This window comes from Streptomyces thermoalcalitolerans (assembly GCF_039525155.1).
Taxonomy (GTDB): domain Bacteria; phylum Actinomycetota; class Actinomycetes; order Streptomycetales; family Streptomycetaceae; genus Streptomyces; species Streptomyces thermovulgaris.
Genome location: NZ_BAAAHG010000005.1, coordinates 56,321 through 168,310, shown reverse-complemented (window position 1 = coordinate 168,310; position 111,990 = coordinate 56,321). Strand labels below are relative to the sequence as shown.

Annotated in this window: 115 protein-coding genes, 4 tRNA genes and 1 riboswitch (2 of these 120 only partly in view); of the genes, 25 read left to right on the top strand and 94 right to left on the bottom strand. The window is 69.9% G+C overall.

The window, feature by feature from the left end; genetic code table 11:
• The 4 genes from ABD224_RS05690 to ABD224_RS05675 form a co-directional block, all read left to right on the top strand.
• Positions 1 to 1,067: the 3' portion of an ABC transporter substrate-binding protein gene (locus tag ABD224_RS05690; protein WP_344047430.1), read on the top strand. Its footprint begins 247 nt before the window's first position; only the last 1,067 of its 1,314 coding nucleotides appear in the window; its start codon lies off the left edge, out of view; its stop codon occupies positions 1,065 to 1,067.
• A 35-nt stretch (positions 1,068 to 1,102) separates the two neighbouring features.
• Positions 1,103 to 1,993: a carbohydrate ABC transporter permease gene (locus ABD224_RS05685; protein ID WP_344047428.1), complete on the top strand. Its 891-nt coding sequence runs from the start codon at positions 1,103 to 1,105 to the stop codon at positions 1,991 to 1,993.
• A 4-nt stretch (positions 1,994 to 1,997) separates the two neighbouring features.
• Positions 1,998 to 2,912 carry a carbohydrate ABC transporter permease gene (locus ABD224_RS05680; RefSeq protein ID WP_425580916.1) on the top strand — a complete coding sequence of 305 codons (915 nt, stop codon included), beginning with the start codon at positions 1,998 to 2,000 and terminating at the stop codon, positions 2,910 to 2,912.
• A gap of 108 nt (positions 2,913 to 3,020) precedes the next feature.
• Positions 3,021 to 5,333, top strand: coding sequence for a beta-xylosidase/alpha-l-arabinosidase (locus ABD224_RS05675; RefSeq protein WP_344047426.1), 2,313 nt, complete (start codon positions 3,021 to 3,023; stop codon positions 5,331 to 5,333).
• A gap of 324 nt (positions 5,334 to 5,657) precedes the next feature.
• Here the strand turns inward: ABD224_RS05675 and ABD224_RS05670 are convergent, their stop codons facing one another.
• The 4 genes from ABD224_RS05670 to tsaB are packed head-to-tail and all read right to left on the bottom strand — an operon-like array spanning position 5,658 to position 8,233.
• A complete protein-coding gene (locus tag ABD224_RS05670; protein WP_344047424.1) occupies positions 5,658 to 5,924 on the bottom strand; it encodes a hypothetical protein in 267 nt (88 codons plus the stop codon).
• A complete protein-coding gene (tsaD, locus tag ABD224_RS05665; protein ID WP_344047422.1) occupies positions 5,921 to 7,027 on the bottom strand; it encodes a tRNA (adenosine(37)-N6)-threonylcarbamoyltransferase complex transferase subunit TsaD in 1,107 nt (368 codons plus the stop codon). Before tsaD ends, ABD224_RS05670 begins: the two co-directional genes overlap by 4 nt.
• Positions 7,020 to 7,523, bottom strand: coding sequence for a ribosomal protein S18-alanine N-acetyltransferase (rimI, locus tag ABD224_RS05660; protein WP_344047469.1), 504 nt, complete (start codon positions 7,521 to 7,523; stop codon positions 7,020 to 7,022). The genes tsaD and rimI overlap by 8 nt, the downstream gene beginning before the upstream one ends.
• 56 nt (positions 7,524 to 7,579) lie before the next feature.
• A complete protein-coding gene (gene tsaB / locus ABD224_RS05655) occupies positions 7,580 to 8,233 on the bottom strand; it encodes a tRNA (adenosine(37)-N6)-threonylcarbamoyltransferase complex dimerization subunit type 1 TsaB (RefSeq protein ID WP_344047420.1) in 654 nt (217 codons plus the stop codon).
• Positions 8,234 to 8,386: 153 nt separating this feature from the next.
• On the opposite strand from tsaB, the gene ABD224_RS05650 reads away from it, so the two are divergent.
• On the top strand, positions 8,387 to 8,944 hold the full coding sequence (locus tag ABD224_RS05650) for a hypothetical protein (RefSeq protein WP_344047418.1): 558 nt from the start codon (positions 8,387 to 8,389) through the stop codon (positions 8,942 to 8,944).
• Positions 8,945 to 8,983: 39 nt separating this feature from the next.
• Here ABD224_RS05650 and ABD224_RS05645 read toward each other — a convergent pair whose 3' ends face one another.
• The 6 genes from ABD224_RS05645 to ABD224_RS05620 form a co-directional block, all read right to left on the bottom strand.
• Positions 8,984 to 9,187 (bottom strand): hypothetical protein, encoded by a 204-nt coding sequence (locus ABD224_RS05645; protein ID WP_344047416.1) that lies wholly within the window; start codon positions 9,185 to 9,187, stop codon positions 8,984 to 8,986.
• A gap of 133 nt (positions 9,188 to 9,320) precedes the next feature.
• The gene (gene tsaE / locus ABD224_RS05640) at positions 9,321 to 9,887 is read right to left on the bottom strand and encodes a tRNA (adenosine(37)-N6)-threonylcarbamoyltransferase complex ATPase subunit type 1 TsaE (RefSeq protein ID WP_344047414.1); all 567 of its coding nucleotides are present in this window, start codon (positions 9,885 to 9,887) and stop codon (positions 9,321 to 9,323) included.
• Positions 9,856 to 11,076 (bottom strand): alpha/beta fold hydrolase, encoded by a 1,221-nt coding sequence (locus tag ABD224_RS05635; protein WP_344047412.1) that lies wholly within the window; start codon positions 11,074 to 11,076, stop codon positions 9,856 to 9,858. The genes tsaE and ABD224_RS05635 overlap by 32 nt, the downstream gene beginning before the upstream one ends.
• A gap of 101 nt (positions 11,077 to 11,177) precedes the next feature.
• The gene (gene alr / locus ABD224_RS05630; RefSeq protein WP_344047410.1) at positions 11,178 to 12,344 is read right to left on the bottom strand and encodes an alanine racemase; all 1,167 of its coding nucleotides are present in this window, start codon (positions 12,342 to 12,344) and stop codon (positions 11,178 to 11,180) included.
• 101 nt (positions 12,345 to 12,445) lie between these two features.
• Positions 12,446 to 12,859, bottom strand: coding sequence for a cytidine/deoxycytidylate deaminase family protein (locus ABD224_RS05625; RefSeq protein WP_344047408.1), 414 nt, complete (start codon positions 12,857 to 12,859; stop codon positions 12,446 to 12,448).
• 77 nt (positions 12,860 to 12,936) lie between these two features.
• Complete coding sequence (locus ABD224_RS05620) at positions 12,937 to 14,385, bottom strand: NAD(P)H-hydrate dehydratase (protein WP_344047406.1); 1,449 nt, start codon at positions 14,383 to 14,385, stop codon at positions 12,937 to 12,939.
• A 157-nt stretch (positions 14,386 to 14,542) separates the two neighbouring features.
• On the opposite strand from ABD224_RS05620, the gene ABD224_RS05615 reads away from it, so the two are divergent.
• Positions 14,543 to 16,297, top strand: a complete 1,755-nt coding sequence (locus tag ABD224_RS05615; protein ID WP_344047404.1) for a PP2C family protein-serine/threonine phosphatase — start codon at positions 14,543 to 14,545, stop codon at positions 16,295 to 16,297.
• A gap of 13 nt (positions 16,298 to 16,310) precedes the next feature.
• Here the strand turns inward: ABD224_RS05615 and ABD224_RS05610 are convergent, their stop codons facing one another.
• The 3 genes from ABD224_RS05610 to ABD224_RS05600 form a co-directional block, all read right to left on the bottom strand.
• The gene (locus ABD224_RS05610) at positions 16,311 to 16,682 is read right to left on the bottom strand and encodes a holo-ACP synthase (protein WP_344047402.1); all 372 of its coding nucleotides are present in this window, start codon (positions 16,680 to 16,682) and stop codon (positions 16,311 to 16,313) included.
• 634 nt (positions 16,683 to 17,316) lie between these two features.
• Positions 17,317 to 19,164 carry a glutamine--fructose-6-phosphate transaminase (isomerizing) gene (gene glmS, locus ABD224_RS05605; RefSeq protein WP_344047400.1) on the bottom strand — a complete coding sequence of 616 codons (1,848 nt, stop codon included), beginning with the start codon at positions 19,162 to 19,164 and terminating at the stop codon, positions 17,317 to 17,319.
• 252 nt (positions 19,165 to 19,416) lie between these two features.
• Positions 19,417 to 20,214, bottom strand: coding sequence for a hypothetical protein (locus ABD224_RS05600; RefSeq protein WP_344047398.1), 798 nt, complete (start codon positions 20,212 to 20,214; stop codon positions 19,417 to 19,419).
• A 245-nt stretch (positions 20,215 to 20,459) separates the two neighbouring features.
• On the opposite strand from ABD224_RS05600, the gene coaA reads away from it, so the two are divergent.
• Entirely contained in the window at positions 20,460 to 21,428 is a 969-nt protein-coding gene (gene coaA, locus ABD224_RS05595; RefSeq protein ID WP_344047396.1) for a type I pantothenate kinase, read from the top strand.
• Positions 21,429 to 21,701: 273 nt separating this feature from the next.
• Here coaA and glmM read toward each other — a convergent pair whose 3' ends face one another.
• The 3 genes from glmM to rplM all read right to left on the bottom strand — a co-directional run bounded on the left by glmM (position 21,702) and on the right by rplM (position 24,249).
• Positions 21,702 to 23,060, bottom strand: a complete 1,359-nt coding sequence (glmM, locus tag ABD224_RS05590) for a phosphoglucosamine mutase (RefSeq protein WP_344047394.1) — start codon at positions 23,058 to 23,060, stop codon at positions 21,702 to 21,704.
• A gap of 190 nt (positions 23,061 to 23,250) precedes the next feature.
• The gene (rpsI, locus tag ABD224_RS05585) at positions 23,251 to 23,763 is read right to left on the bottom strand and encodes a 30S ribosomal protein S9 (RefSeq protein WP_344047392.1); all 513 of its coding nucleotides are present in this window, start codon (positions 23,761 to 23,763) and stop codon (positions 23,251 to 23,253) included.
• Between the two features lie 42 nt (positions 23,764 to 23,805).
• Positions 23,806 to 24,249 (bottom strand): 50S ribosomal protein L13, encoded by a 444-nt coding sequence (gene rplM, locus ABD224_RS05580; protein WP_344047390.1) that lies wholly within the window; start codon positions 24,247 to 24,249, stop codon positions 23,806 to 23,808.
• A 569-nt stretch (positions 24,250 to 24,818) separates the two neighbouring features.
• Here rplM and ABD224_RS05575 point away from each other — a divergent pair.
• Positions 24,819 to 25,688 (top strand): hypothetical protein, encoded by an 870-nt coding sequence (locus ABD224_RS05575; protein WP_344047388.1) that lies wholly within the window; start codon positions 24,819 to 24,821, stop codon positions 25,686 to 25,688.
• Positions 25,689 to 25,958: 270 nt separating this feature from the next.
• On the opposite strand, the gene truA is transcribed toward ABD224_RS05575, so the two are convergent.
• The 32 genes from truA to gdhA all read right to left on the bottom strand — a co-directional run bounded on the left by truA (position 25,959) and on the right by gdhA (position 46,413).
• Positions 25,959 to 26,813: a tRNA pseudouridine(38-40) synthase TruA gene (truA, locus tag ABD224_RS05570; RefSeq protein WP_344047386.1), complete on the bottom strand. Its 855-nt coding sequence runs from the start codon at positions 26,811 to 26,813 to the stop codon at positions 25,959 to 25,961.
• Positions 26,814 to 26,899: 86 nt separating this feature from the next.
• Complete coding sequence (gene rplQ / locus ABD224_RS05565; RefSeq protein WP_344047384.1) at positions 26,900 to 27,457, bottom strand: 50S ribosomal protein L17; 558 nt, start codon at positions 27,455 to 27,457, stop codon at positions 26,900 to 26,902.
• A gap of 203 nt (positions 27,458 to 27,660) precedes the next feature.
• A complete protein-coding gene (locus ABD224_RS05560) occupies positions 27,661 to 28,683 on the bottom strand; it encodes a DNA-directed RNA polymerase subunit alpha (RefSeq protein WP_067397079.1) in 1,023 nt (340 codons plus the stop codon).
• A gap of 154 nt (positions 28,684 to 28,837) precedes the next feature.
• Complete coding sequence (rpsK, locus tag ABD224_RS05555) at positions 28,838 to 29,242, bottom strand: 30S ribosomal protein S11 (protein ID WP_344047381.1); 405 nt, start codon at positions 29,240 to 29,242, stop codon at positions 28,838 to 28,840.
• 69 nt (positions 29,243 to 29,311) lie between these two features.
• Positions 29,312 to 29,692 (bottom strand): 30S ribosomal protein S13, encoded by a 381-nt coding sequence (rpsM, locus tag ABD224_RS05550; RefSeq protein ID WP_067397078.1) that lies wholly within the window; start codon positions 29,690 to 29,692, stop codon positions 29,312 to 29,314.
• Between the two features lie 200 nt (positions 29,693 to 29,892).
• Positions 29,893 to 30,006: a 50S ribosomal protein L36 gene (gene rpmJ, locus ABD224_RS05545; RefSeq protein ID WP_003998809.1), complete on the bottom strand. Its 114-nt coding sequence runs from the start codon at positions 30,004 to 30,006 to the stop codon at positions 29,893 to 29,895.
• 77 nt (positions 30,007 to 30,083) lie between these two features.
• Complete coding sequence (infA, locus tag ABD224_RS05540) at positions 30,084 to 30,305, bottom strand: translation initiation factor IF-1 (protein WP_003948620.1); 222 nt, start codon at positions 30,303 to 30,305, stop codon at positions 30,084 to 30,086.
• Between the two features lie 191 nt (positions 30,306 to 30,496).
• Positions 30,497 to 31,333: a type I methionyl aminopeptidase gene (gene map / locus ABD224_RS05535; protein WP_344047467.1), complete on the bottom strand. Its 837-nt coding sequence runs from the start codon at positions 31,331 to 31,333 to the stop codon at positions 30,497 to 30,499.
• Positions 31,334 to 31,564: 231 nt separating this feature from the next.
• Entirely contained in the window at positions 31,565 to 32,227 is a 663-nt protein-coding gene (locus ABD224_RS05530) for an adenylate kinase (protein WP_344047377.1), read from the bottom strand.
• Positions 32,227 to 33,540: a preprotein translocase subunit SecY gene (gene secY / locus ABD224_RS05525; protein ID WP_344047465.1), complete on the bottom strand. Its 1,314-nt coding sequence runs from the start codon at positions 33,538 to 33,540 to the stop codon at positions 32,227 to 32,229. The genes ABD224_RS05530 and secY overlap by 1 nt, the downstream gene beginning before the upstream one ends.
• 640 nt (positions 33,541 to 34,180) lie before the next feature.
• Complete coding sequence (gene rplO / locus ABD224_RS05520) at positions 34,181 to 34,633, bottom strand: 50S ribosomal protein L15 (RefSeq protein WP_344047375.1); 453 nt, start codon at positions 34,631 to 34,633, stop codon at positions 34,181 to 34,183.
• A 2-nt stretch (positions 34,634 to 34,635) separates the two neighbouring features.
• Positions 34,636 to 34,818 carry a 50S ribosomal protein L30 gene (gene rpmD, locus ABD224_RS05515; protein WP_067397073.1) on the bottom strand — a complete coding sequence of 61 codons (183 nt, stop codon included), beginning with the start codon at positions 34,816 to 34,818 and terminating at the stop codon, positions 34,636 to 34,638.
• Positions 34,819 to 34,820: 2 nt separating this feature from the next.
• On the bottom strand, positions 34,821 to 35,426 hold the full coding sequence (gene rpsE / locus ABD224_RS05510) for a 30S ribosomal protein S5 (RefSeq protein WP_344047373.1): 606 nt from the start codon (positions 35,424 to 35,426) through the stop codon (positions 34,821 to 34,823).
• 40 nt (positions 35,427 to 35,466) lie between these two features.
• Complete coding sequence (gene rplR / locus ABD224_RS05505; RefSeq protein ID WP_344047371.1) at positions 35,467 to 35,850, bottom strand: 50S ribosomal protein L18; 384 nt, start codon at positions 35,848 to 35,850, stop codon at positions 35,467 to 35,469.
• 3 nt (positions 35,851 to 35,853) lie between these two features.
• Positions 35,854 to 36,393 (bottom strand): 50S ribosomal protein L6, encoded by a 540-nt coding sequence (rplF, locus tag ABD224_RS05500; protein ID WP_344047369.1) that lies wholly within the window; start codon positions 36,391 to 36,393, stop codon positions 35,854 to 35,856.
• Between the two features lie 24 nt (positions 36,394 to 36,417).
• A complete protein-coding gene (gene rpsH / locus ABD224_RS05495) occupies positions 36,418 to 36,816 on the bottom strand; it encodes a 30S ribosomal protein S8 (RefSeq protein WP_067397069.1) in 399 nt (132 codons plus the stop codon).
• A 212-nt stretch (positions 36,817 to 37,028) separates the two neighbouring features.
• Entirely contained in the window at positions 37,029 to 37,214 is a 186-nt protein-coding gene (locus tag ABD224_RS05490; RefSeq protein WP_049567381.1) for a type Z 30S ribosomal protein S14, read from the bottom strand.
• Between the two features lie 5 nt (positions 37,215 to 37,219).
• Complete coding sequence (gene rplE / locus ABD224_RS05485; protein ID WP_067397068.1) at positions 37,220 to 37,780, bottom strand: 50S ribosomal protein L5; 561 nt, start codon at positions 37,778 to 37,780, stop codon at positions 37,220 to 37,222.
• Positions 37,780 to 38,103 (bottom strand): 50S ribosomal protein L24, encoded by a 324-nt coding sequence (gene rplX, locus ABD224_RS05480; protein ID WP_067397067.1) that lies wholly within the window; start codon positions 38,101 to 38,103, stop codon positions 37,780 to 37,782. Before rplX ends, rplE begins: the two co-directional genes overlap by 1 nt.
• Positions 38,104 to 38,105: 2 nt before the next feature.
• On the bottom strand, positions 38,106 to 38,474 hold the full coding sequence (gene rplN / locus ABD224_RS05475) for a 50S ribosomal protein L14 (protein ID WP_067397066.1): 369 nt from the start codon (positions 38,472 to 38,474) through the stop codon (positions 38,106 to 38,108).
• A 323-nt stretch (positions 38,475 to 38,797) separates the two neighbouring features.
• The gene (rpsQ, locus tag ABD224_RS05470) at positions 38,798 to 39,085 is read right to left on the bottom strand and encodes a 30S ribosomal protein S17 (protein WP_344047364.1); all 288 of its coding nucleotides are present in this window, start codon (positions 39,083 to 39,085) and stop codon (positions 38,798 to 38,800) included.
• Positions 39,085 to 39,309, bottom strand: a complete 225-nt coding sequence (rpmC, locus tag ABD224_RS05465) for a 50S ribosomal protein L29 (RefSeq protein ID WP_007494763.1) — start codon at positions 39,307 to 39,309, stop codon at positions 39,085 to 39,087. Before rpmC ends, rpsQ begins: the two co-directional genes overlap by 1 nt.
• Entirely contained in the window at positions 39,309 to 39,728 is a 420-nt protein-coding gene (gene rplP / locus ABD224_RS05460; RefSeq protein WP_344047362.1) for a 50S ribosomal protein L16, read from the bottom strand. The genes rpmC and rplP overlap by 1 nt, the downstream gene beginning before the upstream one ends.
• Before the next feature lie 5 nt (positions 39,729 to 39,733).
• The gene (gene rpsC / locus ABD224_RS05455; RefSeq protein ID WP_067397063.1) at positions 39,734 to 40,549 is read right to left on the bottom strand and encodes a 30S ribosomal protein S3; all 816 of its coding nucleotides are present in this window, start codon (positions 40,547 to 40,549) and stop codon (positions 39,734 to 39,736) included.
• Positions 40,549 to 40,896: a 50S ribosomal protein L22 gene (gene rplV, locus ABD224_RS05450; protein ID WP_067397062.1), complete on the bottom strand. Its 348-nt coding sequence runs from the start codon at positions 40,894 to 40,896 to the stop codon at positions 40,549 to 40,551. Before rplV ends, rpsC begins: the two co-directional genes overlap by 1 nt.
• A gap of 41 nt (positions 40,897 to 40,937) precedes the next feature.
• Complete coding sequence (rpsS, locus tag ABD224_RS05445) at positions 40,938 to 41,219, bottom strand: 30S ribosomal protein S19 (RefSeq protein ID WP_067397061.1); 282 nt, start codon at positions 41,217 to 41,219, stop codon at positions 40,938 to 40,940.
• Between the two features lie 12 nt (positions 41,220 to 41,231).
• Entirely contained in the window at positions 41,232 to 42,068 is an 837-nt protein-coding gene (rplB, locus tag ABD224_RS05440) for a 50S ribosomal protein L2 (RefSeq protein WP_344047358.1), read from the bottom strand.
• Positions 42,069 to 42,121: 53 nt separating this feature from the next.
• The gene (gene rplW / locus ABD224_RS05435; RefSeq protein WP_067397059.1) at positions 42,122 to 42,541 is read right to left on the bottom strand and encodes a 50S ribosomal protein L23; all 420 of its coding nucleotides are present in this window, start codon (positions 42,539 to 42,541) and stop codon (positions 42,122 to 42,124) included.
• A complete protein-coding gene (gene rplD, locus ABD224_RS05430) occupies positions 42,541 to 43,200 on the bottom strand; it encodes a 50S ribosomal protein L4 (protein WP_067397058.1) in 660 nt (219 codons plus the stop codon). The genes rplW and rplD overlap by 1 nt, the downstream gene beginning before the upstream one ends.
• An 8-nt stretch (positions 43,201 to 43,208) precedes the next feature.
• The gene (gene rplC, locus ABD224_RS05425) at positions 43,209 to 43,853 is read right to left on the bottom strand and encodes a 50S ribosomal protein L3 (protein ID WP_344047354.1); all 645 of its coding nucleotides are present in this window, start codon (positions 43,851 to 43,853) and stop codon (positions 43,209 to 43,211) included.
• 18 nt (positions 43,854 to 43,871) lie between these two features.
• Entirely contained in the window at positions 43,872 to 44,180 is a 309-nt protein-coding gene (gene rpsJ / locus ABD224_RS05420; RefSeq protein ID WP_003948644.1) for a 30S ribosomal protein S10, read from the bottom strand.
• An 877-nt stretch (positions 44,181 to 45,057) separates the two neighbouring features.
• The gene (gdhA, locus tag ABD224_RS05415; RefSeq protein ID WP_344047352.1) at positions 45,058 to 46,413 is read right to left on the bottom strand and encodes an NADP-specific glutamate dehydrogenase; all 1,356 of its coding nucleotides are present in this window, start codon (positions 46,411 to 46,413) and stop codon (positions 45,058 to 45,060) included.
• A 493-nt stretch (positions 46,414 to 46,906) separates the two neighbouring features.
• On the opposite strand from gdhA, the gene ABD224_RS05410 reads away from it, so the two are divergent.
• On the top strand, positions 46,907 to 47,116 hold the full coding sequence (locus tag ABD224_RS05410) for a hypothetical protein (protein ID WP_344047350.1): 210 nt from the start codon (positions 46,907 to 46,909) through the stop codon (positions 47,114 to 47,116).
• Between the two features lie 12 nt (positions 47,117 to 47,128).
• Here ABD224_RS05410 and ABD224_RS05405 read toward each other — a convergent pair whose 3' ends face one another.
• Both ABD224_RS05405 and mycP read right to left on the bottom strand, forming a co-directional pair.
• Positions 47,129 to 47,641 (bottom strand): hypothetical protein, encoded by a 513-nt coding sequence (locus ABD224_RS05405; protein ID WP_344047348.1) that lies wholly within the window; start codon positions 47,639 to 47,641, stop codon positions 47,129 to 47,131.
• Between the two features lie 129 nt (positions 47,642 to 47,770).
• Positions 47,771 to 49,006 (bottom strand): type VII secretion-associated serine protease mycosin, encoded by a 1,236-nt coding sequence (gene mycP / locus ABD224_RS05400; protein WP_344047346.1) that lies wholly within the window; start codon positions 49,004 to 49,006, stop codon positions 47,771 to 47,773.
• A 1,077-nt stretch (positions 49,007 to 50,083) separates the two neighbouring features.
• On the opposite strand from mycP, the gene ABD224_RS05395 reads away from it, so the two are divergent.
• Entirely contained in the window at positions 50,084 to 50,371 is a 288-nt protein-coding gene (locus ABD224_RS05395) for a hypothetical protein (RefSeq protein ID WP_344047344.1), read from the top strand.
• A 270-nt stretch (positions 50,372 to 50,641) separates the two neighbouring features.
• Here ABD224_RS05395 and ABD224_RS05390 read toward each other — a convergent pair whose 3' ends face one another.
• The 14 genes from ABD224_RS05390 to rplK all read right to left on the bottom strand — a co-directional run bounded on the left by ABD224_RS05390 (position 50,642) and on the right by rplK (position 69,841).
• Positions 50,642 to 51,181: a hypothetical protein gene (locus ABD224_RS05390; RefSeq protein ID WP_344047342.1), complete on the bottom strand. Its 540-nt coding sequence runs from the start codon at positions 51,179 to 51,181 to the stop codon at positions 50,642 to 50,644.
• A 709-nt stretch (positions 51,182 to 51,890) separates the two neighbouring features.
• Entirely contained in the window at positions 51,891 to 52,148 is a 258-nt protein-coding gene (locus tag ABD224_RS05385) for a hypothetical protein (protein ID WP_344047340.1), read from the bottom strand.
• Positions 52,149 to 52,244: 96 nt separating this feature from the next.
• Entirely contained in the window at positions 52,245 to 53,438 is a 1,194-nt protein-coding gene (gene tuf, locus ABD224_RS05380; protein ID WP_344047338.1) for an elongation factor Tu, read from the bottom strand.
• A 157-nt stretch (positions 53,439 to 53,595) separates the two neighbouring features.
• The gene (fusA, locus tag ABD224_RS05375) at positions 53,596 to 55,722 is read right to left on the bottom strand and encodes an elongation factor G (protein ID WP_344047336.1); all 2,127 of its coding nucleotides are present in this window, start codon (positions 55,720 to 55,722) and stop codon (positions 53,596 to 53,598) included.
• 39 nt (positions 55,723 to 55,761) lie between these two features.
• On the bottom strand, positions 55,762 to 56,232 hold the full coding sequence (rpsG, locus tag ABD224_RS05370; protein ID WP_067397046.1) for a 30S ribosomal protein S7: 471 nt from the start codon (positions 56,230 to 56,232) through the stop codon (positions 55,762 to 55,764).
• Between the two features lie 2 nt (positions 56,233 to 56,234).
• Positions 56,235 to 56,606, bottom strand: a complete 372-nt coding sequence (gene rpsL, locus ABD224_RS05365; protein WP_030422047.1) for a 30S ribosomal protein S12 — start codon at positions 56,604 to 56,606, stop codon at positions 56,235 to 56,237.
• 702 nt (positions 56,607 to 57,308) lie between these two features.
• Positions 57,309 to 57,875 (bottom strand): DUF1707 and DUF4190 domain-containing protein, encoded by a 567-nt coding sequence (locus ABD224_RS05360; protein ID WP_344047331.1) that lies wholly within the window; start codon positions 57,873 to 57,875, stop codon positions 57,309 to 57,311.
• 178 nt (positions 57,876 to 58,053) lie between these two features.
• On the bottom strand, positions 58,054 to 61,953 hold the full coding sequence (locus tag ABD224_RS05355; RefSeq protein WP_344047329.1) for a DNA-directed RNA polymerase subunit beta': 3,900 nt from the start codon (positions 61,951 to 61,953) through the stop codon (positions 58,054 to 58,056).
• Between the two features lie 100 nt (positions 61,954 to 62,053).
• Positions 62,054 to 65,539, bottom strand: coding sequence for a DNA-directed RNA polymerase subunit beta (gene rpoB, locus ABD224_RS05350; RefSeq protein WP_344047327.1), 3,486 nt, complete (start codon positions 65,537 to 65,539; stop codon positions 62,054 to 62,056).
• Positions 65,540 to 66,145: 606 nt separating this feature from the next.
• Positions 66,146 to 66,538: a 50S ribosomal protein L7/L12 gene (gene rplL, locus ABD224_RS05345; protein ID WP_067397043.1), complete on the bottom strand. Its 393-nt coding sequence runs from the start codon at positions 66,536 to 66,538 to the stop codon at positions 66,146 to 66,148.
• Positions 66,539 to 66,655: 117 nt separating this feature from the next.
• The gene (gene rplJ, locus ABD224_RS05340; protein WP_344047324.1) at positions 66,656 to 67,186 is read right to left on the bottom strand and encodes a 50S ribosomal protein L10; all 531 of its coding nucleotides are present in this window, start codon (positions 67,184 to 67,186) and stop codon (positions 66,656 to 66,658) included.
• 318 nt (positions 67,187 to 67,504) lie between these two features.
• The gene (locus ABD224_RS05335) at positions 67,505 to 68,419 is read right to left on the bottom strand and encodes an SCO4651 family lipoprotein (RefSeq protein WP_344047322.1); all 915 of its coding nucleotides are present in this window, start codon (positions 68,417 to 68,419) and stop codon (positions 67,505 to 67,507) included.
• 155 nt (positions 68,420 to 68,574) lie between these two features.
• Positions 68,575 to 69,300, bottom strand: a complete 726-nt coding sequence (rplA, locus tag ABD224_RS05330; RefSeq protein ID WP_344047320.1) for a 50S ribosomal protein L1 — start codon at positions 69,298 to 69,300, stop codon at positions 68,575 to 68,577.
• Positions 69,301 to 69,406: 106 nt separating this feature from the next.
• A complete protein-coding gene (gene rplK / locus ABD224_RS05325; RefSeq protein WP_344047318.1) occupies positions 69,407 to 69,841 on the bottom strand; it encodes a 50S ribosomal protein L11 in 435 nt (144 codons plus the stop codon).
• 362 nt (positions 69,842 to 70,203) lie between these two features.
• Between rplK and ABD224_RS05320 the strand changes: the two genes are divergently transcribed.
• A complete protein-coding gene (locus ABD224_RS05320; RefSeq protein ID WP_344047316.1) occupies positions 70,204 to 71,109 on the top strand; it encodes a hypothetical protein in 906 nt (301 codons plus the stop codon).
• A gap of 366 nt (positions 71,110 to 71,475) precedes the next feature.
• Here ABD224_RS05320 and ABD224_RS05315 read toward each other — a convergent pair whose 3' ends face one another.
• The 4 genes from ABD224_RS05315 to ABD224_RS05300 all read right to left on the bottom strand — a co-directional run bounded on the left by ABD224_RS05315 (position 71,476) and on the right by ABD224_RS05300 (position 73,653).
• Positions 71,476 to 72,000, bottom strand: coding sequence for a hypothetical protein (locus ABD224_RS05315; protein ID WP_344047314.1), 525 nt, complete (start codon positions 71,998 to 72,000; stop codon positions 71,476 to 71,478).
• Positions 72,001 to 72,331: 331 nt separating this feature from the next.
• Positions 72,332 to 73,105: a transcription termination/antitermination protein NusG gene (nusG, locus tag ABD224_RS05310; protein WP_344047312.1), complete on the bottom strand. Its 774-nt coding sequence runs from the start codon at positions 73,103 to 73,105 to the stop codon at positions 72,332 to 72,334.
• An 80-nt stretch (positions 73,106 to 73,185) separates the two neighbouring features.
• Positions 73,186 to 73,473: a preprotein translocase subunit SecE gene (gene secE / locus ABD224_RS05305; protein WP_067397036.1), complete on the bottom strand. Its 288-nt coding sequence runs from the start codon at positions 73,471 to 73,473 to the stop codon at positions 73,186 to 73,188.
• A 107-nt stretch (positions 73,474 to 73,580) separates the two neighbouring features.
• Positions 73,581 to 73,653: transfer RNA gene (locus ABD224_RS05300), tRNA-Trp, on the bottom strand.
• 263 nt (positions 73,654 to 73,916) lie between these two features.
• Between ABD224_RS05300 and ABD224_RS05295 the strand changes: the two genes are divergently transcribed.
• Complete coding sequence (locus tag ABD224_RS05295) at positions 73,917 to 75,143, top strand: pyridoxal phosphate-dependent aminotransferase (RefSeq protein ID WP_344047309.1); 1,227 nt, start codon at positions 73,917 to 73,919, stop codon at positions 75,141 to 75,143.
• Between the two features lie 139 nt (positions 75,144 to 75,282).
• Positions 75,283 to 76,347 carry an adenosine deaminase gene (locus ABD224_RS05290; protein WP_344047307.1) on the top strand — a complete coding sequence of 355 codons (1,065 nt, stop codon included), beginning with the start codon at positions 75,283 to 75,285 and terminating at the stop codon, positions 76,345 to 76,347.
• Positions 76,348 to 76,427: 80 nt separating this feature from the next.
• Here ABD224_RS05290 and ABD224_RS05285 read toward each other — a convergent pair whose 3' ends face one another.
• The 6 genes from ABD224_RS05285 to ABD224_RS05260 all read right to left on the bottom strand — a co-directional run bounded on the left by ABD224_RS05285 (position 76,428) and on the right by ABD224_RS05260 (position 79,099).
• Complete coding sequence (locus tag ABD224_RS05285) at positions 76,428 to 77,483, bottom strand: UDP-N-acetylmuramate dehydrogenase (RefSeq protein WP_344047305.1); 1,056 nt, start codon at positions 77,481 to 77,483, stop codon at positions 76,428 to 76,430.
• A 176-nt stretch (positions 77,484 to 77,659) separates the two neighbouring features.
• Positions 77,660 to 78,088 (bottom strand): MaoC family dehydratase, encoded by a 429-nt coding sequence (locus tag ABD224_RS05280; RefSeq protein WP_344047303.1) that lies wholly within the window; start codon positions 78,086 to 78,088, stop codon positions 77,660 to 77,662.
• A gap of 7 nt (positions 78,089 to 78,095) precedes the next feature.
• On the bottom strand, positions 78,096 to 78,548 hold the full coding sequence (locus tag ABD224_RS05275) for an FAS1-like dehydratase domain-containing protein (RefSeq protein WP_344047301.1): 453 nt from the start codon (positions 78,546 to 78,548) through the stop codon (positions 78,096 to 78,098).
• Positions 78,549 to 78,654: 106 nt separating this feature from the next.
• Positions 78,655 to 78,819, bottom strand: coding sequence for a 50S ribosomal protein L33 (rpmG, locus tag ABD224_RS05270; protein WP_067397031.1), 165 nt, complete (start codon positions 78,817 to 78,819; stop codon positions 78,655 to 78,657).
• A gap of 90 nt (positions 78,820 to 78,909) precedes the next feature.
• Positions 78,910 to 78,982: transfer RNA gene (locus ABD224_RS05265), tRNA-Met, on the bottom strand.
• Positions 78,983 to 79,026: 44 nt separating this feature from the next.
• Positions 79,027 to 79,099 (bottom strand) — tRNA-Thr (locus ABD224_RS05260).
• Positions 79,100 to 79,314: 215 nt separating this feature from the next.
• Between ABD224_RS05260 and ABD224_RS05255 the strand changes: the two genes are divergently transcribed.
• From ABD224_RS05255 to ABD224_RS05245, 3 genes are all read left to right on the top strand, one after another.
• A complete protein-coding gene (locus ABD224_RS05255) occupies positions 79,315 to 80,580 on the top strand; it encodes an amidohydrolase family protein (protein ID WP_344047296.1) in 1,266 nt (421 codons plus the stop codon).
• A 129-nt stretch (positions 80,581 to 80,709) separates the two neighbouring features.
• Positions 80,710 to 81,366, top strand: a complete 657-nt coding sequence (locus ABD224_RS05250; protein ID WP_344047294.1) for an SDR family oxidoreductase — start codon at positions 80,710 to 80,712, stop codon at positions 81,364 to 81,366.
• A 252-nt stretch (positions 81,367 to 81,618) separates the two neighbouring features.
• The gene (locus ABD224_RS05245; RefSeq protein WP_344047292.1) at positions 81,619 to 81,834 is read left to right on the top strand and encodes a hypothetical protein; all 216 of its coding nucleotides are present in this window, start codon (positions 81,619 to 81,621) and stop codon (positions 81,832 to 81,834) included.
• Positions 81,835 to 82,098: 264 nt separating this feature from the next.
• Here the strand turns inward: ABD224_RS05245 and ABD224_RS05240 are convergent.
• Positions 82,099 to 82,180: transfer RNA gene (locus ABD224_RS05240), tRNA-Tyr, on the bottom strand.
• 226 nt (positions 82,181 to 82,406) lie between these two features.
• On the opposite strand from ABD224_RS05240, the gene ABD224_RS05235 reads away from it, so the two are divergent.
• Entirely contained in the window at positions 82,407 to 82,895 is a 489-nt protein-coding gene (locus ABD224_RS05235) for a YajQ family cyclic di-GMP-binding protein (protein WP_344047290.1), read from the top strand.
• Positions 82,896 to 83,063: 168 nt separating this feature from the next.
• On the opposite strand, the gene ABD224_RS05230 is transcribed toward ABD224_RS05235, so the two are convergent.
• A complete protein-coding gene (locus ABD224_RS05230) occupies positions 83,064 to 83,330 on the bottom strand; it encodes a GlsB/YeaQ/YmgE family stress response membrane protein (RefSeq protein WP_344047288.1) in 267 nt (88 codons plus the stop codon).
• Between the two features lie 140 nt (positions 83,331 to 83,470).
• Here ABD224_RS05230 and ABD224_RS05225 point away from each other — a divergent pair, with 140 nt between their 5' ends.
• The gene (locus ABD224_RS05225; RefSeq protein WP_344047286.1) at positions 83,471 to 84,727 is read left to right on the top strand and encodes an APC family permease; all 1,257 of its coding nucleotides are present in this window, start codon (positions 83,471 to 83,473) and stop codon (positions 84,725 to 84,727) included.
• Positions 84,728 to 84,752: 25 nt separating this feature from the next.
• Here ABD224_RS05225 and ABD224_RS05220 read toward each other — a convergent pair whose 3' ends face one another.
• The 12 genes from ABD224_RS05220 to ABD224_RS05165 all read right to left on the bottom strand — a co-directional run bounded on the left by ABD224_RS05220 (position 84,753) and on the right by ABD224_RS05165 (position 96,350).
• A complete protein-coding gene (locus ABD224_RS05220) occupies positions 84,753 to 85,145 on the bottom strand; it encodes a YccF domain-containing protein (protein ID WP_344047284.1) in 393 nt (130 codons plus the stop codon).
• Positions 85,142 to 86,005 carry a zinc metalloprotease HtpX gene (gene htpX, locus ABD224_RS05215; RefSeq protein WP_344047282.1) on the bottom strand — a complete coding sequence of 288 codons (864 nt, stop codon included), beginning with the start codon at positions 86,003 to 86,005 and terminating at the stop codon, positions 85,142 to 85,144. The genes ABD224_RS05220 and htpX overlap by 4 nt, the downstream gene beginning before the upstream one ends.
• A gap of 351 nt (positions 86,006 to 86,356) precedes the next feature.
• The gene (locus tag ABD224_RS05210) at positions 86,357 to 87,886 is read right to left on the bottom strand and encodes an NADH-quinone oxidoreductase subunit N (RefSeq protein WP_344047280.1); all 1,530 of its coding nucleotides are present in this window, start codon (positions 87,884 to 87,886) and stop codon (positions 86,357 to 86,359) included.
• Positions 87,883 to 89,460, bottom strand: a complete 1,578-nt coding sequence (locus ABD224_RS05205; RefSeq protein WP_344047278.1) for a complex I subunit 4 family protein — start codon at positions 89,458 to 89,460, stop codon at positions 87,883 to 87,885. Before ABD224_RS05205 ends, ABD224_RS05210 begins: the two co-directional genes overlap by 4 nt.
• A gap of 6 nt (positions 89,461 to 89,466) precedes the next feature.
• Positions 89,467 to 91,461 carry an NADH-quinone oxidoreductase subunit 5 family protein gene (locus ABD224_RS05200; RefSeq protein ID WP_344047276.1) on the bottom strand — a complete coding sequence of 665 codons (1,995 nt, stop codon included), beginning with the start codon at positions 91,459 to 91,461 and terminating at the stop codon, positions 89,467 to 89,469.
• The gene (gene nuoK / locus ABD224_RS05195) at positions 91,458 to 91,850 is read right to left on the bottom strand and encodes an NADH-quinone oxidoreductase subunit NuoK (RefSeq protein WP_344047274.1); all 393 of its coding nucleotides are present in this window, start codon (positions 91,848 to 91,850) and stop codon (positions 91,458 to 91,460) included. Before nuoK ends, ABD224_RS05200 begins: the two co-directional genes overlap by 4 nt.
• Positions 91,850 to 92,494 carry an NADH-quinone oxidoreductase subunit J family protein gene (locus ABD224_RS05190; RefSeq protein ID WP_344047271.1) on the bottom strand — a complete coding sequence of 215 codons (645 nt, stop codon included), beginning with the start codon at positions 92,492 to 92,494 and terminating at the stop codon, positions 91,850 to 91,852. The genes nuoK and ABD224_RS05190 overlap by 1 nt, the downstream gene beginning before the upstream one ends.
• On the bottom strand, positions 92,491 to 93,051 hold the full coding sequence (locus ABD224_RS05185; protein WP_344047459.1) for a 4Fe-4S binding protein: 561 nt from the start codon (positions 93,049 to 93,051) through the stop codon (positions 92,491 to 92,493). The genes ABD224_RS05190 and ABD224_RS05185 overlap by 4 nt, the downstream gene beginning before the upstream one ends.
• Positions 93,052 to 93,164: 113 nt before the next feature.
• Positions 93,165 to 94,133 carry a complex I subunit 1/NuoH family protein gene (locus ABD224_RS05180; RefSeq protein WP_344047269.1) on the bottom strand — a complete coding sequence of 323 codons (969 nt, stop codon included), beginning with the start codon at positions 94,131 to 94,133 and terminating at the stop codon, positions 93,165 to 93,167.
• Positions 94,130 to 95,329 (bottom strand): NADH-quinone oxidoreductase subunit C, encoded by a 1,200-nt coding sequence (locus ABD224_RS05175; protein ID WP_344047267.1) that lies wholly within the window; start codon positions 95,327 to 95,329, stop codon positions 94,130 to 94,132. The genes ABD224_RS05180 and ABD224_RS05175 overlap by 4 nt, the downstream gene beginning before the upstream one ends.
• Positions 95,326 to 95,952 (bottom strand): NADH-quinone oxidoreductase subunit B, encoded by a 627-nt coding sequence (locus ABD224_RS05170; RefSeq protein ID WP_344047265.1) that lies wholly within the window; start codon positions 95,950 to 95,952, stop codon positions 95,326 to 95,328. Before ABD224_RS05170 ends, ABD224_RS05175 begins: the two co-directional genes overlap by 4 nt.
• On the bottom strand, positions 95,943 to 96,350 hold the full coding sequence (locus ABD224_RS05165) for an NADH-quinone oxidoreductase subunit A (RefSeq protein ID WP_344047263.1): 408 nt from the start codon (positions 96,348 to 96,350) through the stop codon (positions 95,943 to 95,945). Before ABD224_RS05165 ends, ABD224_RS05170 begins: the two co-directional genes overlap by 10 nt.
• 253 nt (positions 96,351 to 96,603) lie before the next feature.
• On the opposite strand from ABD224_RS05165, the gene ABD224_RS05160 reads away from it, so the two are divergent.
• From ABD224_RS05160 to rarD, 6 genes are all read left to right on the top strand, one after another.
• Positions 96,604 to 97,851, top strand: coding sequence for a sensor histidine kinase (locus tag ABD224_RS05160; RefSeq protein WP_344047261.1), 1,248 nt, complete (start codon positions 96,604 to 96,606; stop codon positions 97,849 to 97,851).
• Positions 97,852 to 98,040: 189 nt separating this feature from the next.
• Positions 98,041 to 99,408 (top strand): sensor histidine kinase, encoded by a 1,368-nt coding sequence (locus tag ABD224_RS05155; protein ID WP_344047259.1) that lies wholly within the window; start codon positions 98,041 to 98,043, stop codon positions 99,406 to 99,408.
• Between the two features lie 479 nt (positions 99,409 to 99,887).
• The gene (locus ABD224_RS05150) at positions 99,888 to 100,547 is read left to right on the top strand and encodes a LuxR C-terminal-related transcriptional regulator (protein ID WP_344047457.1); all 660 of its coding nucleotides are present in this window, start codon (positions 99,888 to 99,890) and stop codon (positions 100,545 to 100,547) included.
• A gap of 157 nt (positions 100,548 to 100,704) precedes the next feature.
• Positions 100,705 to 102,633, top strand: coding sequence for a 2-oxoacid:acceptor oxidoreductase subunit alpha (locus tag ABD224_RS05145; RefSeq protein ID WP_344047257.1), 1,929 nt, complete (start codon positions 100,705 to 100,707; stop codon positions 102,631 to 102,633).
• A complete protein-coding gene (locus tag ABD224_RS05140) occupies positions 102,626 to 103,705 on the top strand; it encodes a 2-oxoacid:ferredoxin oxidoreductase subunit beta (RefSeq protein WP_344047255.1) in 1,080 nt (359 codons plus the stop codon). Before ABD224_RS05145 ends, ABD224_RS05140 begins: the two co-directional genes overlap by 8 nt.
• 163 nt (positions 103,706 to 103,868) lie before the next feature.
• On the top strand, positions 103,869 to 104,882 hold the full coding sequence (gene rarD, locus ABD224_RS05135) for an EamA family transporter RarD (RefSeq protein ID WP_344047253.1): 1,014 nt from the start codon (positions 103,869 to 103,871) through the stop codon (positions 104,880 to 104,882).
• Positions 104,883 to 104,905: 23 nt separating this feature from the next.
• Here rarD and ABD224_RS05130 read toward each other — a convergent pair whose 3' ends face one another.
• The 4 genes from ABD224_RS05130 to ABD224_RS05115 form a co-directional block, all read right to left on the bottom strand.
• On the bottom strand, positions 104,906 to 105,781 hold the full coding sequence (locus tag ABD224_RS05130) for an ABC transporter permease (RefSeq protein WP_344047251.1): 876 nt from the start codon (positions 105,779 to 105,781) through the stop codon (positions 104,906 to 104,908).
• Positions 105,768 to 106,712: an ABC transporter ATP-binding protein gene (locus tag ABD224_RS05125; RefSeq protein ID WP_344047249.1), complete on the bottom strand. Its 945-nt coding sequence runs from the start codon at positions 106,710 to 106,712 to the stop codon at positions 105,768 to 105,770. Before ABD224_RS05125 ends, ABD224_RS05130 begins: the two co-directional genes overlap by 14 nt.
• Positions 106,713 to 106,757: 45 nt before the next feature.
• Complete coding sequence (locus tag ABD224_RS05120; protein WP_344047247.1) at positions 106,758 to 107,993, bottom strand: LolA family protein; 1,236 nt, start codon at positions 107,991 to 107,993, stop codon at positions 106,758 to 106,760.
• A 641-nt stretch (positions 107,994 to 108,634) separates the two neighbouring features.
• A complete protein-coding gene (locus tag ABD224_RS05115; RefSeq protein ID WP_344047245.1) occupies positions 108,635 to 109,645 on the bottom strand; it encodes a polyprenyl synthetase family protein in 1,011 nt (336 codons plus the stop codon).
• Positions 109,646 to 110,131: 486 nt separating this feature from the next.
• Positions 110,132 to 110,321: riboswitch (cyclic di-AMP (ydaO/yuaA leader) on the top strand.
• Between the two features lie 3 nt (positions 110,322 to 110,324).
• On the opposite strand from ABD224_RS05115, the gene ABD224_RS05110 reads away from it, so the two are divergent.
• On the top strand, positions 110,325 to 110,819 hold the full coding sequence (locus ABD224_RS05110) for a transglycosylase SLT domain-containing protein (protein WP_344047243.1): 495 nt from the start codon (positions 110,325 to 110,327) through the stop codon (positions 110,817 to 110,819).
• On the opposite strand, the gene ABD224_RS05105 is transcribed toward ABD224_RS05110, so the two are convergent.
• Both ABD224_RS05105 and ABD224_RS05100 read right to left on the bottom strand, forming a co-directional pair.
• Positions 110,813 to 111,688: an HAD family hydrolase gene (locus ABD224_RS05105; protein WP_344047241.1), complete on the bottom strand. Its 876-nt coding sequence runs from the start codon at positions 111,686 to 111,688 to the stop codon at positions 110,813 to 110,815. The two genes, ABD224_RS05110 and ABD224_RS05105, sit on opposite strands and share 7 nt — an antisense overlap.
• A gap of 86 nt (positions 111,689 to 111,774) precedes the next feature.
• Positions 111,775 to 111,990 carry the 3' portion of a carboxylate--amine ligase gene (locus ABD224_RS05100; RefSeq protein ID WP_344047239.1) on the bottom strand. The gene runs 1,131 nt beyond the window's last position, so 216 of the gene's 1,347 nt are visible here — the last part of the coding sequence; its start codon lies beyond the right edge, outside the window; it ends in the stop codon at positions 111,775 to 111,777.

Genomic DNA, 111,990 nt, shown 5'->3' with positions numbered 1-111,990 from the left:
ACCCCGCCAAGCTGCGCACCGCGATGGGCTCCCCCAACGCCCCCGATGTGTTCTTCAACTGGGGCGGCGGCTCGATCAAGGCGTACAAGGAGGCGAACCAGCTCGTCGACCTCACCGACGTCATCGAGTCCGACCCGGTCCTGAGGGACGGCTTCCTGCCCTCCGTCCTCGACTCCGGCGCGCTGGACGGCCGCCGCTACGGCATCCCGATGCGGGGCATGCAGCCGGTGATCCTCTTCTACAACAAGACGATCTTCGCCGAGCACAAGCTCCAGCCGCCCACCACCTGGGACCAGCTGCTCGACATCAACGCCAAGCTGAAGAAGGCGGACATCACCCCGTTCGCGCTCGGCGGCGCCGACACCTGGACGGAACTGATGTGGCTGGAGTACCTGGTCGACCGCATCGGCGGACCCGAGGTCTTCGAGCGCATCAAGAACGGCGACGCCTCCGGCTGGGGCGACCCGGCCGTCCTCAAGGCCGCCGAGACGGTCAAGCAGCTCATCGACGACGGCGCCTTCGGCAAGGGCTTCAGCTCGGTGTCGTACAACAACGGCGGCGCGCCCGCCGTGTTCGCCCGGGGCAAGGCGGCGATGCACCTGATGGGCTCCTGGGAGTACCCCACGCAGCTCGGCAAGTTCCCGGACTTCGCCAAGAAGCACCTGGGCTGGTGCGCGTTCCCGAGGTACGAGGGCGGCTCCGGCGACATCCGCAACGTCGTCGGCAACCCCACCAACTACTGGTCCGTCAACGCCCGTACCTCCAACCGGGACGCCGCGATCGCCTTCCTCAAGGACTGCGCCTCCGAGGCGTACGCCAAGGACCTGATCGCCAACGGCGACATCCCGACCACCTCCAACGCGGCCAGGCTGCTCGACGCCTCCCCCAACCCCGAGTTCGCCAGGTTCCAGTACGAGATGGTGCAGCAGGCGCCCGCGTTCACCCTGAGCTGGGACCAGGCGGTCGACCCGAGCTGGCAGTCGCCGATGCTCACCGAGATCAACAAGCTGTTCGTGGGCAAGTCGTCGCCGGCGCAGTTCGTCTCGGCGCTCAAGGGGCTGAAGTGAGTTCGACCGTCACCCCCGTGACGAAGGAAGGGCCCGTGACGAAGAGCGGGCCCCGCACGGACGGTCCCGGGACGGGTGTGCGGGCCGGACGCCCGCACACCGCCTGGATCCTGCCCGGTGTGCTGTTCTTCGCCTTCTTCGCCGTGGTCCCCATGATCCTGGCCTTCTGCCTGTCCTTCACGCGGTGGAACGGCCTGGGCGACCCCGAGCCGGTGGGCCTGGCGAACTGGCGGAAACTGATCGACGACCCGCGTCTGACCCAGTCCCTGACGGTGACCGTGCTGCTCACCGTGGTCAGCTGGGCCTTCCAGACGGCCGTGTCGCTGCTGCTGGGCGTCTGGGCGGCGGGCCGCCAGCGCAACCGGGCGATCCTCTCCGCGGTCTTCTTCGTGCCGTTCCTGCTGTCCTCGACGGCGATCGCGCTGCTCTTCTACGCCCTGCTCGACCCCAACTTCGGCCTCATCCAGGGCGACACGCTCGGCACCACCTCCGGTGCCTTCCTCGCGATCGTCTTCGTCGGCGGCTGGCAGTTCATCCCCTTCCACACCCTGCTCTACCAGGGCGGGGCGCGGCAGATCCCCGACGTCCTCTACCAGGCAGCGGCGATCGACGGCGCCGGCCGCTACCGCCAGTTCTTCTCGATCACCCTGCCGCAGCTGCGCAACACGGCGACCATGTCGAGCGTGCTGATGATCGTCGGCTCGCTGACGTACTTCGAGACCGTGCTGATCCTGACGCAGGGCGGTCCCGGCACGGACACCGCGATCCTGCCGTACCTGATGTACGAGGCGGGCTTCAGAAGCTACGACTTCGGCTACGCGAGCGCCGTCGCGACCTTCCTCGTCGTGGCCGCCACCGCGCTGTCGCTGCTGCTGGTCCGGCTGACCGGCTTCGGCGCCATGCGCAGCACCAGGGAAGGAATGTGACGAAGTGTCCCACCCGACGTCACACGCCACACGGCCGCGCCGTCCCGCACCGGCGCCGCCCAAGCCGCCGAGGACGGCGGCCCCCGCGCACCGCCGCCGCCGGGCCGAGCGCCCGAACCTGCTGGCCGGGCTGGGCTCGGTCGTCTGGCTGGCCGTGGTGATCATCCCCATCTACGCGATGATCACCACCTCGCTGGCCCACCAGGACGAGGCACTGGGCCACAACGCCCTCAAGCCGCCCTCCCACCCGACCCTGGAGAACTACCGCACCGTCCTGAACAGCGGCTTCGGCCACTTCCTCACCAACACGGCGATCGTCGCGGCGGCGGTCGTGGCGATCGTCCTCGTGCTGTGCGTCCCGCTCGCCCATGTCGCCGTACGCACCCGCACCTTCTGGTCGGACACGGCCTTCCGGATGTTCCTGCTGGGGGTGGCCATTCCCGCGCAGGCGGTGGTCGTCCCCCTCTATCTGATGATCGCCAAGCTGAACCTCTACGACAGCCTGCTCGCGATCATCCTGCCGACGGCGGCCTTCGCGATGCCGGTGTCGGTGCTCGTCCTCACCGGCACCCTGCGGGACATCTCCGAGGAGCTGTACGAGGCGATGGCCCTGGACGGCGCCTCCCCCACCCGGATGCTGTTCCAGCTGGTCATCCCGCTGGCCAAGGGCGGCATCGGCACGGTCGTCATCTACTCCGCCCTCCAGGCCTGGAACGGCTTCCTCTTCCCACTGATCTTCACCCAGTCCGACGGCCCGCGCGTGCTGACCCTCGGTCTGTTCAACTACGTGAGCCAGTTCGGCGTGAACATTCCCGCCCTGCTCGCCTCCGTCGTCCTCTCCGGCGTCCCGATCTTCGTCGTCTACCTGCTGGCCCGGCGCGCCCTCGTGGACGGTCTGATGGGCGTGGGCGGCAAGTGAACCCCCTTCTTCCCCGGCCCTCCCTGACCTTCCCGACCTTCCCCGATCCTTCCCGACCTTCCCCGATCCTTCCCGACCTTCCCCCCCGACGTCTGTGACAGGAGTTCCATGACCACCGTCCCCTGGCGCGATTCCGCCCTGCCCGCCGCCGCCCGCGTCGACGACCTGCTCTCCCGGATGACGCTGGAGGAGAAGACCGCCCAGCTGTACGGCGTATGGGTGGGAGCCGCGACGGACGGCAACGGTGTCGCCCCGCACCAGCAGGCGATGAACACGGACTACGACTGGGACGAGCTGATCACGCTCGGCCTCGGCCAGCTCACCCGTTCCTTCGGCACCGCCCCCGTGGACCCGGCGCTGGGCGCGCAGGCGCTGGCCCGCGCCCAGCGCCGGATCATCGAGGCCGGCCGCTTCGGCATTCCCGCGGTCGCCCACGAGGAGTGCCTGGCCGGCTTCACGGCCTGGGGCGCGACCGCCTACCCGGTCCCCCTGGCCTGGGGCGCCACCTTCGACCCGGCCCTGGTGGAGGAGATGGCCGCCCGCATCGGCCGGGACCTGCGCTCCGTGGGGGTGCACCAGGGCCTGGCCCCGGTCCTGGACGTGGTCCGCGATCTGCGGTGGGGCCGGGTGGAGGAGACCATCGGCGAGGACCCGTACCTGGTCGGCACGATCGGCACCGCCTATGTGCGGGGACTGGAGTCGGCGGGGATCGTCGCCACGCTGAAGCACTTCGCCGGGTACGCCTCCTCGGCGGGCGCCCGCAACCTGGCCCCGGTACGGGCCGGCACCCGGGAGTTCGCCGACATCACGCTCCTGCCCTTCGAGATGGCGCTGCGCGAGGGCGGCGCGCGCTCGGTGATGGCGGCGTACACGGAGACGGACGGCGTCCCGGCCTCCGCGGACCCCCGTCTGCTCACCGACCTGCTGCGCGAGCAGTGGGGCTTCACGGGCACGGTGGTCTCGGACTACTTCGGCATCGACTTCCTGCAGACCCTGCACCGGGTGGCGGACAGCCCGGTGGAGTCCGCCCGGCTGGCCCTGGACGCCGGCATCGACGTCGAGCTGCCGACGCTGAAGTGCTACGGCAAGGACCTGGTGGCGGCGGTGCGCGAGGGCACGATCCCGGAGTCGCTGGTGGACCGCGCGGCCCGTCGCGTCCTGCTGCAGAAGTGCGAACTGGGCCTGCTGGACGAGGACTGGAGCCCCGACGTCCCCACGGAGCCGATCGACCTGGACTCGGCGGGCAACCGGGCCGTGGCCCGCCGCCTGGCCGAGGAGTCGGTGGTGCTGCTGAGCAACCCGGACGGGGTGCTGCCGCTGTCTCCGGACACCCGGATCGCGGTGGTCGGCCCGCGGGCGGCGGACGCCCTGGCGATGCTGGGCTGCTACTCCTTCCCCTCCCATGTGGGCACCCAGCACCCCGAGGTGCCCATGGGCATCGAGATTCCCACGCTGCTTCAGGCACTGCGCACCGAACTGTCCGATGCGAAGGTGACGTTCACGGAGGGCTGCGATGTCTCCGGCCCGGACACCTCCGGCTTCGCGGAGGCGGTCGCCCGGGCGCGGGAGGCGGATGTGTGCGTGGCGGTCCTGGGCGACCGCTCGGGCCTGTTCGGCCGGGGCACCTCGGGCGAGGGCTGCGACGTGGCGGACCTGAACCTGCCCGGTGTCCAGGGCGAGTTGCTGGACGCGCTGGTGGCGACGGGCGTGCCGGTGGTGCTGGTCCTGCTGACCGGCCGTCCCTACGCCCTCGGCCGCTGGGACGGCCGTCTGGGCGCCGTCGTCCAGGCGTTCTTCCCGGGCGAGGAGGGCGGGCCCGCGGTCGCGGGCGTCCTGTCGGGCCGGGTGAACCCCTCGGGCCGGCTGCCGGTGAGCGTGCCGCGCGGGCCGGGGGGCCAGCCGTGGACGTATCTCCAGCCGCCGCTGGGTCTGGCAGGGGAGGTGAGCAGCCTGGACCCGACGCCGCTGTACCCGTTCGGGCACGGGCTGTCGTACACGACGTTCGAGTGGTCCGGCTTCCAGGGCGACGAGGTCACCGAGATCGGCACGGACGGCTCGTACGCGCTCTCGCTGACCGTCCGCAACGCCGGTGACCGGGCCGGGGCGGAGGTCGTGCAGCTGTATCTGCACGACCCGGTGGCGTCGGTGACCCGCCCGGACATGCGCCTGATCGGCTACGAGCGGCTGGAGCTGGCCCCCGGCGAGTCCCGCCGGGTGACCTTCCGGTTCCACGCGGACCTGTCGGCGTTCACCGACCGCGAGGGGCGCCGGGTGGTCGAGCCGGGCGCCCTGGAACTGCGTCTGGCCGCCTCGTCGGCGGACGTCCGCCACACCGCCCGTCTGACCCTGACGGGTCCGGTGAGGGAGCTGGGCCGGGACCGGCGGCTGCGCTGCGAGACGGAGACCGCGGAGGTGAGCTGACCCGCCCCTCGCGGGGCTTCTCGCCCCGCTGCCGTCCCCGGACGCGGTTCGCCTTCGGTGCCGGGCGAGGTGGTCGTCCCACCGTCCGGCGCCGAAGGCGCACCCCCGCCGAAAACGGACGGACGGCAGCCGGCCGGACAAGAAGAAGACCCCGCCCCCGGCGAACCGGGGACGGGGTTCCGTCGAGCGCTGGGCAGGCCTTGCACCTGCATCTCCCCGCGGGAGGCGGGGCGTCTTTCCTTAGACCACCAACGCACCGCTCGCCAGCCTCTGTTGGCCGCTTGCGTGTGATGATCGTAGCGCATCCGGCGGGCGGACGGCCAATCAGACGTCCGCCTCCGTCCCGACCGACTCGAACCGCCACCGGTGCACCGGACGCCTCATCAACTCACTGTCCGGTTCGGGAAGTTCGGGCAGTTCCGCGTCGTACTCCGCGTCCCACCACGTGATGACCAGCACCCGGTCCTGCGGGGCGCGGAAGGTCTCCCGGCGCAGCGGTTCCCGCTCGAGCTTCTGCCGCCGCACCCAGGCCAGGAGGTCCTCCCCCCGGCCCTCGGCCGCCCGGGCCTCCCACATCAGCGCAACCGTCACGAGTACAGATTCTCCTTGCTGACCTCATGCACATGGTCGTGGCCGTGACCGTGCCCCGGCACATGCGTCTCCGTCACCGGCAGGGACGAGTCCGCCGACAGATCCCAGCCGGAGGCCGGCCGCCCCCGGCGGACCATCTCCGCGCCCAGCGCCGCCACCATCGCCCCGTTGTCCGTGCACAGCTTGGGGCGCGGCACCCGCAGCCGGATCCCGGCCGCCTCGCAGCGCTCCTGGGCCAGCGCCCTCAGCCGCGAGTTCGCGGCCACCCCGCCGCCGATCATCAGATGGTCGACGCCCTCGTCACGGCAGGCCCGTACGGCCTTGCGGGTCAGCACGTCCACCACCGCCTCCTGGAAGGAGGCCGCCACATCGCGGACCGGAACCTCTTCCCCCGCCGCCCGCTTGGCCTCGATCCAGCGGGCCACCGCCGTCTTCAGGCCGGAGAAGGAGAAGTCGTACGCCGGGTCGCGCGGCCCGGTCAGCCCGCGCGGGAAGGCGATGGCCTCCGGGTCGCCCTCCCGCGCGTACCGGTCGATCACCGGCCCGCCCGGGAAGCCCAGGTTCAGCACGCGTGCGATCTTGTCGAAGGCCTCGCCCGCCGCATCGTCGATCGTCGCCCCCATGGGCCGTACGTCCGAGGTGATGTCCGCGGACAGCAGCAGCGAGGAGTGGCCGCCGCTCACCAGCAGCGCCATCGTCGGCTCCGGCAGCGGGCCGTGCTCCAGCTGGTCCACACAGATGTGCGAGGCCAGGTGGTTGACGCCGTACAGCGGTTTGCCCAGGGCGTAGGCGTACGCCTTGGCCGCCGAGACGCCCACGAGCAGCGCGCCCGCGAGTCCCGGTCCGGCGGTCACCGCGATGCCGTCCAGGTCCTTGGCGCTCACGCCCGCCTGCTTCAGCGCGCGTTCGATGGTCGGCACCATCGCCTCCAGATGGGCCCGGGAGGCCACCTCCGGGACGACACCGCCGAAGCGGGCGTGCTCGTCGACGCTGGAGGCGACGGCGTCGGCCAGGAGCGTCGTGCCGCGGACGATGCCGACGCCGGTCTCGTCGCAGGAGGTCTCGATGCCGAGGACGAGCGGCTCGTCCCGCATGTCAGTCATGGATCTCGGTTCCTTGTTCACCGTCGGGGGAGGTCGCGTCCGCGGAGTCGTCGTCGGACGCCATGCGCAGGCGCATCACCAGGGCGTCGACGTTCCCCGGCTGGTAGTAGCCGCGCCGGATGCCGATCGGCTCGAAGCCGAAGCGTTCGTAGAGCTTCTGGGCGCGCACGTTGTCCACCCGGCACTCGAGCAGCACCTCGGCGCACTCGAACGAGGTCGCGGCCCGCAGCAGTTCGGTGAGCAGCCGGGAGCCGAGCCCCGTGCCCCAGTGGTCCCGGGCGACGGCGATGGTCTGCACGTCCCCCTGGTCGCCGGAGACGACCAGCCCGGCGTACCCGATGATCTGCTCGTCCTTCTCGGCGACCACGTACCGCCGGGTCGCCCCCGGGCCCCGGGAGTGCGCCAGCTCGGACCAGAACATGCCCCGGGACCAGGCGTCCTGGGGGAACAGGTCCTTCTCCAGCTCCATCACCGGCTCGATGTCCCACCAGCGCATCTCGCGCACCACGCAGTCCGCCGCCCCGGTCGTCGTCCGTTCCGTCGCTTCTCCCGTCACTTCGGAGTGACCACCTTGTAGCTCTTGGGCACCTGGGCGTCCGGCCGGCGCAGATACAGCGGCCGGGGGGCGGGCAGCTCCTCGCCGGCGGCCAGCCGCTCGGCGGCCAGCGAGGCGAGGGCGGCGGCCGACACGTGCTGGGGCTCGTGCGCCTGCGGGAACGTGTCGGGATACAGCAGCGCGCCCGCCCCGACCGCGGGCAGGCCGGCGACCTCGCCGGCGATGTCGGCGGGCCGGTTGACGGCCGGGCCGGTGACACGGGTGCGGGAGTCCGCGTAGCGGGCCCAGTAGACCTCCTTGCGGCGGGCGTCGGTCGCCACGACGAAAGGACCGTCGATGTCGGCGGCGTAGGCGAGGCCGTCGAGCGTGCACACGCCGTACACGGGGACCCCGAGCGCGAGCCCGAAGGTGTCGGCGGTCATCAGTCCGACCCGCAGTCCGGTGTACGGGCCCGGCCCGATGCCGGCCACGATGCCCGTGACGGCGTCCAGCCCGAGCCCGGCCTCGGCGAGCAACCGGTCGACGGCCGGCAGCAGAAGCTCTCCGTGCCGGCGTGCGTCCACCTGGGTGGAGGAGGCGATGACGGCCGTACCGTCGTGCAGCGCGACGGTGACGGCGGGGGTGGCGGTATCCAGAGCGAGCAAGAGCACGCAAACAGCGTACGGCTCCGGCGGGCCCCGCACCGCCGCCCCGGAAGGACGGCCTCCGGCTGCTAACGTCGCCGCACACCGCTCATACAGCTGATACGACCGACAGACCGACACAGAGACCGACTCGTACGACCGACGCAGAGGTGGACGACCGTGGCACGGAGCAGCGCGGGATTCGTGGCCGGGCTCACCGCCGCCGCCCTCGCCGTGGTCGGCTTTCTCGCCCACCAGGCGCGGGCGAACGCTCCGCAGGACCTGCGCGGCACCCCCGGTGCCTCGGCGACGCCCGCCGCGAGCGCCACCGGGACGCCCCGTGCCGGGCGGCGCCCGGTCGCGCCGCCCGACGGCTCCGGCACCGGCGAGCGGGTCGTGTACTCGGTGGGCGACGACCGGGTGTGGCTGGTCGGCCCGGACGACGAGGTGCGGCACACCTTCAAGGTCACCCCCGGCAGCGTCGACCCGCCCCCGGGGACCTACGCCGTCACGTCCCGGACGAAGGCGACCACCGGGACCGACGGCGTCCCCGTCGAGCACGTCGTGCGCTTCACCAGCGTGGACGGGGTGGTGATCGGCTTCAGCGCGGCCGTGGACGGCTCCGCGCCGGCGCCCGGCCGGGCGGTGAGGACCGGCGGCATCCGTGAGTCGCGGGCGGACGGCGAGGCGATGTGGATGTTCGCGCCGGTCGGTCAGAAGGTCGTCGTCGTGCGGTAGAGCGGCGCCGGCCGCGGGGGAACGGGCCGTCCGGCGGGGTCACGCCGCCCGGCGGTGCTCCTTTGCCGTCCGGGAGTCCGCCGGCTCCGGGGCGTGCGGCGGGCGGGAGACCGCGTCCGCGGCGGCGCAGGAGGCCAGCAGGTCCCGCATGGACACACCGCCGACCGTGTACGGCTGCGGCTGCCGGCGTCGCTGCTCGGTGTTCTTCGTGGCGTTCTCCATGGAGCTCTCCCTGGCCGGCATGGACGCCTCCTCGGACTGGGGCGGACGTAGGTTAGGTATACCTAACTTACGAGCGGGACACCAGGGGACCACGCCGGACGCACTCGACGCAAGAAACGCCGCCGGCCTGCTGCCGGAAAGCCCGCGCGGGGGTTCAGGCGGTCAGAACCCCCAGGTCGACGGCTGCCCACCGGTCCCCGATCCCGGTCACCGTCACCTGCCGCACCCCGTCCGCGCCCACCTCGTGCGCACCGGGGGCTCCGGGGGCCGCCCCCGGGGAGGGCGCGGTGCCGACCGTCCGGTGGATCACGACCTGCAGGCGCGCGTCGGACAGCTCCTCGACCTTGCCCTCGCCCCACTCCACGACGACCACCGAGTCCGGCAGCGACACGTCGAGGTCCAGGTCCTCCATCTCCTCCAGCCCGCCGGACAGCCGGTAGGCGTCGACGTGGACGAGCGGCGGACCGTCCCCGAGGGACGGGTGCACACGGGCGATCACAAAGGTCGGGGAGGTGACGGCACCGCGTACGCCCAGGCCCTCGCCGAGTCCGCGGGTCAGCGTGGTCTTGCCCGCGCCGAGCTCCCCACTGAGCATCACCAGGTCGCCGGCGCGCAGCAGCTTGGCCAGACGGCGGCCGAGTTCCTGCATCTGCTCCGGGGAGTTGACGGTGATCTCGACAAAGGCGGGGTCAGCCGGGGTGGGCGGTGCTGCTGCTTCCATACTTGCCCACGGTAGTGCCTGCCGGGACCGCGCCGGCGCGGACGAGCAGATCGGCGAGGCGGTCGGTGACGACCTCCGGGTGCTCCAGGATCACCAGGTGCCCGGCGTCCGGGACCAGCACCAGCTCCGCGTCGGGAAGCTGATCGGCGATCGCCTCGCTGTGCTCGCTGGGCGTGACCAGGTCCTCCACCCCGGCCAGGACGAGCACCGGCATGTCCCGGAACAGGGCCAGTGCCTCGGTCTTGTCGTGGTCGGTGAAGGCCGGGTAGAACTCGGCGACCACGTCGATCGGTGTGCTCTCGATCATCCGCTCGGCGAACCGGGCGACGGCCGGGTCGACGTCCCGCCCGGCGAACGAGTACCGCTTGATGATCCCGGCGAACAGGTCCGCGGTGGCCTGCCGCCCCTTCTCCACCAGCTCGGCCCGCTGCCCGAGCACCTTCAGCACCCCGGGGAGGATCCTGCGCACCGCGTTGACCCCGGCCACCGGCAGCCCGAAGTTGACCTCGCCGAGCCGCCCGGAGGACGTGCCCACAAAGGCGGTGGCGACGACCCGCTCACGGATCAGCTCGGGGTACTGGGCGGCGAGGGCCATCACGGTCATGCCGCCCATGGAGTGCCCGACCAGCACGATCGGCCCCTCGGGCACGGCGGCGTCGATCACCGCCTTCAGATCGCGGCCCAGCTGGTCGATGCTCAGCGGCGCGCCCTCGCTCGTGCGGGTGGCGCTCCGCCCGGAGCGGCCGTGGCTGCGCTGGTCCCAGTGCACGGTCCGTACGACACCGCGCAGCGCCGCACGCTGGAAGTGCCAGGAGTCCTGGTTGAGGCAGTAGCCGTGGCTGAAGACGACGGTGACGGGGGCGGGGAACCTGCGGCCGAAGAGCCGGCGGCGGCGCGGGCCGGGATCCACGTCCGGGTCGATGTCGTCGACCTCGTAGTAAAGCTCGGTGCCGTCGTCGGCCAGGGCCCGGCCGGGGGTGCCGCGCAGGGCGCCGTAGGGGCCCGCCGAGTCCAGGGCGAGCCGGGCCTTGCGGCGCATCCCGCGGCCGACGGTCATCCGCTCGATGGCGACGCCGACCGCCGCGCCCGCCGCCACCATGCCTATCGCGGCGCCCGCGATGCCGGTCGCCCTGCGCCAGCCGCCGGCCGCCCCCTCGGTGGCCTTCGCGACCGCGCTGCTCCTGCTCACCTGCCCGCTCCCCTTGGTGCCGTCCTGCTGTCCGCACGGGCCGCTCCGCACGGCCCGCTCCCCCGCTTTCCTTGCTACTCCTCGTTCTCCCGTTTCCCCCGCTACTCCTCGTTCAGATAGACGCGGGGAACGCGTGTTCCGATCCGGGTGACGATCTCGTACGCGATGGTGCCGGCGGCCTGGGCCCAGTCCTCGGCGGTGGGCTCACCGCGGTCGCCCGGCCCGAAGAGCACGACCTCGGAGCCGATCTCGGGCTCGTCCCCGCCCAGGTCCACCACGAACTGGTCCATGGCGACCCGGCCCGCGACCGTACGCCACTTGCCGCCGACCAGGACCGGCCCGGTGCCGGAGGCATGGCGCGGAATGCCGTCCGCGTAGCCGACGGGCACCAGGCCGAGGGTGGTCGGGCCGGGGGTGACGTAGTGGTGCCCGTAGCTGACGCCGTGTCCCCCGGGGACGCGTTTGACCAGGGCCAGCGAGGCGGTCAGGGTCATGGCGGGGCGCAGCCCGAGGTCGACCGGGGTGCCGATCTCGGCGCTGGGCGAGATGCCGTAGAGGGCGATACCGGAGCGCACGAGGTCGAAGCGGGCCTCGGGGAGGGTGAGCGTGGCGGGCGAGTTGGCGATGTGCCGCACCTCGGGGCGCACGCCGAGCCGTTCGGCGTGCGCGACCATCTCGCGGAAGCGGTCGAGCTGGGCGGCGACGGAGGGGTGCCCCGGCTCGTCGGCACAGGCGAAGTGGGACCACAGTCCGGTGACGCGGATCAGTCCCTCGGCCTCGGCGCGCAGGGCCTCGGTGACGAGATCGGCCCAGTCGGCGTGCTGGCAGCCGTTGCGTCCGAGGCCGGTGTCGGCCTTGAGCTGGACCCGCGCCGGCCGTCCCGCGGCACGCGCCGCCTCCCGGACCTCCTTCAGCGCCCACATCCCGCTCACGGACACGTCGAGGTCGGCCTCGATGGCCTCGCGCCAGGGTCCGCCGGGCGTCCACAGCCAGCACATGATCCGCACCTGCCCGGGCGACAGCCCGGCCTCCCGCAGAGCGAGGGCCTCCTCCGGTGTGGCGGTGCCGAGCCAGGTCGCCCCGGCGGCGACAGCCGCTCGGGCGCACGGGACGGCGCCGTGGCCGTAGGCGTCGGATTTCACCACGGCCATGAGGGCCGCGCCGGGCGCCCGGTCGCGAAGGGCCCGTACGTTGGCCCGTACTGCGGCCAGGTCGATCTCGGCGCGGGCGCGCAGCGGCGCCGACCGCGGGTGTGCTGTCTCGTTCATCGCGCCCCAGTGTCTCAAAGGCTCCCCGCGTCCCCTCCGCACCCGGCCCGTAGCGGACGCGTGCGGGGCGGGGATGCCCGCCGTCGCCCTCCCGGCCGGGGTCAGCCGGTGCCGCCCGGGCGGTCCGTCCAGACGTAGCGCTCGGGGAGCAGGTCGACCACGGGCACGGTCCGGGCGTCGTCACCGTTGCCGACGACGACCCGCAGGGCGGGGAAGTAGTCGGCGAGCATCTGACGGCACCGGCCGCACGGGGGAACGACCCCGCGTCCGCGGTCGCCCACGGCGACGACCGTGTCCAGTGCGTACACGCCCTGGGCGGCCGCCGCGCCGATCAGGACCATCTCGGCGCACGGGCCTCCGGTGAAGTGACAGGCGTTCACGGCGGTCACGATCCGCCCGTCCCGGGCGCGGCCCGCCGCGGCCATGGTGTGGTGGTCGCCCCGGCAGCGGGTCCGGGCGACCCGGGCCGCGGCCTCGACGAGCTCGTGGTCGACCTGACCGGTCCGCGTGGTCAACGGCTCCACCCCCTTCGGGTGCCGGGTGAGAACAAGGACCGGCACCCGGCGGCGCGGGCCGGATGCCGGTGAGAGCACTATCCCCCGACCCGGTCCCGTACGTCCCGCCACGCCTGCGGAATGGCTTCCGCCACCTCGTGGGCGCCGGCCGGGGCGCCCTGGGCGGCGAGGCGGCCGGCCAGACCGTGCAGATAGGCGGCCACACTGCCGGCGTCGCGGGCGGTCAGACCGGCCGCCAGCAGGGAGCCGGCCAGGCCCGACAGGACGTCACCGCTGCCGGCGGTGGCGAGCCACGGGGTGCCGGTCGGGTTGACGCGTACGGGGCCGCCGTCCGGATCGGCGACCAGGGTGGTCGAGCCCTTGAGAAGGACGGTCGCCCGGTAGCGGGCGGCGAGCTCGCGCACGGAGGACAGCCGGGCCCCCTCGACCTCCTCACGGGTCGTACCGAGCAGGGCGGCGGCCTCCCCGGCGTGCGGGGTCATCAGGGTGGGGGCGGTACGGGCCCGTACGGCGTCGCGGTCGGCGAGGCGCAGACCGTCCGCGTCGATCAGGACGGGAACGTCCGCCTCCAGCACCTCCGCGACGGTCGCGGCGTCGTCCCCGGCGCCCGGCCCCACCACCCAGGCCTGCACCCGCCCCGCCTTGTGCGGCCCCTGGTCGGAGACCAGCGTCTCCGGGAAGCGGGCGATCACCTCCCGCCCGGCCGGACCGACGTACCGCACCGCGCCCGCCCCGCCGCGCAGCGCGCCCGCCACGGCGAGCACGGCCGCGCCCGGGTAACGGGCCGAGCCCGCGGCGACGCCGACGACACCGCGCCGGTACTTGTCGCTCTCGGCGGTCGGCAGCGGCAGCAGACCGGCCACATCGGCGTGCTGCAGCGCCTCCAGCTCGGGCTCGTCGGGCAGTTCGGGGCCCAGGCCGATGTCGACGAGCCGGACCGTACCGGCGTGCTCGCGCGCCGGGTCGATGAGCAGTCCCGGCTTGTACGTGCCGAAGGTGACGGTCAGATCGGCGCGGACGGCCGCGCCGAGCACCTCGCCGGAGTCCGCCTCGACCCCGCTCGGCAGGTCCACGGCGACCACGGCCGCCCGTGAGCGCGCGGCCCGCTCGGCCAGCGGGGCGGCCTCGGCGCGCAGACCGCCCTTGCCGCCGATGCCGACGATGCCGTCGACGACCAGATCGGCCCGGTCGATCGCCGCCTCGGCGGCACCGGCCCGGGCCACGCTTCCGCCCGCCCGGCGCAGCGCGGCAAGACCGCCGGGGTGCGCACGGTCGGGCGCCAGCAGCACGGCGACCACCCCGGCCCCGCGCCGCGCCAGCCGGGCCCCGGCATACAGCGCGTCACCCCCGTTGTCCCCGCTGCCGATCAGCAGCACCACCCGGCGTCCGTACACCCGCCCGAGCAGATCCGCGCACGCGGCGGCGAGTCCGGCCGCCGCCCGCTGCATGAGCGCCCCCTCGGGAAGCCTCGCCATGAGCGCGCGTTCCGCCGCCCTGACCGTCTCCACGCTGTATCCGATGCGCATGCGGTCGAGTCTGCCCCGGATCCGCCCGGCCTCGCACGCGAAGCCGACGACGGCGGTGGCCGGTGCGCACCGCCCCGCGCCGAGTGGCCCGCCTCCGACGGGTCGTCGAGCATGAGAAGGGCAGACACCTGCCGCGAGCGGAAGGAGCGCGAGCAAGATGGCGGACGACCCGGTGCGGGTCGGCGCGCCGTACGTGGCCGGGGCATCCGGAGGCGAGCGTCACCGCCGGCGGCTCCGCGCGATGGAGACCCTGCTGACCGAACAGCGGTCGCGGGTCGCCCGGTACGTCACCGCCCACGCCGCACTCGCACAAGAGCCGGTCCCCGCTGCTCGTCCCCTCTCCCTGCCCGAGATCCCGACCTGGGACCTGCTGGACGCCCTGCCGCTCCCCGTCATGGTGGTCCTTCCGGAACCCGGCGCCGAGAGGACGGGCTTCTCCTACATGGGCCAGAACTCCGCCGCCTGGGACTACTGGGTCCACCGCTTCCCGCCCGGGAAACTCCCGCCGCGCACCGGTGCGGTGCCGCTGCTCGAGCTCTTCCCCACCCTGGCGGACACGGCCGTGCCCCGGATGCTCGCCGAGGCCCACCGGACGAAAAGGCCCCAGGGGCCCGAAGCCGTGGAGTGGTCACTGCCCGGACACGGCGAACGGACGGTGCGCCTCAGCGGCGAGGTGCGCGTGGCGCCCTGCGCCGGTGCGCTGCTGCTCACCTGGGAGCGCGGCAGCAGCGCCCGCAGGAGCAGGGCCTCGCAGCACCTGGTACGGGTCTCCTGGGCCGACTGGAACCTGGGCGACGGATCCGTCGAGGCGTCGGCGGAACTGCGCGACGTCCTCGGCCTGCCCGGCCGGCAGCCGCCGCCCGACCTGCTGGAGCTGGCCCGCATGGTGGTGCCGACCAGTGTGCTGCCGCTGTACCGGGCCGTGCGCGCCGTTCTGCTGCGGGAGCAGGAGGTCGCGGAGTGCGAGCTGCGCCTTCCCGCGCCGTACAACCGGATCGTCCGCTTCGTCGCCGAACCGGTCGGCCCCGAAGGCGGCCCCGTGTGGACCGTCCGCGCGGTGCTCCACGACGTCACCGAGGACCGCCGCAGCCGGGCGCTGGCCGAGCGGGCGGTCGCCGAGGCCCGGGCGCAACGGGAACGGGCGGACACGGTCGCCGAGGTGGCCGAGCGGCTGCGGAAGGCCGTTCTGCCCACCCTCCCGGCGGAACTGGCCCGGCACGGAATCGAGACGTCCGTCTTCTACTACGCCGAGGCCCCCACGGTCCGCATGGGCGGCGACTGGTACAAGACCCGCGTCCTGCCCACGGGCCAGGTACTGGTCGCGCTCGGCGACGCCCGCGGTCACGGCCTCGACGCCGTCACCCTGATGGCGAAGCTGCGGTACGCCCTGACGGGCCTGGCGTTCACCGGTGAGCCGGTGGAACTGCTGACCTCCTGGCTCAACGCGGTGGCCTGCGACGACGGCGACGAGTCCACCACCACCGCGGTCATCGGCCACTACTCCCCCGACCTCGGCCTGCTGCGCTGGACCTGCGCCGGCCATCCGCAGCCCGTCCTGGTCCGCGGCCGGCGGGCACACCGGCTCGACCCGCCGCCGGGCGGGCCCGGCCTCCCGCTGGGCGTCCTGCCCGACGAGAAGTACGTGGCGGCCGAGACGTCCCTGGACCCCGGTGACGTGGTGCTGCTCTACTCCGACGGTCTGGTCGAACGCCGCTCCTCGGACCCCGACCAGGACGCGGAACGCCTGCTGCGGGTCGCCGAGACATACGCCCACGACGGCATCCCGCCGGGCGACGAGGCACTGGACGCCTACGTCAACGACGTCGTCCGGCATCTGACCGGACCGCATCCGGGGGACGACTCCACCATCCTCGCCTTCCGTCGCATCCACGCCGAGAACAACGCGTGCTGACGGCCCCGGACGGTCACCCTTCCGCGATCACCACCGCCGACGCCACCCCCGCGTCATGACTCAGCGACAGATGCCAGGAGGTGACCCCGAGCTCGGCCGCCCGTGCCGCCACGGTCCCCGTCACCCTCAACCGGGGCCGCCCGCTGTCCTCGACGTACACCTCGGCATCCGTCCAGAGCAGCCCGGCGGGCGCGCCGAGGGCCTTGGCGAGCGCCTCCTTGGCGGCGAACCGCGCGGCGAGCGAGGCCATGCCCCGCCGCTCCCCGCTGGGCAGCAGCAACTCGCTCTCCAGAAACAGCCGTTTCGCCAGCCCGGGCGTCCGCTCCAGCGACGCCGCGAACCGATCGATCTCGGCCACGTCGATACCGACCCCGATGATGCTCATGCCGAGCACCCTACGGCCCGCTCCCCACCCACCCCTGTCCGCGTGAAACGCGGGGAGGGGCATCAGGCACTCCTCTTCTTAGGGCCGGGAAGACAAGTGTCCGGTTCGGGCCACACCCCAAAGGCACGGCCTATGACTTCGCCCCGACGAGTCGGCCCAGATCCCCCACTTCCCGGCCGCATCCCCAGCCAGGCCCCTGCACCGGCCGGCCCCGGAACCCGCCCCCTCACCACAAGCCGCACCCACCCCCTCACCACAAGCCGCACCCACCCCCTCACCACAAGCCGCCGAACCCACCCGGCGTGCCTGCGAGGCGAGAGCGCGCCCCCGACCCAGCCGGCTCATGCAGCCCATGCAAGGAGCCGCCCACCTGGGCCACCCGCTTCCCTCCCCCGGCCGCCCGCTCGCTTCTCTCCGCGTGCTGGAGCGGACCGGGTCAAGGGTGGCCCGAAGGGCCATCGCCGAAGGCGACGCGCAGCGCCCTTGACCCGGTCCGCGGAAGCACGACACTGGCCGCGAGAAGCGGGCGGCCCCACGGCCACTTGGAGGCCACCGGAGAACCACCGGAGACCACCAAGGACCGCGCTCAGCCCACCCGGCTGAAACGAAACGCCGAAACGAAACCGCCCCGCAGCTACTCCACCGTCACCGACTTCGCCAGGTTCCGCGGCTGGTCCACCTCGTTGCCCCTCGCCGTCGCCAGCTCGCACGCGAACACCTGCAAGGGCACCGTCGCGACCAGCGGCTGCAGCAGCGTCGGCGTCGCCGGGATGCGGATGAGGTGGTCGGCGTACGGGACGACCGCCTCGTCACCCTCCTCCGCGATCACGATCGTGCGTGCGCCTCTCGCGCGGATCTCCTGGATGTTGGAGACGATCTTGTCGTGGAGGACGGACCGGCCGCGCGGCGACGGCACCACCACGACCACCGGCAGGTCCTCCTCGATCAGGGCGATCGGGCCGTGCTTGAGCTCACCGGCCGCGAAGCCCTCGGCGTGCATGTACGCCAGCTCCTTGAGCTTCAGGGCGCCTTCGAGGGCGACCGGATAGCCCACGTGCCGCCCCAGGAACAGCACCGTGTTCTTGTCGGCCAGCGAGCGGGCCAGCTTCCGTACCGGCTCCATCGTCTCCAGGACCCGCTCCACCGCTCCGCTGATCCGCGACAGGTCACGGATCACCGCCTGGACCTCGTCGCCCCACTTGGTGCCCCGCACCTGGCCCAGGTACAGCGCCACCAGATAGCAGGCCACCAGCTGCGTCAGGAACGCCTTCGTCGACGCGACCGCGATCTCCGGTCCCGCGTGCGTGTAGAGCACCGCGTCGGACTCACGGGGGATGGTCGAGCCGTTGGTGTTGCAGATGGCCAGCACCCTGGAGCCCTGCTCGCGGGCGTGACGCAGCGCCATCAGGGTGTCCATCGTCTCTCCCGACTGGGAGATGGCGATGACGAGGGTCTGCGCGTCCAGGATCGGGTCCCGGTAGCGGAATTCGCTCGCCAGTTCCACCTCGCACGGAATCCGCGTCCAGTGCTCGATGGCGTACTTGGCGATCAGGCCCGCGTGGAAGGCCGTGCCGCAGGCGACGATGACGATCTTGTCCATCTCGCGGAGTTCCGCGGCGCTGATCCGCACCTCGTCCAGCGTCAGGTTTCCGGCCTCGTCGATACGGCCCAGCAGGGTGTCGGCGACCGCCTTGGGCTGCTCGGCGATCTCCTTGAGCATGAAGTAGTCGTAGCCGCCCTTCTCGGCGGCGGCCATGTCCCAGTCGACGGTGTAGGAGTGCACCTCGGCGGGCCGGCCGTCGAACCCGGTGATCGTCACTCCGTCCCGGCGCAGCTCCACGACCTGGTCCTGTCCCAGCTCGATCGCCGAGCGCGTGTGGGCGATGAACGCGGCGACGTCGGAGGCGAGGAAGGCCTCGCCCTCGCCGACGCCCACGACCAGCGGGGAGTTGCGGCGGGCGCCCACGACGACGTCGGGTTCGTCGGCGTGCATGGCGACCAGGGTGAACGCGCCCTCCAGACGCCGGCACACCAGCCGCATGGCCTCCGCGAGGTCGGCGCAGGAGGAGAACTCCTCGGCCAGCAGATGCGCGACGACCTCGGTGTCGGTCTCGGAGGACAGCTCGTGTCCGCGTTCCTCCAACTCCGCCCGCAGCGCGGCGAAGTTCTCGATGATGCCGTTGTGGACGACGGCGACCCGTCCGGCGTTGTCGAGGTGGGGGTGGGCGTTGGCGTCCGTGGGAGCGCCGTGGGTGGCCCACCGGGTGTGGCCGATGCCCGTGGTACCGGTCGGCAGCGGCCGTTCCACGAGCTCCTTCTCCAGGTTGACCAGCTTTCCGGCCTTCTTCGCCGCCGCCAGCCCGCCATCGGCGAGCACGGCGACACCGGCCGAGTCGTAGCCCCGGTACTCCAGCCGCTTCAGTCCGGCCATCACGACCTCGAGCGCCGACTGCGCCCCCACGTATCCCACGATTCCGCACATGAGCGGCAGCCTACGGGCCGTCACCCGGCTCAAGTGGCGACTTCGTGCCCGAAATCGGAAATTCCTACCGGGGCAGGAAGCACCTGTCCATGCTCGCAGGATGTCCACCGGGCACCCACACGATGCCCACACCCACGGGCCGCCCGCCGGGGCGGAACACGCCCCGGCGAACGGCCGCCTTCCCGCCAGACACCCGCCCCCCGGCAGACGGCCACCCCCCGATGGACGACCAGCCCTCGGCAGACACCCGGCTCACTTCAACTTGGCAAGCTGGGCGTCGACGATTTCCGCGGGGAAGGCGAAGTCCTTGCCGCTGGCGCCCGAGGCGAGGTTGACGGCGGAGAAGTAGGCCAGGGTGGCGCCCTTGCGGACGACGACGCCCTTGACCGGGGCCTTGACGCCTTCGGCGTCCATCGTCTCGTTCACGGCCAGTGCCTCGTCGGCGCCCTGGGGCGCATCGGTGGTGGCAACCTTGACGATCTTGACCTTGTCGCTGTTCACGGCGTAGCCGAAGCCGCCGGAGCACGCCGCCGCGGCCTTGGTCAGGTCCTTCATCGCCTGCTCGGCGCCGCCGTCCTCGTAGGAGGCCAGCGTGACGATGACCTTCGTCCGGTCCAGGGCGGCCAGCATGACCTCCTCGGGCTTCGCGCCGGCCTCGGGCTTCTGCACATCGCCCAGCCAGGACCGCTTCACGGTGGCCGACGGCTTGCCGACGTAGCTGCCGGCCTGAAGGTGGGCGAGCGGGTCGCAGGCCGGGTTGTCCGTCCGGACCTTGTCCTGTGCGATGTCCTCCGCCGCCGGGACCTTGGTGGTGACCTTGCCGCTCTTGACGTCCGCCTGGGTGAGTGCGGCCTTCTCCAGCTCGCCGGCGGTCAGCGCCTTGGCGGGGGCCGCGGAGGGGGTCTTGCCGGCCTGGGCGGCCTTGTCGCCGCCGGCCTTGTCCGAGCTGTCACTGCCGCCGTCGGACGAACCGCCGCAGGCGGTGACGAGGAGGGCCAGAGCGGCAGCGGACGCGGCCAGAGCCGTACGACGGACCACGAGGGATCTCACAGGAGCTCTCTTCTCTCGGCGTAGGGACACCGGAGTTCTCTTCTCTCGGCGTAGGGACACCGGCGGGACACCCCGCACTGGTTCACCGCAGCCTATGCACAGCGTCCCCACAATTGATCATGAACTCTTCACCCGCTACCCGACCGTGACGCACACGTGATCTTCGCTCCACCACGTGACACAGCCCACTCCGCGCCCTGTTCAAACTCCGTTCACAATGAACTGTGTTTTCTCCGGTCTCCTCGATGCCCCGGAGCGCCCACCGGCCCCGGCCGGAGGCGACTCCCTACGTCGATCTCACCCGCGCCGAGTGGAGCGCGCTGCGCGACAAGACGCCGCTGCCGCTGTCCGCCGAGGAGGTCGAGCGGTTGCGCGGTCTGGGTGACGTCATCGACCTCGACGAGGTGCGGGACATCTACCTTCCTCTGTCGCGGCTGCTCAACCTCTACGTCGCCGCCACCAATGAGCTGCGCGGCGCGCTGAACACGTTTCTCGGCGAGCAGAGGTCCCAGTCCGGCACGCCTTTCGTCATCGGAGTGGCGGGGTCGGTCGCCGTCGGGAAGTCGACCGTGGCCCGGCTGCTGCAGGCGCTGCTGTCCCGCTGGCCGGAGCATCCACGGGTCGAACTGGTGACGACCGACGGGTTCCTGCTGCCGACACGGGAGCTCCAGGCGCGGGGGCTGATGTCGCGCAAGGGCTTCCCGGAGTCGTACGACCGCAGGGCCCTGACCCGGTTCGTCGCCGACATCAAGGCCGGCAAGGACGAGGTGACCGCCCCGGTCTACTCCCACCTCATCTACGACATCGTCCCCGGCGAGAAGCTGACCGTACGCCGCCCCGACATCCTCATCGTCGAAGGGCTGAACGTCCTGCAGCCCGCCCTGCCCGGCAAGGACGGCCGCACCCGGGTCGCACTCGCCGACTACTTCGACTTCAGCGTGTACGTCGACGCGCGCACCGAGGACATCGAGCGGTGGTACCTGAACCGGTTCCGCAAGCTGCGCCAGACGGCCTTCCAGGACCCGTCCTCGTACTTCCGCACGTACACGCAGGTGTCCGAGGAGGAGGCCCTCGAGTACGCCCGCACCATCTGGCGGACCATCAACAAGCCGAATCTCGAGGAGAACATAGCGCCCACCCGCGGCCGGGCCACGCTCGTGCTGCGCAAGGGCCCGGACCACAAGGTGCAGCGGCTGAGCCTGCGCAAGCTGTGACGTCGGCGACGCCCATGACGTCCATGACGTCCATGACGTCCATGACGTCCATGACGTCCATGACGTCCATGGTGCCCATCACACCCGCGGCGTCCTGACGTCCATGACGTCCATGGCCTCCGCGACCCGCAACCCGGCCGGTGACGAAACTCCTCGACAGGCTGTCGACGAGTGATCGACGGGTGGTCAACGGGCTGCGGGAACAGGAACCGACGACCCGACTCAGCCTTCCGGCTCAGCCCCCTGACTCAGCCTTTCAGCTCAGCCTCCGGCTCAGCCCAGGGCCGACTTCACCGCGTCCGCCAGGCGGCTCGCCACCGTGCGCGCCTGGTCGATGTCCGCGGCCTCGACCATGACCCGGACCAGCGGCTCGGTTCCGGACGGACGCAGCAGCACCCGCCCGGTCTCCCCCAGTTCCTGCTCCGCCTCGGTGATCGCGGCCGCCAGCTCGGCCGAGGTCTTCACCCGGGTCTTGTCCACGTCCGGGACATTGATGAGGACCTGCGGCAGGCGCTCCATCACGGAGGCCAGGTCCCGCAGCGTACGGCCGGTCTCGGCGACCCGGGCGGCCAGCATCAGGCCGGTCAGCGTGCCGTCGCCGGTGGTCGCGTGGTCGAGGATGATGACGTGGCCGGACTGCTCGCCGCCGAGGGCGTAGCCCTTGTCCTTCATCTCCTCCAGGACGTACCGGTCGCCCACGGAGGTCCGCACGAGGTGGATGCCCTCGCGCTCCATGGCCAGCTTGAAGCCCAGGTTCGACATCACGGTCGCGACGACGGTGTCACGGCGCAGCGTGGACCGCTCCCGCATCGCCAGCGCGAGAATCGACAGGATCTGGTCGCCGTCGACCTCCTCGCCGGTGTGGTCCACGGCCAGGCAGCGGTCGGCGTCGCCGTCGTGCGCGATGCCGAGGTCGGCGCCGTGCTCGACCACGGCCGCTTTGAGCTTCTCGAGGTGGGTCGAGCCGTAGCCGTCGTTGATGTTGAGGCCGTCCGGCTGCGCGCCGATGGTGATGACCTCGGCACCGGCCCGCCGGAAGGCCTCCGGCGAGACCTCGAAGGCGGCGCCGTGCGCCTCGTCGAGGACGATCTTGAGGCCGTCGAGCCGGTTCGGCAGGGCGTCGACGAGATGGGTGACGTACTTGTCGAAACCTTCGTCGTAGTCGCGTACCCGGCCCACACCCGCGCCCGTGGGACGGTCCCAGGGCTCGCCGGTGCGGTGCTCCTCGTAGACCGCCTCGATACGGTCCTCCAGCTCATCGGGGAGCTTGTGGCCGCCGCGGGCGAAGAATTTGATGCCGTTGTCCGGCATGGCGTTGTGGCTGGCCGACAGCATCACGCCCAGGTCGGCGTCGAGTGCGCCGGTGAGGTACGCCACCGCCGGCGTCGGCAGGACGCCGACCCGCAGGACGTCCACGCCCGCGCTCGCCAGACCGGCGACCACGGCGGCCTCCAGGAACTCCCCGGACGCGCGCGGGTCCCGCCCCACCACCGCGGTCGGCCTGTGGCCCTCGAAGGTGCCCGCCTCGGCCAGTACGTGCGCCGCGGCGACGGAGAGCCCGAGTGCCAGCTCGGCGGTCAGGTCCGCGTTGGCAACACCCCGCACGCCGTCCGTGCCGAAGAGTCGTCCCACTTGTCCTCCTGGAGAAGCATCACTTCGAAAAGATGCTGGATTATGGCATTCGACGACCCGGGCATTCGATCGCACCAGCCTTTGAACAGCTTGTGCCGTTATACGTCCAAGTTCTGTGATATACGAACGCCCCGGAGCACAGGGGCGTGCCGCCGGGGCGTTCGGAGTACCTGCAAGGGCGCTGCCGAAATCAGCGCTTGCTGTACTGCGGGGCCTTACGGGCCTTCTTCAGACCGGCCTTCTTGCGCTCGACCGCACGGGCGTCGCGGCGGAGGAAGCCGGCCTTCTTCAGCGGGCCACGGTTGTTGTCGACGTCGGCCTCGTTCAGGGCACGGGCGACACCGAGACGGAGAGCACCGGCCTGGCCGGAGACACCACCGCCGGAGATACGGGCGATGACGTCGTAGCGGCCCTCGAGCTCCAGCACCTTGAAGGGCTCGTTGACCTGCTGCTGGTGCACCTTGTTCGGGAAGTAGTCCTCGAGGGTGCGACCGTTGATCTTCCACTTGCCGGTGCCCGGAACGATCCGGACGCGGGCAATGGCGGTCTTGCGGCGGCCCAGCCCGGCGGCCGGCTGCGGCTCGCCGAAGCGGGAGGCCAGGGACTCCGAGGTGTACTCGCCCTCGACGGGGTACTCGGACTCGGTGGTGTAGCTGTCGATGTCAAGCTCTTCGAGCGGCTGCTCGGCAGTGGTCTCGGCCACGATTCTCCTCAGATTCTCTTTCGTCTTAGGGGCTGGCCGGACTTACTGCGCGACCTGGGTGATCTCGAACGGCACCGGCTTCTGCGCGGCGTGCGGGTGCTGGTCACCCCTGTAGACCTTCAGCTTCGAGAGCATCTGACGGCCAAGGGAGTTCTTGGGGAGCATGCCCTTGACGGCCTTCTCGACGGCCTTCTCCGGGTTCTTCTCAAGCAGCTCGTCATAGCGGACCGAGCGCAGACCACCCGGGTAACCGGAGTGGCGGTACGCCAGCTTCTGGGTCCGCTTGTTGCCGGAAAGGTGCACCTTGTCGGCGTTGATGATGATGACGAAGTCACCGGTGTCGACATGCGGTGCGTAAATCGGCTTGTGCTTGCCCCGCAGAAGGGTGGCGGCGGTGGACGCCAGACGGCCCAGGACAACATCCTGAGCGTCAATGACATGCCACTGGCGCGTGATGTCGCCGGGCTTGGGGCTGTACGTACGCACGGTTCGTAGCCTTCGCTTCTTCAGTGAATGGTCCTGACAAGGTCACCGAAGACGATCACGACAGCCTTGACCGCACCGCGGCGACGCAAAACCGCGTGCTGGTCGCTGGTCATCGGCCCGGTGGACCGGTGTAAGGGCCCGTCCCGTGAGAATGAGCAAGCCAATACACAACGAAACCGCAGAATACCCGCGGCGCCCTCCGAGGGTCAAAACGGGGGCGGCGGCGCGAATACTGCGTGTTCCTCGTCCAGTGTACGCCCCTCACCAGGTGCCTCCGTCCCGCCCCGCGGTCACCCACCGCGACCTTCTGTCTCCTCACTGTTCCCTCAACTGCCCCAACTGTCCCCCACCCAACTGCCCCAACCGTCCCCCTGACCGCCCCCCCTAACTGCTCCCCGCTGCTCCTCGCCGTCCGGCGCGCGCGGACCACGCCCGGACGGACTCCCGGCCTCTCCTCGGCGGGCCCCGCACGGGGATGCGCCGCTTTGTACCGGCCTGTACGGAAGGCCGTCCCAGGCCCTTGAACAAGGGCACCGGCGCTTCCCTGACCCGGGTCTAAGATGCGGCCCATGAGTTATGGGCAGGGGGGATCGCAGTCCCAGTGGGATCCCTGGAAACCGAATTCTCAGCAGTCGTGGAACAGCGGGAGTGACAGCCGGACTCCGGACTGGGCCGCGCTCGCCGAGGCCTCGGAGACACGGCACAAGAGGCGCCGGATGCTGCTCATCGGCGGTGGTGCGGTGGCCACCGTCGGAATCGCCACGGCCGTCGCCATGAGCATGGCGTCGAGCAGCAGCGACAACGCCCTGGGCCGGCCGTCCACTCAGCTTCCCGCCCTGCCGAGCGACTCCGTCGTCATTCCTTCCTTCGCCCCCACCAGCGCCCCGCCTCCGCTGGATCCGAAGGAGTTCATATCCGACGCGAAGAAGGACAAGGCTCCGCTCGATGTGAACGCGCTCTTCCCGGGCACCCAGCTGACCATGGGCAAGAACGTGTACAAGAAGGGCCCGACGGACGACACCAAGAACTGCGCCACCGCCGCTCAGGGCACGCTGCCCAAGGTCCTCACCGACAACGGCTGCACCCGTGTGCTGCGCGTCACCTACAGCAAGGACGGCCTCGCGGTGACCGTCGGTGTCGCCGTCTTCGACACCGCCGCACAGGCGGCCAAGGCCAAGGGCGCGGCCGACAGGAAGAGCATCGTCAAGCCGCTGCCCGGCGGTGACGTCAAGGCCTTCTGCAACGGCGCGGTCTGCCGTTCCACGACCAACTCCCTGGGCCGCTACGCCTACTTCACTCTCACCGGCTTCACCAACGGCAAGGACGTCACCACCGAGGACACCAAGGCCTTCCAGGCCGGGGACGACCTCGCCCAGTTCACGTTCCAGCAGATCCTCCGCCGCGGCGAGACCCAGGCCTCGGCGGCGGCCACCCAGTAGCGGTTCCCGGAAGACCGGTCGCCTCGTGGTCCGGCCGCTCCAGCCGGCCGGCCACCCGGTGGACCGTCGCCGCCCCGGCCGTCCCGCGCCCCGGCTCCTTCCCGCAGGCGGCATGTGCCGACACCGACCGAGAACAGTCGGCACCGGGAGCAGCCGGCACCGGGAACGACCGGTGCCGGCGACGACGGGCCGTACGAGATCCCGGCCCCTCGGCCCGCCCCTCGGCCCTCCGGGGCATCCGTCTGCCGGCCCTCCGGGCACCGCCCGGTCTCAGCAGCAGCCCGTCCTCGGCAGCGACCGTTTGTTGCGCGCCTCGCGGCTCCGCGCGGCCAGCAGCTCGTCGGCCGGGTAGCCGACCTCCTCCAGGGTCAGCCCGTGCGGCCGTACGACATGCACGGCGGAGTCCCGTACCCCTGCGTCCAGAACCTTTCTGGGCCAGTCGGGCGGGCGGTGTCCGTCCCCCACGAACAGCAGGGCCCCGATGAGCGAACGCACCATGTTGTGGCAGAAGGCGTCGGCCCGGACGGTGGCGGTGATGATCCCGTCGTCCCCGCGTCGGAGGCTCAGCTCCTGAAGGGTGCGGATCGTGGTCGCGCCCTCGCGTTTCTTGCAGTACGCGGCGAAGTCGTGCTCGCCCAGGAGCCGCTGGGCGGCCTCGTTCATGGCGTCGACGTCGAGCGGCCGGTCGTGCCACAGCACATGGTTGCGCAGCAGCGGATCGACACCGCCGGGGTTGTCGGTGACCCGGTAGGCGTAGCGGCGCCAGAGGGCGGAGAAACGGGCGTTGAAGCCGCTGGGCGCGGGGCGCAGGGCCCAGACGCGCACATCCCGGGGCAGCCGCCCGGCGAGCCGTTTCAGCAGCTTCTCGTGGTGCTCGCGCCACACCTGCTCGGGCAGATCCACGTGGGCCACCTGGCCCCGCGCGTGCACCCCGGCGTCGGTGCGCCCGGCCACGGTCAGCTCGTACGTCTCCGTCGACCGCGTGACCGTGCGCAGCGCGTCCTCGATCTCTCCCTGCACGGTCCGCCGGCCGCCGGCCTGCTTGGCCCAGCCGTGGAAGTCGGTGCCGTCGTAGGAGAGGTCCAGACGGATGCGGAGACAACCGGGTTGTACTTCGTCACTCACGTACAGATCTTCTCAGGTGCGGGAAGACAAGGAAGCGGGCCCGCCCCGCAGGGGACGGGCCCGCTCCGGCACGAGGATGACGTGCCTCAGGCGTCCTTGGACTCCTCGTCCTTCGACTCCTCGGCCTTGGCGTCCTCAGCCTTGGTCTCCTCGGCCTTGGTCTCCTCAGCCTTGGCGTCCTCGGCCTTGGTCTCCTCAGCCTTGGTCTCCTCGGCCTTGGCCTGGGCCTCCTTGGCCGCACGCTTGGTGGCGGCCTCGGCCTCACCCACGGCCTCCTGCTGCACCGTCAGTGCCTCGACCAGCTCGATGACGGCCATGGGCGCGTTGTCGCCACGGCGGTTGCCGATCTTGGTGATACGGGTGTAGCCACCCGGACGGTTCTTGTACCGCGGGCCGATCTCGGTGAAGAGCGTGTGGACGACGCTCTTGTCCGTGATCACCTGAAGCACCTGGCGGCGGTTGTGCAGGTCGCCCTTCTTCGCCTTGGTGATCAGACGCTCGGCGTACGGGCGCAGGCGACGGGCCTTCGCCTCGGTGGTGGTGATGCGGCCGTGCTCGAACAGCGACCTCGCGAGGTTCGCGAGCAGCAGCCTCTCGTGCGCGGCGCTGCCACCCAGACGGGGACCCTTGGCGGGCTTCGGCATGGTTCTTCTCCTGTGTGTCTGCCCCGGCCGTATCAGGTACCGGAGTCAGTATCCGAGCAGGCGGTTGCCTGTCGGAGATCCGGGAGCGGCCCGAGGGGGACGCTCCCGGAAGAAGTGCGGGCCTTCGTCGGCACGCGGCCGTGCCGCGGGGCGCGACCCGGCCGACCGGCCCGCGGATACAGTACGGCCTCCTCGCGGAGTGCTCAGTACTGCTCGGTCTCCACGAATCCGGAATCGGCGTCGTCGTCCGTGCCGAACGCGTCCGCCGCGGCGGTCGGGTCGAAGCCGGGGGGCGAGTCCTTGAGCGTCAGCCCCATGTTCGCCAGCTTCGTCTTGACCTCGTCGATGGACTTCGCACCGAAGTTGCGGATGTCCAGCAGGTCCGCCTCGGAACGCGCGACCAGCTCACCCACGGTGTGGATGCCCTCACGCTTGAGGCAGTTGTACGACCGGACGGTGAGCTCGAGCTCCTCGATCGGCAGGGCGAGGTCGGCGGCGAGCGCGGCGTCCGTCGGGGACGGACCCATGTCGATGCCCTCGGCGTCGACGTTCAGCTCGCGGGCGAGGCCGAACAGCTCGACCAGCGTCTTGCCGGCGGAGGCCATGGCGTCCCGCGGACGCATCGCCGGCTTGGTCTCGACGTCGACGATCAGCTTGTCGAAGTCGGTGCGCTGCTCGACACGCGTGGCCTCGACCTTGTACGTGACCTTCAGCACCGGCGAGTAGATCGAGTCGACCGGGATGCGGCCGATCTCCTGACCCACCTGCTTGTTCTGCACGGCGGAGACGTAGCCGCGACCGCGCTCGACGGTCAGCTCCATCTCCAGCTTGCCCTTGCTGTTGAGCGTGGCGAGGACGAGGTCGGGGTTGTGCACCTCGACACCGGCCGGCGGCGCGATGTCCCCGGCGGTGACCAGACCCGGGCCCTGCTTGCGCAGGTACATCACAACAGGCTCGTCGTGCTCGGAGGAGACGACCAGCTGCTTGATGTTGAGGATCAGGTCGGTGACGTCCTCCTTGACGCCCGGCACGGTGGTGAACTCGTGCAGAACGCCGTCGATACGGATGGACGTGACCGCCGCACCCGGAATCGAGGAGAGGAGCGTACGACGCAGAGAGTTGCCGAGGGTGTAACCGAAGCCCGGCTCCAGCGGCTCGATCACGAACCGCGAGCGGAACTCGTCGACGACCTCTTCGGTCAACGAGGGTCGCTGAGCAATCAGCATGTGTGGATCAGATCCTTCAGTCGGGGGCGCCCGCTATATGACGCCCGACCGGTCCGCACCGGACAAAGTGCGGTACTGCAAGGGTACGGGCGGTACGACCCGAATGCGGACCGTACCGCCCGGACACCTGCCGCCGGGAAGCGGCGCGCACGCGTCAGACGCGGCGGCGCTTCGGCGGACGGCAGCCGTTGTGGGGGGTCGGCGTGACGTCCTGGATGGAGCCGACCTCGAGACCGGTCGCCTGAAGCGAACGGATGGCGGTCTCACGGCCGGAGCCCGGACCCTTGACGAACACGTCGACCTTGCGCATGCCGTGCTCCTGGGCGCGGCGGGCGGCCGACTCGGCGGCCATCTGCGCGGCGAACGGCGTGGACTTCCTCGAGCCCTTGAAGCCGACGTGGCCGGCGGAGGCCCAGGAGATCACGTTGCCGGACGGGTCGGTGATCGAAACGATGGTGTTGTTGAACGTGCTCTTGATGTGGGCGTGGCCGTGAACGACGTTCTTCTTTTCCTTGCGGCGCACCTTCTTGGCAGCGCCCTGACGTCCCTTGGGGGGCATGGATGAGACTCCTGTGGGAGGTGGTCGGTCCTACAGCGAAGACCGCTGGACGACGAGTGCCGCTGCGGACTACTTCTTGCCCGGCTTCTTCTTGCCGGCGATGGCGCGACGCGGACCCTTGCGAGTACGGGCGTTGGTGCTGGTGCGCTGGCCGCGGACGGGCAGACCGCGGCGGTGCCGCAGACCCTGGTAGCAGCCGATCTCGACCTTGCGGCGGATGTCGGCCTGGATCTCGCGGCGGAGATCACCTTCGGTCTTGATGTTGTTGTCGACGTACTCGCGGATCGCGACGAGCTGCTCTTCGGTCAGGTCGCGGACACGGGTGTTCGGGTCGACGCCGGTAGCGGCCAGCGTCTGCTTGGAGAGGGTCCGGCCGATGCCGAACACGTAGGTGAGAGCGACCTCCACGCGCTTGTCGCGCGGGATGTCAACACCGGATACGCGTGCCATGCAATGGCTCCAGTTGATCTTCGGAGGTCTTCCGCAGAACCGGTCCCAGCCCGCCGTATCAGGTACGGACCGGGTCCCCGGCCTCCGAACCGGAGGTATCGAGCGGAGGGGTTCCGCTCGGGTCCTGCGTATGAACATGATTCAGCTCGCGTCGCGCGAATCCCTGCGATGGCGGTGCAGAGGGTGCGGTCGGTCGTGCGTCAGCCCTGGCGCTGCTTGTGGCGCGGGTTCTCGCAGATGACCATGACCCGACCGTGACGACGGATCACCCTGCACTTGTCGCAGATCTTCTTGACGCTCGGCTTGACCTTCATGGGATGAGGTTCTCCGGGTCAGTGCCACCATCCCGCCGGAGCGGAATGCGCACCCCGCGGGCGGGGTGCGGGCAGATCTACTTGTAGCGGTAGACGATCCGGCCACGCGTCAGGTCGTACGGAGACAGCTCCACCACGACCCGGTCGTCAGGGAGGATGCGGATGTAGTGCATGCGCATCTTGCCGCTGATGTGTGCCAGGACCTGGTGGCCGTTCTGGAGCTCGACCTTGAACATGGCGTTCGGCAGAGACTCGACGACAGTGCCCTCGATCTCGATGGCACCTTGCTTCTTGGCCACGCTTCGCCCTTCGAATCGACTACCCTGAGCGGCCCCGCCGCACCGCAGCTGCACGCAGACATGCGGATGCACAAGAGCCGACGAGTCAGTCTACGTCAGCGTTTCACAAAAGACGAATCGAGAGATCCTGCCCCACGCCAGAGATTCTTATGCGGAGACCCGGCTTCCGGCACCATCGTGAGGCCGGATCGTCAGGCCAGCGGGTCCGGCGCCGCCTTGATGCCGTACTCCGCGAGCTTGGCCTTGCCCCCGTCCGGAGCCGTCAGGACCAGGGGACCCTCGGGGGTCAGGGCCACCGAGTGCTCCCAGTGGGAGGACCAGCTGCCGTCCGTGGTGACGACGGTCCAGTCGTCCTCGAGGACCCGGGTCTTCGAGGTGCCGAGGGAGACCATCGGCTCGATGGCGAGGCAGAAGCCGGGGACCAGCCTGGGGCCCCTGCCGCGACGGCGGTCGACGTAGTTCAGCAGGTGCGGGTCCATGTGCATCTCGGTGCCGATGCCGTGGCCGCCGTAGTCCTCGATGATCCCGTAGCGGCCGCCGCCCGGCTTGGGCTGGCGGCGGATGTACGTCTCGATGGCCCGCGAGATGTCGACCAGCCGGTTGCCCTGCTTCATCGCCGCGATGCCGGCCCACATCGACTCCTCGGTCACCCGGGAGAGCTCGATCAGCGCCGGGTCGTGACCGGATCCCACGAAGGCGGTGTACGCCGCGTCGCCGTGCCAGCCGTCGACGACCGCGCCGCAGTCGACGGAGATGATGTCGCCGTCCTTCAGGACGACGTCCTCGGAGGGGATGCCGTGGACGACGACCTCGTTCACGGAGGTGCAGATCGTCGCCGGGAAGCCGCCGTAGCCGAGGAAGTTCGACGTGGCGTTGTGCTCCGCGAGCACCTTGCGCGCCACCTGGTCCAGGTCCTTGGTGGTCGCGCCGGGCACGGCCGCCTCCCGGGTGGCCTCGTGGATCGCGGCGACGACCAGCCCCGCCGCACGCATCTTGGCGATCTGTTCGGGGGACTTGATCTGCACCATGGGGACGATGGCCTTTCTGGAACCGGTGGGAGGGCCGACTGTGTCAACCATACGGGCGCGGCAGCCATGCCCGCGGGCATCCGTCCGATCGGCCGCGGGCGTCCGCGCCGCCCGGGGCGGTCCGGAGGGAGGCGCCCCGTCGGTGCCGGGCCGCGTGCTCCCTCCCACAGCACGGCCGCGGCTCCTCGCACAGGAACCGCGGCCGCGGCCGACGACAGAACCTACTGCAACCTACTGCGCCGCGTCCTCGCGCTTCAGCGCGCTCAGCGCCCGCTGGGTGATCTCCTCCACCGGACCCAGTGCGGAGATCGTCACGAGCAGCCCCTGCGCCCGGTAGTAGTCGATGATCGGCTCGGTCTGCGTGTGGTAGACCTCCAGCCGCTTGCGGACGGTCTCCTCCGTGTCGTCGTCCCGCTGGTACAGCTCACCGCCGCAGACGTCGCAGACGCCTTCCTTCTCCGGCGGGCTGTACGTCACATGGAACACATGTGCGGAGTCGTTGCGGCAGGTCCGCCGCCCGGCGATCCGCCGGACGATCTCCTCCTCGGGCGCCTCGAGGTCGAGCACCGCGTCCAGCTTGATGTCCTCGGCCCGCAGCAGCTCGTCCAGCGCCTCGGCCTGGGAGACCGTGCGCGGGAAGCCGTCCAGCAGGAACCCCTTCTCGGCGTCCGGCTGCCCCATGCGGTCCTTGGCCATGCCGATGGTGACCTCGTCGGGCACCAGGTTGCCGGCGTCCATGTAGGACTTCGCGAGCTTGCCGAGCTCCGTCTGCCGACTGATGTTGGCACGGAACAGGTCACCCGTGGAGATGTGGGGGACACGCAGCTTCTCTGCCAGGCGTGCGGCCTGTGTTCCTTTGCCTGCACCCGGTGGTCCGACAAGGACGATTCGCATCAGCGGAGGAACCCTTCGTAATTGCGCTGCTGGAGTTGACTCTCGATCTGCTTCACCGTCTCGAGACCGACACCCACGATGATCAGGATGCTGGTGCCCCCGAAGGGGAAGTTCTGGTTTGCTCCGAACCCGACCAACGCCATTGTTGGCACGAGAGCGATCAACCCCAGATACAGCGACCCCGGCCAGGTGATCCGGTTGAGTACATACGAAAGGTACTCAGCGGTAGGTCGGCCAGCCCGGATGCCCGGGATGAAGCCACCATACTTCTTCATGTTGTCCGCGACTTCTTCGGGGTTGAAGGAGATCGCCACGTAGAAGAACGCGAAGAACACGATCAGGAGGAAGTAAAGGGTGATGTAGATGGGATGGTCACCCTTGGTGAGGTTCTCCTGGATCCAGACCTTCCATCCCGCATTGCCCTCGGCGAACTGGGCAATGAGCGCCGGAATGTAAAGCAGCGACGACGCGAAGATGACGGGAATCACACCCGCCTGGTTGACCTTGAGCGGGATGTACGTCGACGTACCCCCGTAGGAGCGGCGGCCGATCATGCGCTTGGCGTACTGCACCGGAATACGGCGCTGGGCCTGCTCGACGAAGACCACCAGGGCGACCATGACGAACCCGACGAGCATGACGGTGCCGAACTCGATCCACCCGTCGGCGAGCTTGCCCTGCTGCTTGATGGCCCACAGCGCGGACGGGAAGGTCGCGGCGATCGAGATGAACATCAGGATCGACATGCCGTTGCCGATACCGCGGTCGGTGATCAGCTCACCCAGCCACATCACCACGGTCGTACCGGCGGTCATCACAATGACCATGACGATCGTGTTGAAGATCGACTGGTCCGGGATGACGTTGCCGGCGACGCTGCAGCCGGCGAACAGCGAGCCGCTGCGCGTGGCCGCCACGACACCCGTGCCCTGCAGGACCGCGAGCGCCACCGTCAGGTAACGGGTGTACTGAGTGATCTTGGCCGTCCCGGCCTGTCCCTCTTTCTTGAGGGCCTCCAGCCGCGGAATCACCACGGTCAGCAGCTGCAGGATGATGCTCGCCGTGATGTACGGCATGATGCCCAGCGCAAAGACCGTGATCTGCAGCAGCGCACCGCCACTGAACATGTTCACCAGGCCGAAGAGGCCCTGATTGGCCGAGGCCTCTGTGACACACTGCTGGACGGCCTTGTAGTTGACGCCCGGAATCGGAATGTGGGTGCCGATGCGGAACACCACGATGATGCCGAGCGTGAAGAGCAGCTTCTTGCGCAGGTCGGGCGTCCTGAACGCCCGGGCGAAGCCGGTGAGCACGGTGCCTCCTGCGACCCCCCACGCAAGCGCGTCAAGGGCGACGGTCTTGAGGTTCAACGACGATGACTATGTGATCAACAGCCGCCTGGCGGCAGGAAAGTCTACCCGGCGAAAGTTGGCAGTCTAGGCCACCCTACCGGCGATCCGCCGGTCGAAAACAACCGTCGGCACGATTGTGGGCCGACGGATATCCGGATACCGCCCTTCGGGTCCATGTCCCCGGCTCCGCTTGCTCCGGCCGGCAGAGGAACGGAGCATTCCGGTCCGCGCCCCGATCTCCGGTTCCGGCCGGCCGTCCCTGCCGAGGCGTACCGGCTGACCTCTGGATATGTGCGCGGCATGCCGTCCGCCGGGGTGCCGGACCGGGGGCGGTCCCTCGTCGGCGGCCGGTGCGCAAGCCCGGGTCACGGGCCTGCGGCGGCAGGACCGGAGTGAACGGCGTGAACAGGGTGGTGTTCATCACCGCACGGGCCGGGGGCGTCGCCGGGGCCGGCGGCTGATGTCCCGTTCCCGCGTCTAGGTTCCCGTCCCGAGGTTCCCGTTCCGGGGCAGAGCACCTCGTCCCGCGGGCCGGGCAGTGTACGAACGACCACGGCCCTGGGCCCCACAGGGGTCCAGGGCCGTGACACGGAGCCTGAACTCAGACGAGCTCGACGGTACCGCCGGCGGCGGTGATCTTCTCCTTGGCGGAGCCGGAGACGGCGTCGACCGTCACCCGCAGCGCCACGGAGACCTCACCCTGACCGAGGACCTTGACCGGGCGGTTCTTGCGAACGGCACCCTTGGCCACCAGGTCCTCGACCGTGACCTCGCCGCCCTCGGGGTAGAGCTCGGCCAGGCGGTCGAGGTTGACGACCTGGTACTCGGTCTTGAACGGGTTGTTGAAGCCCTTCAGCTTCGGGAGGCGCATGTGCAGCGGCATCTGGCCGCCCTCGAACCTCTGCGGAACCTGGCTGCGGGCCTTGGTTCCCTTGGTACCACGACCGGCCGTCTTGCCCTTCGACGCCTCACCACGACCGACACGGGTCTTGGCGGTCTTGGCGCCGGGGGCGGGACGGAGGTTGTGGATCTTCAGCGGGTTCTGCTCCGCCATGATCAGTCGACCTCCTCGACCGTCACGAGGTGGCGGACGGCGCGCACCATGCCGCGGTACTCGGGACGGTCCTCCTTGACGACCACGTCGCCGAGCTTCTTCAGCCCGAGCGTACGCAGAGTGTCACGGTGGTTCTGCTTGCTGCCGATGTAGGACTTGACCTGCGTGATCTTGAGCTGTGCCATGGTTACGCACCCGCCCCGGCACGCGCGCGCAGCAGAGCCGCAGGGGCCACGTCCTCCAGCGGCAGACCACGGCGGGCCGCGATCGCCTCGGGACGCTGCAGACCCTTGAGGGCCTCCACCGTGGCGTGCACGATGTTGATCTGGTTGTCGGAGCCGAGCGACTTCGACAGGACGTCGTGGATACCGGCGCACTCGAGCACCGCGCGCACCGGACCACCGGCGATCACACCGGTACCCGGGGAGGCGGGCTTGAGCAGCACGATGCCGGCTGCCTTCTCACCCTGGATCGGGTGCGGAATGGTGCCCTGGATCCGGGGGACCTTGAAGAAGTGCTTCTTGGCCTCCTCAACGCCCTTGGCGATGGCGGCCGGCACCTCCTTGGCCTTGCCGTATCCGACACCCACGGTGCCGTCGCCGTCGCCCACCACGACCAGCGCGGTGAAGCTGAAGCGACGACCACCCTTCACAACCTTGGCGACGCGGTTGATCGCGACGACGCGCTCGATGTACGCGGTCTTCTCGGCGGCGGCTGCGCCGCCGTCACGGCCCTTCCGGTCCCGCCGCTCGCCGCCACCGGCACCGCCACCGCGGCGCTGGGGTCCAGCCATTGGAATTACCTCTCTCTGTTTCCGCTAGCTCGGAACCGGCTCAGAACTTCAGGCCGGCTTCGCGGGCGGCGTCCGCCAGAGCGGCGATGCGCCCGGCGTACTGGTTGCCACCACGGTCGAACACGACGGCCTCGACACCGGCGGCCTTGGCACGCTCGGCGACCAGGGCGCCGACCTTCCTGGCCTGCGCGGACTTGTCGCCCTCGCCACCGCGGATCGAGCTGTCCAGGGAGGACGCCGACGCCAGGGTGTGACCCTTGGTGTCGTCGATCACCTGCGCCACGATGTGACGGTTGGAGCGGGTCACGACCAGACGAGGACGCTCCGCCGTACCGGACACCTTCTTGCGGATCCGGAGGTGGCGGCGCTTGATCGCGGCGCGCTTGTAGGCGTCGCCCTTGAGGATCCTCTGCCCGTATGCCATGGCTTACTTACCCGCCTTTCCGACCTTGCGGCGGATGACTTCGCCCTCGTACTTGATGCCCTTGGCCTTGTACGGGTCGGGCTTGCGCAGCTTGCGGATGTTGGCCGCAACCTCGCCGACCTTCTGCTTGTCGATGCCCTCCACCGAGAAGCGGGTGGGGCTCTCCACCTTGAAGGTGATGCCCTCCGGCGCCTCGACGAGGATCGGGTGGCTGTAGCCGAGCGAGAACTCCAGGTTCGAGCCCTTGGCCTGCACGCGGTAGCCAACACCGCTGATCTCGAGCTTCTTCACGTAACCCTGGGTCACGCCGGTGATCATGTTGGCCACCAGCGTGCGGGACAGGCCGTGCAGGGCCTTGTTCTGACGCTCGTCGTTGGGACGGGTCACCCGCAGGGTGCCGTCCTCCTCCTTGACGACCTCGATCGGCGCGGCCACGGTGTGGGTCAGCTCGCCCTTGGGGCCCTTGACCGAGACCGTGCGGCCATCGATGGTGACGTCCACGCCGGCGGGAACCGCGATGGGAAGCTTGCCGATGCGCGACATAGCTGTTTCCTCCGTTCCCTTCCGTTACCAGACGTAGGCGAGGACTTCCCCACCCACGCCCTTCTTGCTGGCCTGCTTGTCGGTGAGGAGCCCGTGGGACGTGGAGATGATCGCCACGCCGAGGCCGCCGAGCACCTTCGGCAGGTTGTTGGCCTTCGCGTACACCCGGAGACCGGGCTTGGAGATCCGCTTGATGCCCGCGATGGAGCGCTCACGGTTCGGGCCGTACTTCAGCTCGAGGACGAGGTTCTTGCCGACCTCGGCGTCCTCGGTCCTCCAGCCCGTGATGAAGCCCTCCTGCTGGAGAATCTCCGCAATGTGAGACTTGATCTTGGACGCCGGCATCGTCACGGTGTCGTGGTACGCCGCGTTCGCGTTCCGCAGACGCGTAAGCATGTCTGCGATCGGATCAGTCATGGTCATAAATTGGCCTTCGGCCTCTCTCGCCGGGGTTTCCTGGTGCGCCATCCCTCTCCCCGATCCGAGACGGGACGGGTGCGGCGCGGTGGACCTACGGCGTAGTAAGTCGTACGGCACGGCAGGTGCCCAGCCCCGCAAGCCTACGGCATGCGGAGCGGGCCTCCTGCCGTCCCCTATTGCCTACCGAGAGCCTGGGAGTCCGGACGCGGTCCGGATCACCAGGAGCTCTTGGTCACGCCCGGCAGCTCGCCGCGGTGAGCCATCTCACGAAGGCACACACGGCAGAGGCCGAACTTGCGGTACACGGAGTGCGGACGGCCGCAGCGCTGGCAGCGGGTGTAGCCGCGCACGGCGAACTTGGGCTTGCGAGCAGCCTTCGCGATGAGAGCCTTCTTCGCCATCTCGCTCACGCCTCCTTGAACGGGAAGCCGAGGTGACGGAGAAGGGCACGGCCCTCTTCGTCATTGGTCGCCGTGGTGACCACGGTGATGTCCATACCCCGGACGCGGTCGATCTTGTCCTGGTCGATCTCGTGGAACATCACCTGCTCCGTGAGACCGAAGGTGTAGTTGCCGCGGCCGTCGAACTGCTTGGGGGACAGGCCGCGGAAGTCGCGGATGCGCGGCAGCGCGAGCGACAGGGTGCGGTCCAGAAACTCCCACATGCGGTCGCCGCGGAGCGTGACGTGGGCGCCGATCGGCTGACCCTCGCGCAGCTTGAACTGCGCGATGGACTTGCGGGCCTTGGTGACCGCGGGCTTCTGGCCGGTGATCGTGGCGAGGTCGCGGATGGCGCCCTCGATCAGCTTGGAGTCGCGGGCGGCGTCGCCCACACCCATGTTGACCACGATCTTGACGAGGTTCGGAACCTGCATGACGTTCTTGTACTTGAACTCGTCACGCAGCTTCGGGACGATCTCGTCCTTGTACTTCTGCTTCAGACGCGGAGTCACGGTGGTGGTCGTCATCAGATGTCCTCACCCGTCCGCTTGGCAACGCGGATCTTGTTGCCGTTCTCGTCGAAGCGATAACCGACGCGGGTCACAACCTTCTTGCCGTCCTTCTCCACGACCAGCTGGACGTTGGAGACGTGGATCGGCGCCTCGGTGGTGATGATCCCGCCGGCCTGGGAACCGCGGGCGGTCGGACCGGCCTTGGTGTGCTTCTTGACCCGGTTGACACCCTCGACCAGGACGCGCTGCTCACGCGGGTAGGCGGCGATGACCTTGCCCTGCTTGCCCTTGTCCTTGCCGGTGATGACCTGGACCAGGTCGCCCTTCTTGATCTTCATGCTCACAGCACCTCCGGCGCGAGGGAGATGATCTTCATGAACTTCTTCTCGCGCAGCTCACGGCCGACCGGGCCGAAGATACGGGTGCCACGAGGATCGCCGTCGTTCTTGAGAATGACGGCGGCGTTCTCGTCGAAGCGGATGTACGAGCCGTCCGGGCGGCGGCGCTCCTTGACGGTGCGGACCACGACCGCCTTGACGATGTCGCCCTTCTTCACGTTGCCACCGGGGATCGCGTCCTTGACGGTGGCGACGATGACGTCACCGATGCCCGCGTAGCGGCGACCGGAGCCGCCGAGCACACGGATGCAAAGGATCTCCTTCGCTCCCGTGTTGTCGGCGACACGCAGTCGCGACTCCTGCTGGATCACGTCTATCTCCTGATCGTCTGCCGGTTCCCTCCGGGAGGGCCCGGAGAGCCTGGCGGAACTGTCCTGCGGGTCGGTCCCGCAGGAATTACTTGTGCCTCTGAGGCGCGGAACCCTCACCGTCGGGGCGAGTGCCCAGGGGTCCGGCCGCCCGGGGCGGCTCCGCGAATCGCCTCACGCGACCGCTGCCGGCCGCGGCCCGAGCCGCCGGAGCCGCCCGGTCCGGACCCTGTGGCTCTCGCCGGGCCCGGGCCGGGGCACGGCCCCGGCGGGATGCCGGGGTGACAGGCCCCTGGCAGGGTCAGCGGGGACGGAGCCCCCGCTTTTTACCTCGCCTTCTCGAGGATCTCGACGACGCGCCAGCGCTTCGTCGCGGACAGCGGCCGGGTCTCCATCAGGAGGACGCGGTCGCCGACGCCCGCGGCGTTCTGCTCGTCGTGCGCCTTGAGCTTGCTGGTACGGCGGATGACCTTGCCGTACAGCGGGTGCTTGACGCGGTCCTCGACGGCGACGACGACGGTCTTGTCCATCTTGTCGCTGACGACGTAGCCCTCACGGGTCTTGCGGGAGCCGCGCTGCTCCGTCTCGTTCTTCGTCACGTTGCTCTCGCTCATCAGGCGTTCTCCACCGTCTCGATGCCCAGCTCACGCTCGCGCATCAGGGTGTAGATCCGCGCGATGTCCTTGCGGACCGCCTTCAGACGGCCGTGGTTCTCAAGCTGACCAGTCGCCGCCTGGAAGCGGAGGTTGAACAGCTCTTCCTTGGCCTCGCGGAGCTTGGCGAGAAGCTCCTCGTTGCCCAGCTCACGCAGCTCGGACGCCTTGGTACCGGCCGACATCACGCTTCACCTGCCTCGCGCTTGACGATCCGGCACTTCATCGGCAGCTTGTGGGCCGCACGGGTCAGCGCCTCACGGGCGATCTTCTCGTTCGGGTAGGACAGCTCGAACATCACGCGACCGGGCTTGACGTTCGCGACCCACCACTCCGGCGAACCCTTACCGGAACCCATACGGGTCTCGGCGGGCTTCTTGGTCAGCGGACGGTCCGGGAAGATGTTGATCCAGACCTTGCCACCACGCTTGATGTGGCGGGTCATGGCGATACGGGCCGCCTCGATCTGGCGGTTCGTCACATAGGCCGGGGTCAGCGCCTGGATGCCGTACTCGCCGAACGCGACCTGCGTCCCGCCCTTCGCCATGCCATTGCGACGAGGGTGGTGCTGCTTGCGGTGCTTGACCCTACGGGGGATCAGCATGTCGGTCAGGCCTCCGTTCCGGTGCTCTCAGCCGGAGCGGCAGTGGCGGCGTCGGCCTTGGGGGCCTCGGCGGCCTGCGCCTGCTGCTGCGGCTTGCGACCGCGCCGCTCGCCACGGCCACGGGCCGGGCGGTCGGAGCCGCGGGCCGGGCGGTTGCCCGCACGGGCGGCGGCGTTCTCGGCGCGGACCTCGGCGATGTTCTTCACGTCGCCCTTGTAGATCCAGACCTTCACACCGATGCGGCCGAAGGTCGTCCTGGCCTCGAAGAAGCCGTAGTCCACGTTCGCACGGAGCGTGTGCAGGGGCACACGGCCCTCGCGGTAGAACTCCGAACGGGACATCTCGGCGCCGCCGAGGCGACCGCTGCACTGGATCTTGATGCCCTTGGCGCCGGCCTTCATCGCCGACTGCATGCTCTTGCGCATGGCACGGCGGAAGGAGACGCGGGAGGACAGCTGCTCGGCAACGGCCTGGGCCACCAGCTGAGCGTCGGTCTCGGGGTTCTTGACCTCGAGGATGTTCAGCTGGACCTGCTTGCCCGTGAGCTTCTCGAGGTCGCCGCGGATGCGGTCGGCCTCGGCGCCACGGCGGCCGATGACGATGCCCGGGCGCGCGGTGTGGATGTCCACGCGGACGCGGTCACGGGTGCGCTCGATCTCCACCTTGGAGATGCCGGCGCGCTCCATGCCGGACGTCATCATCCGACGGATGGCGACGTCTTCCTTGATGTAGTCCTTGTAGAGCTTGTCGGCGTACCAGCGCGACTTGAAGTCGGTCGTGACGCCGAGCCGGAACCCGTGCGGGTTTACCTTCTGGCCCATTACCGGGTCCCTTCCTTGCTGCTGACGACCACGGTGATGTGGCTGGTCCGCTTGCGGATCCGGTAGGCGCGGCCCTGGGCGCGCGGACGGAACCGCTTCAGGGTCGGGCCCTCGTCGACGTACGCCTCGGAGACGTAGAGGCTGTCGACGTCCGTGTGGTTGTAGTTGTGCGCGGCGTTGGCGATGGCGCTGTCCAGCACCTTGCCGACCGGCACGGAGGCTGCCTGCGGAGCGAATCGCAGGACGGCCTGGGCCTCCGTGGCGCGCATGCCACGGATGAGGTCCACCACGCGGCGGGCCTTCATGGGCGTGACGCGGATGTACCGCGCCTGGGCCCTGGCTTCCATGGTTGTCCCTTCAGTTACTTGCGTGTCTGAATGCGATCCGCTTAGCGGCGCTTCGACTTCCGGTCTTCCTTGACGTGGCCCCGGAAAGTGCGGGTCGGCGCGAACTCGCCGAGCTTGTGGCCGACCATCGCCTCGGTGATGAACACCGGGATGTGGGTCTTGCCGTTGTGCACCGCGATCGTGTGGCCGAGCATGGCCGGAACGATCATTGAGCGACGGGACCAGGTCTTGATGACGTTCTTGGTGCCCGCTTCGTTCTGCGCTTCCACCTTCTTGAGCAGGTGGTCGTCGACGAAGGGCCCCTTCTTCAGACTACGAGGCATCTCAACCCGTCCTTAGCGCTTCTTGTTCGTCTTGCGGCGGCGGACGATGTACTTGTTGCTCGCCTTCTTGGGAGAACGAGTACGACCTTCCTTCTGACCCCAGGGGCTGACCGGGTGACGGCCACCCGAGGTCTTGCCCTCACCACCACCGTGGGGGTGGTCGACCGGGTTCATCGCCACACCGCGAACGGTCGGACGGATGCCCAGCCAGCGCTTGCGGCCGGCCTTGCCCAGGCTGATGTTGGACTGCTCGGCGTTGCCGACCTCGCCGACGGTGGCACGGCAGCGCACGTCGACCAGACGGATCTCACCGGACGGCATGCGGAGGTGGGCGTAGGAGCCCTCCTTCGCGAGCAGCTGCACCGAGGCACCGGCGGAGCGGGCGAACTTGGCGCCGCCGCCGGGACGCAGCTCGATGGCGTGCAGCGTCGTACCGACCGGGATGTTGCGCAGGGCGAGGTTGTTGCCCGGCTTGATGTCGGCCCCGGGACCGTTCTCGACGAGGTCGCCCTGCTGCAGGCCGCGCGGCGCGAGGATGTAGCGCTTCTCGCCGTCCGCGTAGTGCAGCAGCGCGATGCGCGCGGTGCGGTTGGGGTCGTACTCGATGTGCGCGACCTTCGCCGGCACACCGTCCTTGTCGTGACGACGGAAGTCGATCACGCGGTAAGCGCGCTTGTGGCCGCCGCCCTGGTGACGAACGGTCACACGACCCGAGTTGTTACGGCCGCCCTTGCTGTGCAGCGGACGGACCAGCGACTTCTCCGGCGTGGACCGCGTGATCTCGACGAAGTCGGCGACGCTGGCGCCACGACGGCCAGGAGTCGTCGGCTTGTACTTGCGGATACCCATTGTCTCTCAGTCCTCGGAAATGATCCGGACTATCTGGACGCTCCAGGCCGCCGTCAGGCGGTCGGACCGCCGAAGATGTCGATACGGTCGCCCTCTGCGAGGGTCACGATCGCGCGCTTGGTCGCGGCGCGCCGACCGAAGCCGGTGCGGGTCCGCTTGCGCTTGCCCTGGCGGTTGATCGTGTTGACCCCGGTGACCTTGACCTCGAAGACCGCCTGGACGGCCTCCTTGATCTGGGTCTTGTTGGCGCGCGGGTCGACGATGAACGTGTACTTGTTCTCGTCGAGGAGCGCGTAGCTCTTCTCCGAGACGACCGGCCGGATCAGGACGTCACGGGGGTCCGTGTACGCCTTGCTCGCCGGGGTCTCGACGGTGTTCTTGCCCTCGAGGGCGTGGCGGCGCGCCTTGGCGACGCGCGCGGCCTTGGCGGCCTTGGCCGCCTTCGAGGCGATGCTCGGGTGACGTGCAGCCATCAGGCCTCGCTCCCTTCGTTGTCGTTGGCCTTGTTCGGGCCGGCGACGAAGGACTCGAAAGCGGCCTTGGTGAAGACCACGTCGTCCGAGACGAGAACGTCGTACGTGTTCAGCTGGCCCGGCTCCAGGATGTGGACCTGGGGCAGGTTGCGGGCGGACAGCCACGTGAGCTCGTCGGAACGCTCGGCGACCAGGAGCAGGTTCTTGCGCTCGCTGATCTTTCCGAACAGGCTCTTGGCAGCCTTCGTGGAGGGGGTGTCGCCCTCGGTCACGCCGGTGACGACGTGGATGCGGTTGTGACGCGCCCGGTCGGTGAGGGCGTGGCGCAGGGCCGCGGCCTTCATCTTCTTCGGGGTCCGCTGCGAGTAGTCGCGCGGCTGCGGGCCGTGGACGACGCCACCGCCGGTGAACTGCGGCGCACGGACCGAGCCCTGACGGGCGCGGCCGGTGCCCTTCTGGCGGTACGGCTTCTTGCCGCCACCGCGGACCTCGCCGCGGGTCTTGGTCTTGTGCGTGCCCTGGCGGGCAGCGGCCAGCTGCGCGACGACGACCTGGTGGATCAGCGGGATGCTGATCTTCTCAACGCCGAAGATCTCCGCGGGGAGCTCGACGGTACCGGCCTTCTCGCCCGCCGGCGAAAGGATGTCAACAGTGCTCATCGGTTACCTCAGGCCCCCTTGGCCGCGGTGCGGACCAGGACGAGGCCGCCGTTCGGACCGGGAACCGCGCCCTTGATGAGCAGCAGGCCCTTCTCCGCGTCAACGGCGTGGACGGTCAGGTTCTGGGTGGTGACCCGCTCGTTGCCCATGCGACCCGCCATGCGGAGGCCCTTGAACACACGGCCCGGAGTGGCGCAGCCGCCGATGGAGCCGGGCGAGCGGTGCTTGCGCTGGGTACCGTGCGCGGCGCCGAGGCCACCGAAGTTGTGGCGCTTCATGACACCGGCGAAGCCCTTGCCCTTGCTCCTGCCGGTCACGTCGACCTTCGTGCCCGCCTCGAACACATCGGCGGTGATCTCCTGGCCGAGGGTGTACTCGGAGGCGTCCGACGTGCGGATCTCGACGAGGTGACGGCGAGGGGTGACGTTGGCCTTCGCGAAGTGACCCTTGAGGGGCTTGTTCACCTTGCGCGGGTCGATCTCACCGAAGGCGAGCTGGACGGACTCGTAGCCGTCGACTTCCTTCGTACGGATCTGGGTGACGACGTTCGGCCCGGCCTTGACGACGGTGACCGGGACGACGCGGTTGTTCTCGTCCCAGACCTGCGTCATACCGAGCTTCTCGCCCAGAATGCCCTTGATCTGCTTGGTCATCTCTCAGATCACCGCGCCTCAGAGCTTGATCTCGATGTCGACGCCGGCCGGGAGGTCGAGTCGCATCAGAGAGTCAACGGTCTTGGGAGTCGGGTCGAGGATGTCGATCAAGCGCTTGTGGGTGCGCATCTCGAAGTGCTCGCGCGAGTCCTTGTACTTGTGCGGCGACTTGATGACGCAGTACACGTTCTTCTCAGTGGGCAGCGGCACCGGGCCCGCGACCGACGCACCCGTGCGGGTCACCGTCTCGACGATCTTCTTCGCCGAGGAGTCGATGACCTCGTGGTCGTAGGCCTTGAGCCGGATGCGGATCTTCTGTCCCGCCATGGCTACTCAGCAGTCCTGTCTCTCTTACGCTCTGGAACCCGGTATTTCCTTGCTTTTCTCCGACCCACGCGGTCGGGCGTGTCGCGCCCCCACTGACATGGATGTCCCTCGTTCTCGAACATCCCTGCGGGATTGCACACGGCCTGCCGGAACCGCGAGCCGGGGGCTGAAGGCCCACCGGGCGCCTGGCCGGCGCCGCGCCTACGCTTCCCGGAAGATTCCCGTACGTCCGCCCCAGCGCTGCCGTGCGGCAGTTAGGACGACGAGTACTGTGGGACTCGCTTCCGGTCCTCCCGGCGGGAGGCGCGCAGCATCAACACTCGACCGAGCAACTCCGTTAGTCTGCCACACGGGCCGCTGCGGAAGCCAATCGAGCCATAGAGATTACCCCGAGGGTGGCAGGGGTGAAACCGGAACGGCGCCCGGTACGGCGGGGGTTCCCGTGCGTGTCGCTTCGGAACGGAAGTGGCGCACCCCACATGAACAGGCCCAGGGGGCGGGGCGCCGGCGGCCGACGCGCAGGCGCGGGGCAGAGGAAAAACAAGGACCATTGGTCGGCCGTCCGGGTGATGGCCACGCTGCCGCCGCGTGGCCCCTTCGCGGTCCTGTCGCACCGCGGCGGGCGCGGTGCTCCCGTGCATCCCTCCCGTATCCGGTCCCGCGTGCTTCCGGATCCCTGAGGATCCCTGAGCACTGCCGCCTCCGGGGCACGGCGCCCGGCTCCGCCGGTCCCGCTCCACGGCCTCCGGGCGGAGCGGGACCCGTCACATCCCCGGCTCGGCTCGACGCCTGCTCTCCCCGCATTCCACCGCTTCGGCCAGGGGTGCCCCGCACGGCATGTGACGGGGCGGCACCGGAAGGTGCGGCGGCGCAGCCGTCAGATCACGCCCTGGGCCAGCATCGCGTCGGCGACCCGCTCGAAGCCGGCGATGTTCGCCCCGGTGACGTAGTCGCCGGGGGCGCCGTAGCGCTCGGCGGTCTCGTGGCAGGTGGTGTGGATGTCGCGCATGATCCTGTCGAGCTCTTCCTCCACACGGGCGGCCGTCCACGACGTACGGGAGTGGTTCTGGGCCATCTCCAGGGCGCTGACCGCCACACCGCCCGCGTTCGCCGCCTTGCCGGGGCCGAAGGCGACCCCCGCGCTCTGGAACAGCTGCACGGCCTCGGGCGTCGTCGGCATGTTGGCGCCCTCGGACACGGCCTTCACCCCGTTGCGGATGAGCGTCTCGGCGTCCTTCGCGTCGAGCTCGTTCTGTGTGGCGGACGGCAGCGCGATGTCGGCCGGGACCTCCCAGACCCGCCCGTTCGGCACGAACCGCGCGGAGGCGCCGCGGCGCTCGGCGTACTCGCTGACCCGGCCGCGCTCGACCTCCTTGATCTGCTTCAGCAGCTCGACGTCGATGCCCTTGTCGTCGACCACGTACCCGCCGGAGTCGGAGCAGGTCACCGGGTTGGCGCCGAGGGCGATCAGCTTCTCCATGGTGTAGATCGCGACGTTCCCGGAGCCGGAGACGACCGCCGTCTGGCCCTCCAGGTCCTCGCCGCGCTCACGCAGCATCGCGGCCATGAACAGCACATTGCCGTACCCGGTCGCCTCCGGACGGATCAGGGAGCCGCCCCAGCCCTGTCCCTTTCCGGTGAGCACCCCGGCCTCCCACCGGTTGGTGATCCTCCGGTACTGGCCGAACAGGTAGCCGATCTCACGGGCACCGACACCGATGTCCCCGGCGGGCACGTCGGTGTGCTCACCGATGTGCCGGTACAGCTCCGTCATGAACGACTGACAGAACCGCATGATCTCCGCGTCGCTGCGCCCGTGCGGGTCGAAGTCGCTGCCGCCCTTGCCGCCGCCGATGCCGAGCCCGGTCAGGGCGTTCTTGAAGATCTGCTCGAAGCCGAGGAACTTCACGATCCCGAGGTTCACCGACGGGTGGAAGCGCAGACCGCCCTTGTACGGGCCGAGCGCGCTGTTGAACTCCACCCGGAACCCTCGGTTGACGTGCACCCGTCCCCGGTCGTCCTGCCACGGCACCCGGAAGATGATCTGCCGCTCCGGCTCGCACAAACGCTCGATGAGCCCCGCCTCCGCGTACTCCGGCCGCGCCTCGAGCACCGGCGCCAGCGTTTCCAGCACCTCATGGACGGCCTGGTGGAACTCGGGCTGGGCCGGATTGCGGTACTCGATCTCGGCGTACAGGGAGGCGAGCGCGTCCTTTGTGTCGAGTCGCGTCACGGCGGACCCCTTTCTGGCACGACGGCCGGCAGCACAAACCGGCGATGAAGCGCTAGGCGCCGTTGCCTCCGCGCAGGGACAGGGCCGCCCCGGGAATGACCCGTCCGGGAAACGACCGACCTCCCAGTGTGACTCCTGCATCAACCTACTGACCAGTGATCGATCACCAGAAGACCACTATGTGAGACGGCTCAGTGGCGGACGGAGGGGCAGACAGGACAAACACCACAAGGGTAAAGCCCCACGGCAACCGCCGAAAACGGCGTGTGCCGAGGACGACGTCCCCTCCCGGTTCGTCCCGGGACCGTGATCGGCGGGGCACAGTCGGCCGCGCCGGGCGTCGAGGTGCGCCGGACCGGCGTCAGCGGCGGCGCGAGCGGCCGACAGCACCTGGCCGTCGAGTCCGAAGTGAACGCGGAAGCTGCCGCGCCCTGCTCTTTCCCCTTCTTTTCGACCCCACCGCCCCCACTTTCAACCCCACCGCCCCCACGGCGTGGTCCTGATCGACGGCGTGATCCTGATCGGCGGCGCGGTGATCATGAGCGATGCCCGCCGATCCCGGGTCCGGGCACCGGTCGGCGGATCCGACCAGGCCCGGCTCGACCAGACGCAGCCCCCGCGGAAAGCGTCCGATGTGCTCGGGCGAGCGCAGGTGGTACGAGGGCGTCGTGTGAAGCCGGTCGGCGACGCGGTGTGCGTGTAGGTCCCGCCGACCTCACAGCTTGCCGAAGATCAGTCCGCGCCAGGTCCAGCCCGACTTGACGACGGCGTTCCGCAGGGGGCCTCGCAGCGCAGCGGCGTCGAAGCGGAAAGTCTCCGTCACTTCGAGGCGACCGCTCTTCCCCCGTTCGATCGTCCAGTGACGAGAGACGGTCCTGTCGGGCCCGCGCGAGTACTCCGACGACGCCACAAGCCTCGGCGGATTCCCGACCCGGGTGACCTCCCACTGCTCTTCGAGGGCACGGACCTCGTGGTCTTCCTGGACCAGGCGCATCCGAATCCGGACAGCGCGCGTCAGCTGGGACTCGACGAAGAAGGTCTGCCAGGCGGCTTCTGCCATCCGCCACTCCGCAACCAGGTCCGCGTCATCTGCGGCACCGTCGCGGACGACGTACGGCACATCGGGCCCGTTGAGGCCGAGCAGGGCGGCTCGCACCTCCTCGGGCGAACCCGGCGCGACACCGGGGGCGGGGCGCTTGGTTCCGGTCAGCCTGTCGAACAGTCCCATGGAATCCACCTGTGAGGGGTCGATCTGCCGCTCACGCACTACGACATTGCGTCGGTGTCCGGGCGAACCGTGCGCACGAATCTCGACGCACCATTGATCCCGAAACTCGTCCCTGAGCAGGGACAGTGATCAGAGAACGTTGCCCCGTCGACGCCTTGCGACGAAGGCCGCCGTGGTGCCTCCGAGTAGCAGGACGGCGCCGGAGGCGAGACTGGCCCACAGCAGCCTGTTGCCGCCGTCGCTCTTGGCGGACGCAGCGGCGGTCTCACCACGTGAGCCGCCAGTACCGCTGTCCGGTACCTCGGTGGGCCTCGGTGGTGCAGAAGGTGATGCCGCGGCCGGGAAGTCCGGCAGGGGGTAGACGTCCGGCGGCCCGGGGTCGCCCGGGTTCTGCAGGGCGATGCGCGGGCGGACGATGCCGTATCCGATGGAGTCGTTGCGCTTGGAGCCGTCCGTAGGAGCCCCGATGGTGTTGAGCATGACCCTGAGGACCTGATTGTTGGTCCACTCCGGGTGCTTGGACCAGATCAGAGCAGCGCTGGCGGAAGCAAGGGCGGCGGCGCCGCTGGTGCCGTGAGCTCTGCACAGGCCGGTCTTTCCTCCGCAGGCCGAGACCAAGTCATCGCCAGGAGCTGCCATGTCAACCTGAGGACCGAACCCGGATTCCTCGGTCCTACGAAGGTCCTTGCCGACCGCAGCCACACCCACTACTCCAGGCGTGGCTGCCGGATATTCGACCGGATTGTCTTTATCGCCGTCGTTCCCCACGGCGGCAAAGACAAGCGAGCCTCGGGAGAGGGCGTACGCCACTGCGGAATTGAGCTCAGGGGAACCGATCCGTGCGCCCATGGAAATGTTGATGACCTGGGCGCCGGCATCTGTCGCATAGCGAATGGCCCGGCTGAAGTAGGAGGGGCTGGCAAAGCCGCTGATGTTATCCCCCCTGCTGGGCATACGGATGGGGAGAATCTTGACTCCGGGTGCAAGACCGAACGCCCCACGTCCTCCGCCGTACGCGCCTGTGCCAGCAATGAGTCCTGCCATGTTTGTGCCATGGCCGTCATAATCCGTGTGTTCATCACCGGCATGTAGTGCGGATACGAGGTCCTTTCCGTCAAGCACCTGCCCCTTCAAGTCAGGGTTGTTCGGGTCAACACCCGTGTCGATCACAGCAACCGTGATGCCCTTGCCTGTGCTCGTTCGCCACATTTCCTCTGCGCGCATGGCATCCAGGTGCCATTGCTGGGAACGCGTGGAATCCGCGTGAGCCTGCGGGGCTGGACCACTCACCAGCAGTACGCTGGCAGCCATTGAGGTCATGACACGGATCGCCCTGTGCCACTTGTTGACCGTGGACATGCGCATGTTCTCGTGTCCTCTGGTTCTCAGCCACCGAAGGGCGGTTCGTTTCGGCGGTCGGTCTTCTGCTTCTTGCTTCGCGGTCGAGTACGACTCGCCGATCCGCTCAAAGCGCCGCGGACACCACCCCGTGCACCCGCCTCGCTGGGCACTCCGCCCGAGATACCTCCCCGCGTCGGGGCCGAGGGTGATTGTGCGCCGGGCCGCATCGGACTGCGGCCTGTCTGTTGCGGAGTGCCGCCGACGATGCCGTCACGCGGTGTGGGCGCAGTACGCCCGGTGGTGGGCCCAGCAGGCCGAGTCACTGGCTGTGCTGTCACTCCGGTGTTCGGCATGCGTCCGACCGCATGTGAACCGGTCCCAAACGGGCCGACAAGCGGAGTTCCGGGTGCCCGACCTGCCGACCGGCCGGTGGCAGCGGGTGCAGCTGGATGCCCACCGATGATTCCTGCTCCATATGGGCCACTGCGCCCGGATACGGAACCCTGGCTTGGGACAGCTCTGCCGGTCGCCCCAGCGGGACCTGGCAGATTGCGGCCAGTGACAGGACTGACGACTCCAGTCGCTCCGCCACCGCCAACAGACCCGATGGGCCTTTGCCCGGGCTGGTGGGGCAAACGTCCTCCGCCGACTGTTTTCTCGAGTCCTCCTGAAGCGGTAGGCGTCCGCACAGAGCCACGCAGGTTCGGAGGAACCGGTCCACTCGTCGGCGGCAAAATCCCTGTGTCCGGACGCGCGGCCGTGGGAGGTCCTCCCGTGGAACCCGCGGCGGGTTGACGCACTTCTGGCATCGTGGCCACTGAGTCGATGCCGACATGCGTGTCCGGCTCGGCCTCCGGCAAACGTACGTTGCTCGTGGGAAACCCACTTGAGGGCGGATCCGTACGGAGCCCGGCTGTCGCAGGACTTCGATGCTCAGTCTTTGCAATACCGGTACTCGCGGCAGCAGGTCCGGCAGCGGAGCCTCCACTGCCTTCACCATGAGGGATGCTGCCCCCTGGGCGGGCCAGGTCCTCGCGCGAGATACGAGGATCTGGCGGCGCAACGCCCTCCGGCGGCGGTGGGAACTTGGGGCGTTCCAAGTTGTTCAGCTGGGTTGCCGACAGCTTGTACGTCTGCCCCAGCTTGCGCATCTGGGCCGCCGCCTCCTGGCGGACCTTCTCCCGGTCCTCCTTCAACGCGGCGAGTTCGCTCATGGACTTGGCGCGGATCGCCGCCGCGTCCGGGTCGTTGCGGGCGGCTGTCGCCGCGGCCAGGTTCGCCTCTGCGCCCTTGGTGTCGCGGGGGATCGACGCCTGGGCCATGGCGATCGCATCCGACGCCCGGCCCAACCACTTCGCCGCGTCCTCGCTGAAGTCGCTCAGCCGGTAGGTGGAGTTGGCCAGTTCGTTGGCCCACGCGCGAAAGGCTTCCGCGCCCTCGCCCTTCCAGGCCACCCACTGCGGACGGACCTTGAGCTCCTCGGCGATCTTCTTGATCTCCTTGGCCGCGGCCATCAGACGGTCCGCGGCCGCCTGCACCTCACTCGCGTTCGCCTGGTCCAGCCACGCCAGCATCTGCTCGTGGCTCATGTTCTCGAAGGACGTACTGCCGCCGCTGCCCTTGCCCGCCATCAGACCTCCCCCCTCACCGTCGGGACCATCAGATCGTGCCGCCCGCGTCGCCCGCCGGCGGCCGCACCGGCTGCGTCGGGCCGGTGGCCCCGCCGTGCTCGCCGCCGTCCTGGTTCTTCTGCGGCAGCGACGGGTCGTAGCTTCCGCCGTAGTGCTTGGTCATCCCCACACTGATCGCCGCCATCCGGTTCCGCACGTCCAGGTCGATGTTCTCGTAACCCTTGTGCGAGGCCATGACCGCGATGGCCATGCCTTCCATCGAGTCCGCCAGCAGCTTCGACAGCTTCTCCAGCTCGCCGATCACCGTCTCGTACGCCGTGTACAGGCCGGCCGCCTCCACCCACGCCCCGCCTCCGCCGCCGAACTGGTGACGGGCGAGCTGGGCCTCCCCCACCTTGCCCGGACCGGCCTCCGAGCCCTTCAGGTCGCGGATCAGGTCGTCCACCCGCTTCTGGAACTTCGTGAAGGACGACAGCTCCGTGGCCACGTCGACGGCGGCGTCCCGTGCCGCGTCGAACACACCGGAAAACCACGACGACTGCCCGGTCGATCCGGCATCGCTCGGCAACACAGCTTCCTCCCCCGTGTGTTCGTCAGCGCAAGCTTCGTCAGCAACTCTAGCTACACCCAGTGACAGTACCTGTCCCGATCGTGCGCCGACGATCCGAACCGGCCACCCATGGACGATTCAACTGGCTTGAGCGGGGCGGGACATGAGTGCTCGTACTCATATCCGTCCCCATATCGGCGCGGCGTTGCTCCCGTCACGGACGGTCAGTGCACTCGTCCGCTCTCCAACGGCCCGGATATGTCTCCGGCAGGCCACCCATGTCGATTAGCAAGCATTGGGCGACGACGGCCACTGGCACCGGACGACTACGGCCCCTGGTACCAGGTTCTCGCTGGGCGCTTCGGAGCCGCTTCCCGCTGAACCCCGACAAGAATCTGGGGTCATGGACAATGCCGTTGTCATCGTGGGCCTGAAGGACGCCTTGCAGACGCAGGCCCATACGCCCCGCCATGAGGGAGACCGCCATTCCTGACGACATAGCTGCCCACACGCCCAAGGACGACCTCCTCGGACCCGCCTGGTGGGCGGAGGACCCCGAGCACTGGGATCTCCTGCGGTTCGAAGCAGCCCGCGACGAGGCCGGCCTGCCCTTTGACCGGTGGTGGAAGGACCGCCGGGACGTCCTGGACGCGCTCATCCTCGCCCCGGGACCGGTCGACCACGGCTTCGCCCGGTTTCTGCTGGACCAGGAGACGCGGTTCCACCGCTACACGGCTGGGGCTTCAGCCACACCATCGAGATCGCCGCACTGCTGCTCGCCGAGCACCGCCGGCCCGATGGCATCTGGTACCTGTGGCAGGCGATCAACACCGGCTTCGACACCTGGTGCGGTCTGCCCCACCGGCTTCTCCTCGCCTGTGGGGGAACGGAGCACACGGTCTCCTACGTCGCCGGCTCCGACCACGAACAGCGCGACCACCTGCTGAAGCAGCTTCGCGTACTCCAGGTGGCGACCGAACGGCACGCGGGAAAACGCGGCATGCGAAAGGGCCCGTACGACCGAGGTCGTACGGGCCCTTTCAGGCGCTCGCAGCGGAGCTGCCGGAGCAGGTCCCCGGACTTACTTGATGATCTTGGTGACCTGGCCGGCGCCCACCGTACGGCCACCCTCGCGGATGGCGAACTTCAGGCCCTCCTCCATGGCGACGGGCTGGATGAGCTCCACCTTCATCTCGGTGTTGTCACCCGGCATGACCATCTCGGTGCCCTCGGGGAGGGTCACCACACCGGTCACGTCCGTCGTACGGAAGTAGAACTGCGGGCGGTAGTTGTTGAAGAACGGCGTGTGGCGGCCACCCTCGTCCTTCGACAGGATGTAGGCCTGGGCCTGGAACTCGGTGTGCGGGGTGACCGAGCCCGGCTTGATGACGACCTGGCCGCGCTCGACGTCCTCGCGCTTGACACCGCGGAGCAGCAGACCGACGTTCTCACCGGCCTGGCCCTCGTCGAGCAGCTTGCGGAACATCTCGATGCCGGTGACCGTGGTCTTGATCTTCTCCGGCCGGATACCGACGATCTCGACTTCCTCGTTGACCTTGAGGACACCACGCTCGATACGGCCGGTGACGACCGTACCGCGACCGGTGATGGTGAAGACGTCCTCGATCGGCATCAGGAACGGCTTGTCGACCTCGCGGGTCGGCTCCGGGATCGACTCGTCGACGGCCTTCATCAGGTTGAGGACCGAGTCGACCCACTGCTTGTCGCCCTCGAGGGCCTTCAGCGCGGAGACGCGGACGACCGGGACCTCGTCGCCCGGGAACTCGTACTCGGTGAGGAGCTCACGGACCTCGAGCTCGACGAGCTCCAGGATCTCCTCGTCGTCCACCATGTCGGCCTTGTTCAGGGCGACGACGATGTACGGCACGCCGACCTGGCGGGCCAGGAGCACGTGCTCCTTGGTCTGCGGCATCGGGCCGTCGGTGGCGGCGACCACCAGGATCGCGCCGTCCATCTGGGCGGCACCGGTGATCATGTTCTTGATGTAGTCCGCGTGACCCGGGCAGTCGACGTGGGCGTAGTGACGCGTCTCGGTCTGGTACTCGACGTGCGAGATCGAGATGGTGATACCGCGCTGACGCTCTTCGGGAGCCTTGTCGATGTTGTCGAACGGGGTGGCCTCGTTGAGGTCCGGGTACGCGTCGTGCAGCACCTTGGTAATGGCGGCCGTGAGGGTCGTCTTACCGTGGTCGATGTGACCGATGGTGCCGATGTTGACGTGCGGCTTAGTCCGCTCGAACTTCGCCTTCGCCACTGGGGTCCTCCTGTGGAGTGGTTCTGTACGCCTTACTTCATCGGCGCCAGGTGATCTTTGCTGGATGGCCCGGATCCCCGGGGCATTCCGACCGCATTTGCGGCGGAATGCCCCATGAGGCTCCGGAGTCAAGCCTAAAGGCTGGAACCCGGAAGAGTTACTCGCCCTTGGCCTTCGCGATGATCTCCTCGGCGACGTTCCGCGGAACCTCGGCGTAGGAGTCGAACTGCATCGAGTAGCTTGCGCGACCCGACGTCTTGCTGCGGAGGTCTCCGACGTAGCCGAACATCTCCGACAGGGGCACGAGGCCCTTCACGACGCGGGCACCCGCCCGCTCCTCCATGGCCTGGATCTGGCCACGGCGGGAGTTGATGTCGCCGATGACGTCGCCCATGTACTCCTCGGGCGTGGTGACCTCCACGGCCATCATCGGCTCAAGGAGAACCGGGCTGGCCTTGCGCGCAGCCTCCTTGAAGGCCTGCGAGCCGGCAATCTTGAACGCCAGCTCGGAGGAGTCCACCTCGTGGTAGGCGCCGTCGAGCAGCGTCACCCGGACACCGGTCATCTCGTAACCGGCGAGGACACCGAACTGCATGGCCTCCTGGCAGCCGGCGTCGACCGACGGGATGTACTCCTTCGGGATACGTCCACCAGTGACCTGGTTGACGAACTCGTAGGCGGTGTCGCCGCCCTCGATCGGCTCGATCGAGATGACGACGCGACCGAACTGGCCGCTGCCACCCGTCTGCTTCTTGTGGGTGTACTCGACCTTCTCGACCGCCTTGCGGATGGTCTCGCGGTACGCGACCTGCGGCTTGCCGACGTTGGCCTCGACCTTGAACTCGCGCCTCATGCGGTCCACGAGGACCTCGAGGTGCAGCTCGCCCATGCCGCCGATGACGGTCTGGCCGGTCTCCTCGTTGGTGTGGACCTGGAAGGAGGGGTCCTCCTCCGCGAGCCGCTGGATGGCGACGCTCAGCTTCTCCTGGTCGCCCTTGGACTTGGGCTCGATCGCGACCTCGATGACCGGGGCCGGGAAGTCCATGGACTCCAGGATCACCGGGTTCTGCTCGTCGCAGAGCGTCTCACCGGTGGTGGTCTGCTTCAGGCCCATGACCGCGACGATGTCGCCGGCGCCCACCGACGAGATCTCCTCACGCTTGTTGGCGTGCATGCGGTAGATCTTGCCGATGCGCTCCTTCTTGCCCTTGACGGAGTTCAGCACGGAGATGCCGGACTCCAGGCGGCCGGAGTACACCCGGACGAAGGTGAGCTTGCCCAGGTGCGGGTCGCTCATGATCTTGAACGCCAGCGCCGACAGGGGCTCGTCCTCGGACGGCTTGCGCTTGACGACCGTCTCCGCGTCGCCCATCGCGTGGCCCTCGATGGCCTCGATGTCGACCGGGGACGGCAGGTAGCGCACGATCGCGTCGAGCAGCGGCTGGACACCCTTGTTCTTGAACGCGGTACCGCAGAACACCGGGGTGACGGTGGTCTCGCTGCCCTTGCCGGAGGCGATGGTGATACGGCGGATCGCCGCGTACAGCTGCTCCTCGGTGGGCTCCTGGCCCTCGAGGTACAGCTCCATCATCTCCTCGTCGTTCTCGGCGACGGCCTCGACCAGCTTGCCGCGCCACTCCTCGGCGGCCTCGACGTGGGTGTCCGGGATGTCGACGACGTCGTACATCTCGCCCTTGGCCGCCTCGGGGGACCACACCAGGGCCTTCATGCGGACCAGGTCCACCACGCCCTTGAAGTCCGCCTCGGCGCCGATCGGCAGCTGCATGACCAGCGGCTGCGCGCCCAGGCGGTCCTTGATCATGTCGACGCAGCGGTGGAACTCGGCACCGGTGCGGTCCAGCTTGTTCACGAAGCAGATGCGCGGCACGCCGTAGCGGTCCGCCTGACGCCACACCGTTTCGGACTGGGGCTCGACGCCGGCGACGCCGTCGAACACCGTCACCGCACCGTCGAGCACACGCAGCGAGCGCTCCACCTCGACGGTGAAGTCGACGTGGCCCGGCGTGTCGATGATGTTGATGGTGTGGTCGACGTCATCCAGCGTCCAGTGACAGGTGGTGGCAGCAGAAGTGATCGTGATGCCACGCTCCTGCTCCTGCTCCATCCAGTCCATGGTGGCAGCGCCGTCGTGGACCTCACCGATCTTGTACGAACGACCGGTGTAGAACAGGATCCGCTCGGTGGTGGTCGTCTTGCCCGCGTCGATGTGGGCCATGATGCCGATGTTGCGCACCCTGGCCAGGTCAAGTGAAGTGGTAGCCATAAGGCTTCAGTCTTCTCTCGGATCTCGATGGGGAAGCGACTACCAGCGGTAGTGCGCGAAGGCCTTGTTGGACTCGGCCATCTTGTGGGTGTCCTCGCGCTTCTTCACAGCGGCGCCGAGGCCGTTGGAGGCGTCGAGGAGCTCGTTGAGCAGACGCTCGGTCATCGTCTTCTCGCGACGGGCACGGGCGTAACCGACCAGCCAGCGCAGCGCCAGGGTGTTGGCGCGGCCGGGCTTGACCTCGACCGGCACCTGGTAGGTGGCGCCACCGACGCGGCGGGACTTGACCTCGAGGGTCGGCTTGATGTTGTCGAGAGCACGCTTGAGGGTGACGACCGGGTCGTTGCCGGTCTTCTCCCGCAGGCCCTCCATGGCACCGTAGACGATCCGCTCGGCGGTGGAGCGCTTGCCGTTCAGCAGCACCTTGTTGATGAGGGAGGTCACCAGAGGAGAACCGTAGACCGGGTCGACGTGAACCGGACGCTTCGGGGCGGGGCCCTTACGAGGCATTCTTACTTCTCCTTCTTGGCGCCGTAACGGCTGCGGGCCTGCTTGCGGTTCTTGACACCCTGGGTGTCGAGCGAACCACGGATGATCTTGTAACGAACACCCGGCAGGTCCTTCACACGCCCACCGCGCACGAGCACGATGGAGTGCTCCTGCAGGTTGTGTCCTTCACCCGGAATGTAAGCGGTGACCTCGATGCCGCTGGTCAGACGCACACGCGCGACCTTGCGGAGGGCCGAGTTCGGCTTCTTCGGGGTAGTCGTGAAGACACGCGTGCACACACCACGGCGCTGAGGGGAACCCTCGAGCGCGGGCGTCTTGTTCTTGTCGACCTTGTCCTGCCGGCCCTTGCGGACCAACTGCTGGATCGTGGGCACTACTTCTCCGGTTTCTGTGTGCCGATGGGTACAGCTAACCTGGAACGTCACCGACCCACGCGGTCGGGTGTGTCGAATCCCGCAGACTCCCACCGGAAGGCAGAAAGAGGCGCAGATTACGGCGGCCGTCAGCAGCTCCCTGTGCGGCATGAAAGGCGCGCACGAAAGCCAGGGCACACCCCAGGCACAAGGTCTGAGCGTACCTACCTCATTCGCTGCGGTCAAAACAAATGGGCCCTGCCCGCCTCGTTCCGCGTGCTTTGTCAAGCCCCCCTATGCCGCGCGATCTTCGAATCCATGGACCACGATCCGCGAATACGACAATCTTCGCACGTCAGGCCGCTGTCGCGGCGGTGAACACCGAGGCTCACGGCCCTCCCGCATCAGCACCCTCCCCCTTCCCGGCCGACGCACTCCGAAACGTCCTTCGGGCGCCTCCGGACGGGTCACGGCGCGCCCGGACGGATCACGCCGCCCAGGAACGCCCGGGAACGCTCAAGGACGTCCAGGGAGGCTCAGGGGCACGTGTACGGCGCCTCAGGGGCGCGTATACGGGCGTTCACGCGCCGGTCCGGAACATCGCCACCGCGGGTCACCGCGCACCACCGCACCGCCCCTGCATCACCACCGCGTCATCGCCGCCGCCAGGGGCCCGCCCGCCTTCCTCCGGCACGTCCGTGACGGGCCGTCGGCCGGCGCACGTCAGCTCGATGCGAGGACCGTCGTCAGGACGAGGAGGACGAGGAAGAGGGCCCAGCCGGCGACGGAGAGCCAGCCCAGGACCAGGCCGGTCAGGGCCAGGGCGTCGCCGCCCTCGTTCCGGCTGCGGATCTCGGAGCGGGCGGCATGGCCCAGGATCACCGCGGGAAGGCCCGTGAGGCCGGCTGTCATCAGGGTGAGCACGCCGCAGACCAGGGAGCCGACCGCCTTGCTGTTGGTGGGCGGGACCGGGCGCGGCAGAAATGTCGCGGGGACGGCCGGAGCCGCGGCGGAGAACGGTGCGGGGCCCTGCGGCAGATCGGCGACCAGCAGCGCCAGTTCCCCGATGGTGCGCGCCTGGTACGCCCGGGTCATGCGCCGGTCGAATTCCTCCTGGTCCAGGCGGCCCTCGCCGAAGCCCGCTCTGAGCACGTCCACGGCACGCTCGCGGTCGGCGTGGGACGCCAGCAGGGACGGGTTGCCCTGGCCCTGCCACGGCTGCGGAACGCCCTGTCCGGGCTGCCACGGCTGCCAGGGCTGCCACGGCGGTTGCGCTGGAGGGAACGACACGGACGACCTCCCCCGAACCGTACGAGTCCCTCCATCATGCGCCATCAGGGACCGAAACGCCGAGGGGAGACCATCCCGTGACGGAATGGTCTCCCCTTCAGTGCGTTCAGTGCGTCAGCACGTTCCTCGGTGCGTCAGCGCGTCGGACGCGTACGCGTACGTCGCACACGCACTCGCCTCACTGGTTGTACGGCCCGTAGTCGTAGTCCTCCAGCGGAACGGCCTGGCCGGAGCCCGCGCCGAACGGTGAGTAGTCGATGTCGTCGTAGCCCACGGCCGAGTACATCGCGGCCTTGGCCTCCTCGGTCGGCTCGACCCGGATGTTGCGGTAGCGGGCCAGACCCGTACCGGCCGGGATGAGCTTACCGATGATGACGTTCTCCTTGAGACCGATGAGCTGGTCGGACTTGGCGTTGATCGCCGCGTCCGTCAGGACCCTGGTCGTCTCCTGGAAGGACGCCGCCGACAGCCAGGACTCGGTCGCCAGCGAGGCCTTGGTGATACCCATCAGCTGCGGACGACCGGAGGCCGGCTGGCCGCCCTCCTGGACCACACGACGGTTCTCCTGCTCGAACTTCGAGCGCTCGACCAGCTCGCCGGGCAGCAGCTCGGCGTCGCCGGACTCGATGATCGTCACCCGGCGCAGCATCTGCCGGATGATGATCTCGATGTGCTTGTCGTGGATCGACACACCCTGCGAGGTGTAGACCTTCTGGACCTCCTGGACCAGGTGGATCTGGACGGCCCGCTGACCCAGGATGCGCAGCACGTCGTGCGGGTTGGTGGCACCCACGGTGAGCTTCTGGCCCACCTCGACGTGGTCGCCCTCGTTGACCAGCAGACGGGCACGCTTCGAGATCGGGTAGCTCGTCTCGTCGCTGCCGTCGTCCGGGGTGATGATGATCTTCTTGGTCTTCTCGGTCTCCTCGATCCGGACGCGTCCGGCCGCCTCGGCGATCGGGGCGACACCCTTGGGCGTACGGGCCTCGAAGAGCTCGACGACACGCGGCAGACCCTGGGTGATGTCGTCACCGGCCACACCACCGGTGTGGAAGGTACGCATCGTCAGCTGGGTACCGGGCTCACCGATGGACTGGGCGGCGATGATGCCGACCGCCTCACCGATGTCGACCAGCTTGCCGGTGGCGAGCGAACGGCCGTAGCACATGGCGCAGGTGCCCACCGTGGACTCGCAGGTCAGGACCGAGCGGGTCTTGACCTCCTCGACACCACGGGAGATCAGCTCCTCGATGAGCACGTCGCCCAGGTCGGTGCCGGCCGGGGCCAGCACCTGGCCGTCGACGACGATGTCCTCGGCGAGGCAGCGCGCGTACACGGACGTCTCGACGTTGCTCGCCTTGCGCAGCACGCCGTTCTCGTCCCGCTCGGCGATGCGCAGACGCAGACCGCGGTCGGTGCCGCAGTCCAGCTCGCGGATGATGACGTCCTGGGAGACGTCGACCAGACGACGGGTGAGGTAACCCGAGTCGGCGGTACGCAGGGCGGTGTCGGCCAGACCCTTGCGGGCACCGTGCGTGGAGATGAAGTACTCCAGCACGGTCAGACCCTCGCGGAAGGACGCCTTGATGGGCCGCGGGATGGTCTCGTTCTTGGCGTTCGACACCAGACCGCGCATACCGGCGATCTGACGCATCTGCATCATGTTTCCTCGGGCACCCGAGTTGACCATCATGAAGATCGGGTTGGTCTTCGGGAAGTTGCCCGTCATGGCCTCGGCGACGTCGTTGGTCGCCTGGGTCCAGATCTGGATGAGCTCCTGCGTGCGCTCGTCCTTGGTGATCAGACCGCGCTCGTACTGCCGCTGGACCTTCTCGTCCCGCGCCTCGTACTTGGCGACGATCTCCTTCTTCGCCTCGGGGACGACGATGTCGGAGATGGCGACGGTGACACCGGAACGGGTGGCCCAGTAGAAGCCGGCCGTCTTCAGGTTGTCGAGCGTGGCCGCCACGACGATCTTCGGGTAGCGCTCGGCGAGGTCGTTGACGATCTCGGAGAGCTGCTTCTTGCCCACCTCGAAGTCGACGAACGGGTAGTCCTCGGGCAGCAGCTCGTTGAAGAGCGCGCGGCCCAGGGTCGTCCGCAGGCGGAAGCTGTCGCCCGGCTGCCAGTCGGGCCGGCCGTCCTCGCCGGCCGGCGGGGTCCAGCCGCGCGGCGGGACGGTGCCCGCCGGGAAGCGGATGTCCACACTGGCCTGCAGCGAGAGCTCACCGGCGTCGAACGCCATGATCGCCTCGGCCACCGAGGAGAAGGAGCGGCCCTCGCCCTTGACCTCGCGCATCTCGCTGTCGGTGGTGAGGAAGTACAGACCGAGGACCATGTCCTGGGTCGGCATCGTCACCGGGCGGCCGTCGGCCGGCTTGAGGATGTTGTTCGAGGACAACATCAGGATGCGCGCCTCGGCCTGTGCCTCCGCGGACAGCGGCAGGTGCACGGCCATCTGGTCACCGTCGAAGTCCGCGTTGAACGCGGTGCACACGAGCGGGTGAATCTGAATGGCCTTGCCCTCGACCAGCTGCGGCTCGAAGGCCTGGATGCCGAGGCGGTGCAGGGTGGGCGCACGGTTCAGCAGAACCGGGTGCTCCGCGATGACCTCTTCCAGCACGTCGTACACGACCGTGCGGCCGCGCTCGACCATGCGTTTGGCGCTCTTGATGTTCTGCGCGTGGTTCAGGTCGACCAGGCGCTTCATCACGAACGGCTTGAACAGCTCCAGCGCCATCGCCTTCGGCAGACCGCACTGGTGCAGCTTCAGCTGCGGACCGACGACGATCACGGAACGCGCCGAGTAGTCGACACGCTTGCCGAGCAGGTTCTGGCGGAAGCGGCCCTGCTTGCCCTTCAGCATGTCGCTGAGGGACTTCAGCGGGCGGTTGCCGGGGCCGGTCACCGGGCGGCCGCGGCGGCCGTTGTCGAAGAGCGCGTCGACGGCCTCCTGGAGCATGCGCTTCTCGTTGTTGACGATGATCTCGGGCGCGCCGAGGTCGAGAAGCCGCTTCAGGCGGTTGTTGCGGTTGATGACACGGCGGTACAGGTCGTTCAGGTCGGAGGTCGCGAAGCGGCCACCGTCCAGCTGCACCATCGGACGCAGGTCCGGCGGGATGACCGGGACGCAGTCCAGGACCATGCCCTTGGGGCTGTTGGAGGTCTGCAGGAACGCGGAGACGACCTTCAGACGCTTGAGGGCACGGGTCTTCTTCTGGCCCTTGCCGGTGCGGATGATCTCGCGGAGCTTCTCGGCCTCCGCCTCGAGGTCGAAGGACTCCAGGCGCTTCTGCAGCGCCGCGGCGCCCATCGAGCCCTCGAAGTAGGTGCCGAAGCGGTCACGCAGCTCGCGGTAGAGCAGCTCGTCGCCCTCGAGGTCCTGGACCTTGAGGTTCTTGAACCGGTTCCACACCTCGTCCAGACGGTCGAGGTCGCGCTGCGCGCGGTCGCGCAGCTGCTTCATCTCGCGCTCGGCGCTCTCGCGCACCTTGCGGCGCACATCGGCCTTGGCGCCCTCGGCCTCCAGCTCGGCGAGGTCCGCCTCCAGCTTCTTGGCGCGGGCCTCCAGGTCGGCGTCGCGGCGCTGCTCGATCTGCTGGCGCTCCACCGAGATGTGGGCCTCCAGCGAGGGCAGGTCGCGGGCGCGGCGCTCCTCGTCGACGTACGTGATCATGTACGCCGCGAAGTAGATGACCTTCTCCAGGTCCTTCGGGGCCAGGTCCAGCAGGTAGCCCAGGCGCGACGGGACGCCCTTGAAGTACCAGATGTGCGTGACGGGCGCGGCCAGCTCGATGTGGCCCATCCGCTCACGGCGCACCTTCGCGCGTGTGACCTCGACGCCACAGCGCTCGCAGATGATGCCCTTGAAACGGACGCGCTTGTACTTGCCGCAGTAGCACTCCCAGTCCCGGGTGGGGCCGAAGATCTTCTCGCAGAAGAGGCCGTCCTTCTCGGGCTTGAGGGTGCGGTAGTTGATGGTCTCGGGCTTCTTGACCTCGCCGTGGCTCCACTGGCGGATGTCGTCGGCGGTGGCCAGGCCGATCCGCAGCTCGTCGAAGAAGTTGACGTCGAGCACTATGCGTCAATCCCTCTCAGGGTCGTTAAGTCTGTGGTCTGAAACGGGGGCCTGGGGGTCGGCGGGCCTTCCCGGAGCGGAAAGGCCCGCCGGACTCCCGTCAGACCTCTTCGACGCTGCTCGGCTCGCGCCGGGACAGGTCGATGCCGAGCTCCTCCGCGGCGCGGAAGACGTCCTCGTCGGTGTCGCGCATCTCGATGGACATACCGTCGCTGGACAGCACCTCCACGTTCAGGCAGAGGGACTGCATCTCCTTGATGAGCACCTTGAAGGACTCGGGGATGCCGGGCTCGGGGATGTTCTCGCCCTTGACGATGGCCTCGTAGACCTTCACGCGGCCGGTGACGTCGTCGGACTTGATGGTCAGCAGCTCCTGGAGGGCGTAGGCGGCGCCGTACGCCTCGAGTGCCCACACCTCCATCTCGCCGAACCGCTGGCCACCGAACTGGGCCTTACCACCCAGCGGCTGCTGGGTGATCATCGAGTACGGACCGGTCGAGCGGGCGTGCAGCTTGTCGTCGACCAGGTGGTGCAGCTTGAGGATGTACATGTAGCCGACCGAGATCGGGTCCGGGAACGGCTCGCCGGAGCGGCCGTCGAAGAGCCGGGCCTTGCCGGACGGCAGGACCAGACGGTCGCCGTTGCGGTCGGGGAGCGTGTGCTCCAGCAGACCTGCGATCTCGTCCTCCCGGGCACCGTCGAAGACCGGGGTGGCCACGTTGGTGCGCGGACCGACCCGGTCGGCGCCGATGGCCCGCAGACGCTCGGCCCACTCCTCCTGGACGCCGGAGACGTCCCAGCCCTGGCTGGCGAGCCAGCCGAGGTGGATCTCCATGACCTGTCCCGGGTTCATACGGGACGGCACGCCCAGCGGGTTGAGGATGACGTCGACCGGGGTGCCGTCCTCCAGGAACGGCATGTCCTCGATCGGCAGGATCTTGGCGATGACACCCTTGTTGCCGTGGCGGCCGGCGAGCTTGTCACCGTCGGTGATCTTGCGCTTCTGCGCCACGTAGACGCGGACCAGCTGGTTCACGCCCGGCGGCAGCTCGTCGCCCTCCTCGCGGTCGAAGACGCGCACGCCGATGACCTTGCCGGTCTCGCCGTGCGGCACCTTCAGCGAGGTGTCACGGACCTCACGGGCCTTCTCACCGAAGATCGCGCGCAGCAGGCGCTCCTCCGGGGTCAGCTCGGTCTCACCCTTCGGGGTGACCTTGCCGACCAGGATGTCGCCGGCGACGACCTCGGCACCGATGCGGATGATGCCGCGCTCGTCGAGGTCGGCGAGGACCTCCTCGGAGACGTTCGGGATGTCCCGGGTGATCTCCTCGGGGCCGAGCTTGGTGTCACGGGCGTCGACCTCGTGCTCCTCGATGTGGATCGAGGAGAGGATGTCGTCCTGCACGAGGCGCTGCGACAGGATGATCGCGTCCTCGTAGTTGTGGCCTTCCCACGGCATGAACGCGACCAGCAGGTTCTTGCCGAGCGCCATCTCGCCGTTCTGGGTGGCCGGGCCGTCGGCGAGGACCTGGCCCTCGACGACGCGGTCGCCCTCGTTGACGATGACCTTCTGGTTGACCGAGGTGCCCTGGTTGGAGCGGGCGAACTTGGCCAGGCGGTAGGTGATGTACGTGCCGTCGTCGTTGGCCGTGGTGATGTAGTCCGCGGAGACCTCCTGGACCACACCGGACTTCTCGGCCTTGATGACGTCGCCGGCGTCGACGGCGGAGCGGTACTCCATGCCGGTGCCGACGAGCGGGGCCTCCGCCTGGATCAGCGGCACGGCCTGGCGCATCATGTTCGCGCCCATGAGGGCACGGTTGGCGTCGTCGTGCTCGAGGAAGGGGATCATGGCGGTCGCGACCGACACCATCTGGCGCGGCGAGACGTCCATGTAGTCCACGTCCTCGGGGTCGACGTAGTCGACCTCGCCGCCACGGCGGCGGACCAGGATGCGGCTCTCGGCGAAGCGCAGGTCGTCCGTCAGGACGGCGTTGGCCTGCGCGATGACGTAGCGGTCCTCCTCGTCGGCCGTGAGGTAGTCCACCTGGTCGGTGACCTGGCCGTCGACGACCTTGCGGTACGGGGTCTCGACGAAGCCGAACGCGTTGACCCGGGCGTAGGTGGCCAGCGAGCCGATCAGACCGATGTTCGGGCCTTCCGGCGTCTCGATCGGGCACATGCGGCCGTAGTGCGAGGGGTGCACGTCACGGACCTCGAAGCCGGCCCGCTCACGGGAGAGACCACCCGGTCCGAGCGCGGACAGACGGCGCTTGTGCGTCAGCCCGGACAGCGGGTTGTTCTGGTCCATGAACTGGGACAGCTGGCTGGTGCCGAAGAACTCCTTGATGGAGGCGACGACCGGCCGGATGTTGATCAGGGTCTGCGGCGTGATCGCCTCGACGTCCTGGGTGGTCATGCGCTCGCGGACGACGCGCTCCATACGGGCCAGACCGGTGCGGACCTGGTTCTGGATGAGCTCGCCCACGCTGCGCAGACGGCGGTTGCCGAAGTGGTCGATGTCGTCGGTCTCGACGACGACCGTCTCGCCGTTGTCCCCGATGGTCTCGGTCTCGCCGGCGTGCAGCTTCACCAGGTACTTGATCGTGGCGATGATGTCCCCGATGGTCAGGACACCCTCGTCCAGCGGGGTGCTCGTACCCAGCTTCTTGTTGAGCTTGTAGCGGCCGACCTTGGCGAGGTCGTAGCGCTTGGGGTTGAAGTAGAGGTTCTCCAGCAGCGTCTGGGCGGCCTCACGCGTGGGGGGCTCGCCCGGGCGCAGCTTGCGGTAGATGTCCAGCAGCGCGTCGTCCTGGCCCTGGGTGTGGTCCTTCTCCAGGGTGGCGCGCATCGACTCGTACTCGCCGAACTCCTCGAGGATCTGCTCGTTGGTCCAGCCGAGCGCCTTGAGGAGCACGGTGACGGACTGCTTGCGCTTGCGGTCGATGCGGACACCGACCATGTCGCGCTTGTCGATCTCCATCTCCAGCCAGGCACCCCGGGACGGGATGATCTTGGCGGTGAAGACGTCCTTGTCGGAGGTCTTGTCGATGGTGGAGTCGAAGTAGACGCCCGGCGAACGAACCAGCTGAGACACCACGACACGCTCGGTGCCGTTGATGATGAAGGTGCCCTTGTTCGTCATGAGCGGGAAGTCGCCCATGAAGACGGTCTGGGACTTGATCTCGCCGGTCTCGTTGTTGGTGAACTCGGCCGTGACGAAGAGCGGCGCGGCGTAGGTGAAGTCGCGCTCCTTGCACTCGTCGATCGAGTTCTTCGGCGGCTCGAAGCGATGGTCGCGGAAGGTCAGCGACATGGACCCGGAGAAGTCCTCGATCGGGGAGATCTCCTCGAAGATCTCCTCGAGACCGGACTTGGTGGGGACGTCCTGACCCTTCTCGAGAGCCTCCTCTACGCGAGCCTTCCACGCGTCGTTCCCGAGCAGCCAGTCGAAGCTCTCGGTTTGCAGCGCGAGAAGGTTCGGGACCTCGAGGGGCTCCTTGATCTTTGCAAAGGAGATGCGCAGCGGAGCAGTGCTGGCGCCGTTGTTCGTATTCGCGGTCGAGGCAGTGCGCGAGGCGGCCAAGAGGGGGTCCTTCCGAGGGCTCGGACTCACTACGCGCGTACCGGTCCCCGCCGTCGCTGGACGACAGGTCCTCTGCTGCGGCCGGATAAGGCCAGGTCAGCGGTGGTCCGGTCGTCGTTGCTGAGGCGAGGGCATGCCCCTGGTGACGGGCAGGGGGCAGCTAACAGGCAGCGCAAAGGGTCAGTGTAGCCACTTAGCCCACTGATGTCCAGTACGGGTTTTTCGGGACCCTCACAGTTGTCGACGTCTGCGGCATGTCTGCCCTCAACGCACTTTGATACTGCCCTCTTTGTCGTCGATCCATGCCTCGGATTCGGATCCTTGTGACGACGCGTCCTGAGAATTGCGCGCTGCGTGCAGTTCGTCAAGGCCCCCCAGGCCGAAATCGGGTGCCGCCGTCGTCACATGCAGCCTGCCTCCGGGACCGCCCGAGGCACGACGAAGATCACCTTACCTGTCCCGGCCCCGGGTGCAAGGCGGCCTGCGCCGTCCTCGGGAAACGCCGAGGAGCGACCACCCGGATGGATGATCGCCCCTCGGTGCGTCCGCGTTACAGCCCTGTACGGCTGTCAGTGCGCAGGAGTCCCGGACGGACCCGTGAAGGTCTTACTTGACCTCGACGGTGGCGCCGGCGCCCTCGAGGGCCTCCTTGGCCTTGTCCGCGGCCTCCTTGTTGACCTTCTCGAGGACGGGCTTCGGGGCGCCGTCGACCAGGTCCTTGGCCTCCTTCAGGCCGAGGGAGGTCAGCTCGCGCACGACCTTGATGACCTGGATCTTCTTGTCGCCGGCGGCGGCGAGGATGACGTCGAACTCGTCCTTCTCGGGCTCGGCCTCGGCACCGCCGGCGGCGGCAGCGCCACCACCGGCGACGACGACCGGGGCGGCCGCGGCGGCGGTGACGTCGAACTTCTCCTCGAACGCCTTCACGAACTCGGAGAGCTCGATGAGGGTCATCTCCTCGAACTGCGCGAGCAGCTCTTCCTGGGTCAGCTTCGCCATGATGGCGGTCCTTCCGTTCACGTCGGCAGGTGCCGGATGTACTGGGTAAGGCGGGCGTACGTCGGGCCCGCGTCGACCCTCACCCACAGGCTGGTGAGGATCGCAAAGCGAGCCGAATTACTCGGCACCGCCCTGCTCGGCCTGCTTGGCACGCAGCGCGTCCACGGTGCGGACGAGCTTCGACGGCAGCGCCTGGAAGACGGAGGCAGCCTGGGACTGCTTCGCCTTGAAGGCACCGGCCAGCTTGCTGAGCAGAACCTCGCGGGACTCCAGGTCCGCAAGCTTCTTGATCTCATCGGCGGACAGCGCCTTGCCGTCAAGGACACCGCCCTTGATGATGAGGTTCGGGTTCTCCTTGGCGAAGTCACGAAGACCCTTCGCCGACTCCACCGGGTCACCGGTGACGAAGGCGACCGCCGTCGGACCAGCGAAGAGCTGGTCGTCCAGCGCGATCCCGGCCTCGTTGGCCGCGATCTTGGTCAGCGTGTTCTTCACCACGGTGTACTGGGCGTTCTCACCGAGAGAACGGCGCAGCGTCTTGAGCTGCGCCACGGTGAGACCGCGGTACTCGGTCAGCACGGCGGCGTTCGAGGTGCGGAACTTGTCCGTCAGCTCGGCAACCGCGGCCGCCTTGTCGGGCCTCGCCATGGCCTCGGCCTCCTTCCGGGTGATTCGGACCGCGCGGACCCGAAGGAGGACTGGGGAAAACGAAACGCCCCGGCGCAGGCGCACGGGGCGGACTCGACCGGTCGTACACACGGCACGATCGCGTGCACTCCGGGAGTACTTCCACTGTCACCTGCGCGGGCCGTCCGCAGTTCAGCGGATCCTTCGGCCACCGCACCCCCGTATGAGCGTGCGGTAACGACCAGCGGTCTCTGGCTTCCGCAGAAGAGTACGAGACCCGGGCTCCCTCGGGCAAATCCGCCCCCGCGGCGTCCCTCCGGGGGTTGCCCGGCCCGTGGGTCAGGAGCCGGTGCCCGCGGTGCCCCGGGCCGTCATCAGGTCCTTGAAGTCCCTGGTGTCGTCGGCCGGTGGCTCCTGGACGGCGACCTTGATGCCGTAGTCGCTGTAGTACGCCGTGTTGGTCATCGTGCCGGCCGCCGTGTCGGCCCTCTCGACCTTCTTGACCAGAAGGCTCCGGTCGTTGATCCAGATGTCGATGGACTCGGTGGTGACACCGGCCTGGTCGAGCTGCCTGCGCAGCGCCTCCAGCTCGCCGCGGGGAAGGGCCGAGCTCCTGCCGGCGAAGTCGGCGATGTCCACCGTGCCCCGGTAGTGCGTGGTGCGCTCGCCCCGTACCGTCGCCTCGCCGACCCTCCTGACGTCGCCGGAGGCGAGCAGCAGCTTCACCGTCTGGTTCGGCGTGGAGTTCCGCAGCTGCTCCCGCAGATACGCGCCGGAGCCGCCCGCGAGCCGCCCGAGGTCCTCGTAGCGGTACCGGATCCAGTGCCTGCCGCCCCCCGCCTGCGCGGCGAAGGCGTCGCCCATGCGGGCGTAGTAGGCGTCGGGCAGGTACCGCGCCTCCATCGAGGTGGTCCCTACCCTGCGCATCGTCTCCAGGGCCGTGCCACCGGTGTAGGTGAGCGTGAGCCGGCCGGTCAGGCCGCGGCCCCAGGCGACGGTGCCGCTGCCCTTCATGGACATCAGCGTGCCGATGCTGGTCGTCATCGACACCCGGGCGGAGTCGGCCTCGGCGGTGGAGGTGTCGGCGGACCGCAGGGCCGCGATGGAGCTCATGCGCGCCGTGTCCCGCTCCGCCGCCCCGCCGGTCCCGCCCGAGTCCCGGGAGGGGCCGCCGAAGCCGCACGCGGTCACCCCCGTCAGCGCGGCCGCCACCGCGACCGGCAGTGTCGTACGGCGCGCGGTCGTGCTCCTCATGCGTCCCCCCTGTGCCATGGCTGTGGCCCTCACGCTAGCGCAGGCCGCCAACGGCCGTGCGAGAAAGCCGTACCCGGAAAACGGTGCCCGGAAAAGGGGCGAGCCCCGCGCCGGAAGGGTCGCGGGGCTCGTCGTCGACGGGGTGAGCCAAAGGCTCAGACCGCGGCCGGGTCCTCCTCGACGAGAAGGTTGCGGGTGCGGTTCGGGTCGACCGGGATGCCGGGGCCCATCGTGGTGGTGATGGCGGCCTTCTTGATGTAGCGGCCCTTGGCGGCGGACGGCTTCAGACGGAGGATCTCCTCCAGCGCGGCGCCGTAGTTCTCCACCAGCTGGGTGTCCTCGAACGACGTCTTGCCGATGATGAAGTGCAGGTTCGCGTGCTTGTCGACACGGAACTCGATCTTGCCGCCCTTGATGTCGGACACGGCCTTGGCGGTGTCCTGGGTGACCGTGCCGGTCTTCGGGTTCGGCATCAGACCACGCGGGCCCAGGACGCGGCCGAGGCGGCCGACCTTGCCCATGAGGTCCGGGGTGGCGACGACGGCGTCGAAGTCCAGGCGGCCGTTCGCCACCTCCTCGATCAGCTCGTCGGCGCCGACGATGTCGGCGCCCGCGGCACGCGCGGCCTCGGCACGCTCACCGGTCGCGAAGACCAGGACCCGGGCGGTCTTGCCGGTGCCGTGCGGAAGGTTCACGGTGCCACGGACCATCTGGTCGGCCTTGCGCGGGTCGACACCCAGGCGGAGGGCGACCTCGACGGTGGCGTCGAACTTGGTCGTGGAGGTCTCCTTGGCGAGACGGACGGCCTCGAGCGGGGCGTACAGCCTGTTCCGGTCGACCTTGGCGTCCGCAGCGCGGAGAGCCTTGCTGCGCTTGCTCACAACTGCTCCTGTGTGGTCCGAAAGGAGTCGTGGTCCGGGCCGAGCAGGCCCTGCCACGTGCGGCCTCTCACGGCCGCATGAGTGCTACGGGGTGGGATGCCGGGGCTCAGCCCTCGATGGTGACGCCCATGGAGCGGGCGGTACCAGCGATGATCTTCTCGGCGGCGTCCAGGTCGTTGGCGTTGAGGTCGGGCATCTTGGTCTGGGCGATCTCGCGGACCTGCGCCCGGGTGATCTTGGCGACCTTGGTCTTGTGCGGCTCGCTGGAGCCCTTCTCCACGCCCGCGGCCCTGAGGATCATCTTGGCGGCCGGCGGAGTCTTGGTGACGAAGGTGAAGGAACGGTCCTCGTAGACCGTGATCTCCACCGGGATGACCCAGCCACGCTGCGACTCGGTCGCGGCGTTGTAGGCCTTGCAGAACTCCATGATGTTGACGCCGTGCTGACCCAGCGCGGGGCCGACCGGCGGGGCCGGGTTGGCGGCACCGGCCTGGATCTGGAGCTTGATGAGCCCCGTGACCTTCTTCTTCTTGGGAGGCATGCTCTCTCCGGGTCCTTGCTGAGAGGTTGAGTGCCGTCCGCGTCCTCGGCCTGCGCCGTTCGGCGCATGATCCCGCAGACGGCATACCGCACCACGATAGCCCCTGCCCCCTCAGGACCTGAAATCACGAGGTCAGCGCGGGCAGGCGGCCCGCACAGGCATACGGCGGACGGCCTCGCGCCACCGTCCGGTTCGGCCATCGGGTGCATCACAAAGGGACCATCAGACGTAAATCAGGAGGAATTCGGAGAAAACCCGCGAGTCACAGGGGACCTCCTTCGCTGACAGCACCCCTGTCCGCGGCGCCCACGGCCCTTGTGCACCGTCACGCCCGCGGCGGGCGCGACTTCAGAAGGAGTGACATGTTCACCCGTGCGTTTTCCGTTCGCACCGCTCATCTGCTCTGCATAGGCATGACCGCCACGGTGGTGCCCCTCGCGCTGGCCCCCTCCGCCTCGGCCAAGACGCACACCGTGGCGTGCAGTCAGACCGCTCTGCGCACGGCCATCACCCAGGCCAACAGCACTCCGGGGACCGACACGCTCAAGCTGACGGCCCGCTGCACCTACGCCCTGACCTCCGAACTGCCCAGCATCACCTCGCCGATCGTCATCAACGGCAACCACGCGACCCTCACCCGTACCGCTGGTTCCTTCCGCATCCTCACCGTCAACGGCGGCAATCTGACGCTGCGCAAGACCACCATCACCAACGGCAATGCCGCCGGAAGCGCCATCCTGAGCAGCGACGGCGGCGGCATCCTCGTCACCGGCAACGGCACCCTGACCGTCGACTGCAGCGTGATCCGGGACAACACCGCCGCCTTCGGCGGCGGCATCGGCGTGTCCAGCGGTTCCCAGGCGCATGTGAGCGAGAGCGTCGTCAGGGACAACTCCTCGACCCAGAACGGCGGCGGCCTCGTCAACAACGGCACACTGACCGTCAGGTCCTCGCAGATCAGCAGGAATACGGCGGGCGGCGCGGGCGGCGGCGTCGCCAGCGTCGGGACGCTGACCATCACCACCAGCAACCTCGTCGACAACACCGCGCAGACCGGCGGCGGCATCGCCAACGGTGTCCCCACCCTCCCCGGCGGCACCGCCACGGTGTCCCTCAGCAACATCAGCCAGAACCAGGCCGCCAACAACAACCCCGGCGGCATCTACAACAACAACGGCACCGTGACCCTGCAGTCCACCGTGGTCGCCGGCAACACCCCGAACAACTGCAGCACCAGCCCGAGCCCGGTGCCCGGCTGCGTGGGCTGATCCGGCCGCACCCCGGCCGCACGGGCGAGGCCCGGAGAACCGCCCGGACGGCACCCGGAGAACACAGCCGTACGCACAACGCCCCTGCCCGGCGGGAAACCGCCGGCAGGGGCGAAGGCGGGTGATCGCGCGGCTGGTTTCCGGAAGCGGTGCGGCCGGTCCCCGACGGCCGCTTTCCACCAGTCCCGCCTCTTCCGGTCTGCTCCGTCGCGGTCACTGACCGGCGTCGTCCGTCACCGCTGGCCGGCGTCGTCCGTCACCGCTGGCCGGCGTCGTCCGTCACCGCTGGCCGGCGTCGGACGGTCCGGAGACGGCCCGGCATCCTGGCAGTACGCAGCACCTGACGTCCTCGGGCACGACGCGGGCTCAGTCAGTGATCAGTGGATCATAGGGCTTCGCCTCCGGTGTGAACACGAGAACAAAGTCCTTTCCGATCTCCAGGGCAACCGCACGCAAGCGAGCCAGAGCATCTGCCTCAGTGGGAAGGTCGAGGCCAAGAGCCGCAGCGGCGCGGTCCCTTTCGGCTGCAAGATCGGGCATGTCGTCCAGGTATCCGGCCGCGAACTCTCGGCTCTCCTCCGCGGTGAACGCCCGGCAGTCGCGCCACCATGGAGCCACCAACAGAAGCCGCAGAAGTTCGGGCAGGCCGATCGCCACCAGTGCCGCTCTTCCTTCGGAGTCCGCGTACAGGATCGGACGTTCCTCGCCGCCCTCACCGCAGAAGAAGTACGTGCCGCCGGCTCCGTCACCCGCGAATCCCTCCAGTGCGGCGCCCGAGGCCAGGTGGACATCCTCACAATGGTCCCCCCGGTCCAAGTCGAAGTCGCCCGGCCAGGCAAGGAAACGAGCGACCTGGTCATTTTCGCGGACAGCTCGGATCAGCGATCGCATGTGCGGCACCCTAGAGGCGCACGGATGACGTGTGAGGTCGGCGGAACGGCTTCGGCGGAGCCGACCCCCCAGCCACGACGTGTTCCGGCTTCACGCCCCGGATGCCCTCCCGGAGGAGCGAAGCGACGACGGGTGCTTGCCGCTCACGTCAAAAGCCTGCGCCATCCGGAAGCCTGCGCCGGCGTCAGCCGGCGTCATCCCGGTGCCTGGCGCCGTGGGCGGTACAAGGCATCCCGCGAGAAAGGAAGGCCCGGGGGCGGCCCCCGGACACGACAGAGCCCCTGCCCGACGGGAAACCGCTGGGCAGGGGCTCTCTCGGATGATCGTTGAGCTAGTTCTTCTGGATCTGGTCGAAGGAGAGCTCGACCGGCGTCTCGCGGCCGAAGATCTCCACCAGGCCCTTGACCTTCTTCGCGTCGGGGTTGATCTCGTTGATCGTCGCCTGCAGCGTGGCGAACGGGCCGTCGGTGACGGTGACCGAGTCGCCGACCTCGAAGTCCAGCACCTGGACCTCGACCTTGCGCGGCGGGAGCGGCTTGCCCTCGGCCTCGGCGGCCTCGCGGGCGGCCCTCTCCTCGGCCTCGGGGGCGAGCATCTTCACGACCTCGTCGAGCGTCAGCGGGTAGGGGTTGAAGGCGTCCCCCACGAAGCCGGTGACACCCGGGGTGTGGCGGACGGCGCCCCAGGACTGGTCCGTCAGCTCCATCCGGACGAGCACATAGCCGGGCAGCTTGTTCTGCCGGACGGTCTTGCGCTCGCCGTTCTTGATCTGGACGATCTCCTCCTCGGGGACCTCGGCCTGGTAGATGAGGTCCTCGACGTTCAGCGAGACGGCGCGCTGTTCCAGGTTGGCCTTCACGCGCTTCTCGTAGCCGGCGTAGGTGTGGATGACGTACCACTCGCCGGGCAGCGCGCTCAGTTCCTCGCGGAGTTTGGCGACCGGGTCCGACTCGGCCTTCGCCTCCTCCTCGGCGGCCTCTTCCTCGGGCGTCTCGCCCTCGGCAGCCTTGGTCTCGTCGACCTCGTCCGCACCCTCGACGGTGTCGAGCTCGTCATCCACGGACTCGGTCGGCTCGATGGCGTCGTTCAGGTTCGGGTCAGACACGGTGGCTGCTTCTTCCTGGATACATGGGGGTGGAACATGCCAAAGGGGCGCCGGGTCCCACGGCGCCCTTCGCTCTTGGCTCAGCCGAAGACGTACTTGGCCGCCTGGTCAAGCCCATAGTCAATCACGGTCACCATGGCGATCATGATGACGACGAAGACAATCACCACGGTGGCGTACGTCGTCAGCTGGTTGCGAGTGGGCCAGACAACCTTGCGGAGCTCCGCGATGATCTGGCGGTAGAAGAGAGCAAGGCGCTTCAGCGGCCCCTTCTTGGCGCGCTTGCCGCCCCTGCGCGGCTTCTTCTTGGACTCCGGCACCTCGTCCTGGGCATCAGGCGTGTCGATGGAGCCCACGGCGTCCGTCATTCGTCCTCACCTGATTCCGGGTCGTGGCCGTGCCGCGCCCGGTCGAGCCGCACGGCGGTGCATCGATGTACGTACATGCGCACACACCCTGGCGATGGTGTGTGGAGCAGGGCCGGAGGGACTCGAACCCCCAACCGCTGGTTTTGGAGACCAGTGCTCTACCAATTGAGCTACGACCCTTTGTGTGCCCCCCAACCTACCGCATCCGACCGGATGCTCGATGTGCACCTGGCTGAGCAACGGCTGCTGAAGGCCAACGAGGTGAGAGTGTACGTGGTCCGGCGCCGGTCGTCGAACGGAAAGCGGCCGACGGGGTCCCGCGGGCGGAAACCGAGCGGCCCTGCGAGTGGAAACCGAGCGGTCCTGCGGGCGGAAAACGGCGGGCGGGCCGGTGGGCAGAACCGAGGTGCCGCGGCCGATTCCGGTCTGAAACGATGGACGGCATGAGCGCTGCAACTCCTCCTACCGAGCGCCGGGTCTCCGCCCGCATCGGCGCGATCTCCGAGTCGGCCACCCTCGCCGTGGACGCCAAGGCCAAGGCCCTCAAGGCCGCCGGCCGTCCGGTGATCGGTTTCGGCGCCGGTGAGCCGGACTTCCCGACCCCGGACTACATCGTCGAAGCCGCGATCGAGGCCTGCAAGAACCCCAAGTACCACCGGTACACCCCGGCCGGCGGTCTGCCCGAGCTGAAGGCCGCGATCGCCGCCAAGACGCTGCGCGACTCCGGCTGGGAGCCGGACGTGTCGCAGATCCTGGTCACCAACGGCGGCAAGCAGGCCATCTACGAGGCGTTCGCCGCGATCCTCGACCCGGGCGACGAGGTCATCGTGCCGGCGCCGTACTGGACGACGTACCCGGAGTCCATCCGTCTGGCCGGCGGTGTCCCCGTCGAGGTCGTCGCCGACGAGACCACCGGCTACCGCGTGACGGTCGAGCAGCTGGAGGCCGCCCGCACGGAGAAGACCAAGGTCCTCCTCTTCGTCTCCCCGTCCAACCCGACCGGCGCGGTGTACTCCGAGGCCGAGACCGAGGAGATCGGCCGCTGGGCCCTGGAGCACGGCCTGTGGGTGCTCACCGACGAGATCTACGAGCACCTGGTCTACGGCGACGCCGTCTCCGTGTCCCTGCCGGCGAAGCTGCCCGAGCTGCGCGACAAGTGCATCGTGGTCAACGGCGTCGCCAAGACGTACGCCATGACCGGCTGGCGCGTGGGCTGGCTCATCGGCCCCAAGGACGTGGTCAAGGCCGCGACGAACCTCCAGTCGCACGCCACGTCGAATGTGTCGAACGTCGCCCAGGCGGCCGCCCTCGCCGCGGTCTCCGGTGACCTGGAGGCGGTCGCACGCATGCGCGAGGCCTTCGACCGGCGGCGGAAGACCATCGTGCGGATGCTCAACGAGATCGACGGTGTCGTCTGCCCGGAGCCGCAGGGCGCGTTCTACGCCTACCCGTCGGTGAAGGCGCTGCTCGGCAAGGAGATCCGCGGCAAGCGCCCGCAGAACTCGGTGGAGCTGGCCGAGCTCATCCTGGAGGAGGTCGAGGTCGCGGTCGTCCCGGGCGAGGCGTTCGGCACGCCCGGCTATCTGCGGCTGTCGTACGCCCTCGGTGACGAGGACCTGGTGGAGGGCGTCAGCCGGATTCAGAAGCTGCTGGCGGAGGCGCGGGACTGAGGTCCACTGAGGTCCGTCCTCCCCTGCGGGCCTACCACCTACTTTCTTAGTAGGTGGTAGGCCCCTTCATGTGTGCGAGCAAGACCACGAAAGAGGAAACCGCTACCGGGACGCGTGGGACGTGCGGCACGATCCTGGAATGTTGAGCTCATCAGAGGGACACTCCCCGAACCCCCCGCGCGCACGTGATGTCTCCGAGCTGCCGAAAGCCCATCTGCACCTGCACTTCACCGGGTCGATGCGGCCCACCACCCTGCTGGAGCTGGCCGACAAGTACGGCGTACGGCTGCCCGAGGCCCTGACGGAGGCCCTGGTCAGCGGGGAGCCGCCGAAGCTGCGGGCGACGGACGAGCGGGGCTGGTTCCGCTTCCAGCGGCTGTACGACGCGGCGCGCTCCTGTCTGCGGAGGCCGGAGGACATCCAGCGTCTGGTGCGGGAGGCCGCCGAGGAGGACATCAAGGACGGCTCGGGCTGGCTGGAGATCCAGGTCGACCCGACCTCGTACGCCCCGCGCCTGGGCGGGCTGATCCCGGCGTTGGAGATCATCCTGGACGCGGTGGAGACGACGTCGCGCGAGACCGGCCTGGGCATGCGGGTGCTGATCGCCGCGAACCGGATGAGACATCCCCTGGACGCGCGCACGCTGGCCCGTCTGGCCGTGCGCTACCGGGACCGCGGTGTGGTCGGCTTCGGGCTGTCGAACGACGAGCGCCGGGGCATGGCACGGGACTTCGACCGGGCGTTCGCGATCGCGCGGGCCGGCGGCCTGTTCGCGGCGCCGCACGGCGGCGAGCTGGCCGGCCCGGCCTCGGTCCGCGACTGCCTGGACGACCTCCAGGCCCACCGGGTGGGCCACGGGGTGCGCGCCGCGGAGGACCCGCAGCTGCTGCGGCGGCTTGCCGACCGGGGCGTGACCTGCGAGGTGTGCCCGACGTCGAATGTGGCGCTGGGGGTGTACGACAAGCCGGAGGAGGTCCCCCTGCGCACGTTCTTCGAGGCCGGTGTCCCGGTGGCCCTGGGCGCCGACGACCCTCTTCTGTTCGGCTCCCGCCTGGCCGCCCAGTACGAGATCGCCCGCCGCCACCACGGCTTCACGGACGCCGAACTGGCGGAACTGGCCCGTCAGTCGATCCGCGCGTCGGCAGCCCCGGAGGACGTGAGGAAGCGGCTGCTGGCGGGAGTGGACGACTGGCTGGCGGGCTGACGGGGGTGCGCCGCGGTCGGGGACGCGGCGGCGGAAGCGGGCCGGTGTGCACCGGGCGGCTCCGTGGGCGGTCGCGGCGCCTACAGGCTCACGCCCACCATCACCGGCTCGTTGACCAGGGTGACGCCGAAGGCCTCGCGGACACCGGCCACGACCTCGCGGGCCAGGGCCAGCAGGTCCTCGGTGGTCGCACCGCCGCGGTTGGTGAGGGCGAGGGTGTGCTTGGTGGAGATGCGGGCCGGGCCGGTGCCGTAGCCCTTGGTGAAGCCGGCCTTGTCGATCAGCCAGGCCGCGGAGGTCTTGGTGCGGCCCTCCCCCGCCGGGTAGGCGGGCGGCTCGACGCCCTCGCCCAGCCGCTCCCTCACGCGTGCGCGCAGGGCGGCGAAGTCGGCGTCCGTGAGGATCGGGTTGGTGAAGAAGGAGCCGGCCGACCAGGTGTCGTGGTCCTCGGGGTCCAGCACCATGCCCTTCCCGGCGCGCAGCTTCAGCACCGCGTCGCGGGCGGTGGCGAGCGGCACCCGGTCGCCCACCTCGACGCCGAGGACGCGGGCGGTCTCGGCGTATCTGATGGGCGCCGACAGCCCGTCCGCGTCCTCCAGGGCGAAGCGGACGCGCAGGACGACGTACCGTTCGGGGTCGGCCTTGAAGCGGCTGTGGCGGTAGGAGAACGCGCACTCCTCGTTCGTCAGGGTCACCGTCCTGCCCGCCCGGCGGTCGTAGGCGACGACCTCGGTGATGGTGGCGGACACCTCCTGGCCGTACGCCCCGACGTTCTGGATCGGGGTCGCGCCGGCGGACCCGGGGATGCCGGACAGGCACTCGATGCCCGCGAGGCCGGCCTCGACGGTGCGGGCCACCGCGTCGGTCCAGACCTCGCCGGCGGCCAGCTCCAGCGTCGTCCCGTCGAGGTCGAACCCGCGGGTGGCGATGCGCAGGGCGGTGCCGTCGAAGCCCTTGTCCCCGATGACCAGGTTGGATCCGCCGCCGATGAGCAGCAGCGGCGTGCCGTCGGTGTCGGCCCGGCGGACGGCGTCGATCACCTCGTCGTCGGTGGTCGCGGTGATCAGCCGGGTCGCGGGGCCGCCCAGCCGGAAGGTGGTCAGCGGAGCGAGGGGCGCGTCATGGAGTTCCTGCACGCGCCCAAGACTACGAGACCCCTTCGGCGCGGCCCCGTACCGCCCCGTACTGCCCGCACCGCTTCGCGCCGATGCGCACTGCTTCGTACTGCCGCGTGCCGCATCATGCGCCTTTCCCTATTTTCTTTATGTCTTTATGCCGTCGCGTACGCCGACGGCTCGCCCCCACGATGGGGTCAGGCCAGTCGTACGAGCGCCCGGGACATCCCGAGGACCTTCTGCCCGCCGCTGACGGCGGTCAGGTCGACGCGCACGATGTTGTCGTCGAGCTTGGCCCCCACCTTGCCGGAGACCTCGATCACGGCTCCCTTGTCGTCGTCGGGGACGACGACGGGCTTGGTGAAGCGGACGCCGTACTCGACGACGGCGCCGGGGTCGCCGGCCCAGTCGGTGACGACGCGGATCGCCTCGGCCATGGTGAACATGCCGTGCGCGATCACGTCCGGCAGTCCGACCTCCTTGGCGAACCTCTCGTTCCAGTGGATGGGGTTGAAGTCCCCGGAGGCGCCCGCGTACCGGACGAGGGTGGCGCGCGTCACGGGGAAGGTCTGGGCCGGAAGCTCGGTGCCGACCTCGACGTCGTCGTAGGCGATCTTCGCTGTCATCGGTTCCTCATCCTTCCTCGGCCGCGCGGGCCACCAGCTTGGTCCAGGCGGTCACGACGTGCTCGCCGGCCTCGTCGTGCACCTCACCGCGGATCTCCAGGACGTCGTTGCCGGCCAGGGACTTGATCGACTCGATGGTGGAGGTGACGCTGAGCCGGTCACCGGCGCGCACCGGCCGGGTGTAGGCGAATTTCTGGTCGCCGTGCACCACGCGGCTGTAGTCGAGGCCGAGCTGCGGGTCCTCGATCACCTGTCCGGCGGCCTTGAAGGTGATCGCGAACACAAAGGTCGGCGGGGCGATCACATCGGGGTGGCCGAGCTCCTTGGCGGCTTCCGGGTCCGTGTAGACCGGGTTGGCGTCTCCCACGGCCTCCGCGAACTCACGGATCTTCTCCCGCCCGACCTCGTAGGGGGCGGTGGGCGGGTAGGACCGCCCCACGAAGGACTGGTCGAGCGCCATGGCTCGGTACCTCCTGGTGTCAGCTGGGGTTTTCCCACATGAAACAACATGAGGCCGTCCCCCTGATGCAGGGGACGACCTCGTGCGTGCAGGTGTGTTGTACCCGTTATCGCGTCTCGCGGTGCGCGGTGTGTGCGTTGCAGCGCGGGCAGTGCTTCTTCAGCTCAAGACGGTCCGGGTTGTTGCGCCGGTTCTTCTTGGTGATGTAGTTCCGCTCCTTGCACTCCACGCAGGCCAGCGTGATCTTCGGGCGGACGTCGGTGGCAGCCACGTGAGTGCTCCTTGACGAACGGGTCGATGGGTTTAACGCACATGAAGAGTAGCCGATCGACGGACCGACCCCGCAATCGGCTACTGGGAGTAGCGGTGACCGGACTTGAACCGGTGACACAGCGATTATGAGCCGCTTGCTCTACCGACTGAGCTACACCGCTTCGATGCGTTCGGCCCCGCCTGACGGCGGGAACCCCCGCATCAGAGCCCCAAAACGGAATCGAACCGTTGACCTTCTCCTTACCATGGAGACGCTCTGCCGACTGAGCTATTGGGGCGAGCGAGGAAGACATTACACGGTCCGGCGCCCTACACCCAAATCCAATCCTCATCGAATCAGCCGCGCCGCCCCGTCGCGCGGCCACACCGGTACGACTATTGCGCTCCTCCCTCATCGGGCCCACCGGCCGCCCTAGGCTCGAGCCACCCTGCGTGATCTTGTGTTCCGCGCGCGGCCTCGTGGCCCGTGTCCCCCTGGAGTCCCTGGAGTGCGATGCCCCCTGGTCAGCCGCAGCCGCCCCACTCGTCCTCCCCGCCGGGCTCGTCCAGGCGGACGGACCCGGACGGCCTCCTGCTGTGCGGGGCCCGGCTGGCCGACGGGCGGACCGTGGACGTACGGCTGTCCGGCGGGCGCATCGAGGCGGTCGGCACCGCCGGCAGCCTCCGCGCCGGCGGACCGCGGGACAAAGGCGCGTACGTGGATCTCGAGGGCTATCTGCTCCTGCCGGCCCCGGCCGAACCCCACGCCCACCCGGACACCGCCCTGACCGCCGACGGCGACGGCCCGGTGCCGTGCGACCCCAAGGACGTCCAGCGCCGGACGACCGAGGCCGCGCTGCTGCACCTGGGGCACGGAGCGACAGCCGTACGCGCACACGTGCGCGTGGACGACGTCCAGGGGCTCGGCGCCCTGACGGCGGTCCTGCGGGCGCGGCGGACGCTGCGCGGCCTCGCCGAGCTGACGACGGTGGCGGTGCCGCGCGTGCTCACCGGCGTGGCCGGCGCGGAGGGCCTGGCGATGCTGCGGGACGCGGTGAAGGCGGGCGCGTGCGTGGTGGGCGGCTGCCCGGACCTGGATCCCGACCCCACGGGCTACGTCGAAGCGGTCCTCGAGGTCGCCTCCGAGCACGGCTGCCCCGTCGACCTGCACACCGACGGCGCCGACCCGGCCCGTCTGGCGCGGATCGCGGCGATGGCGGGCGGACTGCGCCCCGGAGTCGTTCTGGGCCCGTGCGGCGGCCTGTCCCGGCTGCCGGCCAAGGTGGTCGCGCGGGCCGCGGACCAGCTGGCCGCGGCCGGGGTGGCGGTGGTGTGCCTGCCCCAGGGCGGCTGCGGGAACACCGAGCGGCGGGACACGGCTCCGGTACGGCTGCTGCGGGCGGCCGGGGTGCGGGTGGCCGCGGGCAGCGGCGCCCTGCGGGACATGTCGAACCCGGTGGGGCGCGGCGACCCGCTGGAGGCGGCGTATCTGCTGGCCTCCCGCCACGGGCTGCGCCCCGAGGACGCCTACGACGCGGTGAGCGCGTCGGCCCGCGCGGTCCTCGGCCTGCCCGAGGTGCGGGTGGAGGCGGGCTTTCCCGCCGAGCTGCTCGCGGTGCGCGGCGAACGGCTCGCGGGGGTGCTGTCCCTCGGGTACAGCCGGATCGTGGTGCACCGGGGGCGCGTGGTGGCACGGACGAGCGCGGTACGGGAGTTCTGCGACTCGACCGCCGCGACGGAGCTGGGGCTGCCGCGGCAGGGACGGGGCGAGTTCTCGTGACACAGGGCACAGGGGCGCGAGTGCATGGAAGCACGGATGCGACGCACGCACAGGTGTGCGGTTGCGCGCCCCTCGGGCACGCCCGAAGGCACGCGGCGAACACGCCCGTTCGGGCGTACGGTCGGAGACATGCGCATTGTCATCGCCGGTGGTCATGGTCAGATCGCGCTGCGGCTGGAGCGGCTGCTCGCCGCACGCGGGGACGAGGTGGCGGGAATCATCCGCCGTGCCGAGCAGAGCGAGGACCTGCGGGCGGCCGGTGCCGAACCGATCGTGCTCGACCTGGAGTCGGCGTCGGTCGAGGAGGTCGCGGAGCGGCTGCGGGGGGCCGACGCGGCGGTGTTCGCGGCCGGCGCGGGCCCGGGCAGCGGCGCGGCGCGCAAGGAGACGGTGGACAAGGGCGCGGCGATCCTGTTCGCGGACGCGGCGGTACGCGCGGGCGTGCGCCGGCACCTGGTCGTGTCGTCGATGGCCGCGGACGTGAACCACCAGGGTGACGAGGTCTTCGACGTCTATCTGCGCGCCAAGGGCGCGGCCGACGACTACGTCCGCAGCCAGAAGGACCTGGACTGGACGATCCTGCGCCCCGGCGCGCTGACGAACGACGCGGGCACCGGTCTGGTACGGCTGGAGGCCCACACCGGCCGTGGCGCGGTCCCCCGCGACGACGTGGCCGCCGTCCTGGCCGAACTGATCGACACCCCCGCCACCGCCGGCCTGACCCTGGAGCTCATCAGCGGCTCGACCCCGGTGTCGGTCGCGGTGAAGGCGGTGGCGGGCAACTGAGGGGGCGCTCCCCCCTCCCGCACGGAAACCCCCTCTGTCCGCGCCTCCGCGGACAGAGGGGGTTTCCGCACAGTGGCGGCACCAGGAATCACACACTCCGCTCGACGTCGCGCTCCTCCGCCCCGGCCTGGTCGCCGACCCCGCGCCCGACAGCCGTGTCACCCGAACAGCCCACTGTGGCGTGCCACCCACACGGGTGAACGTCAGGGTGTGTAGTGCCCCGAACGAGGCAATCCGTGAAAGGGGAACCACATGCGTATTCGACGCCTCCTCGCCGCCCTCATGGCCACGGCAGCCTTCACCGGACTCGGCCTCACAGGTACCGCCACCGCCACCAATGGCGACGGTGCCTCCCTCACCCCGGGTGAGTGCACGGAGGCCGGCGGAACGGTCGACTGGTCGACCATTCCCACGACCCGCACCGGAACCTGCAGGGGCGGCACGCTCGACGGGCGATCGGTCGACTAGCCCCACAACCCCCATGGGGCGCCCCGCAGCCACGCGCTGCGGGGCGCTCCCGCGTGAACGCAGTCGGAAGAGCCGCAGGAACCGTGCCGCCCCGTCGGGCACGCCGCGTCCGAGTCTCCGAGTCGGCCCGGAAGCACGCGCGGGACTCAGGCGGCACAGAGCGAGACAGGCCCCCGGAACCGGCACCGGATCGAACAGCGACCGAGAACGAGCAAACCCCCTCCGACCTGCCATAGAGGCTGGTCGGAGGGGTTTCCCTCGGTGTGGCGGCGCTAGGATTCGAACCTAGGAAGGCTGAGCCGGCAGATTTACAGTCTGCTCCCTTTGGCCACTCGGGCACACCGCCAAGTAGCGTGCCGGGTCGAACCGCCTTTCGGCGGTGCTCCCTGGCGACGACGTAAACAATACCCGATGCGGAGGGGTGCTTCGCCACCCTATTGATCAGCACCGTGGGAATGGGGGATGACTAGGCTGGTCAGGATGCGGCCCGCGGCCTGAAGGCGGGCCCGGCGGCCTCCCCGCGCCCGCCGACACGCATCCGACACGCACCCTGATACAAGGAGCCACAGGACATGGCCGACTCCAGTTTCGACATCGTCTCGAAGGTCGAGCGGCAGGAGGTCGACAACGCCCTCAACCAGGCCGCCAAGGAGATCTCGCAGCGCTACGACTTCAAGGGCGTGGGTGCCTCGATCTCGTGGTCCGGTGACAAGATCCTCATGCAGGCGAACTCCGAGGACCGGGTGAAGGCAGTCCTCGATGTCTTCCAGTCCAAGCTGATCAAGCGCGGTGTCTCGCTGAAGGCTCTGGACGCGGGCGAGCCTCAGCTGTCCGGCAAGGAGTACAAGATCTTCGCGTCGATCAAGCAGGGCATCTCCCCGGAGAACGCGAAGAAGGTGGCCAAGCTCATCCGCGACGAGGGTCCCAAGGGTGTGAAGGCCCAGATCCAGGGTGACGAGCTGCGGGTCAGCTCCAAGAGCCGTGACGACCTGCAGGCCGTGATCGCCATGCTCAAGAAGCAGGACTTCGACTTCGCGCTGCAGTTCGTGAACTACCGGTAGGGGCGCACCACCGGCGGGACGGCGCGCCGTACACGGGCAGCGCGGGCATCACGAGAACATCATGAGGACATGAGGAAGGGTGGCACCGCACCGGTGCCGCCCTTCCTCCGTCTGTTCTCTGTCTGTCCTCTGTCTGTCCTCCGTCCGGGCCGTGCCCTGGCGGCGCGCTCAGTCGCGGGAGTTGCCGAACAGGATGCGGTAGGCGATCAGCAGGACGAGCGAGCCGCCGATCGCCGCGGCCCAGGTGGCGCCGTCGTAGAAGTCCTTGGTGATCGGGCGGTCCAGCCAGCGGGCGGAGATCCAGCCGCCGATGAACGCGCTGGCGATGCCGATGAGGGTCGTCCCGATGAGGCCGCCCGGGTCGCGGCCCGGCAGCAGGAACTTCGCGACGGCCCCGGCCAGCAGCCCCAGGACGATCCAGCTGATGATGCTCATGCTCCGAACCTGCCCGTCGTACTCGTCATGTCTTGTGGTCGTGCTTACCACATGTGTGGTCATCCGGCGTTCCGGCCGTGTTGGGGAGAATGACGCCACGGCGGTGTCCCGCGGTTGCGCGGCTCCGTAGAGTGCGGACCATGACCCGCTTCCCCGCCGCCTCCGCGTCCGGGCTGCGGCGCAGCCTGGGGGTGCGGGACTCCGTGGTGGTCGGGCTCGGCTCGATGATCGGGGCCGGGATCTTCGCCGCCCTGGGGCCGGCGGCGCGCGCGGCCGGTTCCGGGCTGCTGCTCGGGCTCACGGTCGCCGCCGTGGTGGCCTACTGCAACGCTCTTTCGTCGGCACGCCTGGCCGCCCGGTATCCGGCGTCGGGCGGCACGTATGTGTACGGGCGTGAGCGGCTCGGCATGTTCTGGGGGTATCTGGCGGGCTGGGCGTTCGTGGCCGGCAAGACGGCCTCCTGTGCGGCGATGGCGCTCACTGTGGGCATGTACCTCTGGCCGGGGCAGGCGCACGCGGTGGCGGTGGCGGCTGTGGTGGCGCTGACCGCGGTGAACTGTGGCGGCATCCGGAAATCGGCCCTGCTGACGCGGGTGATCGTGGCGGTGGTGCTGGCCGTCCTCGCCTCCGTGGTCGTCGTGTGTCTGGGGTCCGGTGCGTCCGCCGTGGAACGGGCCGCCGTCGGCGGCCCGGTGGGCGCCGGCGGTGTGCTGCGGGCGGCCGGGCTGCTGTTCTTCGCGTTCGCCGGGTATGCGCGGATCGCGACCCTCGGGGAGGAGGTGCGGGATCCGGCGCGCACCGTCCCCCGGGCGATCACGCTCGCCCTGGGCCTGGTGCTGGCCGTGTACGCGTGTGTGGCGGTGGCCGTTCTCTCCGTGCTGGGGCCGGCGGGGCTCGGGCACGCGGGGGCACCGCTGGCCGGCGCGGTGCGGGCGGCCGGTGTGCCCGGACTGGCGCCGGTGGTGCGGGCCGGGGCCGCCGTGGCCGCGCTGGGGTCGCTGCTCGCCCTGCTCCTGGGGGTCTCGCGGACCGTGCTGGCCATGGCGCGGGACCGGCATCTGCCCGGTGTGCTGGCCGCCGTGCACCCCCGTTTCCGGGTGCCGCACCGGGCGGAGCTCGCCGTGGGTGCGGTGGTCGCGGTCCTGGCCGCCACGGTGGACGTCCGGGACGCGATCGGTTTCTCCTCCTTCGGCGTACTGGCGTACTACGCCGTCGCCAACGCCTCCGCCTGGACCCTGGACGTCTCCCCCGTCCGGCGTGCGGTCCCGGCGGTGGGGCTCGCCGGGTGTGCGGCGCTGGCGTTCGCGCTGCCCTGGGTCTCGGTGGCCGCGGGCGCCGGTGTGCTGGCCGTGGGCATGGCCGCGTACGGCGTACGGCGACGGAGGGCGGCGCGGTAGGGCTCCGGGGAGCCGGTCCTGCCCGTCAGCGTGCCGCGAACGGCTGGTCCGTGGGGACGATCTCGCGGCCCAGCGGGAGCAGGGAGACCGGGATCAGCTTGAAGTTGGCGATGCCGAACGGGATGCCGATGATCGTGAGGCACAGCGCGATGCCGGTGGTGATGTGGGCGAGGGCCAGCCACCAGCCCGCGAGGATCAGCCACAGCACATTGCCGATGCAGGAGGGGGCGCCCGCGTCGCGGCGCTCGACCGTGGTGTACCCGAAGGGCCACAGGGCGTAGACGCCGATGCGGAACGCCGCGATGCCGAACGGGATGCCGATCACGGTGATGCACAGCAGCACGCCCGCGAGCAGGTAGGCGAGGAAGAGCCAGAGGCCGCTGAGGATCAGCCAGATGATGTTGAGGAGTGTCTTCACCGGTAGTGACCTGCCATCTGCTCGAGTCGGGCGATGCGCTCCGCCATCGGCGGGTGCGTGGAGAACAGCTTCGACAGCCCCTGTCCCGGGCGGAAGGGGTTGGCGATCATCATGTGGCTCGCGGTCTCGATCCGCGGCTCGGGGGGCAGCGGAAGCTGCCGGGTGCCCGTCTCCAGCTTGCGCAGGGCGCTGGCCAGGGCGAGGGGGTCGCCGGTGAGCCGGGCGCCGGACGTGTCGGCCTCGTACTCCCGGGAGCGGCTGACGGCCAGTTGGATGACGGTGGCCGCGAGCGGGCCGAGGATCATGATCAGGAGCATGCCGAGCGGGCCGGGCCCCTCGTCGTCGTGGGAGCGGCCGACCGGGATCAGCCAGGCGAAGTTGACCAGGAACATGATCACGGAGGCGAGCGCACCGGCGACGGAGGAGATGAGGATGTCGCGGTTGTAGACGTGGCTGAGCTCGTGGCCGATGACTCCGCGCAGCTCACGCTGGTCCAGGATGCGCAGGATGCCTTCCGTGCAGCACACGGCCGCGTTGCGCGGGTTGCGGCCGGTCGCGAAGGCGTTGGGTGCCTCCGTCGGGGAGATGTACAGACGGGGCATGGGCTGGCGGGCCCGGTTGGAGAGCTCGCGGACCATGTGGTAGAGCGCCGGGGCCTCGAACTCGCTGACCGGGCGGGCGCGCATGGCGCGCAGGGCCAGCTTGTCGCTGTTCCAGTACGCGTACGCGTTGGTGCCGACGGCGACGAGGACCGCGATGATCAGGCCGGTACGGCCGAAGAAGCTGCCGATGACGATGATGAGCGCGGACAGCCCCCCGAGGAGGACTGCGGTCCTGAGCCCGTTGTGCCGGCGGTGCACGGTACGCCCTCCAAGCAGTGCGGCAGGGGAACCTTCGCTTGCTGTTGCTCGACGCCACCGGTGGCGTGGTGTCGCCTCCAGTGGACTCTTACGTACGGGTCAACGCCAGGCGTGAGCCGCGGGTTCCCCGCGGTGCGCGGCGCCGCGTGGGCCGTCCGGGTGAGCGGGACGCCGGACGGCGCGCGCGCAAGGGCGGGACCGGGCGCGGAAAGCGGGCAGGGCGGCACGCGCGCGGGGAGGCCCCGGTCGAGGTCCCCGGCGTCTCGGGCCCCGAGGGCAGGGCGGCACGCGCGCGGGGAGGCCGGTGCGCGGCGCGCGGGGCGGCTTCCCGGTGCCCGGAGCGGACCGGTGTCAGAACAGACCGGTGTCCGTGAAGTAGAGGACCAGCTGGGGTGCGCCCGACAGGGCGATGCCGAGGACGGCCGTGAGGGCGAGGGCGGCGGTGAGGGGGGCCGGGGCGCGGTGCCGGAGGGGCTCGCCCTCGGGGGCGCGGAACAGCAGTGCCGTCCACTGCAGGTAGTAGAAGAGCGCGATGACCACGTTGACGGCCATGACGACGGCGAGCCAGCCGAGTCCGGCGTCGACGGCCGCGGAGAAGACGGTGACCTTGGCGAACAGGCCGATGACGCCCGGGGGCAGTCCGGCCAGGCACAGCAGGAAGAAGGCCATCAGAAGGGCGGTCAGCGGGTTGGTGGCGTACAGGCCCCGGTAGTCCGCGACGCGGTTGCGTTCCCTCGTACGGCCCACGAGGGCGGCCACGGCGAAGGCGCCGAGGTTCACGGCGGCGTACATGAGGGCGTAGGCGACCGTGGAGCCGATCGACCGCTGGGGGTCCTTCGCGTATCCGGCCGCGGCGATCGGCACCAGGAGGTAGCCGGCCTGGCCGACGGAGGACCAGGCGAGCAGCCGTACCGCGCTGTACGCGCGCGTGGCCTGCTGGCGCAGGGCTCCGACGTTGCCGACGGTCATGGTGAGCGCGGCGAGTGCGGCGAGCGCCGGTCCCCAGGCGCCGGCGTACGACGGGAAGGCGACGACGGTGACGAGGATCAGGCCGGTGAAGCCGACCGCCTTGCCGATGACCGACAGATAGGCGGCGATGGGCAGGGGGGCGCCCACGTAGGTGTCGGGGACCCAGAAGTGGAAGGGGACGGCGGCCGTCTTGAAGGCGAAGCCGACGAGCGTGAGGACGACACCGGTCTGGGCGACGGTACCGAGCTGTCCGTCGACCCGCTGGATGCGGTCGGCGATCAGGGTGAGGTGGAGGGTGCCGGTGGAGGCGTAGACGAAGCTGACGCCGAGGAGGCTGACGGCGGTGGCGGTGACCGAGGACAGGAAGAACTTCAGGGCCGCGTCGGAGGACCTGCGCTCGCCGTGCCGGAGGCCGACGAGGGCGAAGGCGGGCAGGGAGGCGACCTCCAGGGCGATGATCAGGGTCGCCAGGTCGCGCGCGGCGGGCAGCAGCGCGGCGCCGGCGGCGGAGGACAGCAGCAGGAACCAGAACTCCCCCTCGGGCAGTGCCCCGCGCGCGTCCTTCAGCGCGGTGACCGACAGCAGGGCCGCAAGGAGTGCGCCGCCGAGCACGAGGAACTGGATGACGAGGGCGAAGTGGTCGGCGGTGTAGCTGCACACGCCGGCCTGTCCGGTCAGGCAGAACGTGGTGCGGCGGCCGTCGAGGAGGGGCAGCAGCAACAGGCCGGCGGCGGCGAGGCCCGTGACGGAGACCCAGCCGAGGACGGGCTTGCGGCCGGCGGGCACGAAGAGGTCGGCGACGAGCACCACGAGCGCGACCACCGCGGTGAGGGTGGGCGGTGCGACGGCGAGCCAGTCGACGGACTGGACCACCGACGCGGCCGGCGGCTGGGCCAGGACCAGGGCGCTCATCGGGTGCCTCCTGCGAGGAACTGCTGCACGGCCGGGTCGGTGAGCCCGAGCAGGGCCTTCGGCCAGAGCCCGGCGAGGACGGTGAGGGCGACGAGCGGGACCCAGGCCGCGAACTCGTACCCGTGGACGTCGGCGAGCCGGGGCGTCTGCGGCGACGGGGCGCCCATGCAGACGCGGCGGACCACGATGAGCAGGTACGCGGCGGTCAGAAGGGTGCCGAACACGCCGATCGCCATGAAGGTGAGGAAGGCGGGGCGGCTGAGGCCCTCGGCGGGCTCGAACGAGCCGAACAGGGCGAGCATCTCGCCCCAGAACCCGGCGAGTCCCGGCAGGCCGAGCGAGGCGACCGCGCCGAAGGCGAGCAGGCCGCCGAGGCGCGGGGCCGTTCCGTACAGGGCGGCGCCCTGGGTCTTCCCGGCCAGCGCGTCGAGGTCGGTGGTGCCGGTGCGGTCCTTGAGCGCGCCGACGACGAAGAAGAGCAGACCGGTGATCAGGCCGTGGGCGATGTTGGCGAACAGGGCGCCGTTCACCCCGGTCGGGGTCATGGTGGCGATGCCGAGCAGGACGAAGCCCATGTGGCCGACGGAGGAGTAGGCGATGAGCCGCTTGAGGTCGCCCTTGGCCCCCGGTCTGGCCAGGGCGAGGCAGGCCAGGGATCCGTAGATGATCCCGACGACGGCGAAGGCGGCGAGGTAGGGGGCGAAGGTGCGGAATCCGTCGGGGGCGGCCGGCAGCAGGATCCGGACGAATCCGTAGGTCCCCATCTTGAGCAGGACGCCGGCCAGCAGGACCGAGCCGACGGTCGGGGCGGCGGTGTGGGCGTCGGGCAGCCAGCTGTGCAGCGGCCACATCGGTGTCTTGACCGCGAGCCCGATGCCGATGGCCAGAACCGCGACGATCTGCACGGTCACGGTCAGTGACCGGCCGTTGTCGGTGGCGAGTGCCACCATGTCGAAGGTGCCGGCCTCGATCCCGGTCAGGAGCAGGCCGAGCAGCATGACGACCGAGCCGAGCAGGGTGTAGAGGATGAACCGCCAGGCGGCGGCCTGGCGGCCCTCGCCGCCCCAGCGGGCGATGAGGAAGTACATCGGGACGAGCACCGTCTCGAACGCGAGGAAGAACAGCAGCAGGTCGAGGACGGCGAAGGTCGCGAGGGTGCCGGACTCCAGGAGGAGCAGCAGCGCGACGAAGGCCTTCGGGGAGGGGCCCGCGGGTGGCTTGAAGTAGGAGTACAGCGCGCAGAGGAAGGTCAGCAGCGCGGTCAGGACGAGAAGGGGGAGGGAGATGCCGTCGACGCCGAGGTGGATGCGCACCTGGAGTGCGGGGATCCAGCTGATGTCGGTGACGGCCTGCATCGTCGACGCCCGGCCGTGGTCGAAGCCGGCGGCGAGGGCGAGCGCGGCGGCGAGGACGGCGCCGGTGACCGTGACGCCGTGCCGGAGCACGGCCTGGTCGGGCGACGTCCCCTTCAGTCCGGGCGGGGCGGGCAGGAGAGCGGCGGCGGCGCCGAGGAGCGGGCCGACGACGAGGAACGCCAGAAGGAACTGCATCACGGACTCGTTGATGTCGATCACGCCTGCTCACACTCCCGTGGCGAGAAGGACGGCGGCGACCGCGAGGACGACGGTGCCGGCGAGCAGTGCGCTCACATAGGTCTGCACATTGCCGGTCTGGGCGCGCCGTACGGCGGCCCCGAGCAGCCGGGGTGCGGCGCCGGCGCCGCGTACGTAGGTCTCGACGACCTCGCGGTCGAGGAACCGGACGAGGCTCGCTCCGGCCCGAACCGGGCGGACGAAGAGGGCCGTGTACACGGCGTCGAGGTGGAAGCCGGCGGCCGCGTGGCGGTGCAGCGGTCCGAGCAGCAGCCGTCCGGGGTCGGCGGGGTCGGGTGCGTGGGCGACGCTCCCGTAGGCGGGTGCGTGGCCGGCGATGGCCTCGGCCTCGACAAGGCCGGCGTCGGCCGTCGGGTGGGCGGCGACGGCGCCGAGGGGGGTGCGGGCGGCGAGTGCGGCGGTGTACCGCCAGGCGCCGTAGGTGACGATGCCGCCGGCCAGGGCGAGGCCCGTGCCGAGGACGGAGGTGGTGAGCGTGGGGGCCAGGTCGCGGCCGTCGAACCAGGCGGGCAGGAGGCGGAAGGCGAAGCCGCCGAGGGCGAGGGACGGGACGGCGAGGACCCACAGGACGGCGTTCATGACGAGGGGCTGCCTGCCGTGGTCGGGGGCCTCGGTGCCCTGCCCGCGGAAGGCCCGCAGCCACAGGCGCATGGCGTAGGCGCCGGTGAGCAGGGCCGTGACGAGACCGGCGACGAGGACGGTCCAGCCCGCCGCGCCGGGAGCGTGCTCGGTGTGGCCGGAGGCGACGTGTTCGGCGGCGCCGAGGACGGACTCCTTGGAGAAGAAGCCGCTGAAGGGAGGGATCGCGGCGAGCGCGAGGAGGGCCACGGTCATCGCCCAGTAGGCGTCCGGGACACGGTCGCGCAGATGGCTCATGCGGGACATGGCGGCCAGCGAGTTGGTGCCGGAGGCGTGGATGATCACGCCGGCGGCGAGGAACAGCAGGGCCTTGAAGGCGCCGTGGGACAGGAGGTGGAAGACGGCGGCGCCGCGGTCGGCGACGGCGAGGGCCCCGGTCATGTAGCCGAGCTGGCTGATCGTCGAGTAGGCGAGGACGCGTTTGATGTCGTCCTGGGCGAGTGCGGCGAGTGCCGCGCCGGTCATCGTCACGGCGGCCATGACGGCGAGGACGGTCATCGCGGCCGTGGAGGCCTGGAAGACGGGAAGGAGCCGGGCGACGACGTAGACACCGGCGGCGACCATCGTCGCGGCGTGGATCAGCGCGGAGACGGGGGTGGGGCCCGCCATCGCGTCGGGGAGCCAGGTGTGCAGCGGGAACTGCGCCGACTTGCCCGCCACGCCGGCGAGGAGCAGCAGGGCGGTCACGGTCGGGTGGGGCAGTGCGCCGCTTGCGACGGTGGCGAGGATCTCGGTGATCCGGAAGGACCCGGCGGCGGTGCCGAGCGCGAACAGGCCGATCAGGAACGGCACGTCGCCGAGCTTGGTGACCAGGAAGGCCTTGAGGGAGGCGGCGCGGGCCTCGGGGGTCTCCCAGTAGTGGCCGACCAGGAAGTAGGAGCAGATGCCCATGACCTCCCAGCCGACCAGCAGCACGATCAGGTCGCCGGAGTAGACGACGAGGAGCATCGCGGCGGTGAACAGGGAGACGAGGGCGGCGTAGGAGGGGTAGCGCGGGTCGTCGCGCAGATAGCCCGTGGAGTAGATCTGCACACAGCCGGCGACGACGGTGACCAGCACGGCGACGAGCGCGGCGAAGCCGTCGATGTGCAGGGCGAGGTCGATGGGGACCGAGCCGGTGGGTGTGAGCTCGGTGGCGGCGTCGACGGCCGGGCCGCCGCCCTGGTCCGCGGCGACCAGCACGGTCAGGACGAGCGACGTGAGGGTCGGCAGGACGGCGATGGGGCGGACGTAGCCGGGGGCGGTGCGGCCGAGCAGCAGGCCGGCCACGGCACCGAGGAACGGCAGAAGGGGGGCGAGGACGGCGAGGGTGGTCGTGGTCACGCGGTGACCTCAGCCTTCTCGGCGGCCCGCGCTCTGGCGGCGGCGTCGCTGTCGGGGCCGTCGTCGTCGGGGCTCTCGGCGGCGTCGCGGAGCCGGTCGATGTCCGCGGTGCCGCGGTTGCGGTGAACGGCGAGGACGATCGCCAGGCCGATGCCGATCTCGGCGGCGGCGATGGTGATGGTGAACAGGGTCAGGGCCTGCCCGGAGTGCAGGGTCTCGGCCGCGGCCCTGCTGAGCCAGACGTCGAAGGCGACCAGGTTGAGGTTGACGGCGTTGAGCATGAGCTCGACGGACATCAGGACCAGGATCGCGTTGCGGCGGGCGAGGACCCCGTACAGGCCGGTGCAGAAGAGGAGGGCGGAGAGCACGGCGGGATAGGCGAGGTGCATCAGCGGCTCCCTTCCTTCGGGTCCTTCGCGTCCTTCGCATCCCGGTCGGTGCTCCGGCCGGCGCTCCGGTCGCCCTGGGCCTGCGGGGTCCGGGCGGCGGTGTCCGCCTTCGCCTTGCGGGACAGGACGATCGCGCCGACCAGGGCGGTCAGCAGGAGGACGGAGAGGGCCTCGAAGGGCAGCACCCAGTTCCGGAAAAGGCTCTCGCCGGTGACCTTCGTGGAGCCGGCGACGGCGCCGTCCAGGTCGATCCAGGTGGTGCGGAAGGCATCGACGACCACCCAGACCAGGGCGACCGCGGCGGCGACGGCCACGGTGAGGGCGACCCAGCGGTTGCCGGAGTCGGCGTCCGGGGAGCGGCCGATGGGGGCCTTGGTGAGCATCAGACCGAACAGGATGAGGACGACGACGGAACCGATGTAGATGAGGACCTGCACCCAGGCGATGAACTCGGCGGTGAGCAGGAGGTATTCGACGGCGAGACCGCCGAGGGCCACCACCAGCCACAGGGCGGCGTGCACCAGCTGCCGGGTGGTGACGGTGACGACGGCGGCGCCGAAGGTGACCAGGCCGACCAGGAGGAAGGCGATCTCGACCCCCGTCGGGGAGAGGAAGCCGGGACTTGCGGCGGCGATGCTGCTCACGTGTCCCCCTCCCGCGGCCCGGCCTGCCCGGTCCGCTCGTCCTGCCCGGGCTGTGCGATGTGCTCGGCCTGCGTGGCCTGCTCGGCCTGCTGCTGGGCAGCCAGCTTCTCGGCGGTCTTGCGGGCGGCGGCGACCTCCTTGGGTTCCTCCGCGCCGGGGTCCAGGGCGGGCGGGGCCGGCACGGTCCACATCCACTCGCGGAGCCTGTCCCGCTCGTGGGTGAGGTCACGGATGTCGGTTTCGGCGTACTCGAACTCCGGGGACCAGAACAGGGCGTCGAAAGGGCAGACCTCGACGCAGATGCCGCAGTACATGCACAAGGAGAAGTCGATGGCGAAGCGGTCGAGAACATTGCGGCTGCGTTCGCGGCCGCCGGGGGTCGCCGCCGGGATCGTCTCCTTGTGGGAGTCGATGTAGATGCACCAGTCCGGGCACTCGCGGGCGCACAGCATGCAGACCGTGCAGTTCTCCTCGAACAGGGCGATCACGCCGCGGGTGCGGGGCGGCAGCTCGGGCTGGGCGTCCGGGTACTGCTGGGTGACGGCCTTCCTCGTCATCGTGCGCAGGGTGACGGCCAGGCCCTTGGCGAGGCCGGAGCCCGGGATCGACGGACGGGACCGCTCGGAGGGCGTCGTCACGGGGCGGTGGTCGGGCGACGGGCGGGACGGCACTAGGAGATCACCACCTTGACGATGCCGGTGAGGGCGATCTGGGCGAGGGCGAGGGGGACGAGAACGGTCCAGGACAGCTTCTGCAGCTGGTCCTCGCGCAGACGGGGGTAGGTGACGCGCAGCCAGATGACGACGAAGGCGAGAACCGCGGTCTTCAGCAGGGTCCACAGCCAGCCGAGCCCGTCGGCGCCCCAGGGCCCGTGCCAGCCGCCCAGGAAGAGGACCGTGGTCAGACCGCACAGGACGACGATCCCGGCGTACTCGGCGAGGAGGAAGAGGGCGAAGCGCAGACCGGTGTACTCGGTGTACGCGCCGAAGACGATCTCCGAGTCGGCGACGGGCATGTCGAACGGCGGGCGCTGCAGTTCGGCGAGGCCGGCGACGAAGAAGACGATCGCACCGACGATCTGCCAGGGCAGCCACCACCACTGGAAGGACTCGACGATGCCCGGCAGGGAGACCGTGCCGGCCGCCATCGCCACGGAGGCGGCGGCGAGCAGCATGGGCAGTTCGTAGGCGAGGAGCTGGGCGGCGGTGCGCAGACCGCCGAGCAGGGAGAACTTGTTGGCGGAGGCCCACCCGGCCATGAGCGAGCCCAGGACGCCGACGCCCATCACGGCGAGCACGAAGAAGATGCCCGCGTCGAGGACCTGGCCGACGGCGCCCTCACCGGGGCCGAGCGGGATGGCGAGCAGCACCAGGAGGTACGGCAGCAGGGAGACGGCCGGGGCGAGCTGGAAGACGCGGCGGTCCGCGTCCGCCGGGACCACGTCCTCCTTCTGCGCGAACTTCACGCCGTCCGCGATGAGCTGGGCCCAGCCGTGGAAGCCGCCGGCGTACATGGGACCGAGGCGGCCCTGCATATGGGCCATCACCTTGTGCTCGGTCTGACCGACGATCAGGGGGAAGGTGAGGAAGACCGCGAAGACGACCAGGAGTCGCAGGGCGACCTCGACCGCGTCGTTCACCGCGGGCCTCCTTCGGAGTCGTCGGGGGTACCGGGCGTGTCAGGGGTGTCAGGGGTATCGGGGGTGCCGGCCTCGGGGGTGTCGGTTCGGGGAACATCGACCTTGGGGGCGTCGGCCTTGGGACCGTCGGCCTTGGAGGTGTCGTCCTCGGGCTTCCGCCCCGGCTCGTCCTCGGGCTTCCGCCCCGGCTCCGGCTCGGGCTCGTCGAATGCCGGCCGGGCGCGGTGCCAGGGGGCGTCCGAGCCGCGCGGGGCCGCGGGGGCCGCCGGGGTCCGCCGGCCCGTGTCCTGCGCACCTGCCGCACGCTGCGAGGCCGACCCCTCGGACGCACTCCGCATCCGACGGGGCCTTGCGGCCCCGGTCCGGCCCGCCGGTCCCTGGCCCGCCGGTCCCTGGTCTGTCGGTCCCTGGCCCGCCGCGGCCTGGGCCGCCGGATCCTCCTGGCCCGCGTCCTGCGCACCCGCCGCACGCTGCGAGGCCGACCCCTCGGACGCACTCCGCATCCGACGGGGCCTCGTGGGACCGCTCTGGCTCGCCGAGCCCTCCGCCGCCGTGCGGGTGCGCCGCACCGGACGGTCGCCCGCCGCACGGGCCGCGCCCCTTGCCGCACGGGCCGGTGCAGGCGGGAGCTGTCCCTTCAGCGGACCCCACTCGTTGGGGTCGGGGACGCCCGGGGGCAGCATCTGGCGGCGCTTGGGACCGCCGTGGTCCGACTCCCCCGGTTCCTTCGCCCCCGGCCAGGCCTTGGCGACACGGGCGGCCAGCACGAAGTCCTTGCGCAGGGGGTGGCCCTCGAAGTTCTCCGGCAGAAGGAGGTGCTCCAGGGCGGGGTGGCCCTCGAAGCGGACGCCGAACATCTCGTGCGTCTCGCGCTCGTGCCAGGCCGCGCCCGCGTAGACCTCGACCGCGGTCGGCAGCACCGGCGCCTCGTGCGGGACCGTCGTGCGCAGCAGCAGGCGCCGCACCGGGGCGAGGGCGACGACATGGGCCGAGACCCGCAGGCCCGTGCCCGGTTCGTCGACCGCGCTCAGCCAGTCGAAGTAGGTGCAGCCCAGCTCGTCGCGGGCGGTCAGCAGGGCGGGCACCCATGCGGTGGACGGTACGTCCACCGTCAGCACCTCGAAGGACTCCTCCGCCGTGGCCCCGGCGCCGAACAGTTCCTCGGCGGGCGCGGGCAGCCAGCCGACACCGCTCATCGTGCGTCCCCCTCACCGGTGGCACCGGCGGCACCAGCGGCTCCGGCGGTCGGCGGCTTCACCGGGCCGCTCCGCAGCGCCGCCGTCGAGGGGCGCGCCGCCCCGGTTCCGTACCGCTCCCCCAGCGACTCCCGCGCGATCTTCTCCTGGAGCTTCAGGATCCCCTGGAGCAGCGCCTCGGGACGCGGCGGGCAGCCGGGGACGTAGACGTCCACCGGGATGATCTGGTCGACGCCCTTGGTGACGGAGTACGAGTCCCAGTACGGGCCGCCGCAGTTGGAGCAGGCGCCGAAGGAGATGACGTACTTCGGCTCGGGCATCTGCTCGTACAGGCGCTTGATCGCCGGGGCCATCTTGTCCGTGACCGTGCCGGACACCACCATCAGGTCGGCCTGGCGCGGTCCGGGCGCGAACGGGATCACGCCGAGCCGGATGAAGTCGTGCCGGGACATCGACGCGGCGATGAACTCGATCGCACAGCAGGCGAGGCCGAAGTTGAAGACCCACAGCGAGTAGCGGCGGCCCCAGTTCAGGACGACCTTCATCGGCTCGGGAGCCAGCCGGGCGAGCGCGCCCAGCCTCCTCGGCTCCGGCAGCGGTACCGGTCGGGGGTTCACGTCCATGCCAGGACGCCCTTCTTGTACGCGTACAGCAGGCCCACGGCCAGGAAGCCGAGGAAGACGAACATCTCCACGAGCGTCGTCGCGCCGTAGCCGGGGGCGGCGAAGACCGTCGCCCAGGGGAAGAGGAAGATCGAGTCGATGGCGAAGATGACGTACAGGAAGGCGTAGACGTAGTAGCGGACCTGGGTGTGGGCCCAGCCCTCGCCGACGGGGTCGACCCCGCACTCGTACGTCATCAGCTTCTCCGGGGTGGGGACCACCGGGCGCAGCAGCCGGCCCGCGCCGAAGGCGGCGGCGACGAACAGCACGCCCACGGCGGCGAGCAGCCCGACGACCGCGTAGGACTGGAAGTAGTCCGCCGCGACGACGACGGTCGACCCCCGCACTGTCTCCGGCACCGTGCGTCCCTTCGTTCCCTGGCCGCTTCGGCCCTGTCCCCCGGCTCGGCGGCCCCGGTTCCCGTCCCCGGTCCGGCCGGCCCTGTCTCCTGCTCCTGTGTTCGGCGCTTCGTACCCACCGGAGTCTAGGCCCTGATAAAGAGACGGTAAGCAGGCGTGCACGCCAGGAGACGCGGGGGTGGGGTTTTCCCCCGCCGGGCAGGGCGGGGGCCCTCATGGCGCCGGCCCCCGTCCGCACGGCACGCTGGCCCGTATGACCGCACATTCCTCCACCGCCGGTTCGGCGGCGGCCGACGCCGAGGACCGTCTGCCTCCGCCTCGTCTCGCCTACGACCTGCCCACCTGGAAGGAGATCACGCATCTCCTGACGAATCTGCCGGTGTCGCTGTTCGGCTTCTGCTACGTGGCATCGGTGCTGCTCACCGGCATCACGATGACGCTGACCGTGATCGGCTTCCCGCTGCTGGCGGTGGGGCTGCTGGGCTCGCGGCAGCTGGGCAGGCTGGAGCGGGCACGGGCCAGGGCGCTGCTCGGGGTGCGGATCGAGGAGCCGAGTCCGCTGCCGCTGGGCCGCACCAAGGGGCTGCTCGACAAGCTGTGGCTGGTGCTGAAGGACCCGGTGGGCTGGCGCACGGCGCTGTACGACGTCATACGGCTGCCCTGGGGGGTGCTCACCTTCACGGTCACGCTGGTCTCGCTGTTCGTGCTGTGGCCGGTGCTGCCGTTTCTCGCGCGGGGCATGGCGAACGTGGACCGGGCCCTGGTGCGCGCCCTGCTCTCGCCCTCCGACGAGCTGGAGCGGCGGATCGCCGAACTGGAGTCCGACCGGGGGGTCGTGGTCGACACGGCCGCCGCCGATCTGCGGCGCATCGAGCGGGATCTGCACGACGGCGCACAGGCCCGGCTGGTCAACCTGGCCATGGGCCTCGGCCTGGCCAAGGAGAAGCTGGCGGAGGGGCAGGTCGACGAACAGGTCGCCGCGATGGTCGAGGAGGCCCACGGCGAGGTGAAGCTCGCGCTGCAGGAGCTGCGCGACCTGGCCCGCGGCATCCACCCCGCCGTCCTGACCGACCGCGGTCTGGACGCGGCCCTGTCCTCGGTCGCCTCGCGCTGCACCGTGCCGGTCGAGGTGACGGTCGAACTGGACTCCCGGCCGGCCCCGGCGATCGAGGGCATCGCCTACTTCACCGTCTCCGAGCTGCTGCAGAACGTCAGCAAGCACAGCAGGGCACGGTCCGCCGCCGTCGACGTGTGGCGGGCCGAGGACCGGCTGATGATCCAGGTCGTGGACGACGGGGTCGGCGGCGCCCGGTTGGACGGCGGGACGGGGATGCGCGGTCTGGCCGAACGGCTGGACGCGGTCGACGGCCTGTTCGTCGTCGACTCGCCGCCGGGCGGCCCGACGACGGTCACGGCGGAACTGCCGTGGCGGGACCGCACGGACGGCCCGGGCACGCCGGGCCGAGGAGCCCCCGGCAGGAGCGCCCCCGGCAGGAGGTAGGGAAAACCCCCCGTCCAAGACGCCGACGCGCTCCATGGTCCCGTCCCCCGCGGCCGAGCAGGGTGGAAGCACACGGCAAGGCAGCCGCGCGGGACGAGCCGCGGAGTCGGTACAGCAGCGCGACGCGGCACGGTGCGATCAGCAGTGCGGCACAGCGGCGGCAGGACAGAGGAGAACGGGACGACGCCGATGACCACCCAGTACGGATCGCGGTACGGACAGGAGTACGGGCTCCGCAGCGGGGACGGTGTGTACGACGGGGCCCCGGACCGGCGGCGGCACCTGCTGCCCGCCGGACTGCGGGCGCCGTTCGAGGCGCGCAGCCTGCGCGAGTTCGGGTATGTGCTGCTGAGCCTGCCGGTCGCCCTCGCGCTCTTCACGTACACCGTCACGATGCTGTCGCTGGGCCTGGGCCTGCTGGTGACGTTCCTCGGTGTCCCGGTGCTGGCCGCGACGCTGGCCGGCTGCCGTCTGTTCGGCGTTCTGGAGCGGTCGCGGGCGCGCGGTCTGCTCGGTCTGGAGGTGGCCGAGCCGGAGCCGCTGCGGACGAGGAAGCCGGGCGTCCTGGCCTGGACGGGGGCCCTGCTGAAGAGCGGCTCCTCCTGGCGGGCCCTGCTCTACGCCCTGCTGCAGTTCCCGTGGGCGGTGTTCTCCTTCTCGGTCGTGGTGCCCTTCTGGACGATGGGCTGGGCGCTGCTGACGTACCCGCTGTGGTTCTGGGCCTTCCCGCTGTGGGTCGGCCAGGACGGCATCCAGTTCTACGGTGACGGGCATCACGCCATCCACCTCGACAACCCGTTCGAGATCACGGCGACCGCGCTGGCGGGGCTGCTGATCACGCTGGCCACGCCGTGGATCGTGCGGGCGCTGACCACGGTGGACCGGGTGCTGGTGCACGGGCTGCTCGGGCCGTCGCGGCTGTCGGCACGGGTGGTGGAGCTGGAGTCGGACCGGGGGGTCGTGGTCGACACGGCCGCCGCCGATCTGCGGCGCATCGAGCGGGATCTGCACGACGGCGCACAGGCCCGGCTGGTCAATCTGGCCATGGGCCTCGGCCTGGCCAAGGAGAAGCTGGCGGAGGATCCGCAGGCGGCGGCACGGATGGTGGACGAGGCGCACGGCGAGGTGAAGATCGCGTTGCAGGAGCTGCGCGACCTGGCCCGCGGCATCCACCCCGCCGTCCTGACCGACCGCGGTCTGGACGCGGCCCTGTCCTCGGTCGCCTCGCGCTGCACCGTGCCGGTGCGGGTGGAGGTGGACCTGGCCGAGCGGCCGGCCCCGGCGATCGAGGGCATCGCCTACTTCACCGTCTCCGAGCTGCTGCAGAACATCAGCAAGCACAGCAAGGCGCGGTCCGCCTCGGTCGAGGTGTGGCGGATGGACGACCGGCTGCTGATCCAGGTCGTGGACGACGGGGTCGGCGGTGCGGACCCGTCCAAGGGCTCGGGCCTGGCGGGGCTGGCCGAGCGGCTGGACGCGGTGGACGGGGTCCTGGTCGTCGACTCACCGGCCGGCGGTCCCACCCGGGTGACGGCGGAGCTGCCCTGGCGGCGCTGAGCGCACCCCGGCCACATGCGGCACAGCACACCACGGCGCGTCATGGCGCCCCACGGCGTGGCACGACACCCGCCCATGAGCACACCCGGCTCCAAGTCCCCCCGAGGCGGCGTGCGCTGTGACGTGATGCACTCGGGGTGCCGGTGTCGATGTGCTGATCCGCTGATCTGCCGATGCGCTGGTGTGCTGATCCGCTGATGTGCCGGTCCGCCGGCGTACGGCCTTCCGGCCGCGGCCACCCGGCCGTGCCCGGAAGGCCGGAGCATGCCACCGAACACGCGGCCCCCATGCAGCCGAATACGTGGCCGATACGTGGCCGAATATATGGCCTCATATGCAGTCTTCCCCCGCTTCCCATGGCCCGGGCGCGCGGGCAGTCGCATGCTGGAATGCTGGACCATGTCGTATGCGTCGTATGCAACGACCGACGGACGACCGACGAACGGGGCTGTGGGGGGCCGAAGAGCGTGGAGAACAGGGTGCGGGTGGTCATCGCCGAGGACTCGGTGCTGCTCCGGGAGGGCCTGACCCGGCTGCTGACCGACCGCGGACACGAGGTCGTGGCCGGTGTGGGCGACGCCGAGGCGCTGGTCAAGACCATCACCGAGCTGCACGACCAGTCGGCGCTCCCCGATGTCGTCGTGGCGGACGTACGGATGCCGCCGACGCACACCGACGAGGGGGTGCGGGCCGCCGTCCAGCTGCGCAAGGCGTACCCGGAGCTGGGCGTGCTGGTGCTGTCGCAGTACGTGGAGGAACGGTACGCCACCGAGCTGCTGGCCGGCTCCAGCCGCGGGGTGGGCTATCTGCTCAAGGACCGGGTGGCCGAGGTCCGGGAGTTCGTGGACGCCGTGGTGCGGGTCGCCCGGGGCGGTACGGCCCTGGACCCGGAGGTGGTCGCCCAGCTGCTCGGACGCAGCCGCAAACAGGACGTGCTGGCCGGGCTCACCCCGCGGGAGCGGGAGGTGCTGGCCCTGATGGCCGAGGGCCGGACGAACTCGGCCATCGCCCGGCAGCTGGTGGTGAGCGACGGGGCGGTCGAGAAGCACGTCAGCAACATCTTCCTCAAGCTCGGACTGTCCCCGAGCGAGGGGGACCACCGGCGCGTTCTGGCCGTGCTCACCTACCTGAACTCATGATCGTCGGCCGCCGTGCCGCATACGCCGGTCCGTCTCAGCACGGCGTCCAGTATGCGAACGGTCCAGGGAAGGCGACCCTGACCGACGTAGGGTTGACTCCGGGAAGGTCTTCGGGAAGGCCGCTCCCACACAGCAGCCTCGAGGGAGGTCCAGTTCAGTGACCAGCCAGGTCAGCAGTCCGGCGGAGCAGGCCGACGGAGCCGTCGTAGGAGAACAGCGCAAGGCGGCGGGGACGAAGGACGTCCGCCGTCTGAACCGGGTGATCATCCGGTTCGCGGGCGACTCCGGCGACGGCATGCAGCTCACCGGCGACCGCTTCACCTCGGAGACGGCGGCCTTCGGCAACGACCTGTCGACCCTGCCGAACTTCCCGGCGGAGATCCGCGCCCCCGCCGGAACCCTGCCGGGTGTGTCCTCCTTCCAGCTGCACTTCGCCGACCACGACATCCTGACCCCCGGCGACGCGCCGAACGTGCTGGTCGCGATGAACCCGGCCGCGCTGAAGGCGAACATCGGCGATCTGCCGCGCGGCGCGGAGATCATCGTCAACACCGACGAGTTCACCAAGCGTGCGATGGCGAAGGTCGGCTACGAGTCCTCCCCCCTGGAGGACGGGTCGCTGGACGGCTACCACGTGCACCCGGTGCCGCTGACCACGCTGACGGTGGAGGCGCTGAAGGACTTCGACCTCTCCCGCAAGGAGGCCGAGCGCAGCAAGAACATGTTCGCGCTGGGCCTGCTGAGCTGGATGTACCACCGGCCCACCGAGGGCACCGAGAAGTTCCTGAGAAAGAAGTTCGCCAAGAAGCCGGAGATCGCGGAGGCGAACATCGCCGCCTTCCGGGCGGGCTGGAACTTCGGCGAGACGACGGAGGACTTCGCGGTCTCCTACGAGGTCGCCCCGGCCGCCAAGGCCTTCCCCGTCGGCACCTACCGGAACATCTCCGGGAACCTGGCCCTGGCCTACGGCCTGATCGCCGCCTCCCGGCAGGCGGACCTGCCGCTGTTCCTGGGCTCGTACCCGATCACCCCGGCCTCGGACATCCTGCACGAGCTGAGCAAGCACAAGAACTTCGGTGTGCGGACCTTCCAGGCCGAGGACGAGATCGCCGGCATCGGCGCCGCGCTCGGGGCCGCCTTCGGCGGCTCGCTCGCCGTCACCACGACCTCCGGTCCGGGCGTGGCCCTGAAGTCGGAGACCATCGGGCTCGCGGTGTCGCTGGAGCTGCCGCTGGTGATCGTCGACGTCCAGCGCGGCGGGCCGTCCACCGGCCTGCCGACCAAGACCGAGCAGGCCGACCTGCTGCAGGCGATGTACGGACGCAACGGCGAGGCCCCGGTTCCGGTGATCGCCCCCCGCTCCCCGGCCGACTGCTTCGACGCCGCCCTGGAGGCGGCCCGGATCGCGCTGACGTATCGCACGCCCGTCTTCCTGCTCTCCGACGGCTACCTGGCCAACGGCTCCGAGCCGTGGCGCATCCCCGAGCCGGACGAGCTGCCGGACCTCACCGTGCAGTTCGCGCAGGGCCCCAACCACACCCTGGACGACGGCACCGAGGTGTTCTGGCCGTACAAGCGGGACCCCCAGACCCTGGCCCGCCCGTGGGCGATCCCCGGCACACCGGGCCTGGAGCACCGCATCGGCGGCATCGAGAAGCAGGACGGCACCGGGAACATCTCCTACGACCCCGCCAACCACGACTTCATGGTCCGCATCCGGCAGGCCAAGGTCGACGGCATCGAGGTGCCGGACGTGGAGGTCGACGACCCGGACCAGGCACGCACGCTCGTGCTCGGCTGGGGCTCCACCTACGGCCCCATCACGGCCGCCGTACGCCGGCTGCGCGCGGCCGGGGAGTCCATCGCGCAGGTTCATCTGCGCCACCTCAACCCCTTCCCGCGCAACCTCGGCACGGTCCTGAAGCGTTACGACAAGGTGGTGGTCCCCGAGATGAACCTCGGACAGCTCGCCACGCTGGTGCGAGCGAAGTACCTGGTGGACGCGCAGTCGTACAACCAGGTCAACGGCATGCCGTTCAAGGCCGAACAGCTCGCCCAGGCTCTCAAGGAGGCCATTGATGGCTGAGACGTCCACGGAAGGCAGGGGCACGATCGAGGCGCTCTCCCTGGTGCCGAAGGCCGCGGCCAGGCAGTCCATGAAGGACTTCAAGTCCGACCAGGAAGTGCGCTGGTGCCCCGGCTGTGGCGACTACGCGATCCTCGCGGCCGTCCAGGGCTTCCTGCCGGAGCTGGGCATCGCCCGGGAGAACATCGTCTTCGTCTCCGGCATCGGCTGCTCCTCCCGCTTCCCGTACTACATGAACACCTACGGGATGCACTCCATCCACGGCCGTGCCCCCGCCATCGCCACCGGCCTGGCGACCTCGCGGCGCGATCTGAGCGTGTGGGTGGTGACCGGTGACGGCGACGCGCTGTCGATCGGCGGCAACCACCTGATCCACGCCCTGCGCCGCAATGTCAACCTCAAGATCCTGCTGTTCAACAACCGGATCTACGGTCTGACCAAGGGTCAGTACAGCCCGACCTCCGAGGTCGGCAAGATCACCAAGTCGACGCCGATGGGCTCGCTGGACGCGCCCTTCAACCCGGTCTCGCTGGCGATCGGCGCGGAGGCGTCCTTCGTGGCACGGACGATCGACTCCGACCGCAAGCACCTGACCGAGGTGCTGCGTGCGGCGGCCGCCCACCCCGGCGCCGCGCTGATCGAGATCTACCAGAACTGCAACATCTTCAACGACGGCGCCTTCGACGCCCTCAAGGACCGCCAGCAGGCCCAGGAGGCCCTGATCCGCCTGGAGCACGGGCAGCCGATCCGCTTCGGCGCGGACGGGGGACGCGGGGTCGTGCGCGATCCGGCGACCGGCGATCTGAAGGTCGTCGACGTCACCCCGGAGAACGAGTCCGAGGTCCTCGTCCACGACGCCCACGCGGCCTCGCCGACCACGGCCTTCGCGCTGTCCCGGCTGGCCGACCCGGACACCCTGCACCACACGCCGATCGGTGTGTTCCGCTCCGTCGACCGCCCGGTGTACGACACCGAGATGGCCGATCAGCTGGACCGGGCGGTCGAGCAGCGCGGCAAGGGAGACCTGGCGGCGCTGCTGGCCGGCGGGGACACCTGGACGGTCGTCGGCTGAGGACCCCCGGCACCGGCACCCCCGCGTGTCATGACCGTATTGCGATACGGGTATGACAGACGGGGGTGTCCGGCGTTACCTTCCTGTGGGCAGCGTCGCGTGCGGCCCCGCGTGCGGCGTCGTGGGCCGCGCGCACGCGGGCAGAGGCATCAGGGAGGACCGCTTGAGCGGGAAGCCGAGAGGTGAGCAGCGCATCGGCCTGCTGAACGGTATGGCCGCCTACGGGATATGGGGGCTCGTCCCCCTCTTCTGGCCGCTGCTCATACCCGCCGGGGCGGTGGAGATCCTCGCCCACCGCATGGTGTGGTCCCTCGTCTTCGTCGCCCTCACGCTGCTCGTCCTGCGCCGCTGGGCCTGGGCCGGCGCACTGCTGCGGCAGCCGCGCAGACTGGGCCTCGTCACGGCCGCCGCCGCGGTGATCACCGTCAACTGGGGCGTCTACATCTGGTCCGTGAACAACGGGCACGTCGTGGAGTCCTCCCTCGGGTACTTCATCAACCCGCTGGTCACCATCGCGATGGGCGTGCTGCTCCTGAAGGAACGGCTGCGGCCCGCGCAGTGGGCGGCGGTCCTCCTCAGTGCCGTCGCCGTCGTGGTGCTCACCGTCGGCTACGGCCGTCCGCCGTGGATCTCCCTCTGTCTGGCCTTCTCCTTCGCCACCTACGGCCTGGTGAAGAAGAAGGTCGCCCTCGACGGCGTCGAGTCGCTGGCCGCCGAGACCGCCGTCCAGTTCCTGCCCGCCCTCGCCTATCTGCTGTGGCTGAGCGCCCAGGGCCGCTCCACCTTCACCACCGAGGGCATCGGGCACACCGTCCTGCTCGCCTGCACGGGCCTCGTGACCGCCCTGCCCCTGGTCTGCTTCGGCGCCGCCGCGGTCCGGGTGCCGCTGTCCACCCTGGGGCTGTTGCAGTACCTGGCTCCGGTCACCCAGTTCCTGCTGGGCGTCCTGTACTTCCACGAGTCCATGCCGCCCGAGCGCTGGGCCGGGTTCGCGCTGGTCTGGCTGGCCCTGACCCTGCTGACCTGGGACGGACTGCGCACGGCCCGCCGGGCGGCGGCGCTCAGGGCGGCCCGGGCCGAAGCTCCCCGGACGGCGCCGGTGACGAACCCGGACCCGGCGTCGGCGGCGAACCCGGACCCGGCGTCGGCGGCGAACCCGGACCCGGTGGACGCGTAGACGTCACCGCCGGGGCCCAGGGCCTACGCGGTGATGTCCTTCGTCGTGAACCGCGCCCAGGCCGCCGAGCCGAACACCGCCGTGTACAGGGCCTGCACCTGGAGGTTCCTCACCAGGCCGTCCCAGTGGACCGGGTCGCGCATGAGGTCGGCGAAGGACAGCCAGTAGTGGGAGAAGAGATACGGCTGGACCGCGTGGAGCTGGGGGATCTGGTCGAGTATCTGAACGGTGATCAGCAGGCCCACGGTCGCGGCCATCGCCGCGATCCCGCTGTTGGTCAGGGTCGAGACGAACAGGCCGAGCGCGGCGAGACCGGTCAGGGACACGGCGACCACGAGGGCGATCAGCAGCGCCCGGCCCAGGCCCTCGGCGAAGCCGATCCGGGTGCCGGAGATGGTGGTCAGGTCGCCGAGCGGGAAGAGCAGCGCGCCCACGGCGAGCGCCGAGACGGCGACCACGAGGGTGGCGACCAGGCAGAAGGCCACCGTGGTGGCGTACTTGGTCAGCAGCAGACGGGTGCGGCCGGCCGGGGCGACCAGCAGATAGCGCAGGGTGCCCGCGTTCGCCTCCCCGGCGATCGCGTCGCCCGCGATCACGCCGACGGCCAGCGGCAGGAAGAACGGCAGGGTGACGGCCAGCGCGGTGAACACCAGGAACAGTCCGTTGTTGGTGATCTGCGCGATGAACGCCGGCCCCTCGCCGCCGTCCGCGGGGCCCGCCGGCGAGCCGTCGCTCGTCTCGATCCTGACGGCCACCCCGACCAGGACCGGTACGGCGGCCAGCACGCCCAGCAGGGCGAGGGTGCGCCAGCGCCGGAAGGTGGTGGCCAGCTCGCTGCGCAGCAGTCCGAGGGCCCACAGCGGACCCGGGGTGCGGACGGCGGTCTCAGCCCGCGACATCGAAGCCCTCCCCCGTGAGTGCCACGAAGGCGTCCTCCAGCGAAGCCCGTTCGAGCCCGAAGCCGCGGACCCGGACGCCCGCCGCCACCAGCGCGGCGTTCACCTCGGCGAGGTCGCGCTCCGGCGGGTCCCCGGTCACCCGGTCCTCGTCGACGACGACGTCGCCGACGCCCTGCTCCTTGAGCACCCGGGCCGTCGCCCCGGTGTCCGGTGTGGTCACCACCAGCCGGCCGCGCGCACCGGCGACCAGCTCGGCCACCGCGCCCTGGGTGACCAGCCGTCCCCGGGCCATGACGGCCGCGTGGGTGCACACCTGCTCGATCTCGTCCAGCAGATGGGAGGAGAGGAAGACGGTGGTGCCGTCCGAGGCCAGCTCCCGCACCAGGGAGCGGATCTCACGCATGCCCTGCGGGTCGAGGCCGTTGGTCGGCTCGTCCAGGACGAGCAGGTCGCGCGGGTGGAGCAGGGCCGCGGCCAGACCGAGGCGCTGCTTCATGCCCAGGGAGTACGCCTTGACCTTCTTGCCCGCCGCGGCCGTCAGGCCCACCCGGTCCAGCGCGGCGGCGACCCGGGTGCGCCGGGTGCGGGGGTCGGCGGCCGGGTCGGCGGCGTCGTAGCGCAGCAGGTTGTCCCGGCCGGTCAGAAAGCCGTACAGAGCCGGGCCCTCGATGAGCGCGCCGACCCTGGGCAGCACGGCGCGCGAGGAGCGGGGCATGGGGTGCCCCAGTACGCGCGCCGTGCCGGAGGTGGGCTCGACGAGCCCCATCAGCATGCGGATGGTGGTGGTCTTGCCCGAGCCGTTGGGGCCGAGGAAGCCGAAGACGCTGCCCGCCGGAACGGTCAGGTCGAGGCCGTCCACGGCGAGCTGCCCGCCGCGGTAGCGCTTGGTGAGCCCCCGGGTGCGGATGACGCCGTCGTCCTCTTCGTCCATCGGCTCCCTCGTCCCGTCGTGCCCGTCGCCGCGCGCCGCGCGGCGTCACTGCCCGCTGTTCGCCGCCTTCATCAGCGCGTCCTTGGTGACGGCACCGACGTAGACCTTGCCGTCGTCCGTCATCAGGGCGTTGATCAGGCGGGTGGAGAAGACCGTGCCCTTGCCGAACGCGCCGGAGACGCGGTCACCGAGCGAGGAGAGGAAGCCGCTCGGGTCCCCGTGGCCAAAGGCCGGCGGGGTGCCGTCCTTGGTGCCGGAGGCGCCGGTGTCGAACACGGCGACGGCGTTCCAGCCCTCGCCGAGGATCCTCGGGCCGCCGCTCTTGGCGAGGCCCTTCTCGGCCGGGCCGAGGTCCCGGGCGTGCGCGTCCTCGCCGAGCTCCTTCCCGGCGTCCTTGCCGAGGTCCTTCTCCTCGGTGACCCTCGCCCCCTTGGGCGGGGTGAAGTCGAAGGTGGAGGCGGCCGGCCTGGCGAAGCTGATCCGGGTGAAGCCCACGTCCACGACGGCGGCACCGCCGCTCGCCGGGGTGAGCGTGAACTTCAGCGGCAGCCCGGTCCTGGCGTCCACCGCGATGCTGATCGCCCCGACCGTGGTGCCGGAGGCGCGCTTCGGCTTGACGACCAGCCGGTAGGCGTCGCGTCCGGCGACCTGTGCGGTGCCGTCCACCGTCACCGAGGTGGTGTCGTCGACCGACTTCAGGAGCTGGTCGGCGAAGTCCTTGGGGGTGGCGGGCACCTCGTTCTCGTGCCGGCGGCCGCTGTCCTCCGCCGTGCCGTGGAAGACCTCGTTCGACCTGCTGTCGTAGCCCCAGACGTCCTTGCCGTTGCGGATGAGGCTGTACTCGGCCGCGTCCTCGATCAGCGAGATCTTCTGCCGGTCCGGGCCGTCGGCCGCGACGCGCACGGTGTGCGTGCCGAAGGCCAGTTCGGTCAGCTTGGCATGCGGGTCGGCCGACGATCCCTCACCGCCCTTGTCGGCGCCCGCGGTCAGGCCCTTCTCCAGGCCGCCGAGGTCGGGCAGGCCCAGATCGGTGCTGATCTTGACCGTGCCGGACATCTGCTGGACGTCCGACCGGGCTATTTTCTCGATGAGTTGCTGCGCGGTGATCTTCGGCAGGTCGGGGCTGCCGGAGTCGGCGATGGCCGGGACGAGCCCAATGGTCGCTGCCGCCACTCCCACCACCGCGACCGGGACGGCATAGCGCGCGGCCCTGCGCCGCCCCGCGTGCCGGCCGTCCACCTCCTCGGCGCCGATGCTGTCGTCGGATCCGTACGGTGCCATGTGTGACCTACCTCCGTCGTCGGCGGCGGCTGTCCTTCGAGCTGGATCCACTCCGAGCCGCCATTCTCACCCGAATCGGTGAGGAGTGATGCTGTTCGTGGTATCCATCTGACCAGATCAGCGGTGAGGAGGCGTCAGCCCCCGGAGCCAACTCGCCTACGCCTGCGGTATGACACGAGAAGGGCCGTGGCCCCGTCGTCCCGTAAGGGTAGGGGTGGTGGACGCCACCCGAATGGAGCAGCCGGACGGGTCGCATGATCGTGAACCGGCCGGGTTCACCGGACGTCTCCGGACACCTTCCGACCGGTTCGCCGGGAATAGTCCGTTTGGCTTGACTCGGCTTCTTCGTACCGCATCGCCCCGCTCCGGACCGATTCGGACCGATCCGGGCTGATCCGGGCTGATCCTTCCTGCTTCCGTCGGAGCTGACCGGGCCTCACCGGCCCCGGCCGGTCTAGGGGGTGTCGTTTGGATCAGGCCGGCTCCGATGGGCGGTGCCTGGTGACCGAGGTGAGCGGGGTTCGGTGCGTGCAGATGCAAGGCGGAGGAGGGAGCCGACGCGGAGCGTCGGCGAGTGACGACAACGCCGCAGATGGGCGTGCCGAACCCCGCGACCTGCGGCATGATCCAAACGACACCCCCTAACCGGCCCGGTGCACCACCGCGTCGCACAGGTCGATCAGCGCGGCCTTCGCGGTGCAGTCGCGCAGCGGGGCCAGCGCGGCCCGTGCCTCCTCGGCGTAGCGCACGGTGTCCCGGCGGGCCTGCTCCAGCGCCGGGTGCGTGCGCAGCGCCGCCAGCGCCTCGGCGTGCCGCGCGTCGTCGCTCAGGTCGGAGTCCAGCAGCTCGCACAGGGCGATGTCCTCGGCCAGCCCCATCCGCGCCGCGCGCTCGCGCAGCCGCAGCACCGGCAGGGTGGCGATGCCCTCACGCAGATCCGTGCCGGGCGTCTTGCCGGACTCGTGCGAGTCGGAGGCGATGTCCAGGACGTCGTCCGCGAGCTGGAAGGCGACGCCCAGCCGCTCGCCGTACTGCGTCAGCACGTCCACGACCGTCTCGTCGGCGCCGGACATCATCGCCCCGAACCGGCACGACACCGCCACCAGCGATCCGGTCTTGCCGCTCAGCACGTCCAGGTAGTGCTCGACCGGGTCCCGGCCGTCCTGCGGGCCCGCCGTCTCCAGGATCTGCCCGGTGACCAGCCGCTCGAACGCCACGGCCTGCACCCGGACCGCCTCCGGCCCGAGGTCGGCGAGGATCTGCGAGGCCCGGGCGAACAGGAAGTCACCGGTCAGGACCGCCACGGAATTGCCCCAGCGGGTGTTGGCGCTGGCCACCCCGCGGCGCACCGCGGCCTCGTCCATCACGTCGTCGTGGTACAGCGTCGCCAGGTGGGTCAGCTCCACGACCACGGCCGCCGGCACGACGCCCGGCGCGTACGGGTCGCCGAACTGCGCCGCGAGCATCACGAGCAGCGGCCGGAACCGCTTGCCGCCCGCCTTGACGAGGTGCTGGGCGGCTTCCGTGATGAACGGGACCTCGCTCTTGGTGGCCTCGAGCAGCCCTTCCTCGACGGCCGCCAGCCCGGCCTGGACATCGGCTTCGAGAGCCTTGTCCCGCACGTTCAGCCCGAATGGCCCGACGACGGTCACGAGGGGTCTCCTGTCTGCTGGTGTCAGCTGGCGGTCACGCAGTTTGTCGATAGGTCGCTGCCATCACTCGAGTCAGCGTATCCGGTCAAGTTTCGATCACCGATGGCGCCCACCGATACGAACCGGACGTCATCACCCGACGTGACCACCATCACGTCCCTCTTGCACGGCCTGCACGGACATTCCTTCGCAGTCCGATTCACCCTTATTTAGAACCTCAATTCCCTATTGAGGAAAATTGCTCCCCGCATTGCCGGACCGTGAATTAGGTCACTCACCCCTCTTCGCCCATTTCCTCACGACCCATACCCCTTTCTCCTTTGCCCGCACGCCAGTTGGGCCTTGGTTCACGCAAAGGATCAAGCACCTCATACACCTCTGATCAAGACCAATCAGGGCGATACATGAATCAGACCCTTGTTCCGGACATGTGCGCTCGCATACTTTCCCGGCCGACGGGCGGACGCCGAATCCTGCCGCCGCCCGTGAATCCATCGACCGAGTCACTCACGGCAGGAGCGGGGGACCCAGGTAAGCCGCCGGGCCGGGCGCCGTACGTCCTGTGGCGTACGCCGCACCGGAACGGCTCGGGGTGAAGCCGTGCCCTCGCGGCGCGGCCGGGCACCTCCCGGCCCGAACCCGACAGCTCACCTCGCAGGCGGCGGAGAGGAAATTCCCCATGTCTGCACAAGGTCAGCGCCACCGTTCCCGTGTCGCCCGTGCGGTCCGCGCCTTCGCCGTCACCGGCACGAGTGCCGCCGTTCTCGCCGCTCCGCTCCTCGGTACCACCGGTGCCTCCGCGGCGCCCTCGGCCGGCACGCCCACCACCGGAACGATCACGGGCGCCGGCTACCCGAACAACCTCGACGGCTGGATCCGGGCCTCCCTGGAGGTCATGCGGAAGCACGGCATCCCGGGCACCTACAAGGGCATCCACCGCAACATCATGCGCGAGTCCTCCGGCAACCCGCGGGCCATCAACCTCTGGGACTCCAACGCGGCCAAGGGAACCCCGTCCAAGGGGCTGCTGCAGGTCATCGAGCCGACCTTCAGGGCCTACCACGTCCCGGGCACCTCGTACGACATCTACGACCCGGTCGCGAACATCACCGCCGCCTGCAACTACGCGGCCAAGCGGTACGGCTCGATCGACAACGTCAACGGCCCCTACTGAGTCTCCACCGGCCCCCGGTCGAGCCCCTGCCGGCGCACATATGGGCCGGTCCGCTCCTCGGGCCGGTCAAACAACCGCTCGAGGACGACGGCGACGCCGTCGTCCTCGTTCGACAGCGTGATCTCGTCGGCCACCGCCTTGAGCTCGGGGTGGGCGTTGGCCATGGCGACCCCCCGGGCGGCCCACTGGAACATGGGGATGTCGTTGGGCATGTCGCCGAAGGCGAGGGCGTGCTCGCGGCCCAGTCCCAGGTATTCGGCGGCCAGTGCCAGCCCGGTCGCCTTGGTGATGCCGCACGGCTGGAGTTCGACGATCCCCGGGCCCGACATGGTGACCGTGGCCAGGGAGCCCACTACGCCGCGCGCCGCCGCCGCCAAGTCGTCGTCGGACAGCACGGGATGGCGCAGCAGCACCTTGCTGATGGGCTTGCCCCACAGCTCCTCGCGCCGGCCGACCCGCACGGAGGGCAGGGCCGGGTTCGGCATGCGGTATCCCGGCTCGATGAGCGTGAGCCCGTCGACGCCGTCCTGGTCGACGGCGGCGTACACCTCGCCCACCTCGGCCTCGATCTTGCCGAGCGCGACCTCGGCCAGCTCCCGGTCCAGGGTGACCGACCACAGCAGGCGGTTGGTCCCGGCGTCGTAGACCTGTGCGCCCTGACCGCACACCGCGAGCCCCGTGGTGCCCAGGGCGTCGAGCAGGGGCCGCACTCTCGGCGCCGGCCGTCCGGTCACCACGAGGTGCCGGGCACCGGCGGCCGCCACCCGCGCCAGCGCGGCGAGGGACCGTCCGGACAGGGTGTCGTCGCCGCGCAGCAGCGTTCCGTCCAGGTCAGTGGCGACAAGGGCATATGCGAGGGCAGGGGGCATGATCAGAGAATACGGATCCGCCGCGCCGGCGCCCCCGCGGGAGCCGGACGGACGGTCACGGGCACGGCCGTTCCGCCCGCCTCTCCTCAACTCCCCTTGCCGGCCGGGCGCTTCGGCACCCCGGGCGGGAAAGCGGCCGACCGGGTGCCGCCGTGGGACGTCCGGCCGGGCGCGGCAGGACGGCCGGCCCGCCCGGTCGCGCCCGTGCTGCCGCGGCGGTGGGTCCGCCACAGCTGGTAGAGGTGCTTCGCGCCGGGCCGCACACTCCGCGCGAGCATGGTGAGGAACGGCAGCGGGTCGTC

Coding starts and splice junctions, on each gene's coding strand:
- ABD224_RS05315 (WP_344047314.1), bottom strand. CDS start 72,000: ATGCGATCGCTGATCCGAGCTGTCCGCGAAAATGACCAGGTCGCTCGT.
- ABD224_RS05230 (WP_344047288.1), bottom strand. CDS start 83,330: ATGAGCATCATCAGCTGGATCGTCCTGGGGCTGCTGGCCGGGGCCGTC.
- ABD224_RS05185 (WP_344047459.1), bottom strand. CDS start 93,051: ATGACGAGGAAGGCCGTCACCCAGCAGTACCCGGACGCCCAGCCCGAG.
- ABD224_RS05105 (WP_344047241.1), bottom strand. CDS start 111,688: ATGCCCCCTGCCCTCGCATATGCCCTTGTCGCCACTGACCTGGACGGA.
- rplF (WP_344047369.1), bottom strand. CDS start 36,393: ATGTCGCGCATCGGCAAGCTTCCCATCGCGGTTCCCGCCGGCGTGGAC.
- ABD224_RS05110 (WP_344047243.1), top strand. CDS start 110,325: ATGTCTGCACAAGGTCAGCGCCACCGTTCCCGTGTCGCCCGTGCGGTC.
- ABD224_RS05530 (WP_344047377.1), bottom strand. CDS start 32,227: ATGCGAATCGTCCTTGTCGGACCACCGGGTGCAGGCAAAGGAACACAG.
- ABD224_RS05170 (WP_344047265.1), bottom strand. CDS start 95,952: ATGGACGTGAACCCCCGACCGGTACCGCTGCCGGAGCCGAGGAGGCTG.
- rplO (WP_344047375.1), bottom strand. CDS start 34,633: ATGGCGGAGCAGAACCCGCTGAAGATCCACAACCTCCGTCCCGCCCCC.
- rpsE (WP_344047373.1), bottom strand. CDS start 35,426: ATGGCTGGACCCCAGCGCCGCGGTGGCGGTGCCGGTGGCGGCGAGCGG.
- rplR (WP_344047371.1), bottom strand. CDS start 35,850: ATGGCATACGGGCAGAGGATCCTCAAGGGCGACGCCTACAAGCGCGCC.
- ABD224_RS05560 (WP_067397079.1), bottom strand. CDS start 28,683: ATGCTGATTGCTCAGCGACCCTCGTTGACCGAAGAGGTCGTCGACGAG.
- rplX (WP_067397067.1), bottom strand. CDS start 38,103: ATGAAGATCAAGAAGGGCGACCTGGTCCAGGTCATCACCGGCAAGGAC.
- ABD224_RS05155 (WP_344047259.1), top strand. CDS start 98,041: ATGACCACCCAGTACGGATCGCGGTACGGACAGGAGTACGGGCTCCGC.
- rpsJ (WP_003948644.1), bottom strand. CDS start 44,180: ATGGCGGGACAGAAGATCCGCATCCGGCTCAAGGCCTACGACCACGAG.
- ABD224_RS05335 (WP_344047322.1), bottom strand. CDS start 68,419: ATGAGGAGCACGACCGCGCGCCGTACGACACTGCCGGTCGCGGTGGCG.
- tsaE (WP_344047414.1), bottom strand. CDS start 9,887: ATGGAAGCAGCAGCACCGCCCACCCCGGCTGACCCCGCCTTTGTCGAG.
- ABD224_RS05320 (WP_344047316.1), top strand. CDS start 70,204: ATGTTCACCCGTGCGTTTTCCGTTCGCACCGCTCATCTGCTCTGCATA.
- tsaD (WP_344047422.1), bottom strand. CDS start 7,027: ATGACTGACATGCGGGACGAGCCGCTCGTCCTCGGCATCGAGACCTCC.
- fusA (WP_344047336.1), bottom strand. CDS start 55,722: ATGGCTACCACTTCACTTGACCTGGCCAGGGTGCGCAACATCGGCATC.
- glmS (WP_344047400.1), bottom strand. CDS start 19,164: ATGTGCGGAATCGTGGGATACGTGGGGGCGCAGTCGGCGCTCGAGGTC.
- ABD224_RS05280 (WP_344047303.1), bottom strand. CDS start 78,088: ATGACAGCGAAGATCGCCTACGACGACGTCGAGGTCGGCACCGAGCTT.
- ABD224_RS05610 (WP_344047402.1), bottom strand. CDS start 16,682: ATGAGCATCATCGGGGTCGGTATCGACGTGGCCGAGATCGATCGGTTC.
- ABD224_RS05250 (WP_344047294.1), top strand. CDS start 80,710: ATGCGCATTGTCATCGCCGGTGGTCATGGTCAGATCGCGCTGCGGCTG.
- rplB (WP_344047358.1), bottom strand. CDS start 42,068: ATGGGTATCCGCAAGTACAAGCCGACGACTCCTGGCCGTCGTGGCGCC.
- rpsC (WP_067397063.1), bottom strand. CDS start 40,549: ATGGGCCAGAAGGTAAACCCGCACGGGTTCCGGCTCGGCGTCACGACC.
- ABD224_RS05615 (WP_344047404.1), top strand. CDS start 14,543: ATGGCGGACGACCCGGTGCGGGTCGGCGCGCCGTACGTGGCCGGGGCA.
- ABD224_RS05405 (WP_344047348.1), bottom strand. CDS start 47,641: ATGGGACTGTTCGACAGGCTGACCGGAACCAAGCGCCCCGCCCCCGGT.
- rimI (WP_344047469.1), bottom strand. CDS start 7,523: ATGCGCTGGTGGGACATCGAGCCGGTGATGGAGCTGGAGAAGGACCTG.
- rpmC (WP_007494763.1), bottom strand. CDS start 39,309: ATGTCGGCCGGTACCAAGGCGTCCGAGCTGCGTGAGCTGGGCAACGAG.
- rplW (WP_067397059.1), bottom strand. CDS start 42,541: ATGGCTGCACGTCACCCGAGCATCGCCTCGAAGGCGGCCAAGGCCGCC.
- coaA (WP_344047396.1), top strand. CDS start 20,460: ATGCCCCGGAGCGCCCACCGGCCCCGGCCGGAGGCGACTCCCTACGTC.
- rpsG (WP_067397046.1), bottom strand. CDS start 56,232: ATGCCTCGTAAGGGCCCCGCCCCGAAGCGTCCGGTTCACGTCGACCCG.
- ABD224_RS05255 (WP_344047296.1), top strand. CDS start 79,315: ATGCCCCCTGGTCAGCCGCAGCCGCCCCACTCGTCCTCCCCGCCGGGC.
- ABD224_RS05235 (WP_344047290.1), top strand. CDS start 82,407: ATGGCCGACTCCAGTTTCGACATCGTCTCGAAGGTCGAGCGGCAGGAG.
- rpsM (WP_067397078.1), bottom strand. CDS start 29,692: ATGGCACGCGTATCCGGTGTTGACATCCCGCGCGACAAGCGCGTGGAG.
- ABD224_RS05620 (WP_344047406.1), bottom strand. CDS start 14,385: ATGCGCATCGGATACAGCGTGGAGACGGTCAGGGCGGCGGAACGCGCG.
- rplL (WP_067397043.1), bottom strand. CDS start 66,538: ATGGCGAAGCTGACCCAGGAAGAGCTGCTCGCGCAGTTCGAGGAGATG.
- rpsQ (WP_344047364.1), bottom strand. CDS start 39,085: ATGAGCGAGAGCAACGTGACGAAGAACGAGACGGAGCAGCGCGGCTCC.
- ABD224_RS05125 (WP_344047249.1), bottom strand. CDS start 106,712: ATGGACGAAGAGGACGACGGCGTCATCCGCACCCGGGGGCTCACCAAG.
- rpsK (WP_344047381.1), bottom strand. CDS start 29,242: ATGCCCCCCAAGGGACGTCAGGGCGCTGCCAAGAAGGTGCGCCGCAAG.
- ABD224_RS05275 (WP_344047301.1), bottom strand. CDS start 78,548: ATGGCGCTCGACCAGTCCTTCGTGGGGCGGTCCTACCCGCCCACCGCC.
- rpsS (WP_067397061.1), bottom strand. CDS start 41,219: ATGCCTCGTAGTCTGAAGAAGGGGCCCTTCGTCGACGACCACCTGCTC.
- ABD224_RS05575 (WP_344047388.1), top strand. CDS start 24,819: ATGAGTTATGGGCAGGGGGGATCGCAGTCCCAGTGGGATCCCTGGAAA.
- ABD224_RS05490 (WP_049567381.1), bottom strand. CDS start 37,214: ATGGCGAAGAAGGCTCTCATCGCGAAGGCTGCTCGCAAGCCCAAGTTC.
- ABD224_RS05130 (WP_344047251.1), bottom strand. CDS start 105,781: ATGTCGCGGGCTGAGACCGCCGTCCGCACCCCGGGTCCGCTGTGGGCC.
- ABD224_RS05140 (WP_344047255.1), top strand. CDS start 102,626: ATGGCTGAGACGTCCACGGAAGGCAGGGGCACGATCGAGGCGCTCTCC.
- rplK (WP_344047318.1), bottom strand. CDS start 69,841: ATGCCTCCCAAGAAGAAGAAGGTCACGGGGCTCATCAAGCTCCAGATC.
- ABD224_RS05295 (WP_344047309.1), top strand. CDS start 73,917: ATGAGCGCTGCAACTCCTCCTACCGAGCGCCGGGTCTCCGCCCGCATC.
- ABD224_RS05675 (WP_344047426.1), top strand. CDS start 3,021: ATGACCACCGTCCCCTGGCGCGATTCCGCCCTGCCCGCCGCCGCCCGC.
- secE (WP_067397036.1), bottom strand. CDS start 73,473: ATGACGGACGCCGTGGGCTCCATCGACACGCCTGATGCCCAGGACGAG.
- ABD224_RS05645 (WP_344047416.1), bottom strand. CDS start 9,187: ATGCCGGCCAGGGAGAGCTCCATGGAGAACGCCACGAAGAACACCGAG.
- rpmJ (WP_003998809.1), bottom strand. CDS start 30,006: ATGAAGGTCAAGCCGAGCGTCAAGAAGATCTGCGACAAGTGCAGGGTG.
- ABD224_RS05245 (WP_344047292.1), top strand. CDS start 81,619: ATGCGTATTCGACGCCTCCTCGCCGCCCTCATGGCCACGGCAGCCTTC.
- rpsH (WP_067397069.1), bottom strand. CDS start 36,816: ATGACCATGACTGATCCGATCGCAGACATGCTTACGCGTCTGCGGAAC.
- rplV (WP_067397062.1), bottom strand. CDS start 40,896: ATGGAAGCCAGGGCCCAGGCGCGGTACATCCGCGTCACGCCCATGAAG.
- ABD224_RS05120 (WP_344047247.1), bottom strand. CDS start 107,993: ATGGCACCGTACGGATCCGACGACAGCATCGGCGCCGAGGAGGTGGAC.
- ABD224_RS05175 (WP_344047267.1), bottom strand. CDS start 95,329: ATGAGCGGTGTCGGCTGGCTGCCCGCGCCCGCCGAGGAACTGTTCGGC.
- ABD224_RS05210 (WP_344047280.1), bottom strand. CDS start 87,886: ATGAGCGCCCTGGTCCTGGCCCAGCCGCCGGCCGCGTCGGTGGTCCAG.
- rpmD (WP_067397073.1), bottom strand. CDS start 34,818: ATGGCACAGCTCAAGATCACGCAGGTCAAGTCCTACATCGGCAGCAAG.
- alr (WP_344047410.1), bottom strand. CDS start 12,344: ATGAACGAGACAGCACACCCGCGGTCGGCGCCGCTGCGCGCCCGCGCC.
- rplP (WP_344047362.1), bottom strand. CDS start 39,728: ATGCTGATCCCCCGTAGGGTCAAGCACCGCAAGCAGCACCACCCTCGT.
- rplQ (WP_344047384.1), bottom strand. CDS start 27,457: ATGCCGAAGCCCGCCAAGGGTCCCCGTCTGGGTGGCAGCGCCGCGCAC.
- rplC (WP_344047354.1), bottom strand. CDS start 43,853: ATGACCAAGCAGATCAAGGGCATTCTGGGCGAGAAGCTCGGTATGACG.
- rplJ (WP_344047324.1), bottom strand. CDS start 67,186: ATGGCGAGGCCCGACAAGGCGGCCGCGGTTGCCGAGCTGACGGACAAG.
- map (WP_344047467.1), bottom strand. CDS start 31,333: ATGGTGCAGATCAAGTCCCCCGAACAGATCGCCAAGATGCGTGCGGCG.
- ABD224_RS05160 (WP_344047261.1), top strand. CDS start 96,604: ATGACCGCACATTCCTCCACCGCCGGTTCGGCGGCGGCCGACGCCGAG.
- mycP (WP_344047346.1), bottom strand. CDS start 49,006: ATGCGCATGTCCACGGTCAACAAGTGGCACAGGGCGATCCGTGTCATG.
- rplE (WP_067397068.1), bottom strand. CDS start 37,780: ATGACGACCACCACCGTGACTCCGCGTCTGAAGCAGAAGTACAAGGAC.
- rplD (WP_067397058.1), bottom strand. CDS start 43,200: ATGAGCACTGTTGACATCCTTTCGCCGGCGGGCGAGAAGGCCGGTACC.
- nuoK (WP_344047274.1), bottom strand. CDS start 91,850: ATGCACCTCGCCTATCCCGCCGTGCTCTCCGCCCTCCTCTTCTGCACC.
- ABD224_RS05225 (WP_344047286.1), top strand. CDS start 83,471: ATGACCCGCTTCCCCGCCGCCTCCGCGTCCGGGCTGCGGCGCAGCCTG.
- ABD224_RS05290 (WP_344047307.1), top strand. CDS start 75,283: ATGTTGAGCTCATCAGAGGGACACTCCCCGAACCCCCCGCGCGCACGT.